Annotated in this window: 114 protein-coding genes and 15 pseudogenes (1 of these 129 running past the window's edge); 73 read left to right on the forward strand and 56 right to left on the reverse strand. The window is 68.4% G+C overall.

Features of this window, described 5'->3' with window-relative positions; genetic code table 11:
* Positions 1–284: 284 nt before the first annotated feature.
* A pseudogene (locus L1066_RS22685) lies at positions 285–1,612 on the reverse strand (DNA polymerase IV); the annotation flags it as partial.
* Between the two features lie 192 nt (positions 1,613–1,804).
* Here L1066_RS22685 and L1066_RS22690 point away from each other — a divergent pair.
* The 3 genes from L1066_RS22690 to L1066_RS22695 are packed head-to-tail and all read left to right on the forward strand — an operon-like array spanning position 1,805 to position 4,000.
* Entirely contained in the window at positions 1,805–2,524 is a 720-nt protein-coding gene (locus L1066_RS22690; RefSeq protein ID WP_312008594.1) for a DUF4192 family protein, read from the forward strand.
* Positions 2,476–2,673 (forward strand): DUF4192 family protein, encoded by a 198-nt coding sequence (locus L1066_RS27220; RefSeq protein WP_312008596.1) that lies wholly within the window; start codon positions 2,476–2,478, stop codon positions 2,671–2,673. The genes L1066_RS22690 and L1066_RS27220 overlap by 49 nt, the downstream gene beginning before the upstream one ends.
* 28 nt (positions 2,674–2,701) lie before the next feature.
* Positions 2,702–4,000: a glutamate-cysteine ligase family protein gene (locus L1066_RS22695; protein WP_235738650.1), complete on the forward strand. Its 1,299-nt coding sequence runs from the start codon at positions 2,702–2,704 to the stop codon at positions 3,998–4,000.
* A gap of 164 nt (positions 4,001–4,164) precedes the next feature.
* Here the strand turns inward: L1066_RS22695 and L1066_RS22700 are convergent, their stop codons facing one another.
* Positions 4,165–4,494: a hypothetical protein gene (locus L1066_RS22700; RefSeq protein WP_235738651.1), complete on the reverse strand. Its 330-nt coding sequence runs from the start codon at positions 4,492–4,494 to the stop codon at positions 4,165–4,167.
* Between the two features lie 225 nt (positions 4,495–4,719).
* Between L1066_RS22700 and L1066_RS22705 the strand changes: the two genes are divergently transcribed.
* The 3 genes and pseudogenes from L1066_RS22705 (at position 4,720) to L1066_RS22715 (ending at position 7,636) form a co-directional block, all read left to right on the forward strand.
* Entirely contained in the window at positions 4,720–5,289 is a 570-nt protein-coding gene (locus L1066_RS22705) for an HhH-GPD-type base excision DNA repair protein (RefSeq protein WP_249225232.1), read from the forward strand.
* A 334-nt stretch (positions 5,290–5,623) separates the two neighbouring features.
* Positions 5,624–6,939, forward strand: a pseudogene (locus tag L1066_RS22710) (RNA polymerase sigma factor).
* Positions 6,940–7,084: 145 nt separating this feature from the next.
* Positions 7,085–7,636 (forward strand): hypothetical protein, encoded by a 552-nt coding sequence (locus L1066_RS22715; RefSeq protein WP_235738652.1) that lies wholly within the window; start codon positions 7,085–7,087, stop codon positions 7,634–7,636.
* Between the two features lie 15 nt (positions 7,637–7,651).
* Here the strand turns inward: L1066_RS22715 and L1066_RS22720 are convergent, their stop codons facing one another.
* A complete protein-coding gene (locus L1066_RS22720) occupies positions 7,652–8,128 on the reverse strand; it encodes a DUF456 domain-containing protein (RefSeq protein WP_235738653.1) in 477 nt (158 codons plus the stop codon).
* A 79-nt stretch (positions 8,129–8,207) separates the two neighbouring features.
* Positions 8,208–8,441, reverse strand: coding sequence for a DUF7455 domain-containing protein (locus L1066_RS22725; protein WP_235738654.1), 234 nt, complete (start codon positions 8,439–8,441; stop codon positions 8,208–8,210).
* Positions 8,442–8,697: 256 nt separating this feature from the next.
* Between L1066_RS22725 and L1066_RS22730 the strand changes: the two genes are divergently transcribed.
* From L1066_RS22730 to L1066_RS22740, 3 genes are all read left to right on the forward strand, one after another.
* Positions 8,698–10,794 (forward strand): DNA gyrase/topoisomerase IV subunit B, encoded by a 2,097-nt coding sequence (locus L1066_RS22730; RefSeq protein ID WP_312008666.1) that lies wholly within the window; start codon positions 8,698–8,700, stop codon positions 10,792–10,794.
* Positions 10,794–11,000 (forward strand): hypothetical protein, encoded by a 207-nt coding sequence (locus L1066_RS22735; RefSeq protein WP_235738656.1) that lies wholly within the window; start codon positions 10,794–10,796, stop codon positions 10,998–11,000. Before L1066_RS22730 ends, L1066_RS22735 begins: the two co-directional genes overlap by 1 nt.
* 100 nt (positions 11,001–11,100) lie before the next feature.
* Complete coding sequence (locus L1066_RS22740) at positions 11,101–11,952, forward strand: SDR family oxidoreductase (protein WP_235738657.1); 852 nt, start codon at positions 11,101–11,103, stop codon at positions 11,950–11,952.
* 124 nt (positions 11,953–12,076) lie between these two features.
* On the opposite strand, the gene L1066_RS22745 is transcribed toward L1066_RS22740, so the two are convergent.
* Genes L1066_RS22745 through L1066_RS22760 form a run of 4 tightly spaced genes read right to left on the reverse strand, consistent with a single transcriptional unit; the run spans position 12,077 to position 15,583 of the window.
* Positions 12,077–13,147: an NAD(P)H-dependent flavin oxidoreductase gene (locus L1066_RS22745; RefSeq protein WP_235738658.1), complete on the reverse strand. Its 1,071-nt coding sequence runs from the start codon at positions 13,145–13,147 to the stop codon at positions 12,077–12,079.
* Complete coding sequence (locus L1066_RS22750; RefSeq protein ID WP_235738659.1) at positions 13,144–13,914, reverse strand: CoA-transferase subunit beta; 771 nt, start codon at positions 13,912–13,914, stop codon at positions 13,144–13,146. Before L1066_RS22750 ends, L1066_RS22745 begins: the two co-directional genes overlap by 4 nt.
* A gap of 14 nt (positions 13,915–13,928) precedes the next feature.
* Positions 13,929–14,816, reverse strand: a complete 888-nt coding sequence (locus L1066_RS22755) for a CoA transferase subunit A (RefSeq protein ID WP_235738660.1) — start codon at positions 14,814–14,816, stop codon at positions 13,929–13,931.
* Positions 14,813–15,583 (reverse strand): enoyl-CoA hydratase family protein, encoded by a 771-nt coding sequence (locus L1066_RS22760; protein ID WP_235738661.1) that lies wholly within the window; start codon positions 15,581–15,583, stop codon positions 14,813–14,815. The genes L1066_RS22755 and L1066_RS22760 overlap by 4 nt, the downstream gene beginning before the upstream one ends.
* A gap of 90 nt (positions 15,584–15,673) precedes the next feature.
* Here L1066_RS22760 and L1066_RS27225 point away from each other — a divergent pair, with 90 nt between their 5' ends.
* From L1066_RS27225 to L1066_RS22785, 6 genes are all read left to right on the forward strand, one after another.
* Positions 15,674–16,036 (forward strand): SDR family NAD(P)-dependent oxidoreductase, encoded by a 363-nt coding sequence (locus L1066_RS27225; protein WP_283095581.1) that lies wholly within the window; start codon positions 15,674–15,676, stop codon positions 16,034–16,036.
* The gene (locus tag L1066_RS27230; protein WP_283095582.1) at positions 15,982–16,440 is read left to right on the forward strand and encodes an SDR family oxidoreductase; all 459 of its coding nucleotides are present in this window, start codon (positions 15,982–15,984) and stop codon (positions 16,438–16,440) included. Before L1066_RS27225 ends, L1066_RS27230 begins: the two co-directional genes overlap by 55 nt.
* A gap of 26 nt (positions 16,441–16,466) precedes the next feature.
* Positions 16,467–17,345, forward strand: coding sequence for an SDR family oxidoreductase (locus L1066_RS22770; protein ID WP_235738662.1), 879 nt, complete (start codon positions 16,467–16,469; stop codon positions 17,343–17,345).
* A gap of 223 nt (positions 17,346–17,568) precedes the next feature.
* A complete protein-coding gene (locus L1066_RS22775; protein WP_235738663.1) occupies positions 17,569–17,916 on the forward strand; it encodes a YciI family protein in 348 nt (115 codons plus the stop codon).
* A gap of 11 nt (positions 17,917–17,927) precedes the next feature.
* A complete protein-coding gene (locus L1066_RS22780; RefSeq protein WP_235738664.1) occupies positions 17,928–19,178 on the forward strand; it encodes an RNA polymerase sigma factor in 1,251 nt (416 codons plus the stop codon).
* A 36-nt stretch (positions 19,179–19,214) separates the two neighbouring features.
* Positions 19,215–19,805: a class I SAM-dependent methyltransferase gene (locus tag L1066_RS22785; protein WP_235738665.1), complete on the forward strand. Its 591-nt coding sequence runs from the start codon at positions 19,215–19,217 to the stop codon at positions 19,803–19,805.
* A gap of 181 nt (positions 19,806–19,986) precedes the next feature.
* On the opposite strand, the gene L1066_RS28140 is transcribed toward L1066_RS22785, so the two are convergent.
* The 4 genes and pseudogenes from L1066_RS28140 to L1066_RS27235 form a co-directional block, all read right to left on the reverse strand.
* The gene (locus L1066_RS28140) at positions 19,987–20,394 is read right to left on the reverse strand and encodes an acyl-CoA dehydrogenase family protein (protein ID WP_235738781.1); all 408 of its coding nucleotides are present in this window, start codon (positions 20,392–20,394) and stop codon (positions 19,987–19,989) included.
* Positions 20,289–21,203, reverse strand: coding sequence for an acyl-CoA dehydrogenase family protein (locus tag L1066_RS22795; protein ID WP_235738666.1), 915 nt, complete (start codon positions 21,201–21,203; stop codon positions 20,289–20,291). The genes L1066_RS28140 and L1066_RS22795 overlap by 106 nt, the downstream gene beginning before the upstream one ends.
* A gap of 11 nt (positions 21,204–21,214) precedes the next feature.
* Complete coding sequence (locus L1066_RS22800; RefSeq protein ID WP_312008604.1) at positions 21,215–22,114, reverse strand: acetyl-CoA C-acyltransferase; 900 nt, start codon at positions 22,112–22,114, stop codon at positions 21,215–21,217.
* Positions 22,015–22,377 (reverse strand): annotated as a pseudogene (locus L1066_RS27235) (thiolase family protein); the annotation flags it as partial. The pseudogene L1066_RS27235 and the gene L1066_RS22800, both read right to left, overlap by 100 nt.
* A gap of 245 nt (positions 22,378–22,622) precedes the next feature.
* Here L1066_RS27235 and L1066_RS22810 point away from each other — a divergent pair.
* Positions 22,623–23,804 (forward strand): cytochrome P450, encoded by a 1,182-nt coding sequence (locus tag L1066_RS22810; protein ID WP_235738669.1) that lies wholly within the window; start codon positions 22,623–22,625, stop codon positions 23,802–23,804.
* A 171-nt stretch (positions 23,805–23,975) separates the two neighbouring features.
* On the opposite strand, the gene L1066_RS22815 is transcribed toward L1066_RS22810, so the two are convergent.
* From L1066_RS22815 to L1066_RS22840, 6 genes are all read right to left on the reverse strand, one after another.
* A complete protein-coding gene (locus tag L1066_RS22815) occupies positions 23,976–24,920 on the reverse strand; it encodes a hypothetical protein (protein ID WP_235738670.1) in 945 nt (314 codons plus the stop codon).
* 92 nt (positions 24,921–25,012) lie between these two features.
* Complete coding sequence (gene map, locus L1066_RS22820; RefSeq protein WP_235738671.1) at positions 25,013–25,780, reverse strand: type I methionyl aminopeptidase; 768 nt, start codon at positions 25,778–25,780, stop codon at positions 25,013–25,015.
* A gap of 103 nt (positions 25,781–25,883) precedes the next feature.
* Positions 25,884–26,744, reverse strand: coding sequence for a thiolase domain-containing protein (locus L1066_RS22825; RefSeq protein WP_235738672.1), 861 nt, complete (start codon positions 26,742–26,744; stop codon positions 25,884–25,886).
* Complete coding sequence (locus L1066_RS22830) at positions 26,714–27,043, reverse strand: thiolase family protein (protein WP_235738673.1); 330 nt, start codon at positions 27,041–27,043, stop codon at positions 26,714–26,716. Before L1066_RS22830 ends, L1066_RS22825 begins: the two co-directional genes overlap by 31 nt.
* Positions 27,044–27,256: 213 nt before the next feature.
* The gene (locus L1066_RS22835) at positions 27,257–28,093 is read right to left on the reverse strand and encodes a thiolase family protein (RefSeq protein WP_235738674.1); all 837 of its coding nucleotides are present in this window, start codon (positions 28,091–28,093) and stop codon (positions 27,257–27,259) included.
* Positions 28,094–28,108: 15 nt separating this feature from the next.
* Entirely contained in the window at positions 28,109–29,092 is a 984-nt protein-coding gene (locus L1066_RS22840) for a Zn-ribbon domain-containing OB-fold protein (protein WP_235738675.1), read from the reverse strand.
* 86 nt (positions 29,093–29,178) lie between these two features.
* On the opposite strand from L1066_RS22840, the gene L1066_RS22845 reads away from it, so the two are divergent.
* Together L1066_RS22845 and fadD8 are read left to right on the forward strand one after the other, a co-directional pair.
* A complete protein-coding gene (locus tag L1066_RS22845; protein ID WP_235738676.1) occupies positions 29,179–30,225 on the forward strand; it encodes an LLM class F420-dependent oxidoreductase in 1,047 nt (348 codons plus the stop codon).
* On the forward strand, positions 30,222–31,910 hold the full coding sequence (gene fadD8 / locus L1066_RS22850) for a fatty-acid--CoA ligase FadD8 (protein ID WP_235738677.1): 1,689 nt from the start codon (positions 30,222–30,224) through the stop codon (positions 31,908–31,910). Before L1066_RS22845 ends, fadD8 begins: the two co-directional genes overlap by 4 nt.
* Positions 31,911–32,000: 90 nt before the next feature.
* On the opposite strand, the pseudogene L1066_RS22860 reads toward fadD8, so the two are convergent.
* Positions 32,001–32,794, reverse strand: a pseudogene (locus L1066_RS22860) (crotonase/enoyl-CoA hydratase family protein).
* A 47-nt stretch (positions 32,795–32,841) separates the two neighbouring features.
* Between L1066_RS22860 and L1066_RS22865 the strand changes: the two are divergent.
* The 4 genes and pseudogenes from L1066_RS22865 to L1066_RS28985 all read left to right on the forward strand — a co-directional run.
* A complete protein-coding gene (locus L1066_RS22865) occupies positions 32,842–34,467 on the forward strand; it encodes an acyl-CoA synthetase (RefSeq protein ID WP_235738679.1) in 1,626 nt (541 codons plus the stop codon).
* A gap of 6 nt (positions 34,468–34,473) precedes the next feature.
* Positions 34,474–35,574: an NAD(P)H-dependent flavin oxidoreductase gene (locus tag L1066_RS22870; RefSeq protein WP_235738680.1), complete on the forward strand. Its 1,101-nt coding sequence runs from the start codon at positions 34,474–34,476 to the stop codon at positions 35,572–35,574.
* Positions 35,574–36,359 carry an enoyl-CoA hydratase/isomerase family protein gene (locus L1066_RS22875; protein ID WP_235738681.1) on the forward strand — a complete coding sequence of 262 codons (786 nt, stop codon included), beginning with the start codon at positions 35,574–35,576 and terminating at the stop codon, positions 36,357–36,359. The genes L1066_RS22870 and L1066_RS22875 overlap by 1 nt, the downstream gene beginning before the upstream one ends.
* Before the next feature lie 146 nt (positions 36,360–36,505).
* A pseudogene (locus L1066_RS28985) lies at positions 36,506–36,724 on the forward strand (VOC family protein); the annotation flags it as partial.
* 108 nt (positions 36,725–36,832) lie between these two features.
* Here L1066_RS28985 and L1066_RS27240 read toward each other — a convergent pair.
* Genes L1066_RS27240 through L1066_RS22895 form a run of 5 tightly spaced genes read right to left on the reverse strand, consistent with a single transcriptional unit; the run spans position 36,833 to position 40,310 of the window.
* On the reverse strand, positions 36,833–37,339 hold the full coding sequence (locus tag L1066_RS27240) for an AMP-binding enzyme (protein WP_283095583.1): 507 nt from the start codon (positions 37,337–37,339) through the stop codon (positions 36,833–36,835).
* On the reverse strand, positions 37,270–38,376 hold the full coding sequence (locus tag L1066_RS22885; RefSeq protein WP_312008612.1) for an AMP-binding protein: 1,107 nt from the start codon (positions 38,374–38,376) through the stop codon (positions 37,270–37,272). The genes L1066_RS27240 and L1066_RS22885 overlap by 70 nt, the downstream gene beginning before the upstream one ends.
* 9 nt (positions 38,377–38,385) lie before the next feature.
* On the reverse strand, positions 38,386–39,513 hold the full coding sequence (locus tag L1066_RS22890; RefSeq protein WP_235738682.1) for a DUF5938 domain-containing protein: 1,128 nt from the start codon (positions 39,511–39,513) through the stop codon (positions 38,386–38,388).
* Between the two features lie 9 nt (positions 39,514–39,522).
* Positions 39,523–39,657: an SDR family oxidoreductase gene (locus L1066_RS27245; RefSeq protein WP_312008614.1), complete on the reverse strand. Its 135-nt coding sequence runs from the start codon at positions 39,655–39,657 to the stop codon at positions 39,523–39,525.
* Positions 39,645–40,310 carry an SDR family NAD(P)-dependent oxidoreductase gene (locus tag L1066_RS22895; protein ID WP_283095584.1) on the reverse strand — a complete coding sequence of 222 codons (666 nt, stop codon included), beginning with the start codon at positions 40,308–40,310 and terminating at the stop codon, positions 39,645–39,647. Before L1066_RS22895 ends, L1066_RS27245 begins: the two co-directional genes overlap by 13 nt.
* 142 nt (positions 40,311–40,452) lie before the next feature.
* Between L1066_RS22895 and L1066_RS22900 the strand changes: the two genes are divergently transcribed.
* Positions 40,453–41,067, forward strand: a complete 615-nt coding sequence (locus tag L1066_RS22900; RefSeq protein ID WP_235738683.1) for a TetR/AcrR family transcriptional regulator — start codon at positions 40,453–40,455, stop codon at positions 41,065–41,067.
* Between the two features lie 11 nt (positions 41,068–41,078).
* Here L1066_RS22900 and L1066_RS22905 read toward each other — a convergent pair whose 3' ends face one another.
* Positions 41,079–41,612: a hypothetical protein gene (locus L1066_RS22905; protein WP_235738684.1), complete on the reverse strand. Its 534-nt coding sequence runs from the start codon at positions 41,610–41,612 to the stop codon at positions 41,079–41,081.
* A gap of 86 nt (positions 41,613–41,698) precedes the next feature.
* On the opposite strand from L1066_RS22905, the gene L1066_RS22910 reads away from it, so the two are divergent.
* The 4 genes from L1066_RS22910 (at position 41,699) to L1066_RS22920 (ending at position 46,372) form a co-directional block, all read left to right on the forward strand.
* Entirely contained in the window at positions 41,699–42,052 is a 354-nt protein-coding gene (locus L1066_RS22910; RefSeq protein ID WP_235738685.1) for a TraR/DksA family transcriptional regulator, read from the forward strand.
* A gap of 150 nt (positions 42,053–42,202) precedes the next feature.
* Entirely contained in the window at positions 42,203–43,204 is a 1,002-nt protein-coding gene (locus L1066_RS22915; RefSeq protein ID WP_235738784.1) for a tellurite resistance/C4-dicarboxylate transporter family protein, read from the forward strand.
* 1,224 nt (positions 43,205–44,428) lie between these two features.
* Entirely contained in the window at positions 44,429–44,707 is a 279-nt protein-coding gene (locus tag L1066_RS27250; RefSeq protein WP_283095585.1) for a hypothetical protein, read from the forward strand.
* A 1,086-nt stretch (positions 44,708–45,793) separates the two neighbouring features.
* Positions 45,794–46,372 (forward strand): NUDIX hydrolase, encoded by a 579-nt coding sequence (locus tag L1066_RS22920; protein ID WP_235738686.1) that lies wholly within the window; start codon positions 45,794–45,796, stop codon positions 46,370–46,372.
* 379 nt (positions 46,373–46,751) lie between these two features.
* Here the strand turns inward: L1066_RS22920 and L1066_RS22925 are convergent, their stop codons facing one another.
* Both L1066_RS22925 and L1066_RS22930 read right to left on the reverse strand, forming a co-directional pair.
* Positions 46,752–47,129 (reverse strand): YdeI/OmpD-associated family protein, encoded by a 378-nt coding sequence (locus L1066_RS22925; RefSeq protein ID WP_235738687.1) that lies wholly within the window; start codon positions 47,127–47,129, stop codon positions 46,752–46,754.
* A gap of 25 nt (positions 47,130–47,154) precedes the next feature.
* Positions 47,155–47,763, reverse strand: coding sequence for a TetR/AcrR family transcriptional regulator (locus L1066_RS22930; protein ID WP_235738688.1), 609 nt, complete (start codon positions 47,761–47,763; stop codon positions 47,155–47,157).
* 81 nt (positions 47,764–47,844) lie between these two features.
* On the opposite strand from L1066_RS22930, the gene L1066_RS22935 reads away from it, so the two are divergent.
* Positions 47,845–49,647, forward strand: coding sequence for an ABC transporter ATP-binding protein (locus L1066_RS22935; RefSeq protein ID WP_235738689.1), 1,803 nt, complete (start codon positions 47,845–47,847; stop codon positions 49,645–49,647).
* A 23-nt stretch (positions 49,648–49,670) separates the two neighbouring features.
* Here the strand turns inward: L1066_RS22935 and L1066_RS22940 are convergent, their stop codons facing one another.
* The 4 genes from L1066_RS22940 to L1066_RS22955 all read right to left on the reverse strand — a co-directional run bounded on the left by L1066_RS22940 (position 49,671) and on the right by L1066_RS22955 (position 51,974).
* Positions 49,671–50,777, reverse strand: coding sequence for an acyl-CoA dehydrogenase family protein (locus L1066_RS22940; RefSeq protein WP_235738690.1), 1,107 nt, complete (start codon positions 50,775–50,777; stop codon positions 49,671–49,673).
* Positions 50,778–50,796: 19 nt separating this feature from the next.
* Positions 50,797–50,880 (reverse strand): hypothetical protein, encoded by an 84-nt coding sequence (locus L1066_RS27255; protein WP_283095597.1) that lies wholly within the window; start codon positions 50,878–50,880, stop codon positions 50,797–50,799.
* 94 nt (positions 50,881–50,974) lie between these two features.
* Complete coding sequence (locus L1066_RS22950) at positions 50,975–51,538, reverse strand: acyl-CoA dehydrogenase family protein (protein ID WP_235738691.1); 564 nt, start codon at positions 51,536–51,538, stop codon at positions 50,975–50,977.
* Entirely contained in the window at positions 51,531–51,974 is a 444-nt protein-coding gene (locus L1066_RS22955; RefSeq protein ID WP_235738692.1) for an acyl-CoA dehydrogenase family protein, read from the reverse strand. Before L1066_RS22955 ends, L1066_RS22950 begins: the two co-directional genes overlap by 8 nt.
* Before the next feature lie 233 nt (positions 51,975–52,207).
* On the opposite strand from L1066_RS22955, the gene L1066_RS22960 reads away from it, so the two are divergent.
* The 5 genes from L1066_RS22960 to L1066_RS22980 all read left to right on the forward strand — a co-directional run bounded on the left by L1066_RS22960 (position 52,208) and on the right by L1066_RS22980 (position 55,616).
* Positions 52,208–53,251 carry a 3-ketosteroid-9-alpha-monooxygenase, oxygenase component gene (locus L1066_RS22960; protein WP_312008667.1) on the forward strand — a complete coding sequence of 348 codons (1,044 nt, stop codon included), beginning with the start codon at positions 52,208–52,210 and terminating at the stop codon, positions 53,249–53,251.
* The gene (locus L1066_RS22965) at positions 53,251–53,553 is read left to right on the forward strand and encodes a hypothetical protein (RefSeq protein ID WP_235738693.1); all 303 of its coding nucleotides are present in this window, start codon (positions 53,251–53,253) and stop codon (positions 53,551–53,553) included. Before L1066_RS22960 ends, L1066_RS22965 begins: the two co-directional genes overlap by 1 nt.
* Positions 53,543–54,172: an FAD-binding oxidoreductase gene (locus L1066_RS22970; RefSeq protein WP_235738694.1), complete on the forward strand. Its 630-nt coding sequence runs from the start codon at positions 53,543–53,545 to the stop codon at positions 54,170–54,172. The genes L1066_RS22965 and L1066_RS22970 overlap by 11 nt, the downstream gene beginning before the upstream one ends.
* Positions 54,173–54,365: 193 nt before the next feature.
* Entirely contained in the window at positions 54,366–54,635 is a 270-nt protein-coding gene (locus L1066_RS22975) for a 2Fe-2S iron-sulfur cluster-binding protein (protein ID WP_235738785.1), read from the forward strand.
* A 126-nt stretch (positions 54,636–54,761) separates the two neighbouring features.
* The gene (locus tag L1066_RS22980) at positions 54,762–55,616 is read left to right on the forward strand and encodes a 3-hydroxyacyl-CoA dehydrogenase (RefSeq protein ID WP_235738695.1); all 855 of its coding nucleotides are present in this window, start codon (positions 54,762–54,764) and stop codon (positions 55,614–55,616) included.
* A gap of 55 nt (positions 55,617–55,671) precedes the next feature.
* On the opposite strand, the gene L1066_RS22985 is transcribed toward L1066_RS22980, so the two are convergent.
* The gene (locus tag L1066_RS22985; RefSeq protein ID WP_235738696.1) at positions 55,672–56,340 is read right to left on the reverse strand and encodes an MBL fold metallo-hydrolase; all 669 of its coding nucleotides are present in this window, start codon (positions 56,338–56,340) and stop codon (positions 55,672–55,674) included.
* Positions 56,341–56,381: 41 nt separating this feature from the next.
* Positions 56,382–57,071, reverse strand: a complete 690-nt coding sequence (locus L1066_RS22990; protein WP_235738697.1) for a maleylpyruvate isomerase family mycothiol-dependent enzyme — start codon at positions 57,069–57,071, stop codon at positions 56,382–56,384.
* A 120-nt stretch (positions 57,072–57,191) separates the two neighbouring features.
* On the opposite strand from L1066_RS22990, the pseudogene uvrA reads away from it, so the two are divergent.
* A pseudogene (gene uvrA / locus L1066_RS22995) lies at positions 57,192–60,214 on the forward strand (excinuclease ABC subunit UvrA).
* 3 nt (positions 60,215–60,217) lie between these two features.
* Here uvrA and L1066_RS23000 read toward each other — a convergent pair.
* Positions 60,218–60,382 carry a hypothetical protein gene (locus L1066_RS23000; RefSeq protein ID WP_235738698.1) on the reverse strand — a complete coding sequence of 55 codons (165 nt, stop codon included), beginning with the start codon at positions 60,380–60,382 and terminating at the stop codon, positions 60,218–60,220.
* A gap of 321 nt (positions 60,383–60,703) precedes the next feature.
* Between L1066_RS23000 and L1066_RS28145 the strand changes: the two genes are divergently transcribed.
* From L1066_RS28145 to tpiA, 9 genes and pseudogenes are all read left to right on the forward strand, one after another.
* Complete coding sequence (locus L1066_RS28145; protein WP_235738699.1) at positions 60,704–60,970, forward strand: Rieske (2Fe-2S) protein; 267 nt, start codon at positions 60,704–60,706, stop codon at positions 60,968–60,970.
* 41 nt (positions 60,971–61,011) lie between these two features.
* Positions 61,012–61,428, forward strand: a complete 417-nt coding sequence (locus L1066_RS23010) for a Rieske (2Fe-2S) protein (RefSeq protein WP_235738700.1) — start codon at positions 61,012–61,014, stop codon at positions 61,426–61,428.
* 30 nt (positions 61,429–61,458) lie between these two features.
* Positions 61,459–63,423 carry an excinuclease ABC subunit UvrC gene (uvrC, locus tag L1066_RS23015; protein WP_235738701.1) on the forward strand — a complete coding sequence of 655 codons (1,965 nt, stop codon included), beginning with the start codon at positions 61,459–61,461 and terminating at the stop codon, positions 63,421–63,423.
* Positions 63,420–64,298: an RNase adapter RapZ gene (rapZ, locus tag L1066_RS23020; RefSeq protein WP_235738702.1), complete on the forward strand. Its 879-nt coding sequence runs from the start codon at positions 63,420–63,422 to the stop codon at positions 64,296–64,298. The genes uvrC and rapZ overlap by 4 nt, the downstream gene beginning before the upstream one ends.
* A complete protein-coding gene (locus L1066_RS23025) occupies positions 64,295–65,281 on the forward strand; it encodes a gluconeogenesis factor YvcK family protein (RefSeq protein WP_235738703.1) in 987 nt (328 codons plus the stop codon). The genes rapZ and L1066_RS23025 overlap by 4 nt, the downstream gene beginning before the upstream one ends.
* A gap of 11 nt (positions 65,282–65,292) precedes the next feature.
* Positions 65,293–66,277 (forward strand): annotated as a pseudogene (gene whiA, locus L1066_RS23030) (DNA-binding protein WhiA).
* A gap of 77 nt (positions 66,278–66,354) precedes the next feature.
* A pseudogene (gene gap, locus L1066_RS23035) lies at positions 66,355–67,364 on the forward strand (type I glyceraldehyde-3-phosphate dehydrogenase).
* A 26-nt stretch (positions 67,365–67,390) separates the two neighbouring features.
* On the forward strand, positions 67,391–68,605 hold the full coding sequence (locus L1066_RS23040; protein ID WP_235738704.1) for a phosphoglycerate kinase: 1,215 nt from the start codon (positions 67,391–67,393) through the stop codon (positions 68,603–68,605).
* Positions 68,605–69,409 (forward strand): annotated as a pseudogene (gene tpiA / locus L1066_RS23045) (triose-phosphate isomerase). Before L1066_RS23040 ends, tpiA begins: the two are co-directional and overlap by 1 nt.
* A gap of 17 nt (positions 69,410–69,426) precedes the next feature.
* On the opposite strand, the gene L1066_RS23050 reads toward tpiA, so the two are convergent.
* The gene (locus L1066_RS23050) at positions 69,427–70,035 is read right to left on the reverse strand and encodes a LysE/ArgO family amino acid transporter (protein WP_235738705.1); all 609 of its coding nucleotides are present in this window, start codon (positions 70,033–70,035) and stop codon (positions 69,427–69,429) included.
* 78 nt (positions 70,036–70,113) lie between these two features.
* Here L1066_RS23050 and L1066_RS23055 point away from each other — a divergent pair, with 78 nt between their 5' ends.
* Genes L1066_RS23055 through L1066_RS23065 form a run of 3 tightly spaced genes read left to right on the forward strand, consistent with a single transcriptional unit; the run spans position 70,114 to position 71,680 of the window.
* Complete coding sequence (locus tag L1066_RS23055; protein ID WP_235738706.1) at positions 70,114–70,983, forward strand: ArgP/LysG family DNA-binding transcriptional regulator; 870 nt, start codon at positions 70,114–70,116, stop codon at positions 70,981–70,983.
* Between the two features lie 56 nt (positions 70,984–71,039).
* The gene (secG, locus tag L1066_RS23060; RefSeq protein ID WP_235738707.1) at positions 71,040–71,279 is read left to right on the forward strand and encodes a preprotein translocase subunit SecG; all 240 of its coding nucleotides are present in this window, start codon (positions 71,040–71,042) and stop codon (positions 71,277–71,279) included.
* Between the two features lie 41 nt (positions 71,280–71,320).
* Positions 71,321–71,680 carry an RNA polymerase-binding protein RbpA gene (locus tag L1066_RS23065; RefSeq protein WP_235738708.1) on the forward strand — a complete coding sequence of 120 codons (360 nt, stop codon included), beginning with the start codon at positions 71,321–71,323 and terminating at the stop codon, positions 71,678–71,680.
* A gap of 115 nt (positions 71,681–71,795) precedes the next feature.
* Here the strand turns inward: L1066_RS23065 and pgl are convergent, their stop codons facing one another.
* From pgl to tkt, 4 genes and pseudogenes are all read right to left on the reverse strand, one after another.
* Positions 71,796–72,524, reverse strand: a complete 729-nt coding sequence (gene pgl, locus L1066_RS23070) for a 6-phosphogluconolactonase (protein WP_235738709.1) — start codon at positions 72,522–72,524, stop codon at positions 71,796–71,798.
* Between the two features lie 58 nt (positions 72,525–72,582).
* On the reverse strand, positions 72,583–73,794 hold the full coding sequence (locus tag L1066_RS23075) for a hypothetical protein (RefSeq protein ID WP_235738710.1): 1,212 nt from the start codon (positions 73,792–73,794) through the stop codon (positions 72,583–72,585).
* 321 nt (positions 73,795–74,115) lie between these two features.
* The gene (gene tal / locus L1066_RS23080; RefSeq protein ID WP_235738711.1) at positions 74,116–75,216 is read right to left on the reverse strand and encodes a transaldolase; all 1,101 of its coding nucleotides are present in this window, start codon (positions 75,214–75,216) and stop codon (positions 74,116–74,118) included.
* Between the two features lie 26 nt (positions 75,217–75,242).
* Positions 75,243–77,269 (reverse strand): annotated as a pseudogene (gene tkt / locus L1066_RS23085) (transketolase).
* A gap of 194 nt (positions 77,270–77,463) precedes the next feature.
* Between tkt and L1066_RS23090 the strand changes: the two are divergent.
* Positions 77,464–78,438, forward strand: coding sequence for a heme o synthase (locus L1066_RS23090; RefSeq protein WP_376707723.1), 975 nt, complete (start codon positions 77,464–77,466; stop codon positions 78,436–78,438).
* Positions 78,439–78,676: 238 nt separating this feature from the next.
* On the opposite strand, the gene L1066_RS23095 is transcribed toward L1066_RS23090, so the two are convergent.
* The 5 genes and pseudogenes from L1066_RS23095 to L1066_RS27265 all read right to left on the reverse strand — a co-directional run bounded on the left by L1066_RS23095 (position 78,677) and on the right by L1066_RS27265 (position 81,294).
* The gene (locus L1066_RS23095; RefSeq protein ID WP_235738712.1) at positions 78,677–79,582 is read right to left on the reverse strand and encodes a COX15/CtaA family protein; all 906 of its coding nucleotides are present in this window, start codon (positions 79,580–79,582) and stop codon (positions 78,677–78,679) included.
* A gap of 2 nt (positions 79,583–79,584) precedes the next feature.
* Entirely contained in the window at positions 79,585–79,731 is a 147-nt protein-coding gene (locus L1066_RS28150; RefSeq protein ID WP_312008673.1) for a hypothetical protein, read from the reverse strand.
* A gap of 77 nt (positions 79,732–79,808) precedes the next feature.
* Positions 79,809–80,360 (reverse strand): annotated as a pseudogene (locus L1066_RS23100) (ABC transporter permease); the annotation flags it as partial.
* Complete coding sequence (locus L1066_RS23105) at positions 80,357–81,043, reverse strand: ATP-binding cassette domain-containing protein (protein WP_283095587.1); 687 nt, start codon at positions 81,041–81,043, stop codon at positions 80,357–80,359. The pseudogene L1066_RS23100 and the gene L1066_RS23105, both read right to left, overlap by 4 nt.
* Positions 81,043–81,294 carry an ATP-binding cassette domain-containing protein gene (locus tag L1066_RS27265; protein WP_312008619.1) on the reverse strand — a complete coding sequence of 84 codons (252 nt, stop codon included), beginning with the start codon at positions 81,292–81,294 and terminating at the stop codon, positions 81,043–81,045. Before L1066_RS27265 ends, L1066_RS23105 begins: the two co-directional genes overlap by 1 nt.
* A 114-nt stretch (positions 81,295–81,408) precedes the next feature.
* Here L1066_RS27265 and L1066_RS23110 point away from each other — a divergent pair, with 114 nt between their 5' ends.
* The 11 genes from L1066_RS23110 to L1066_RS23160 all read left to right on the forward strand — a co-directional run bounded on the left by L1066_RS23110 (position 81,409) and on the right by L1066_RS23160 (position 89,978).
* Positions 81,409–82,383, forward strand: a complete 975-nt coding sequence (locus L1066_RS23110; RefSeq protein ID WP_235738713.1) for an ATP-binding cassette domain-containing protein — start codon at positions 81,409–81,411, stop codon at positions 82,381–82,383.
* Positions 82,380–82,871, forward strand: a complete 492-nt coding sequence (locus L1066_RS23115; protein ID WP_235738714.1) for an ABC transporter permease — start codon at positions 82,380–82,382, stop codon at positions 82,869–82,871. The genes L1066_RS23110 and L1066_RS23115 overlap by 4 nt, the downstream gene beginning before the upstream one ends.
* On the forward strand, positions 82,817–83,206 hold the full coding sequence (locus L1066_RS23120) for an ABC transporter permease (RefSeq protein ID WP_235738715.1): 390 nt from the start codon (positions 82,817–82,819) through the stop codon (positions 83,204–83,206). Before L1066_RS23115 ends, L1066_RS23120 begins: the two co-directional genes overlap by 55 nt.
* A 118-nt stretch (positions 83,207–83,324) precedes the next feature.
* Positions 83,325–84,020 carry a helix-turn-helix transcriptional regulator gene (locus tag L1066_RS23125; protein ID WP_312008668.1) on the forward strand — a complete coding sequence of 232 codons (696 nt, stop codon included), beginning with the start codon at positions 83,325–83,327 and terminating at the stop codon, positions 84,018–84,020.
* Complete coding sequence (gene sufB, locus L1066_RS23130; RefSeq protein ID WP_235738717.1) at positions 84,017–85,444, forward strand: Fe-S cluster assembly protein SufB; 1,428 nt, start codon at positions 84,017–84,019, stop codon at positions 85,442–85,444. Before L1066_RS23125 ends, sufB begins: the two co-directional genes overlap by 4 nt.
* 51 nt (positions 85,445–85,495) lie before the next feature.
* Positions 85,496–86,680, forward strand: coding sequence for a Fe-S cluster assembly protein SufD (sufD, locus tag L1066_RS23135; protein ID WP_235738718.1), 1,185 nt, complete (start codon positions 85,496–85,498; stop codon positions 86,678–86,680).
* Positions 86,680–87,015, forward strand: a complete 336-nt coding sequence (locus L1066_RS23140) for a non-heme iron oxygenase ferredoxin subunit (protein WP_235738719.1) — start codon at positions 86,680–86,682, stop codon at positions 87,013–87,015. Before sufD ends, L1066_RS23140 begins: the two co-directional genes overlap by 1 nt.
* A 32-nt stretch (positions 87,016–87,047) precedes the next feature.
* Entirely contained in the window at positions 87,048–87,806 is a 759-nt protein-coding gene (sufC, locus tag L1066_RS23145; protein ID WP_235738720.1) for a Fe-S cluster assembly ATPase SufC, read from the forward strand.
* Positions 87,807–87,849: 43 nt separating this feature from the next.
* Entirely contained in the window at positions 87,850–89,115 is a 1,266-nt protein-coding gene (locus L1066_RS23150) for a cysteine desulfurase (RefSeq protein WP_235738721.1), read from the forward strand.
* A gap of 3 nt (positions 89,116–89,118) precedes the next feature.
* Positions 89,119–89,571 (forward strand): Fe-S cluster assembly sulfur transfer protein SufU, encoded by a 453-nt coding sequence (gene sufU, locus L1066_RS23155; RefSeq protein WP_235738722.1) that lies wholly within the window; start codon positions 89,119–89,121, stop codon positions 89,569–89,571.
* Positions 89,568–89,978, forward strand: coding sequence for a metal-sulfur cluster assembly factor (locus tag L1066_RS23160; protein ID WP_283095588.1), 411 nt, complete (start codon positions 89,568–89,570; stop codon positions 89,976–89,978). The genes sufU and L1066_RS23160 overlap by 4 nt, the downstream gene beginning before the upstream one ends.
* A 104-nt stretch (positions 89,979–90,082) precedes the next feature.
* On the opposite strand, the gene L1066_RS23165 is transcribed toward L1066_RS23160, so the two are convergent.
* The 9 genes and pseudogenes from L1066_RS23165 to L1066_RS23205 all read right to left on the reverse strand — a co-directional run bounded on the left by L1066_RS23165 (position 90,083) and on the right by L1066_RS23205 (position 96,934).
* A complete protein-coding gene (locus L1066_RS23165) occupies positions 90,083–90,469 on the reverse strand; it encodes an acVLRF1 family peptidyl-tRNA hydrolase (protein ID WP_235738723.1) in 387 nt (128 codons plus the stop codon).
* A gap of 226 nt (positions 90,470–90,695) precedes the next feature.
* A complete protein-coding gene (locus L1066_RS23170; RefSeq protein ID WP_235738724.1) occupies positions 90,696–91,199 on the reverse strand; it encodes a DUF1648 domain-containing protein in 504 nt (167 codons plus the stop codon).
* Positions 91,196–91,750, reverse strand: coding sequence for a nucleoside/nucleotide kinase family protein (locus L1066_RS23175; protein WP_235738725.1), 555 nt, complete (start codon positions 91,748–91,750; stop codon positions 91,196–91,198). Before L1066_RS23175 ends, L1066_RS23170 begins: the two co-directional genes overlap by 4 nt.
* A gap of 163 nt (positions 91,751–91,913) precedes the next feature.
* On the reverse strand, positions 91,914–92,966 hold the full coding sequence (locus L1066_RS23180; protein ID WP_235738726.1) for an alanine racemase: 1,053 nt from the start codon (positions 92,964–92,966) through the stop codon (positions 91,914–91,916).
* Entirely contained in the window at positions 92,966–93,400 is a 435-nt protein-coding gene (locus L1066_RS23185; RefSeq protein ID WP_235738727.1) for a hypothetical protein, read from the reverse strand. The genes L1066_RS23180 and L1066_RS23185 overlap by 1 nt, the downstream gene beginning before the upstream one ends.
* A 72-nt stretch (positions 93,401–93,472) precedes the next feature.
* Positions 93,473–94,080: pseudogene (locus L1066_RS23190) on the reverse strand (response regulator transcription factor).
* A 363-nt stretch (positions 94,081–94,443) separates the two neighbouring features.
* Positions 94,444–95,205: pseudogene (locus tag L1066_RS28155) on the reverse strand (sensor histidine kinase); the annotation flags it as partial.
* A 42-nt stretch (positions 95,206–95,247) separates the two neighbouring features.
* Complete coding sequence (locus L1066_RS23200) at positions 95,248–95,721, reverse strand: hypothetical protein (protein ID WP_235738728.1); 474 nt, start codon at positions 95,719–95,721, stop codon at positions 95,248–95,250.
* A 292-nt stretch (positions 95,722–96,013) separates the two neighbouring features.
* A complete protein-coding gene (locus L1066_RS23205; protein WP_235738729.1) occupies positions 96,014–96,934 on the reverse strand; it encodes an ABC transporter ATP-binding protein in 921 nt (306 codons plus the stop codon).
* 139 nt (positions 96,935–97,073) lie between these two features.
* On the opposite strand from L1066_RS23205, the gene L1066_RS23210 reads away from it, so the two are divergent.
* The 9 genes and pseudogenes from L1066_RS23210 to L1066_RS28165 all read left to right on the forward strand — a co-directional run bounded on the left by L1066_RS23210 (position 97,074) and on the right by L1066_RS28165 (position 104,920).
* Positions 97,074–97,592, forward strand: coding sequence for an SseB family protein (locus L1066_RS23210; RefSeq protein WP_235738730.1), 519 nt, complete (start codon positions 97,074–97,076; stop codon positions 97,590–97,592).
* Positions 97,593–97,878: 286 nt separating this feature from the next.
* Positions 97,879–98,604, forward strand: a complete 726-nt coding sequence (gene infC / locus L1066_RS23215; protein ID WP_235738731.1) for a translation initiation factor IF-3 — start codon at positions 97,879–97,881, stop codon at positions 98,602–98,604.
* A gap of 47 nt (positions 98,605–98,651) precedes the next feature.
* Entirely contained in the window at positions 98,652–98,846 is a 195-nt protein-coding gene (rpmI, locus tag L1066_RS23220; protein WP_235738732.1) for a 50S ribosomal protein L35, read from the forward strand.
* A 55-nt stretch (positions 98,847–98,901) separates the two neighbouring features.
* Entirely contained in the window at positions 98,902–99,294 is a 393-nt protein-coding gene (rplT, locus tag L1066_RS23225; protein ID WP_235738733.1) for a 50S ribosomal protein L20, read from the forward strand.
* Positions 99,295–99,623: 329 nt separating this feature from the next.
* Positions 99,624–100,151, forward strand: coding sequence for a TrmH family RNA methyltransferase (locus L1066_RS23230; protein ID WP_312008627.1), 528 nt, complete (start codon positions 99,624–99,626; stop codon positions 100,149–100,151).
* A 9-nt stretch (positions 100,152–100,160) separates the two neighbouring features.
* Positions 100,161–101,213 (forward strand): sensor histidine kinase, encoded by a 1,053-nt coding sequence (locus L1066_RS23235; protein WP_235738734.1) that lies wholly within the window; start codon positions 100,161–100,163, stop codon positions 101,211–101,213.
* A 115-nt stretch (positions 101,214–101,328) separates the two neighbouring features.
* Positions 101,329–102,438, forward strand: a complete 1,110-nt coding sequence (gene pheS / locus L1066_RS23240) for a phenylalanine--tRNA ligase subunit alpha (RefSeq protein ID WP_235738788.1) — start codon at positions 101,329–101,331, stop codon at positions 102,436–102,438.
* Between the two features lie 87 nt (positions 102,439–102,525).
* Positions 102,526–103,817, forward strand: a pseudogene (locus tag L1066_RS28160) (phenylalanine--tRNA ligase subunit beta); the annotation flags it as partial.
* 146 nt (positions 103,818–103,963) lie between these two features.
* A complete protein-coding gene (locus L1066_RS28165) occupies positions 103,964–104,920 on the forward strand; it encodes a phenylalanine--tRNA ligase subunit beta-related protein (RefSeq protein WP_312008669.1) in 957 nt (318 codons plus the stop codon).
* Positions 104,921–105,057: 137 nt separating this feature from the next.
* On the opposite strand, the gene L1066_RS23250 is transcribed toward L1066_RS28165, so the two are convergent.
* The 3 genes and pseudogenes from L1066_RS23250 to L1066_RS23260 form a co-directional block, all read right to left on the reverse strand.
* Entirely contained in the window at positions 105,058–105,330 is a 273-nt protein-coding gene (locus L1066_RS23250; RefSeq protein WP_235738735.1) for a hypothetical protein, read from the reverse strand.
* A 185-nt stretch (positions 105,331–105,515) separates the two neighbouring features.
* Positions 105,516–105,602: pseudogene (locus L1066_RS28990) on the reverse strand (hypothetical protein); the annotation flags it as partial.
* Positions 105,603–105,604: 2 nt separating this feature from the next.
* Complete coding sequence (locus tag L1066_RS23260; protein ID WP_235738737.1) at positions 105,605–105,859, reverse strand: maleylpyruvate isomerase N-terminal domain-containing protein; 255 nt, start codon at positions 105,857–105,859, stop codon at positions 105,605–105,607.
* Between the two features lie 63 nt (positions 105,860–105,922).
* Between L1066_RS23260 and argC the strand changes: the two genes are divergently transcribed.
* The 6 genes from argC to argF form a co-directional block, all read left to right on the forward strand.
* Entirely contained in the window at positions 105,923–106,963 is a 1,041-nt protein-coding gene (gene argC, locus L1066_RS23265) for an N-acetyl-gamma-glutamyl-phosphate reductase (RefSeq protein ID WP_235738738.1), read from the forward strand.
* Positions 106,960–107,397, forward strand: a complete 438-nt coding sequence (locus L1066_RS23270) for an ACT domain-containing protein (protein WP_235738739.1) — start codon at positions 106,960–106,962, stop codon at positions 107,395–107,397. The genes argC and L1066_RS23270 overlap by 4 nt, the downstream gene beginning before the upstream one ends.
* Entirely contained in the window at positions 107,394–108,548 is a 1,155-nt protein-coding gene (gene argJ, locus L1066_RS23275) for a bifunctional glutamate N-acetyltransferase/amino-acid acetyltransferase ArgJ (protein WP_235738740.1), read from the forward strand. Before L1066_RS23270 ends, argJ begins: the two co-directional genes overlap by 4 nt.
* Positions 108,545–109,465, forward strand: coding sequence for an acetylglutamate kinase (gene argB / locus L1066_RS23280; protein WP_235738741.1), 921 nt, complete (start codon positions 108,545–108,547; stop codon positions 109,463–109,465). The genes argJ and argB overlap by 4 nt, the downstream gene beginning before the upstream one ends.
* Before the next feature lie 72 nt (positions 109,466–109,537).
* On the forward strand, positions 109,538–110,659 hold the full coding sequence (locus L1066_RS23285) for an acetylornithine transaminase (protein WP_312008631.1): 1,122 nt from the start codon (positions 109,538–109,540) through the stop codon (positions 110,657–110,659).
* Positions 110,656–111,389, forward strand: partial view of an ornithine carbamoyltransferase gene (gene argF / locus L1066_RS23290; RefSeq protein ID WP_235738742.1) — the 5' portion only. The gene runs 190 nt beyond the window's last position; 734 of the gene's 924 nt are visible here — the first part of the coding sequence; the start codon lies at positions 110,656–110,658; its stop codon lies beyond the right edge, outside the window. The genes L1066_RS23285 and argF overlap by 4 nt, the downstream gene beginning before the upstream one ends.

The raw sequence follows: 111,389 nt of genomic DNA on the forward strand, positions 1-111,389 counted from the left end.
CTGGAGTCGGGGCGTGGGCGCGGCTGTTGGACACGCCGTGGACGGTGTCACCGACTTCCAACCGGGTCGGGATGCGACTGCAGGGGCCGCGGCTCGGTCGGCGACAGGGGAGATCCCCGAGTGAGGGGCATGGTGCTCGGTGGAGTCCAGTTGCCCCCGGACGGTCGGCCGGTGGTCTTCCTCGCCGACCATCCGGTGACAGGCGAGCTACCCGATCGTCGCCGTGGTGGACGCCGCCGACATCGCAGGTCGCCGCGCAGGCGGCGCCGGGCACGCAGGTGCGCTTCAGTCGGCTCGCCGACCGGCTCTGGCCAGATGTGGGGTCGCAGGTCGGGGTCGTCGATCGGGAAGCTCCGCACCGGCCCGGGGCCGCTCTCCGCAGTCTCGAAGCGGACCGTCACCACGGTGCGTCCCGAGCCCCACACCCAGCCGCAGGCCGTGCTCCGGGTGCTCGACGTCCATGCCGGGCGCCCAGCCGCGTGGGAAGAACTGTGGGAGCTCCGGTTCGGGCTTCGGTTCCTCCTCTTCGTCCTGCTCGTCGGCGAAGGAGAAGAGGTCGTCCTGCACCCAGTCGGCAAGCCCGGAGACACCGACGCCGAGAAGACGTACGCCGCCGCGCGGCTCCAGTTCGGTGAGCAACGCCTTGGCGGTGCGGGCGATCGTGGTCGCCTCGTCGGTGGGGAGGCCAAGGTGGTGGACCGGCTCAACGTGGTGAAGTCGTGGAGACGCACCTTGAGCGTCACCGTGCGGCCCGAGATGCCCTGCTTGGCGAGACGGCGGGCGACGTCGCCCGCATGGCGCTGGACGAATGCCTCCATGAGGTGCCGGTCGGTGACGTCTTCGGGATAGGTGCCCTCGACGCTGACCGACTTCGCCTCGCGCTCGGGGTGGACCGAGCGGTGATCGATGGCACGGGCGAGCAGGAAGAGCGCGCTGCCGTGGGCCTGCCCGAGCAGACGGACGAGCTCGTCCTCGCTGCGCTCCTCGAGTTCGGCAACGGTGTGCACGCCGATGCGCCGCAGTCGTTCGGTGGTGGCAGGACCGACCCCTGGCAGCACCGTCACCTGCATCGGACGCAACATCGCCTGTTCGGTGCCTGGCGCCACCAGCACCAGTCCGTCGGGCTTCTCCAGGTCACTGGCCACCTTGGCAATGAACTTCGACGAGCCGATCCCGACGCTGGCAGTCAGGCCGCCGGTGGCCTCCTGGACGCGGGCACGCAGCTCCTCCCCGAACCTCCGGAGCCCGGCCAGGTCGGTCGTGTCGACGTCGCTCGACTCGAGGTCGACGAAGGCCTCGTCGATGGAGAGTGGCTCGACGAGGGTGAGATCGCACGGAGCAGGTCCATGACGACCCTGCTGGCCGCGCGATAGGCCGGGAAGCGGCCGCTCAGGAAGGCAGCGTGGGGACAGCGGGCCCGGGCCTCGCGGGTGCTCATCGCGGACCGTACGCCGGACTTGCGGGCCTCGTAGGACGCGGTGGACACCACGCCGCGCCCTCCGGTGCCGCCCACCACGACTGGTTTGCCTCGCAGCGACGGCTTGTCGCGCTGCTCGACCGACGCGAAGAAGGCATCGAGATCGATGTGGAGCACCGACGCCTGGGACCTCATGAGGGCACGTTAAGCCATGTCCCCGACACGACTGGGCCGGCCTGTGTCCACAGCCGTCGATGTGGCGGAAGTCGTCCACAGGCAACCGGGCGGTGTGGTTGCCGGTTCCCGGCGCGGGCAGCACCTCGCCATGAAGACCACATCGCCCTTTGTCGTGTCCACCACCGAGGACCTCCTCGCCGTCGCCCCTTCGTGATCGGATTCCAGCCTGAGGAGTCCGTCGTGATGCTGACGTGTGCCGGCCCCACCTCCGTTCATGCCCGGATCGACCTGCCGCGGAGCGACGACGACGTGATCGTCGCCGTCGACCAGCTGGTCGGTGCCGCGCTCGCCAACGACGTGGCGGCCGTGGCGCTCCTCGTCTACTCCGACGACGTCTTCAACGCGGCCAGGGTGAGTGAGCGCTTCCTGCTCACCAGTCTTGCCGAAGGTGTCGACGTGGTCGTGGCGATCCGGGTGCACGACAGCCTCTGGTTCACCCTGCCCGACTGCTTCATCGAGGGTGCCCGCCTCGAAGGCGTCCCGTTCGACATCAGCAACCATCCGCTCACGGTGCAGGGTGTGCTGACCGGGCGGATCACCCACCGGAGCCGCGACGACCTGGCAGCCACGCTCGATCCGGATCCGGAGGCGATCCCCCGGGTCGAAGCGGCGTTGCGCGAGTCCGCGCCACCGCGCGGCGGCGACGGGGCGCAGCGGCGGGTGCGCTCCGTCGTACGTCGCCACTCACGCTCCCGGGAGGCGCCCAGTGACGGCGTGGTCGCCGAGCTCCTGCTCTGCCTCGCCGATGAGTCGACCGCTGTCGAGGTGGGCCGGCGCATGCGCCACGAGGGGCTGTCGAGCGGCTCGAGTTCTGGGTCGACGTGCTCCGACGCGCGCCGGCCGAGCATGTCCCGCACGCGGCGGCCATGACCGCATTGGCGGCCTACCTGGCCGGCGACGGGGCGTTGGCGTGGTGCGCGATCGACAGGGTCAACGCCACTGGCCTGGGTCACCCGGTTGCGCGGGCCGTCGCCGACAACCTCGACAACGCAGTGGCGCCCACCGAATGGGGTGCCTGACCGCGGCGCACGCGACTACGCTGCCGGAATGGGTGAAGACATCGCGTCCCAGGAGTTCACACGTGCTGACCGCGTGCGCCACCGGGAGAAGGTGCGCCAGTGTCTCGACGTGTTCACCCGGATGCTCCGCGAGTCGGTGTTCGACACCGACGACCCGATGATCGGCCTGGAGATCGAGCTCAATCTCGTCGACGACGAAGCGATGCCGTCGATGAAGAGCGCCGAGGTGCTCGACGAGATCGCCGATCCCGACTTCCAGACGGAGCTCGGGCAGTTCAACGTCGAGATCAATGTGCCCCCGCGGCACCTCCACCAGGACGGGCTCGAGGCCTACGAGCTGGGTTTGCGCGACAGCCTCAACCATGCCGAGGAACGGGCTCGTGACGTTGGTGCGCACATGGTCATGATCGGGATCCTGCCGACGCTGGGCGAGGAGCACCTCACGGCAGATGCGCTCGCTCCGAACCCGCGCTACCGCCTGCTCAGCGACCAGATCCTCAACAGTCGCGGTGAAGACATCGTCATCGACATCGCCGGTGCCGAACGGTTGCGGACCACCGCCGACACCATCATTCCCGAGGCTGCCTGCACCAGCACCCAGCTGCACCTGCAGTGTTCGCCCGACGACTTCGCGGGCCACTGGAACGCCGCGCAGGCGATCGCCGGCATCCAGCTGGCGGTCGGTGCCAACTCGCCGATGCTCCTCGGCAAGGAGTTGTGGGCCGAGACGAGGATCCCACTCTTCGAGCAGGCCACCGACACCCGCAGCGAGGAGCTCAAGGCGCAGGGAGTGCGACCACGGGTGTGGTTCGGCGAGCGCTGGATCACCTCGGTCTTCGACCTCTTCGAGGAGAACGTCCGCTACTTCCCGGCCCTGCTGCCGGTCACCGAGGACGAGGACCCCGAACAGGTCCTGGCCGACGGGGAGTGCCGACACTGGCTGAGCTGCGGCTCCACAACGGCACCGTCTACCGTTGGAACCGGCCTGTCTACGACATCGCCGAGGGGGTGCCTCACCTGCGGGTGGAGAACCGGGTCCTGGCGGCCGGCCCGACCGTGGTCGACACCCTTGCCAACGCTGCCTTCTGGTTCGGTCTGGTGCGCCAGCTGTCCAACGCCGAGCGACCGTTGTGGTCGCAGATGTCCTTCAGCGCGGCCGAGGAGAACTTCCATCAGGCCGCCCGCCACGGCATCGACGCCGAGGTCTACTGGCCGGGCCTGGGCCAGGTGCGTGCCACCGAGCTCATCCTGCGCCGGTTGCTCCCGGTCGCGGCCGAAGGCCTCTCGGCCTGGGGCGTCAAGGCGGAGAACTCAGACAGGCTGCTGAGCATCATCGAGCAGCGCTGTGTCACCGGCGTCAACGGAGCTTCGTGGTTCGTGGGGCGGGTGCATGCGCGTGAAGCCGATCTGGGGCGGCGGGAGGCCGTTCGGCGCGCGTTGGTGGACTATCGCGAGCAGATGCATGACAACGCTCCGGTGCACACCTGGGGGTCATGACGTCCTGGCGCGCACCCACGTGAGGGTACGGCTGGCGCGGACGTCGGTCCCGCCCGACTTGGTGATCACCCACAGCCGCGGGATCGGCAGGTTCCTTGCCGTGGCGGCCCGCTCCACCTCGCGCAGCCAACGCCGGTCCTCGACATCGTCGCGCGGAGTTCCGGGACGCAGGATCCAGGCATCTCCAGCCGACTCCGTCGACAGCATCTCGGTCACCAGGGCCCGTTCGACGAGGGCATCGACCATGTCGGCGACCAGGGCGTCGTCGACGCGCCGCTCGGTCGGCGCCTCGACCTCGACGTGACTGCCGGCGAGCGTTCCCACCCGGAGCCGGGGTGGGAACGTCCACCCCGGTGCTCGCGGCGCAGGGCGGCCACGGCGCTGCGAAGTGCCCGGTCGGAGGGCGTGAGCCGGGAGCGACGGGGAGGGGCGGGTACGTCGGTCACCTCCCCACCTTGCCTGAAGCTGCCGACACCGGGCGGAGGTTCTCCACAAGGCCGGTGAGGGCGACGTACGCCCGATGTCCGGGTCGCTGGCAGAATCGAACCCATGGTGGACCTCCAGATCTGTCAGGACCCTGACGCCGACGCCGTTCTCTCGGCCAGCCCCTTCGCCCTTGTCGCCGGGATGCTGCTCGACCAGCAGTATCCGATGGAGCACGCCTTCCGCGGCCCCCACAAGGTGCAGCAACGGCTGGGCAGCTTCACCCCCGATGCCGTCGCGTCCGCCGATCCCGAGCAGTTCGCTGCCCTGTGTGCGGAGACGCCCGCGGTCCACCGGTTCCCGGGATCGATGGCCGCGCGGCTGCAGGACCTGGCTCGGTTGGTCAATGAGGAGTACGACGGCGAGGCCGAGCGGATCTGGACCGAGGCGAAGGATGCCAAGGACCTCGACAAGCGGATCCGGGCGCTGCCGGGCTTCGGTGCCCAGAAGGCGAAGATCTTCCAGGCACTGCTCGCCAAGCAGTTGGGCGTGCGTCTCGACGGCTGGGAGAAGGTCACCGGGGACTACTCGTTGGAGGGGCACCGGTCGGTGGCCGACGTCGTCGACGACGTCACGCTGCAGAAGGTGCGCGACCACAAGAAGCAGATGAAGGCCGCTGCGAAGGCGAAGGCCTGAGCCGGTCCGCCCCTGAATCACCTGGCATTCACGGCGGTGCCGACAGTCCCACCGACCGGGCTGGGGTGGGGCGATCAGGGAGTTCCTTGGGAGTCGTGTCAGAATGTGTCTGCGGCTCTTGACGACACCGGGACTTGCCGCGCCCCAAAGCATTATCCGAGAGGTGTTCGTGTCTTCGAACTCACGCACGTTGTTGCCGGCCGAGGTGCTGATGCACCCTTCGATCGTCGGACTGGTCGAGGAGGCCGCCCCGACCGGCACCACCTCGCCAGAGGCGGTGCGCCGTGCCAGCGAGCAGGCGGCGATCGAACCTCGGCACCTGCGGGCGCTCCTGGTGCACCTGGCTGAGAAGGGGATCACCGTCGCCCTCGACGCCGAGGACCAGAAGCGCGCCGTTGCGGCGACGTCGCCGCGCAAGGCGACCGCGAGCGCCACCGCGAAGAAGGCTGCGGCCAAGAAGGCTCCCGCCAAGAAGGCTGCGCCGACCGAGACCGCCGCGGTCAGGGCGGCTGCCGCCAAGACGGCTGCCGCAGCCAAGAGGGCTGCGAAGCAGGCCGCCGAGGCGCCCGCCGTGGTGATCGGACCCGACGGCAAGAAGGTCCTGCCCGACATCCCGGACGAGCAGTTCGAGAAGGACGTCGCGGCCGATCCCAGCATCAAGGAGGACGAGAAGGAAGCATCCTTCGTCGTCTCCGCCGCTGATGACACCGACGAGCCCGAGCAGCAGGTCATGGTGGCCGGTGCCACCGCGGACCCGGTCAAGGACTACCTGAAGCAGATCGGCAAGGTTCCGCTCCTCAACGCCGAGATGGAGGTGGAACTGGCGAAGCGCATCGAGGCCGGCCTCTTCTCCGACGAGAAGCTCGCCAAGGGCGGCAAGATCACGCCCAAGGTGCTCGAGGAGCTCGAGTGGATCGCCGCCGACGGTCGCCGTGCCAAGAACCACCTGCTCGAGGCCAACCTGCGACTCGTCGTCTCGCTGGCCAAGCGCTACACCGGTCGCGGCATGCTCTTCCTCGACCTGATCCAGGAAGGCAACCTCGGCCTGATCCGTGCCGTCGAGAAGTTCGACTACACCAAGGGCTACAAGTTCTCGACCTACGCCACCTGGTGGATCCGCCAAGCGATCACGCGCGCCATGGCTGACCAGGCCCGCACCATCCGGATCCCGGTGCACATGGTCGAGGTCATCAACAAGCTGGCTCGCGTCCAGCGCCAGATGCTCCAGGACCTGGGCCGCGAGCCCACCCCCGAGGAGCTCGCCAAGGAACTCGACATGACCCCGGAGAAGGTCGTCGAGGTCCAGAAGTACGGTCGCGAGCCGATCTCCCTGCACACCCCCTGGGCGAGGACGGCGACTCCGAGTTCGGCGACCTCATCGAGGACTCCGAGGCGATCGTGCCGGCGGACGCCGTGTCGTTCACCTTGCTGCAGGAGCAGCTGCACGCGGTGCTCGACACCCTCTCCGAGCGTGAGGCCGGTGTCGTCTCGATGCGCTTCGGGCTGACCGACGGTCAACCCAAGACCCTCGACGAGATCGGCAAGGTCTATGGCGTGACCCGCGAGCGGATCCGCCAGATCGAGTCCAAGACGATGTCGAAGCTGCGTCACCCCAGCCGCTCCCAGGTGCTGCGCGACTACCTCGACTGAGTTCGCTCCTTCACGTGTGGCGGTTGGCGCTGCGGGTACACGGAGGGGCACGGGTCCTTCGCGTGCAACCCTTTCCGGGTTGCACGCGTCTCCTGTGTGGAGAGGGTCAACTCGGTGACCCTCTGGGACACCTCGAGGAGACCGCATGTTGAAGAAGGGCATCACCGCAACCACCGCAGCGCTGGCCGTCCTGGCGCTGACCGCTCCGGCGGCGTACGCCGACAAGACCGTCATCGATGACGGAGCCGACGCGACGGCGTCGAACAACGACATTCTCACCGTGACGATCAAGCACCAGGCCAAGAAGTTGGTGGTGCGTAGCGACTACACCGATCTGCGCAAGGTCAGCGACGCCGGCTCGGCGAGCACCGCGATCTTCATCGACACCAAGAAGAACCGGAAGGGCCCGGAACTCGCGCTGGTCTCCGCTCTGGAGTCGGGCACCGACTACGCGCTGGTGAAGGTCAAGAACTGGAAGATCAGCGACAAGCGTGTCAACTGCAACCATTCGCTCAAGCTGAAGTGGAAGAAGGACTTCTCCAAGCTGACGATGGACCGTGCCTGCTTCGGGCAGAAGGCCAAGGTGCGAGTCAGCCAGAAGATGGTCGACCAGTACGACGCCTCGCACCCGGTCATCGACTGGGCACCCGGCAAGCGCTCCTTCAGCGGGTGGGTCAGGAGCAGCGCAGCCGGCTGATGCCGGGGCGCCCGTTCAGGTGAGCACCACGCCGACGGCCCACACTGCGGCTGCCGCAACGGCGGCGCAGAACTCGATGAGGATCGACAGCCCGGCGGCCTTCAGAGCCGCCCACGTGGTGCCCCTGGCAGCACCCACGCCCACGCGCCGTGCCTCGGTGAGATAGATCCCGAGCACGAAGCCCAACACGATGCCGATCACGGGCACCACGAAGAATCCGATGATGCCGAGCAGCGCCCCCACGAGCAGGGACTCGCTGGGGATTCCGCTGCGCTTGAGGCTTCGGCCGGGGACGGCGTACTTCACCACGCTGCCGAGCACGATGAGGGCCAGCGCGATGCCGGTCACGGTCCAAGCGGTGGAACCGCCCACCTGGAAGCCCCACGTGATCAGGGCGGCCGTGATCAGCAGCATGCCGGGCAGGACGGGCACCACGATGCCGGCAATGCCGACGGCGATGGCAAGGGCGACAGCGGCATCGAACAAGGTCACGGGGCCAGCCTGTCATTCAGGTCGGAGAATGCACGAAGCCCCGACACGTCGAGTGTCGGGGCTTCGTGGAAGTCGTCGATCAGTCCGCGGCAGGCGTGCTGGAACCGCCAAGCTTGTGGGTCTCATCCACGACCGTGGTGGCTACCTCGCGAAGCTTGTTTCCGTGTTCCCGGGCGTGGTGAGCGCAGAAGAGCAGGTCCAGGCCGGAAGCGAGCTCCACTCGGAGGTAGGCCTGAGCGCCGCACCGGTCACAGCGGTCTTCCGCCGTCAGGGAGGTGCTGGGGGCAACTGTAGTAGTCACAATCGGCCTCACTTTCTCGTGTGTTCGTCCGGTTCAACGAGGAACTCGTGGAAAAGATTCCCCACGTGGTGCTCATCTCACCCTTCGTTGGTCAACATCCAATCATGAAGTCCAAACGCGTGCGGGTAGCCACTCCACGGATTGGACCGTTCCCACACGGATGAGACGTCCCTCCTCACCCCTTGTGACGCGTTCGGCACCGACTTGGTTGCACCGATCCGAGGCGACGCGGGCGGGGCTCCACACGTTCCGACGTACGAGCGACTAGATTCGACTTTGCACAGGCGAGACGAAGGACTCCATCATCGACAACACGTACAACGCCGCGCACCTGCTTGTCCTCGAAGGACTCGAAGCGGTGCGCAAGCGGCCAGGTATGTACATCGGCTCCACGGACACCCGCGGGCTGATGCATTGCGTCTGGGAGATCATCGACAACGGCGTGGACGAGGCGCTTGCGGGCGCGGCGTCCGCCGTCGAGGTGACCTTGCACCCGGACGGCTCCGTCGAGGTCTATGACGACGGGCGAGGCATCCCCACCGACAAGGAGCCCCGCACCGGGCTGCCCGGGGTCGAGGTCGTGGCCACGAAGCTCCACGCGGGAGGCAAGTTCGGTGGTGGCTCGTACGTCGCCACGGGCGGTCTGCACGGCGTTGGCCTCTCGGTCGTCAACGCGCTCTCCAGTCGGATGGACATCGACGTCGATCGGTCGCCGACGACGCAGGGCCTGAGCTTCCGGCGCGGCGTACCCGGTGTCTTCGAAGGCGACGGCCCCGATGCGGAGTTCGAGGCCAAGTCGGGCCTCACCCGCAAGGGCAAGAGGGTCGCCAAGGGCAAGTCCGGGACCCGGATCCGTTTCTGGCCAGATCGTCAGATCTTCACGAAGGATGCGGGCTATGTCTGGGACGAGCTGTTGGGTCGCGCTCGTCAGACCTCGTTCATCGTGCCCGGGCTCGAGCTCGTCATCCGCGACCAGCGGGGACCGGAGTTCGTCGAGGAGAAGTTCCGCCACGACGGCGGCATCGCGGAGTTCGTAGAGTTCCTCGCCTCCGACGAGCCGGTCACCGAAGTGCTGCGGTTGCAGGGAGCCGGCAGCTTCACCGAGACGGTTCCGTTGCTGGACGACAAGGGGCACATGACGCCCCAGGAGATCGAGCGGGAGCTCGCGGTCGACGTCGCTGTCCGGTGGGGCCACGGCTACGACCACCACCTGAAGTCTTTCGTCAACGTGATCGCGACCCCGAAGGGCGGCACCCATGTCGCCGGCTTCGAGCAGGCCGCCACGAAGACCTTCAACGAGGTCATGCGACAGAGCAAGGCGTTGAAGGTCAATGACGCCGACGTGATCAAGGACGACGTGCTCGAGGGCATGACCGCTGTCGTGACCGTCCGTCTGGCCGAACCCCAGTTCGAGGGCCAGACCAAGGAGATCCTCGGCACCCCAGCCGCACGGAGCGTCGTACGCAAGGTGGTCGCCAAGGAGCTCAAGGACTTCCTGACCTCCTCCAAGCGCGCTGAGAAGGCGCAGGCCAAGCTCGTCATGGAGAAGGTGGCCGGGGCGGCCAAGACCCGCATCTCGGCCCGCCAGCTGAAGGAGACGCAGCGGCGGAAGAACGCGCTGGAGTCGTCGACGCTGCCAGCGAAGCTCGCCGATTGCCGCTCGGGTGACAACGAGCGCTCCGAACTCTTCATCGTCGAGGGTGATTCGGCGCTCGGCACCGCCAAGCTGGCGCGCAACTCGGAGTTCCAGGCGCTGCTGCCGATCCGCGGCAAGATCCTCAACGTACAGAAGGCGTCGGTGGGCGACATGCTCAAGAACGCCGAGTGTGCCTCGATCATCCAGGTCGTCGGCGCCGGGTCGGGGCGTACCTTCGACATCGATGCTCGTCGTTACGGACGGATCATCTTCATGGCCGACGCCGACTCCGACGGTGCTCACATCCGGTGTCTGTTGGCGACGCTCTTCTTCAAGTACATGCCCGACCTGATCCGCGAGGGCCGCGTCTACTCTGCGGTGCCGCCACTGCACCGCATCGAGCTCTCCAACCCCAAGAAGGGGATGGACAAGTACGTCTACACCTACTCCGACGGCGAGTTGCAGCGGAAGCTGGCCGAGCTGACCAAGAAGAACGTTCGTTGGAAGGACCCGGTGCAGCGCTACAAGGGTCTGGGTGAGATGGACGCCGACCAACTGGCCGAGACCACCATGGACCCGCGTCGTCGCACGCTGCGTCGGATCACCGCCGACGACGCCGACGCAGCTTCGAAGGTGTTCGAGTTGCTCATGGGGTCCGAGGTCGCGCCGCGCAAGGAGTTCATCATCCAGGGCGCCTACGAGGTCGATGCCGAGGCGCTCGACGCCTGATGGGTGTTGCTGAACTGCTCGGACGGGTCCGCCAGAAGGTGCAGCGTCCGGGCGGCCCGAAGAAGCCGGGGAGACTCGAGCGTAGGTCTGACAGGGCCTACGCGGAGTGCATCGACGAGGACGGCGACCTGCTCCGCTACCTCCGTCATCGACTGGCCGAGCGGCAGGAGGACTTCGCACCACGTGACTGGGACCCGTTCCGGTAGCGGAGGGAGCGACGCATCGTGGTGGTCATTGCCTGTCTTGGGAATGCGCGGACCCCTGGGGACGTTTAGATTTCAACAACTACGTCCTTGAGGAGTCTGCATGTCTGTCGTCGTCACCGGTGCCACGGGTCACCTGGGCAACCTGGTCGTCCGTTCCCTGATCGCACGCGGGACCGAGCCCGCTTCCATCGTCGCCACCGGCCGGTCTGCTGACCGGCTCACGGAACTCGCCGCCCTCGGGGTGCAGACTGCCGCGTTCGACTTCAATGCGCCGGCCGAGGGAGTCATCAAGCAGGGTGACACCGTCCTGCTCGTCTCCGGCAGCGAGGTCGGGCAGCGGGTCCCGCAACACACCAACGTGATCGAGGCCGCAACGAAGGCCGGTGCCGCGCGCGTCGTCTACACCAGCGCCCCGAAGGCCCACGACACCACGCTGGTGCTGGCTCCTGAGCACATCGCCACGGAGAGCGTCCTCCGCGAGAGTGGCCTTCCGTTCACGATCCTGCGGAACGGTTGGTACCACGAGAACTACCAGCAGAACTTCGAGCAGGCAGCGCAGACCGGTTCGCTGCTGTCCAGCGCCGGCGACGGCCGGGTGTCCAGCGCGAGTCGCGCAGATCTCGCTGACGCGGCCGCCGTCGTCCTCACCTCTGAGGGGCACGAGGGCGCGGTCTACGAACTGGGCGGCGACGAGGCGCTGAGCATGGCCGACCAAGCAGCAGTCTTCGCCGACGTCCTGGGCAAGCCGGTCGAGGTCAACAACGTCTCCACGGAAGAGCACGTGGCTGCGCTCGTCGGAGTCGGTCTCGATGAAGGCACCGCTGGGTTCGTCGCGGCGCTCGACAAGAACACCGCCGACGGGGAACTGGTCGTCGACTCCGGGGATCTCGCGCGGCTGATCGGCCGTCCGACCCAAACGTTCGCCGACGCCGTACGGTCCTGGGCCGTCTGATCAATCGGGCCAGGCGCAGCGCGCTCCGGACTGTGTCACCAAAACTGTTGCTTGGTGTGTGTGGCTACGGCCCACAGGCTGGCAATTCCCCGCCCGGGCGGGGAATTGCCAGATCCGGAGTGGTTCAAACCAGGTAGGAGTGCGCCCGGGCGAGCTCAGCGGCAGCCTGAGTGACGACCCGGTCGACGAGCTGTTCGCAGGTGGGCAGGTCGTCGAGGATGCCGACGACCTGGCCGGAGGCGAGTACGCCCGCGTTGGTGTCGCCCTCGACCAGACCGGCCTTGAGCATCATCGGCGTGTTGGCGGCCAGCGTCATCTGGGCGAGGGTACGGCCCTGGTTCTTCTTCATCTCGCGCCCGTCCTTGGCCAGTTGCATCCAGGACATGCCCGACATCTTCTTGAACTCCAGCGTCCGCTTGACCGTGGGGGCCAGGCGGCGGACCGCGCTGGTCTCCTCGATCTCCTCGACGAACGGGGTGCGCAGCATTCGGTGCGGCATCCCGTCGACCTTGGCGGTCACGACGGTGCCGTCGAGTCCGTAGCCGAGGTAGAGCTCCTTAACTGCCTGCGGCACCGCGCTGTCGGCGGTGAGCAGGAAGCGGGTGCCCATGCCGATGCCCGCGGCGCCGTAGGACAGCGCGGCGGCCAGGCCACGCCCGTCGAAGAAACCACCGGCGGCGATCACCGGGATGTCGACCGCGTCGAGCACCGACGGCAGAAGCAGGGTGGTGGGAGTGGCGCCGGTGTGGCCCCCGCCCTCGCCACCCTGGATCATCACGGCGTCCGCGCCCCACGAGGCGACCTTCTTGGCGTGCTTCGGCAGGCCGACGCTCGGGATCACGACGATGTCGTTCTCCTTGAGCTTGGCGATCAACTCCGGCTTCGGTGCCAGCGCGAACGAGGCCACCTTCACCCCGTGCTTGATCAGCAGTTCGCAGCGCGCCGGCGCGTCAGCGGCGTCGGCCCGCAGGTTGACCCCGAACGGCTGGTCGGTGCGGCTCTTGACCTCGACGATCGCCTTCTCGAGCTCCTCGTAGGTCATCGTCGCCGAAGCGAGGATGCCCAGACCACCGGCGTTCGCGGTGGCCGAGACGAGCCGCGGCCCCGCGACCCAGCCCATCCCGGTCTGCACGACCGGGTGGCGTACGCCGACCAAGTCGGTCAGCGGGGTGCGCAGCAGCTGCTCGGTGCTCACTTCGCGGCCTCGACGGGCGGGACCTCGCGGTCGCGGATGTTCTTCGGGTCGAGCACGTTGCGGATGATCATCAGCTCGGAGGCGTCGGGCACCCGCGTGGTCGGCACCTCGCCCTGGATCTTGAGGTCGAAGCCGGTGGCCTCGACGACCTCGTCAACCGTGACCCCGGGGTGCACCGAGAGCAGGCGCACGGTGTCGTCCGGGCCGTTCACGTCGAAGACGCCGAGGTTGGAGACGATCCGGTGGATGTCGTTGTGCTTCGACGCGCCCGGGCCGGACTCCTTGGCAGCCTTCGGGCCGACGCCGGAGACGATGTCGACCTTCTCCACGAAGACCCGAGGCGAGTGCTTCGGCACCCAGTAGGAGGTGCGGTTGTTCACGGTGTTGCCCGGGGCGCCACGCGAGCCGAGGAGCTGCCGCTTCGGCTGCAGGTGGGGTCCGATGGCGGAGATGTTCTGGTTGCCGTGCTTGTCGACCTGGGTGGCGCCCATCATCACGTGGCGACGGCCGTAGGCCACCACGTCGAAGACGCGGCGGAAGGGGATCCAGCCCTCGACCACGTCGCCCTTGGCGAACAGGGGCGGAACACCGGCGAGGAAGAGAGCCTCTCCGTCGGAGATCACCAGGTCGGGATTGGAGGTGAGCTTGGCCAGGCGAACACCCAGCATCGGCAGGGTGCCCATCGGGGAACCGAAGATCTCGCCGTCCTCGGCGAACGCATCGGCGATGGCGGCGGCGCAGACCTCTGCGCGAGTCACGTCAGTCATGTTCAGTCTCCTCTTCAGGCCTGCTCGGCGTGGAACGCCTTGACGGCGTCCTGGTAGGCGGCCTCGTCACCCGAGAGGAACCGCTCCTTGAACGCAGCCCACGTCTCGGGGTCCTTCACGGACGTGGCGTAGTGCTTCTGGAACTTCTCGTCGCGCTCGTAGTCGGGCACGCAGTTGGTGAAGTGAGCCCCGTTGGGGGTCTCCACGACGCCGGCCACCATCATCCGGTTGAGCAGCACCCGCTGGAACGGGGTGTCGGTGGTCAGACCGGCGGTGTCGATGATCTGCTCGCACGACACGAAGGTCTTCTCGGCGGCCATCGCGAACAAGTCGTCGAAGTAGGGGTCGGGGCCGAGGTAGCTGGCGTTGCCGTGCTCGTCGGCACGGTTCAGGTGCACGAGGGCGACATCGAGCTTGAGGGCCGGCACGGCCACGAACTCCTCGACGTCTCCGTTCTCGTCGGCGTACGGGCTGGCGACCAGCTTGAGCTCGGGGTTGTTGACCAGGACGTCGGAGCCCAGCCCGGCGCGCAGCGGCAGGAACGGAAGGTTCTCGGCGGCTGCCTTCAGGCCCGTGTAGAACATGCCCTCGTCCCACTCGCAGATCTCCGGGATCGTGCGGTTCTGGCGGGCGTTCTGGAAGTTGGGCTCCAGTGGCACGGTGTCCATCGTGACGAAGGCGTAGACCAGCTTCTTGATCTTGCCGGCCTCCGCGAGCAGGCCGACGTCAGCGCCGCCCCAGGAGACGATGGTGAGGTCCTTGAGGTCCGAGCGGAGGATGGCGCGGACCAGTGCCATCGGCTTGCGCCGGGGACCCCAGCCACCGATTCCGATGGTCATGCCGTCGGAGAGTTGGGCGACGACCTCGTCGATCGTCATCTGCTTGCTGCGCGGTTTTGTCACTTGGTGGCCTCCTTGGACCCGGACTTGTCGGTGCCCGCGAAATCATCGCGGAGTTCGTCGGACACACCCATGAGGTTGAGCTCGAAGGTGAAGCCCTGTTCGAAGCGGTAGCTCTTGTTGACGTCGATGGGGTCGATCCCGTTGATCGCCTCCTTGGCGGCACGGATGACCTTGTTGTTCTTGCTGGCGATCACGCGGGCCACCTCGAGGGCGGCCTCGAGGAGCTCCTCGCGAGGTACCACGCGGTGGACCGATCCGAACTGCACGAGGTCGGACGCGGCGATCTTGCCAGCGGTGAAGTAGAGGGTGCGCATCATGTGTTGCGGGACCAGGCGTGCCATGTGGGTGGCGGCGCCGAGCGCTCCCTGGTTCACCTCGGGCACGGAGAAGTAGGCGTCCTCGGAGGCGACCACGACGTCGGCGTTGCCGACCAGGCCGACGCCGCCGCCGATGCAGTGGCCGTTGACCGCGGCGATCACCGGAACCGGGCACTCGTAGACGGCCTTGAACGCCGCGTAGCAGCCGGAGTTGGCGCCGAGCAGCGCCTCGAACCCGGTGGTGTTCTGCATCTCCTTGATGTCCACGCCGGCGTTGAACCCGCGCCCCTCGGCTCGCAACACCACCACGTGGGTGTCGCGATCCTGGCCGGCCTCGTCGAGGGCCTTCGCCACGCCGTACCAGTCGGAGACGGGGAGTGCGTTGACCTTGCCGTGTTCCATCGTGATGACCCGGACGTGGTCCTCACGGAGCTCGGAGGTGATTGCCATCGCTTACGACCCTTTCGCAGTGACCGCCGCGTCCCCGGAAGGGGCGGGCCGGATCCACACAACCAAACGTTTGCTTGGTAGCCTAGCAGCATGTCCCTCTCCATTGACCTCACCGGCCGCGTCGCCCTCGTCACCGGCGGCACCAAGGGCATCGGCGCCGGAATCGCGGCCACGCTCGTCGAAGCGGGTGCCCACGTCGTGACCTGCGCCCGGTCCGAGGTGACCCCGGCTCCCGGTACGACCCACGTGGTCTGCGACGTCCGCGACGCCGATGCCGTCCACGCGATGATCGATGGCATCGTCGCTGAGCACGGGCGGCTCGACATCGCCGTCAACAACGCCGGGGAGCGCCGTACGCACTCCTCGCCGACGGATCGCCGCGTTTCCACGACAAGATCATGGGGCTCAACTTCACCTCCGTGCTGCTGGTTGCCCAGGCCGCCAACCGGGTGATGCAGGCGCAGGACCAGGGCGGCAGCATCGTCAACATCTCCTCGATCTCCGCGCTGCGGCCCTCGCCGGGCACGGCGGTGTACGGCGCCGCCAAGGCTGCCGTCGACCAGCTCACCGTGAGCGCGGGCATGGAATGGGCGCCCAAGGTGCGGGTCAACTCGATCAACGTGGGCCTGTGCCGCACCACGGACACCGCCGACCACTACGGCGGCGACGAGACGGTTGCCGCCATCGAGCAGACGATCCCGCTGGGCCGCATGGCCAAGCCGGAGGAGGTCGGCAACGTTGCCCTCTTCCTGGCCTCGGACCTCAGCTCCTATGTCACCGGTGCCTCGATCCAGTGCCACGGCGGTGGCGAGCCGCCCGTCTTCCAGCACGTCCTCGACAACCTCAACCAGGCCTGACCGGCCAAAACGAAGGAGCCCCTCCCATGAGTAAGATCCTGGATGGCCGCGTCGCCATCGTCACCGGAGCCGGCCGCGGCATCGGTCGGGCGCACGCCCTCGAGCTCGCCCGCCAGGGCGCCAAGGTGGTCGTCAACGACTTCGGCGTCTCCAACAACGGAGTGAAGGAGGACAGCCCGGCCCACCAGGTCGTCGCAGAGATCGAGGCCCTGGGCGGTGAGGCCGTGGTCAACGGCGCCGATGTCGCCGACTTCGAGCAGGCCGCAGCGCTGGTCCAGCAGGCGATCGACACCTTCGGTGGGCTCGACATCCTCGTCAACAACGCCGGCTTCGTGCGTGACCGCATGCTGGTCAACGCCACGGAGGACGAGTGGGATGCCGTCATCCGGGTGCACCTCAAGGGTCACTTCGCGACGCTACGGCACGCCGCGGCGTACTGGCGCGCCGAGTCCAAGGCCGACCGTCAGCGCGCCGGCCGCGTCATCAACACCACGTCCGGTGCTGGGCTCCAGGGCTCCATCGGCCAGGTTGCCTACTCCGCGGCCAAGGGCGGCATCGCGACGATGACCCTGGTGGCTGCCGCTGAGCTCGGTCGCGTGGGCGTCACCGTCAACGCGATTGCTCCGGTTGCCAAGACCCGCATGACCGAGGGTGCCTTCGACACCTCCGAGATGGCGCTGCCCGAGGACAACTCACCGGTCGTCGCCTGGCTCGCCTCCGAGGCCGCGGGTCACGTCACGGGTCGGGTCTTCGAGATCGACGGCGGCCTGCTCACCCTCGAGGACGGGTGGCGTCACGGCGCCGCCCGCGATGCGGGCCGGCGCTGGGAGGCCAGCGAGCTCGGTGACGTCGTCGACGCGCTCATCGCCGAGGGCGCCGTACCGGACAAGGTCTACGGTTCCTGATCTTCGCGTCGTGACCTCCTGCGCCCCGGTTGCTCCAGCAGCCGGGGCGCAGTGCCTTCCCTGGCGTGAACGCCAGTTGATGTGGGCGGGTCATGGAAATCTCGGGTCATGGAAACCTTGGGTGCAAGAATCTTCCGGATCGCTGTCGATCCTGGATGCTTCCGTCCGTCATCGTGGTGTCGGGCCGCCCGGTTCGACACCGACAAGTCACCCTGGAGACATCATGAAGTACGCACTGCTGCTGATGGGCCACCTCAACGATCCGGCCTGCGGTGAGGAGGGAGGGGCGAGCCCGGAGCAGTTCTTCGCCTTCGACCAGGAGATCACGGATGCGGGCGTCGTGGTCAGCTCGTTCGCGCTCGAGGATCCTGAGCACGGGGCGATCGTGCGCAGCGACGACAACGGTGAGCGCATCGTCTCCTCAGGGCCCTTCGCGGAGGTCCAGGAGTTCGTCGGCGGGGGCTACATCATCGACGTGCCTGACCTTGACGCCGCCGTGGACTGGGCACGCCGCAGCCCCGGGTCCGCGCCCGGCGGACACGTCGAGATCCGTCCACTCGCCCCGTACTGAGTCGGCAGCCCATGACCGCGCAGAACGAGGTGCGCCGGGTCGTGGCCGCGATCGACCAAGATGTCCGGGCCCGCGTCCTGGGCTCCCTGGCACGCCGCTTCGGCGACCTCGACCTGGCCGAGGACATGTTGCAGGAGGCGTTGGCCCAGGCCCTGCGAACCTGGCCCGAGCGTGGGGTCCCGGCCGTGCCCGAGGCTTGGCTGCACACCACCGCCAAGCGGAAGGCACTCGACGTCGTACGCCGCGAGGCCGTGCTCGCCCGCAAGCTCGCTGAGCTCCGGATCCAGGAGGAGAGGCACGAGACTGCCCCGGCCGGAGCAGTACCGGATGACCGGCTCGGGCTCTTCTTCGCCTGTTGCCATCCGGTGCTGGCTCCGGAGGACCGGGTTGCCCTCACCCTCCGCTTCCTGGCTGGTCTCAGTACTGCGGAAGTGGCGCACGCGCTCCTCGTCCCGGTGCCGACGATGCAACAGCGGATCGTGCGGGCCAAGAAGCGGATCCGCACTCTCGGGGTCACCTTCGAGAGTCCGCGGCCGGAGGAGCTGCCGGCGCGGTTGCGTGGCGTGCAGCGAGTCATCTACCTGCTCTACGCGGAGGGATTCGCCCGCTCCGCGGGGAGCGAGCACATTCGTGACGACCTGACGACGGAGGCGATCCGTCTGGCAAGAGTGCTTCGAGAGCTGATGCCGTCGACGACGGAGGTCATCGGCCTGCTCGCCCTCCTCGTCCTGACCGAGGCGCGGCGTCCGGCGCGGACCGGCCCAGACGGACAGCCAGTACCACTGTCGGATCAGCAACGGACCCTGTGGCGCGCCGACCTGGTGAGGGAAGGAGTCCAGTTGGCCGAGGTTGCGGCGGCCGGACCGGAACCGGGGGCCTACTCGATCCAGGCCGCGATCGCCGCCGTGCACGCCGAAGCCGCCAGTTTCGAGGAGACCGACTGGGCACAGATAGTGGTTCTCTACCGGCTCCTGTCCGCCCACGAGCCGAACCCGGTGGTTCAACTTGGAGCGGCAGTGGCGCTCGGGCGTGCACACGGTCCCGCCGTGGGCCTGGAGCGGCTCGACGAATTGGCGGTCGAGCCCACGCTGGATCGCTATCGACCCTTCCACGTCGCCCGTGCCACGACCCTGGCGGAGCTGGGTGAGGTGGAGCGCGCCTCGCGGGCCTATCAACGTGCCCTGGAACTGCCCGGCAACGATGCGGAGGACCGGTTCCTGTTGGCGGCGCTGGCGGGACTGGACGAGAGCATGGGCCCCTGAAGGCGGAGAGCGCCGGCGGCAGGCCATGATGAAGGCATGAGCACCAAGCCACGCTGGTTCACCGACACGAAGGACGGGCACTCCCAGTGGTACATCGAGCGCTTCCGCACGATGGCCGCCGAGGGCGTCGATCTCGACGGTGAGGCCCGCACGATCGACGCCATGCTGCCCCGCGGATCCCGAGTGCTCGACGGGGGATGTGGCCCGGGCCGCCTTGGTGGCGAGTTGCACCGGCGGGGTCACGTCGTCGTCGGCGTCGACGTGGACCCGGAGCTGATCGCGGCTGCCGAGGACGACCACCCGGGTCCGCGGTGGCTCGTCGGGGACCTGGCGGAGTTGGACCTCGCGGACGAGGAGCCCTTCGACCTGGCCGTCGTGGCCGGCAACGTGATGCTCTTCGTGGCGCCCGGGACCGAGCGTCGGGTCCTCGAGCGGTTGGCGGCCCATGTGCGTCCCGGTGGCCGCATCGTGATCGGCTTCCGACGTGCGGAGGAGTACTCCTACGGGCGGTTCGACGCCGACATCACCGCAGCGGGCCTGCGGCTCGAGCATCGTTTCTCGACGTGGGACCTAGAACCCTTCAGTCGGGAGTCCGACTTCGCAGTCAGCGTCCTGCGCACGCCCTGACGAACCTTCACTCAGAACGCGCGAACCTTCACTCGGAACGCGCGAACCTTCACTCAGAACGCGCGAACCTTCACTCAGAACGCGCGAACCTTCAATTCCGCGACAACGCGGCATCCAACTGAAGGTTCGCGGGCTCTCACTGAAGGTTCGCGCGCTCCAGGTGAAGGTTCGCGGGGCGGGGTCAGCGGCGGAGGAGGCCCTTCGCCACGTGGGTCACCTGCACCTCGTTGGAGCCGGCGTGGATCATCAACGACTTCGCGTCCCGGGCGAGCTGTTCGACCCGGTACTCGGCCATGTAGCCGTTGCCGCCGAAGAGTTGCACCGCCTCCATGGCCACCTCGGTGGCTGCGCGCGACGAATAGAGCTTCATCGCAGAAGCCTCGGCGATGTCCATGGCCCCCGTGCGTTGGGCGTGCAGTCCCTTGAAGACCATGTTCTGCACGTTGACGCGGGCGATCTCCATCTCGGCCAGCTTCAGCTGGATCAGCTGGAACTGGCTGATCGGCTGGCCCCACAGCTCGCGCTGCTTGGCATAGTCGATGGAGAGCCGTTGGCACTCCTCGATGATGCCGAGGGCGAGCGTGGCGATGCCGACGCGTTCGCCGATGAAGTTCTTCCGCGCCGACTCACGGCCGTCGGAGCCGGGCTTGCCGGCCAGCAGCCGGTCAGCGCCGACCTTGACGTGGTCGAAGAAGAGCTGCCCGGTGGGGAGGACGACATGCCCATCTTCTTGAAGGGCTTCGACCGAGTGAGTCCCTCCATGTCGGCGTCGAGAACGAAGATGAGCACCGGCTGCTTGCGGCGGTCGGGTTCGGAGCCGTCGTCGAGCTTGCAGTAGACGATGATCGTGTCGGCATACGGGCCGTTGGAGATGAAGGTCTTCTGGCCGTTGATCACCCAGCCGCCGTTGCCGTCGGGCTTGGCCGTCGTACGCATGCCGCCGAAGGCGTCCGAGCCGGCGTCCGGCTCGGTGATCGCCCACGCGCCGATCTTGGCCAGGGTCATCACGTCGCGGGCCCAACGCCTGCGCTGTTCGACGGTGCCGAGCGAGTTGATGGTCCCGCCGACCATGCCTGCAGAGATCCCGATCGCGGTCGGGATGCCGAGGCCGACCTTGGCGAGCTCGATGTTGGCGATCGGGCCACCGCCGACCCCACCCTCGGGCTGCGGCTCGTCGAACGCCTCGCCAGCGGCGGCGGCCTCGTCGCGGCGGATCTGCCACTCGAAGTACTCAGCTGCGGCCTCGTCGAGACCGAACGCCTTGTAGAACTTGCGGGAGATCTCGTACGGCGGCAGGCCCTCGTGCTCGAGGTCGTCCTGGAGCGGACGGATCTCCTTGTCGACGAAGCTGCGGACGGCGTCGCGGAACGCGAGCTCTTCCTCAGTCCACGCGTACACGGCGACTGACCTCAGATCCGCTCGATGATGGTGGCCGAGGCCTGGGCGCCGCCAGCGCACATCGACACCAGTGCGGTGCTCGCGTCGCGGCGCTCGAGCTCGTGCAGCGCGGTGGTGAGCAGGCGGGTCCCGGTGGAGCCGACCGGGTGGCCGATCGCGATCGCCCCGCCGTTGACGTTGTACTTGTCTGCCGGGACGTCGTGGACCTTGGCCCACGACATGACGACCGAGGCGAAGGCTTCGTTGACCTCGCAGAGGTCGATGTCGGCGATGCTCATGCCGGAGTCCTTGAGGGCCTTCTCGGTGGCCTGGACCGGACCGTCGAGGTGGTAGTAGGGGTCGGCGCCGACGAGGCAGGACGTGATGATCCGGGCGCGGGGCTTGAGGCCGAGGCTCAGGGCCAGCTCCTCGTCCATGAGGAGGATCGCCGACGTGCCGTCGGAGATCTGCGAGGAGGAGCCGGCGGTGTGGATGCCGCCTTCAAGCACGGGCTTCAGCTTGGCCAGACCCTCGAGGGTGGTCTCGCGGAGGCCCTGGTCCTGGGTGACGGTGCGCGTCTCGCCAGTGGGCTTGCCCTCGGCGTCGAGCACCGGGGCCTCGATGGCGAAGATCTCGCGGTCGAAGCGACCCTCGTCGACGGCGATGCGCGCCTTCTGCTGGGAGGCGAGTCCGAAGGCGTCCACCTCGGCGCGGTCGAAGCCACGGTTTGCGGCGATGCGGTCTGCAGCGGAGAACTGGTCCGGCAGGTCGATGTTCCAGGAGTCGGGGCGCGGGTCACCGAAGCCGGGGGCACGCTGCTGCCGAGCGGGATGCGGCTCATCGACTCGACGCCACACGCGACGCCGGCCTTGATGGCGCCGGCGGCGATCATCGAGTTGATGAGGTGGGTCGCCTGCTGGGCCGACGAGCACTGGGCATCGATCACGGTCGAGGCGGTGTGATTGGCCAGGCCGGCGTGCATCCAGGCGCGACGGACCATGTTGTTGGACTGTTCGCCTGCCTGGGTGACGCAGCCGCCGATGACCTGCTCGATGAGGTCGGAGTCGACGCCCGCGCGCTTGAGGACCTCGGTCTGAGCGGCACCGAGCAGCTCAGCCGGGTGGATGCCGGCGAGCCATCCGCCGCGCTTGCCCTGCGGGGAACGCACTGCTTCGACGATGACGGGGTTGCCCATGGATGCCTCACTCGCTCGGTGCTGGCGGCCCCATTCGCTGCGGGGCCCGGTCCAGCGAAAGTAGAACACGTTCCTCGCCGCGACAACTTTGGGTCCCGGTCAGGAAATTGGCTCGGCGTGGCCCTTCCAAACAAACCGTTGGTATGTAACCATCATCACTAGAACGTGTTGCAGAAACGTTGGAGGAAGCACCGTGACCATTTCCCCCGACCTATGACGGTCTGGACCTGACCGACCCCGCGCAGATGGAGCAGGCCGTCCCGCACGAGGTCTTCAAGCAACTGCGCCAGAACTCGCCCGTGGTGTGGGTGGAGCAGGAGCCCGAGGCGCGCGCCGGCTTCTTGGACACCGGCTACTGGGCGGTGACCAAGCATGCCGACATCGCGGCGATCTCGAAGAACAGCAAGGACTTCTCCACCGCCAAGAACGGCGTCATCGTGCGCTTCGCGCCCGACATGACCCGCGAGCAGGTGGAGCTCCAGGGCGCAATGCTCATCCACCACGACCCGCCGTCACACACGGCGATGCGCCAGGTCATCTCGCGCGGCTTCACGCCGCGTGCCATTGCGCGGATCGAGGACGCGCTCAAGGAGCGTGCCGAGAAGATCGTCGACGCGGCCCTGGCCAAGGGATCGGGCAACTTCGTCGAGGATCTCGCCTCCGAGCTCCCGCTGCAGGCGATCGCGGAGCTGCTCGGCGTGCCGCAGGAGGAGCGCGGCAAGCTCTTCGACTGGTCCAACCAGATGCTCGCCTACGACGACCCCGAGGTCGAGGGCGACGAGGCCATCGCCGCTGCCGAGATTCTCGGCTACGCGATGATGCTCGCCGACGACCGTCGCAAGAACCCGCAGGACGACATCGTCACCAAGCTGGTGACCGCTGACGTGGACGGCCATGCCCTGACCGACGACGAGTTCGGCTTCTTCGTGATCCTCCTCGCTGTGGCGGGCAACGAGACCACGCGCAACGCGATCACGCACGGCATGATGGCGTTCCTCGAGCACCCGGAGCAGTGGGAGCTCTACAAGGCGGAGCGACCCGCGACCATGGTCGACGAGGTCGTTCGCTGGGCCACTCCAGTGAGTGTCTTCCAGCGCACCGCGATCAACGACGTCACGGTCGGTGACCAGCTGGTCAAGGCCGGCGACCGCGTGCTCATGTTCTACACCAGCGGAAACTTCGACGAGGACGTCTTCGAGGACCCGTTCACCTTCGACATCACGCGGGAGAACAACCCGCAGCTCGGGTTCGGCGGTCACGGTGCGCACTACTGCATCGGCGCCAACCTGGCCCGCAAGGAGATCGACATCATGTTCAACACGATCGCCGACAAGATTCCCAACATCAGCGCTGTCGGCACCCCGCGCAGGCTGCGCAGTGGCTGGATCAACGGCATCAAGGACCTGAACGCCACCTACACGGGCTGACCCGGGCGGCAGGCTGAGGCCGGTACTTGGTTTCCCCAGGTACCGGCCTCCGTCGTTTCAGGGCCCGCCGACGAGGCACGGTCGGAGACAAGCGAGAACTGCCTCCGAAAGACACCGTCGAGATCGAGGGACCTCAGCATCACCAGATCGCCAAGCGGCGCCACCCGCGGGTCAGCGAAGCCGGATCTTCTTGGACGACTTCGCTCCCTGGGAGTTCACCACGATCTTGGCCGTGCCCTTGTGGCCCGGCGCGACGCGCATTCGCACCTTCACCTTGCGGCTCTTTCCGGGCTTGAGCTTGCCGATCTTGGCGACCTTCGACGTCACCTTCTTGCCCTTCACCTTGACCTTGACCTTCGGGGCCGTGACGCGCTGGTTCTTGTTGGTGACCTTGACCTTGATCTGCTGCCAGCGCTTGACCTTGGCCTTGACCTTGCCGGGTGCCTTGACCTTGAAGTTCGGCTTGTCGAGCACAGCAGTCAGACCATCGCTGGTGCGGCCGTCGAACTGGACGACGTAGGGGTCGGACCCTTCGGGCTCGATGCGCCAGGTCTGTGCGTAGGCACAGTCGAACATGTCCTGCTTCGCCAGGTCCTCTCGGAAGTGGATCAGCTCCATCGACGCCCCGTTGCGCTTGAGGCCGGGTGCGTGGGTGCCGTAGGCATACCAGTAGACGGTGGTCTCCCAGGGGGACTGGCACCAGGTGCCGTCGGGAGTCACCTTTCCCAGGGCAACGATCACCATCGAGTCGAGGGTCGGGGTCGGCTTGCCGCGGAGCTTCACCTTCGCGCTGATCGTGCCGCGCACCAGGTCCTGGGTGATGGTCGCAGCGGCCAGCCGCTGGGGCAGCGGGGTGCTCGGGGTCGATGGCGTGCCGACGGGCAGGGTCACGCCCACCCGCTGCTTGACGGGCCACTTGCCCTTGCGTTCTGCCGTGGTTCGCAGGCGAGCTGCCTGTGACATGGGGGCGGCGTGGGCATGTGCGCTCGCGGCTGGTGCATCGGCGCCGGGTGGCGGAGCACTGTCAGCGGCGACCGATGCGGCCGGGGTCAGCGCGACGAGCGAGACGGCCAGGGCGATGACGAGGCCGAGAGCGGTGGGTTGACGAGGTGGCATGTGCACGGGATCCTCCGAAAGTCCGAGTTGGGGAGATCATGTCCACCTTCGGACGGAATATTCCTCGTCTCGGTTCCCGGCATCCGCGACGATCAGGTGCGCTCGGTGAGGATGATGGGCTCGTCCTCGGTGATGGCGATGGTGTGCTCCATGTGGGCACCACGGGAGCCGTCGGCGGAGCGCAGCGTCCAGCCGTCCTTGTCGGTGTAGATCTCGTCGGTCGTGTGCAGGAACCACGGCTCGATCGCGATCACGAGACCCGGCTTCAGCGGATAGCCGCGGCCGGGGCGGCCGTCGTTGGCCACGTGCGGGTCACCGTGCATGGTGCGGCCGACGCCGTGGCCGCCGAACTGGAGGTTGACCTTCAGCCCGGCCTCGCGCGCGACCGAACCGATCGCTGCGGAGATGTCCCCCATCTTGTTGCCCGCGCGGGCCGCGGCGATGCCGGCGTCCAGCGCGCGTGTGGTGGTGTCGATCAGCGCGACGTCCTCCGGCCGGGGTGTGCCCACGACCACGGAGAGCGCGGAGTCCGAGACCCAGCCGTCGACCGCGCAGGCGAAGTCGAGACTCACCAGATCGCCGTCGGCGAGCACGTAGTCATGGGGGAGCCCGTGCAGCACCGCGTCGTTGACCGACGTGCACAGCACCTTGCCGAAGGGAGAGGCGCCGAAGGAAGGGTGGTAGTCGATGTAGCACGACTCCGCGCCGCGATCGCGGATCATCTGGTGGGCCAGCTCGTCGAGCTCCAGCAGGTTGACGCCGACATCTGCCTTCGCAGCGAGCGCGGTGAGGACCTCACCGACGAAGCGCCCGGCAGGACGCATCTCGTCGATCTGTGCTGGAGTGCGGAGCTCGATCATGCGGTCGAGCCTAAGCCCGTCGAGACACGCCCGCCGAAATGGGGCGGACGCCCCGTGACCACGGCGTGAGGGCGTCGTGGCCACGAGGCGTCCAGAGGAGTGCTCAGGCAGGCTTGTCCTTGCCCAGCACCCACATCGCGAAGAACTGCGATCCGCCGCCGTAGGCGTGACCCAAGGAGCGACGTACGCCGTCGATCTGGTGCTCACCGGCAGCGCCGCGCACCTGCAGCGCGGCTTCGGCGAAGCGGAGCATGCCCGAGGCGCCGATCGGGTTGGAGGAGAGTACGCCGCCACTGGAGTTCACCGGCAGCTTGCCCGTCATCGCCGTTGCACCGGACTCGGTCAGCTTCCAGCCCTCGCCCTCGGCCGCGAAGCCGAGGTTCTCCATCCACATCGGCTCGAACCACGCGAACGGCACGTAGATCTCCGCCGCGTCGATCTCCTCGAGGGGATGGGTGATGCCGGCCTGCTTCCACAGCGCGGCAGCAGCTTCGCGGCCGGCACGCGGGTTCACCTGGTCGCGCTCGGAGGCGGTGGTCGGCTCCGAGCGCATGACGGTGCCGTGGATCCACGCCGGGTTCGCGATCGACGACGCGGTGTCGGCGTCGGCGATGACCATGGCGCAGGCGCCGTCGGAGGAGGGGCAGGTCTCGTCGTAGTGGATCGGGTCCCACAGCATCGTGGAGGCCAGGACCGACTCGACCGTGGTGCCTTCGTTGTGCAGGTGCGCGTAGGGGTTCTTGAGCGCGTTGGTGCGGTCCTTGGCGGCCACGATGGCACCGATGTGACTCGGTGCGCCGGAGCGGCGGATGTAGGAGCGCACGTGCGGTGCGAAGTAGCCGCCAGCACCGGCATGGACCGGCATGATGAACGGCACCGGCACCGAGAGCGCCCACATCGCGTTGGACTCCGACTGCTTCTCGAAGGAGACCGTCAGCACCCGCTTGTGCACCCCGGCCTGCACCAGGGAGGCCGCGACGATCGCCGTCGAGCCCCCACCGAACCTGCGGTGTGCACCCGGATGAGCGGCTTCCCGGCAGCCCCCAGGGCCTCGGCGAGATAGAGCTCGGGCATCATGACGCCCTCGAACAGGTCCGGGGCCTTGCCGACGACGATCGCGTCGATGTCGTCGAAGCCCACACCAGCATCGGCGAGGGCCCGGTCGATCGCCTCTCGGCACAGTCCCGCGATGGAGACGTCGTCGCGCTTGGCCCGGTGGTGGGTCTGTCCCACACCGATCACGGCGGCCGGCTGCTTGGCCATCAGTTGCTCCCATCCAAGACGCAGAGAAGGTTCTGTTGCAGGGCCGGGCCCGAGGTGGCGTGCGCGAGCGCCTTGTCGACGCCGCCGTCCCAGATCTGCCGCGCGGCCTCGCCGATCCGGTTGAGGCCACCGGTGAACAGCGGGTTCGAGACGAGTGCGCCCCCGAGGGGTTGATGCGTACGTCGGCACCCAGGCCGAGCTCCCGGCGCAGGATCAGCTCCTGGTGGGAGAAGGGCGCGTGCAGTTCTGCGACCTGCACCCCTCGAGGTCGAGGTCGGCCGCAGCGCGTCGTACCGAGGGGGCCTCGGTGAGGTTGCGGGCACCGAGGTGGAGCGGGTCGATGCGGTGGGCCAGTCCCGTGATCCACGCCGGACGCTCGTGCACACGGCGGGCCACGTCGCCGGCTGCCAGCACGATCGCCGCCGCTCCGTCGGTCACGGGGGCGATGTCGTGCTTGCGCAACGGGTCGGCGTACAACGGGCGGTCGAGGAGCTCCTCGACGGACGATCCGCCCTTGCGGACCGCGTGCTCGTTGCCTTCGGCGTCGGTCAGCGAACGCTGGGCCACCTCGGCCATGTCCTGCTCCGACCACAGGCCCGCGTCGATGCCCTGCCGTGCCTGGAGGCCGGCGAGGGAGACGGTGTCGGGCCACAGCGGGGTCATCGTGTAGGGGTCGAGCTGGAGGGTCATGGTCCGGCGCAGGGTGCCGGCGGAGGCCTTGCCGAAGCCGTAGACCAGGGCGGTGTCGACCTCGCCGGTCTGGATCTTCAACCATGCCTCGTAGAGGGCCCAAGCGGCGTCCATCTCGACGTGCGACTCGTTCACCGGTGGCAGTGCGCCGATCGCGTCGACGGACTGGACGAACGAGAACGAACGACCGGCCAGGTAGTCCGAGGAGCCGGAGCACCAGAAACCGATGTCGCCCTTGGCGAGTCCGGTCTTCTCGTAGAGCTCCTGGAAGATCGGGACGAGCACCTCCACCATGGTGGGGGAGCCGTCGAACTCTGCTGTCTGTCGTTGGGCGTACCCGACAACTGCGACGTCACGCATGTGCAGGCTCCTTTCTCAGAGGTGGTGCTTGTAGGTGTCGTAGTCGGCGTCGGGTTCGTCCGTCGGCCGGAAGTGGCTGATGTTCTCGATCGTGGTGCCCCACTCGTCGCGTGGCTTCCACACGGCCTCGACCCGCATGCCCATGCGGATCTCGTCAGCGGGGATGTCGAGGATCAGGTGCTGCAGGGCGATGTCTGCGCCGTCGAGCAGGATGTAGGCAGACACGTACGGCGGCTTGATCTGCTGCCCCAGGAACGGCACGTTGACCACGCAGAAGGTGGTGACGGTGCCGCGCTGGGAGAGCTCCACCTCTTCGGCGGTGGGTACGCCGTCTGTCGGGCAGGCGCCGCGGGGCGGCACGTAGACCTTGTCGCAGGCCGGGCACCGCTGCCCGAGGATGCGACCTTCGGCGAGACCCCGGAAGAACGCGCTCTCCTCCGGGCTGGCGGCATAGACGTAGTCGAGTGCGACCGGAGTGATGACGGTCGGGGTGGACTCGCCGGGGCCGGAAGCGGTGACGGCGTCTCGCGCCGTGAGCGTCTCGAACGGTTGGGGCATGCCCGGAGCCGGGGGCGTGTCGCTGGGCTCGAAGCAGGCAATGTCGGTGATGACACCGGTGCGCTCCTCCGCCCAGCGGATCCGCACCCGCTGGCCGGTGTGCACGTCGGCGGGAGAGCTGACGTCGAGGGCGTGCAGCATCGGCTCGGTCGCGCCGTCGAGCGTCACGAGGGCCCAGGCGAAGGGCCGGTCGAGGGGCTGGCCCTCGACGGGCTCGGGACACCAGGTCCAGGAGCTGACGGTGCCGGTGTCGGCCACCCGGACCAGTTCGGTCGTGGCGCCATGGCTGATCGGGTCGTACTCCAGCGGGGGAGTGATCACACGGCCGTCCGAGGTACGGCCCGCGACCACGGTACGGTCGCGGAGCCCCTCGAGGAACCGACCGAGCACCGGGCCCGTCGATCGTGTGTAGTCGAAGCTCACCCGGACCGGAGCACTCAAGGTTCTGCTTTGAGAGGAGGTCATGGCTCCGAAGTGAAACATGTTCTAGTGTTGGTGACAAGCATCTCACCGCCAGGAGGAACCAGATGAAGCTCGGCCTGCAACTCGGCTACTGGGGCGCCCAGCCCCCGACCGGCGTGGGTGAACTCGTTGCCGCCGCCGAAACGTCCGGTTTCGATGCCATCTTTGCAGCTGAGGCATGGGGCTCCGACGCGTTCACCCCGTTGGCGTGGTGGGGCAGCGACACCGAGAGGGTGCGACTCGGCACTTCGATCGTGCAGATGTCGGGGCGGACGCCGACCTCGATCGCCATGCACGCCCTCACTCTCGACCACCTGACCGGTGGCCGGGTGATCCTGGGCATGGGGGTGAGCGGTCCGCAGGTCGTGGAGGGTTGGTACGGCCAGCCCTACGCGAAGCCGTTGGCACGCACCCGCGAGGTCGTCGACATCATCCGCCAGGTCCTGGCTCGTCAGGCCCCGGTGACCTCTGGCAGTGACGTCTATCAGCTTCCCTACGCCGGACCCGGATCGACAGGCCTGGGCAAGCCCCTGAAGTCGATCGTGCACCCGCTGCGTGCGGATCTGCCGATCTGGCTCGGTGCGGAGGGGCCGAAGAACGTCGCCCAGACCGCCGAGATCGCCGACGGGTGGATCCCGATCTTCTACACCCCGAAGTCGGCCGCGATGTATCAGCCGTGGCTCGACGAGGGCTTCGCGCGACCGGGGGCTCGGCGTACCCGCGCCGACTTCGAGATCGCCGCCACCTGCCATCTGGCCATCACCCCCGACAACGGCGCGAGCAAGCAGGCGGTCATTGACGCGTTGAAACCCTCGATCTCGCTCTACATGGGCGGGATGGGGGCCAAGGAGGCGAACTTCCACAAGAACGTCTTCGAGCGGATGGGGTACGGCGAGCTCGCCGACGAGGTGCAGGAGCTCTACCTGACCGGCCAGAAGGACAAGGCCACCACGCTGATCCCCGACGAGCTGGTGGACGACATGCACATCATCGGCGACGCCGGCTTCGTGAGGGAGCGGGTCGCACAATGGGAGGAGACCGGAGTGACGACGTTGTTGCTGAGCCTGCGATCGGCAGACGAGGTGCGCCAGGTTGCGGAGGTGGTCGCGTGAGCGAGGATCGGGAGGCGCCGAGGCACCCCAAGGAGGTCGGCTCGCTCGCGGTCGAGCTCCCCGGCAACGAGACCCTGCGCTGGCCCACGCACAACGGGCACCTGATGGTCGACGCCCTGCGGCGCCACCGTGACCGCCCGATCATCGAGCTGGGCGACGTGGCCCTCGCCGGTGGCGACGTGTCGTCGCGGATCAGCCAGTACATCCAGGCCTTCGAGGATCTCGATGCCGGTTCCAGTGTGTCCGGTGCACTCCTGGCGCTCAACCGTCCGGAGGTGCTCTTCATCCTCGGCGCCGGTCAGACCCAGGGCTTTCGACGGGTCTCGCTGCATCCACTCGGCTCAGCGGCTGACCACGCCTACGTCATCAACGACGCAGAGATCACCGTCCTGGTGGTCGACCCCTACTTCGCGGCGCGGGCGATCGAGCTCCTTGAGCTGTGCCCGCAACTCACCCAGGTGCTCACCATCGGCCCGGTGCCCGAGGAACTGGCCGCCGCCGCCGAGGCAACCGGACGCACCACTGCTGACATCGTGGCAACGGCCGCCGGGCGACAGCCCGGTGAACTTCAGGCCAAGCTGTTGCCGCCCGACCACATCGTCTCGTTGGCCTACACCGGCGGCACGACGGGCCGGCCGAAGGGCGTGATCGGCCTCGCCCAGGCGATGAACACGATGACGTCGATCCAGCTGAGCGAGTGGGAGTGGCCGCAGGAGCCGCGCTTCTTGATGTGTACGCCGCTCTCCCACGCGGGCGCCGCCTTCTTCGTGCCGGTGGTGATCAAGGGCGGCACCTTGTTCGTGACCTCCCGCTTCGATCCCGCCGAGGTGCTGGCCACCATCGAGGAGAAGCGGATCAACTCGATCATGCTGGTGCCGACGATGCTCTACGCGCTGCTCGACCACCCTGACAGCCGCACCCGCGATCTCTCGTCTCTGGAGACGGTCTACTACGGCGCCTCCGCGATCAACCCAGTGCGGCTGAAGGAGGCGATCGAGCGTCTCGGTCCGATCTTCGCGCAGTACTACGGGCAGTCCGAGGCGCCGATGGCCATCACCTACTTCGCCAAGGGCGATCACGTGGACGCCTCCGGCAAGCCGGTGCTCGACCGCCTCACCTCCTGCGGCCGCCCGGCCGCGCTGGCGCGCGCCGAACTGCTCGACGAGCAGGGCAACCGAGTGCCGGTCGGTGAACCGGGGGAGATCTGCGTCGCGGGGCCGCTGGTCTCCGGGGGCTACTGGGGTCTCCCGGAACAGACGGCCGAAACCTGGCGCGACGGCTGGATGCGCACCGGTGACATCGCCCGTGAGGACGATGACGGCTTCTGGTACATCGTCGACCGCACCAAGGACATGATCGTCAGCGGCGGCTTCAACGTCTTCCCTCGTGAGGTCGAGGACGTCGTTGCCGAGCACCCGGCGATCGCCCAGGTCAGCGTCATCGGGACTCCGCACGAGAAGTTCGGCGAAGCGGTGACTGCCGTGGTCGTCGTACGCGAGGGTCACGAGCTCACGGACGAGGTGGTGACCCAGATCCAGGAGATGGTGAAGGAGCGCAAGGGGTCCGTCCAGGCGCCCAAGCAGGTGATCGGCGTCGACGCGCTGCCCCTGACCGGCTTGGGCAAGCCCGACAAGAAGGCGCTCCGCGCCCGGTTCTGGGAAGGGCACGACCGCACCGTCGGCTGACCGCGAACCTTCACTCAGATCAGTCGAACCTTCAGTTGGGGTGACCCAACTGAAGGTTCGACGCTTCCAACTGAAGGTTCGCGGGGTGGGTCAGCGGCCCTGGAAGTTCGGCTTGCGCTTCTCCGCGAAGGCGCGGGGCCCCTCCTTGGCGTCGTCGCTGGAGAAGACCTTCGCGCCGACGAGGGCGTCGTCCTTCCAGCAGTCGTCCTCGTGGCGCCCCTCGGAGTCGCGGACGGTCTTGAGGATGGCCTGCACCGACAACGGGCCATTGGCGCAGATCAGGTCGGCGATCTCGTGTGCCTTGGCCAGCGCCTCGCCGTCGGGAACGACGTGACCGATGAGACCGATCTCCTTCGCCTCGTGCGCCTTGATGTGGCGTCCGGTGAGCAGCAGGTCCATGGCGACGGTGTAGGGCACCTGGCGGGGAGTCGGACGACGGAGCCGCCGAGCGGATAGAGGCTCCACTTCGCCTCGGAGACGCCGAAGCGCGCGGACTCGCCGGCGATACGGATGTCGGTGGCGGTGAGGATCTCGGTCCCGCCGGCGATGGCAGCACCCTCGACCGCCGCGATGAGCGGCTTGTTGAGTCGGTAGCCCTTGAGGAGGGCCTTGATGATGCTCGGGTCAAAGGTGCCGGACTCGAACTTGTCACCCGGTGAATCCTTCGACATCGCCTTGAGGTCCGCACCTGCGCAGAAGGCGCCGCCAGCGCCGGTGAGGATGACGACCCGGACCTCCGGATCGGTGTTGGCGCGTTCCCACGCCTGCTCCATGAGTTGCAGCATCTCGCCGGAGAGCGCGTTGCGCGCCTCGGGGCGATTCAGCGTGACAACCAGCTTGTGATCGACCAGTTCCACCAGTGCGTGCGGGGCTTCGTTTGACATGCGGGAAACGCTAGCCCAAAACGAGAACGTGTTCTAGTCTGTGATGCATGGCACTCAACATTGCTGATCTCTTCGAACACGCCGTCGACGCCGTTCCCGACCGCCTCGCGGTGCAGGTGGGTGAAGACACGATCACCTTTGCCGAGCTGGAGCGCCAGGCCAACCAGCTCGCCCACTACTTCGCCTCCCAGGGGATCGGGGCCGGTGACCACGTCGGGCTCTACTCCAAGAACAGCATCGAGCACGTGATCGCGCTCATCGCGATCCTCAAGGTGCGAGCTGTCTCGATCAACGTCAACTACCGCTACGTCGCGGGCGAGCTCGACTACCTCTTCGACAACGCTGATCTCGTCGGTCTGGTCCACGATCGCGTGTACGCCGACCTGGTGGGCCAGGTCGCGCCGAAGTTCGAGAAGCTCAAGACGATCGTCGCCGTACCGAACTCGCTGGAGCCGGACGACGCCAGCGATGTCAGTGCGTACGGCGGGGTGCTGCTCGAGGACGCCATGGCCGGGCAGAGCGACGTCCGCGACTTCGGCGAGCGGAGCGCTGATGACATCCACATCATCTACACCGGGGGCACCACCGGCTTCCCGAAGGGCGTCATGTGGCGTCACGAGGACTTCTGGCGGGTTCTCGGCGGCGGCGTCGACTTCATGACCGGCGAGCTCAAGGGCGAGTTCGACCAGTCCAAGGCCGCGGCCGAGGGCGCCAGCCTGATCACTCTGCCGCTCAGTCCGCTGATGCATGGTGGCGCGCAGGCCAGCCTGCTCATGCACCTCTTCGCCGGCCAGCTCACCATCATGGAGCCGAAGTTCGACCCGGTCCGCACCTGGGAGCTCATCGACGAGCACAAGGTGCAGATGATCTTCATGACCGGCGACGCCATGGCCCGTCCCCTGATCGAGGCCTACGAGGAGGGCGGCTTCGACGGCCAGAGCCTCTTCGCCATCGCCAGCAGCGCCGCGATCTTCTCCAAGGCGGTCAAGGAACGCTGGATGGCGAAGTTCCCCAACGCGGTCTTCACCGACTCGGTCGGCTCGTCGGAGACCGGCTTCCAGGGCACCGGTCTCCAGGACGCCAGTGCGCTGTCCACCGACGGCCCCGTCGTCACGATCGGCCACGGCTCGGTGGTGATCGACGATGACGACAACATCCTCGACCCGGCCACCGACGTCGGCAAGACGGGTCGCACCGCGCGGGCGGGCCACGTCCCGGTCGGCTACTACAAGGACCCGGTGAAGTCGGCGAAGACCTTCATCGAGATCGACGGCGTCCGTTACTCGATTCCCGGTGACTACGCCCGGATCGAGGAGGGCAACCGACTCACCCTGCTCGGGCGCGGCTCCAACTGCGTCAACACCGGCGGCGAGAAGGTCTATCCCGAGGAGGTCGAGATGGCCGTCAAGGGGCACGCCGCCGTGTACGACGTGCTCGTGGTCGGTCTGCCCGACGAGAAGTACGGCCAGAGTGTCCACGCGGTGGTCGAGCTCCGTGACGATGCGAGCCTCGAACTCGACGAACTGCGTGACTACCTGCGCGCGCACCTGTCGGGCTACAAGCTGCCGCGGGGGCTGACGATCGTCCCCCAGATCCCGCGCAACGCCACCGGCAAGGCGCAGTACCCCCAGGCCAAGGAGTTCGCTCTGGCCGACCGCGACGGCAAGGAGTGACCTGACATGCGTAGTCCCATCTGTGAGATGTTCGGCATCGAGTACCCGATCTTCGCCTTCACTCCCTCGGAGAAGGTCGCTGCGGCCGTCTCCAGGGCCGGGGGTCTCGGGGTGCTCGGCGCGGTCCGGTTCAACGACTCCGATGAGCTGGACAAGACCCTCGACTGGCTCGACGACAACACCGACGGCAAGCCCTACGGCGTCGACGTGGTCATGCCCATGAAGATCCCCACCGAGGGCAAGGCCGTCGACCTCAAGGAGATGATCCCGGCGGAGCATCTCTCCTTCGTGGAGCGGACGCTGCAACAACTCGGCGTACCGCCGCTGCCCGAAGGTGAGGGGCGCGAGGGCGTGCTGGGTTGGTTGCACTCCGTGGCCCGCTCGCACGTCGACGTCGCGCTCGCGCACCGACCGGTGCTGATCGCCAACGCGTTGGGTTCGCCGCCGGTGGACGTCATCGAGCAGGCACACGCTGCGGGAGTGAAGGTGGCGGCGCTGGCCGGCGCCGCCAAGCACGCGCTCTCGCACGTCAGGAACGGCGTCGACATCATCGTCGCCCAGGGATACGAGGCGGGCGGTCACACCGGCGAGATCGCCGGTATGGTGCTCACGCCCGAGATCGTCGACGCGGTCGGCCCCGACGTGCCGGTGCTCGCTGCGGGAGGCATCGGATCGGGTCGCCAGGTGGCGGCCGCAATGGCCCTCGGCGCCCAAGGGGCGTGGACCGGCTCGCTCTGGCTGACGGTGGAGGAGTACGACCTCTCCGCAGGCGCCGGCATCCGTGACGCCCTGCTCCAGGCCGGCTCCGGCGACACGGTCCGCACCCGCGTCTACACCGGCAAGCCTGCGCGGCTGCTCAAGACGAAGTGGACCGAGGCCTGGGAGACCGAGGAGGCTCCCGAGCCGTTGCCGATGCCGCTGCAGAACCTGCTCGTGGCCGACGCGCACAACCGGATGAACTCCGGCGACAACCCCGACACCATCTCGATGCCGGCCGGCCAGATCGTCGGCCGCACCAATGAGGTTCGCCCGGTCGCCGACGTCATGGCCGACCTCATCCGTGAATACGAAGAGACGGTCGACCGCCTGACCAAGTTGGGCCGTTGATGGTCCTCGCCATCGAGGACGCCCAGCGGGTCCGGACGATCACGCTCAACCGTCCGGACGCGCTGAACGCGTTCAACGAAGAGCTGTACGACGCCACTGCGGAGGCGCTGCTGGCTGCGGCCGCCGACGACTCCGTCGCCGTCGTACTCCTGACCGGAGCCGGCCGGGCCTTCAGTGCCGGCACGGACCTGGTGGAGATGCACGCCCGGGCCACCGATCCAGCGTTCGTGCCGGGCAAGCACGGTTTCACCGGGTTCCTGGACGCCCTCGTCGACTTCCCGAAGCCACTCGTGGTGGCGGTCAACGGGCTCGGCCTGGGCATCGGTACGACGATCCTCGGGTTCGCCGACCTGGCCTTCGTGTCCACCCGGGCGAAGTTCAAGTGCCCGTTCACGAGCCTCGGGGTGGCACCCGAGGCCGCCTCGAGCCTGTTGTTCCCGCAGCTGATCGGTCGGCAGAATGCCGCGTGGGTGCTGCTGTCGGCCGAGTGGATCTCACCGGAGGAGGCCCTGGACATGGGTTTGGTCTGGAAGGTCTGTGAACCAGACGCGTTGCTGGCCACCGCACGTCAGCACGCAGAGGTGCTGGCCGCACGCCCGATCTCCAGCCTGCTCGCGGTCAAGCGCACCATGACCGAGCCGCACCGGCAGGCCATCCGGGAGGCACGTGACCGTGAGAACGGGTGCTTCGCGGAGCTGATGGGCGGCCCTGCCAACATCGAGGCGCTGACCGCCTTCGCCGAGGGGCGGGAGCCGGACTTCACGGGGTTGCCTGCGGGGTGGTGACGCCGTCCGGGCACGGGGCCGTGTGGCCGCTCCGTGGAGGAGTGACGCCTGCCTCCAAGCGTTAGCCTGAGGGCATGGCTTGGGTGCATGCGTTTGTCGACGTCCCTGCCGACCAGCACATGGCGGTCGGCGGGTTCTGGGCGTAAGTGCTGGGCTGGCCGGTCGGTGCTCCTTGGCCCGGGCATCCGGAGCTGCAGAGCTTCGAGCCGCCGCAGGGTGCGCCCTATGTCCAGCTCCAACGCATCGATGGGCCGCCGCGGGTTCACCTGGATCTTGAGGCGGGTTCCCCGGGGGCGATGGCGGCCGGGGCCTTGGACCTGGGAGCCGAGATCGTCGCTGGCCATGACCGTTGGGCTACGTTGCGCTCGCCCGGGGGCTTCCGTTCTGCGTCACGCGGAACTCGCCTCTGCGGACCGTTCGCCGGGACCTGGCACTGTGAGGTACTGCCGGCCCGAGCTCGGCGGCCCTCCTGGTCAGCGTGCCTGCTCGGACAACTTCGCCTTGATGTCGGTCTTCAACACCTTGCCGACCTTGGACCGCGGGAGGTCCTCCCAGACCTCGATCTGCTTGGGCGTCTTGACGCTGCCGATGCGCTCCTTCACGAAGGCCCGGACCTCCTCGGGACTCACGGCCCGACCGGGCCGGAGCTGGAGGACGGCGGTGAGCCGCTCGCCCCACTTGTCGTCCGGCAGGCCGATGACGGCGCAGTCCGCGACGGCCGGGTGCGACATCAGGGCCTGCTCGACCTCGGTGGAGTAGACGTTGAAGCCACCGGTGATCACCATGTCCTTCGCGCGGTCGACGACGTGGAGGAAACCCTCTTCGTCGACGTACCCGATGTCGCCTGTGTGGTGCCAGCCGTACGCCGATGCCTCGGCCGTGGCCTCGGGGTTCTTGAAGTAGCCCCGCATCACCAGGGAGCTCCGAACCACGATCTCGCCCCGCCCACCCGGCGGCAGCTGGCTGCCGTCGTCGGCCATGATGGCGAGGGTGACGAGTGGGGCCGGTCGGCCCGCCGACGACAGTCGCTCGGTGGCGATGGAGCCGTCGGGGTGGAAGTGGTCACGGGGGCCATCGTCGAGATCATCATCGGTGCCTCGGTCTGGCCGAAGAGCTGCGCCATCACGGGGCCGATCCGGGTGAGCGCCTCCTCGAGCCGGCGCGCGGACATCGGTGCCGCGCCGTACCAGAAACACTGAAGGCTCGAGAGGTCCGCGGCCTTCAGCGAAGGGTGGTCCAGCACCATGTAGATCAACGTGGGTGGCAAGAAGGTGTGGCTCACCCGATGGTCGCCGATTTCCTGGAGGAATTCTCCGACTTCAGGTTTGCGCATCACGACCACCGAGCCTCCCGAGGCGAGCACGGGGAAGCACAGCACCCCGGCTGCGTGGGTCAGCGGCGCGAGGGCCAGGTAGACGGGTCGCTCGGGCGGATCCGGCCACGGATAGCCCATCAGGGTGATCGCGGTCATCGTCTCCAGGTTGGCGCCGGTGAGCATCACGCCCTTGGGGCGTCCGGTGGTGCCACCGGTGCCGACGATCATGGCCAGGTCGTCATCAGCAGGACGGTCGACCTCCTCGGTCCCGGCCGCAAGGAAGTCGTCCCAGCCGAGGGCCCACTCCGGCGCCTCGTCGAGGCACACCAGGGTCGTGAGTCCCGGCAGGTCACCGCGGATCTGGTCGACCAGGTCGATGAATGCAGCCTGGAAGATGAGGGCAGTGCATTCGAAGAGCTCGAGCAGGTCCCGGTTCTCGCTGGCTTCGTTGCGCGGGTTGATGGGGCACCACACGGCGCCGGCGCGGCTGATCCCGAAGACGCTGGTGAAGGCGATCGGGTCGTTGGCGGAGAGGATTGCCACCTTCTGGCCCGCCGCGACGCCCCGTGCCGCGAGGGCGGAGGCGATCTGCCCGGCGAGTGCCTGCGTGTCGCCGTAGGTCCACGTCTGCCCGTCGCAGACCAGACAGGGTGCGTCGATCCCCAACGACGCGCCCTTGTCGAGGTAGTCGATCAGCCGCACCGTCCCTCCTCAGCCGTCGATGGTCAGGACGGGTTCGGCGACGAGGCCGAACGCGCGCAGTTGACCGAGCAGCTCCCGGTGGCCGAAGGCCTTGCAGCCGGAGGCGAAACCGGTGCGGAGAGGCGGTTGCTGGAGCAACGAGTACGCCGCGTACGCCTGCAGGAGGCCGGTCTGCTTGTAGTTCTGGTTGCCGTGGATCACGCAGTGCGCACGACCGAGTGGGCCGGAGGCATGCACGGAGTCGAGTGACTTGTTGAGCCGCGGGTTCTCCCGAGGGGGCATCTGGTTCATGACCTGGGCCGCGGTCTCGGTCAGTGCTGCGTCACGCTCGGCCTCGGACATGTCCTTGGTTGCTTCGAGTGCTCCAGCGACGATCTGCGGGACTCCGTGCATCAGCGCGGCGTTGAACACTCCGCCTTGGGCCTTGCAGTTGGCGACGCGCGGGTCCTTGCGATACCAGACCGGGTGCGACGTGCCGCCCCACGGCAGTGACTGAGCGAGTTCGTGCTGACCGGGTACGACGAGGGGCACCAGACCCTGCGCGGGGTCGAACTCGACGTACTCGTTCTGCTGGAGGTAGTGGGCGCGCGAGGTGGCGGCGTTGACGAGGATGGTCTGGGTCGAGGCGATGGTCGGCGAACCGCCCCAGAACACGGCGATGTCGAGGGTGTCGAGGCCGGGGCGCTCCAAGCACAACTCGGCGGCGATCTCGCCGGTGGTGTACATCTGCGCCAGGCCAGGGGAGAGCAGCAGCCCGGCGGCGGCGAAGTCCGCGCCGTACTTCTCCTCGCAGGTGATCAGCCAGTCCTGTTCACCCGTGGTGTCGAGGTAGTGCGTCCCAGCGGCGAGGCAGGCCTCGACGACGACAGGGCCGTGCTTGCTGAACGGTCCGACGGTGTTGCAGACGACGGAGGCGTCACGGAAGAGCTCAGTGAGGGCGGCGACGTCGTGATCCACCTGGACGACCTCGTAGTCGGCGGTCTCGATGCCGGCGACGCTCGACTCCATCGAGGCGGTCAGCTTGTCGGCGCTGCGTCCGGCGGCGACGAAGGGGACGCCGAACTCGCGCAGGTATTCACAGACCAGCCGACCGGTGTAGCCGGAGGCGCCGTAGACGATGACGGGTTTGCTGCTCATGTTGTCTCCTCACATTCCCATTCCGCCGTCGACCGCGAGGCCGGCGCCGTTGATGAACTTGGCGTTGTCCGAGGCCAGGAAGACGACCGCGTCCGCGATCTCCTCCTCAGTGGCCAGCCGGCCCGACGGTGTCAGCTCGACCACGCCGCCGACGGCCTCCTCGGGGAGGGAAACAGCCCGAGCGTCGTCATCTCATTGGCGAGACCGGCGCCCATCTCGTTGGGCACCAGGCCGGGATAGATGCAGTTGACGCGTACGCCGAGGCCCAACTTGCCGCTCTCCATGGCGGCCACCCGGGTGAGGCGGTCGACTGCGGACTTGGACGCAGAGTAGGCGGAGAGGGCGGGAAAGGCGATGGTGGCGGCGACGGAGGAGATGTTGATGACGACGCCGCCGTGGCCGGCCGCGCCGCCGGGGCCCATGGCGCGGAAGGCGTGCTTGATGCCGAGGGACGTGCCGACCACGTTGACGTCGAAGATCCGCCTCAGCACCTCGGGGTCCAGGTCGAGGAACAGGCCTGCGATCTCGATGCCGGCATTGTTGACGAGGATGTCGAGGCCGCCGAGTTGCTCGACTGCCGCGGTGACGGCCGAGTCCCACGAGGCATCGTCGGTCACGTCGAGGTGGACGAACGGACCACCGATCGACGAGGCGACCTCCTGGCCCTTCTCGTCCTGCACGTCGGCGATGGCGACGGTGGCACCGGCGGCGGTGAGGAACTCCGCGAACTTCTTGCCCAGGCCTTGGGCGCCGCCCGTCACCAACGCCTTTCGGCCGGACAGTTGGGGTTCGGTCATGGGAGCGATCTCCTTCGACTCAGGGGTGATGTGCGCCACACAACTCTGTTTACTTGACGACTGTCAAGACTTTCCTTGACATTTGACCGGAAAATGCCGGACAACTGTCAAGGGCATGAAGTGCCGGGTAGTGTCGGCTCCCATGACGACCACCACTGCTCGTCGTACGCCTGCGGACAAGCACGACGAACGACGACGCGCCCTCGCTGAGTCGGCCCTGCGCACGCTGGGCGATCTGGGCTACGCCCGGGCGAGTCTGCGGGAGATCGCCAACAACTCGGAGTTCTCCCACGGTGTCGTCCACTACTACTTCGAGGACAAGCTCGATCTGATCGTCTACTGCGTGCGGCACTACAAGGCCACGTGCGTGCATCGCTACGACGACGTGGTGGCGGAGGCGACGACCGCAGACGGACTCGCGGCGGCGTTCGCCGCGAAGTTGGTCCAGACGATCGTCGACGAGGCGCCGATGCACCGGCTCTGGTACGACCTCCGGGCACAGAGCATGTTCGAAGCGACCCTGCGCGAAGCCGTCCTGCAGATCGACCAGACGCTCGAGGAGATGGTCTGGCGGGTTGTCAGCACCTACGCGGATCTGGCCGGCCGCGAGCCGGCGCTCACGCCTCGGGTGACCTACGGAATGCTCGACGGGCTCTTCCAGCAGGCCCTGTTGGGACATGTCTGTGATCGGGCGGGAGCGCTCGACGAACTGAGGCGTGAAGTGCACACCCTCATGCCGATGTTGCTCTCGCGCTGAGCCAGCGGTGGTCAGCCAGCGAGCGCGGCAGCGACTGCCGGACGTACGCCGGGCGGCACGTTGGATCGGGGCCGGAACCTGGACAGGGGTAGGTAGCCGTGCTCCTGCACCACGTGGGAGATGTTGGAGAGCATCGATTCCAGCTGGTCGCCGCTGCGGCCGGTCTTGTCGGTGATGTCGGCGAGCACCCGATCCCGGTTGAGCGCCTCTCCGTTGTGCTCGGCTTGCAGCATCGCGAGATAGCCCGCAACGGCGACCGTGATCTCGTCCTCGCGCCCGGTGCGTCGCGCCGGCGCGGGCAAGGGCGTGTCGTCGGACAGACTCCAGTCGCCGTTCTTCTCGATGGAGAGTGCGCCGTCGTCAGCGAGAGCGACCGCGGCCGTGTGCAGGTCGAGTTGCCACGTGTAGAAGAGATCGCCGCGTGAACGCAGTTCGGGTTCGTGGTGCGTCCAGACGTGCTTGGCCACCTGCAGTGGCGAGGCGATCCGGCCGGTTGCGGCCAGGGCCTCGATGATCCATGAGCCGATGAGGGAGTTGCGTGTCACGTGGCCAGCCTGCCAGCAGTGAAGCAACGCCAGGTGGAGGGCCTACGGTCTCGTCCGGATCATGGCCCGGGAGCACAATGAGGGCCATGGATGTCGACGCCGCACGTGCACGACTGGAGATGAAGCGCGACGAGACCTGTCAGCGGCGAGCCAGCCTGACGCATGAATTCGATGCAGTGGTTGCCGCTTCGGTGGATGACAACGCAGACGATGAGCATGACCCCGAAGGCGCGACCATTGCCTTCGAGCGCTCCCGGATCGGGGCGCTCGTCCGCCAGGCGGACGAGCAGTTGGGAGAGATCGAGGCGGCTGAACGACGAGTCGACGACGGCACCTACGGAATCTGCGAGACGTGCGGCCAGCCCATCGACGAAGGACGCCTTGAGGCCCGGCCAGTTGCGCGTACCTGCATCAACTGCGCCGCGAAGCCGCAGCGCTGAGGAGCGATGAACGGGGCACGTCAGCCGCGGTGCGCCGTACCTTCGGCGGCGGCGCGCGTGAGGCGGCACAATCGGAGTGTGGCCGACACCTTCCAGCACAGATTCATGCAGGCGCTGAGGGGACTGACACCTGGCTACTTCGCCTTGGTGATGGCCACCGGGATCATCTCGGTGGGGTTGGACCTGATGGGACACCCCACGCTGTCTCGGACGCTGCTGGCGGTGGCGGGCGTCGCCTACGTCGCTCTGGTCGTGCTGTTCGTCTGGCGAGTTGTCGCCTTTCGCGCCGAGGTTGTCGATGACTTCCTCGACCCGCGCCGCGCCTTCGGTTTCTTCACTTTCGTCGCCGCGACCAACGTGGTGGGCGTCCGCCTCGGCCTTGAGGGTGAGTACGTCGCGACTGCCGTCCTGCTCGGCGTGGCGGGTCTGGCGTGGATGGTGCTCGGTTATGTGGTGCCGTGGACAGCGGTGTTGGGGCGGCGCGACCGTCCTGTCGTCGCCACGGCCAACGGAACGTGGTTCATCTGGGTGGTCGCCAGTCAGTCAGTGGCTGTGTCGGCGGCAACGATCGAACCGGTGTATGACGACGCTCGTCGCGAGCTCGCGGTGCTCGCGGTCGTCTGTTGGTCTGTAGGGGTCTTCCTCTATGCAGCGGCTGGGATCATGGTTGCGCTCCGGTTGATGCTCTATGCCTTTGGGCCGGAGGAGCTCACGCCTCCCTATTGGGTCGCCATGGGCGCGCTGTCGATCACCGTGCTCGCAGGTGCTCGCATCGTGGAAATGGCGGACGCCCCCATGGTGGCAGTGACGAGGGATCTCATCGCGGGTCTGGCGGTGATGTTCTGGGCGTTCGCGACTTGGCTCATCCCGGTGTTGGTGGCGGCCGGTTGGTGGCGGCACGTCCGTCATCGGATCCCGCTCAGCTACGACGCGACCTTGTGGAGCATGGTCTTCCCGGTCGGCATGTATGGCGTGGCGGGGATCTATCTCGGCCAAGCCGACCATTTGCCGGTGGTGGAGCACCTCGGCCACGCAGGCATGTGGTGCGCCTTCGTCATCTGGCTGGTGGTGATGGTGGCGATGCTGACACATCTCGCGAACACGGTCTTCACCTCGCGCTCGCTGCCGCGGGTCCCCGACCCGGCATCCTGAGACCACCCTCGGTGGTCGAGCTTGTCGAGACCATCCGTCAGCGGCCCTGTCGAGACCAGCCTTGTCAGGCGGCGTGGTTGAAGGGGTTGAGGGGTCGGGTGGTGCGTTGTCGGGTGGCGGTGCGTGGGCTGGCGGTCGGGGTGTCTGCTCGTGCCATCGGGGTCGGTTGATGAGTGCTTCGGCGACCTGGGGGTCGATCTGCTGGCTGCCGGTGTGGTTGACGAGGAATGCCTGGTGGTGGGGTGTGGTCCATACGTATTCGCCGGGTCCGGTTTGTGTGGCCCGGTAGCCGGCGTGGGTTTTGTAGCGGTGGTGGCGCCTGCCGAGGGGGCCGGCGTTGTCGGTCCCTGTCTGCCCGTCGGTGCGGCCTGGACCGGCTGGCTGGTCGGGCTGGTCGGGTTGGTAGGGGTGGACGTGGTCGTAGTCGAGTCGTCTGTTGGTGGAGTTGGCCCAGGGCCAGTAGTCGCCGCCGATGGTGAGGTGCACCCGCTCCTTCAACGACTCGGGGTGTTCGTAGGCGGTGGCACGGATCTTGTCGTGGAGGTCGACCACCGGCTTCACCGTGACCGTCGCGCCGGCGAGGAGGCCGTGCAGTTGGGCCAGGGTCATCGCGCCCAGCCCTTCGACCCTCGCGACACCGACGGTGCCGTGCAGGGCTGTTTCGTGGAGGTGGACGTAGAGGCTGTGCTTGGGCCGCAGGATGCTCCAGTCGACCTCGCTCAGGCGGTCGAGGAGGTCGGCGGGGAACGCGATCGCCTTGTTCAACGGCCGGTCGTGGCCAGGCAAGTCGTTCACCGCACCCATCACCGCGCCCATCACCGCGTCCGTGGCTGCTCCTGTTTGTGCGGCTGCGGGGGTGTTGTTGTCCTCGTCCTCGCGCGAACTGTTGCCGGGGCCGCACGGCTCGTCCTCGGTGGGCTCGGCTTCACAGTCGTTGCCGCGTCCGGTGGGTTCGGTTCCGGTGGGTTCGGGTCCGGTGGGTGGGGTGGGGTTCCAGGGGTCGTGGGGGAGGTGGGGGTCGAGGTTGCCGTGGGGGTCGGTGTTCGCGGTCAGTAGTGCGAGGAGTTCGGCGGGGCGGGCGAGGTAGCCGAGTGCTTTGGCTCGTAGTTCGTCGGGGGTGTGGTTGTCGTGGCGGGTTTTGAGGATGTCGGCGACTCGGGTGACGGTGGCTTCGACGTAGGTGGCGTCCCCGGCCTCGAGTCGGGCGATGAGGGTGCGTAGGCCGTGTTCGTCGGTTTGGCCGAGGTTGACGTAGCGGCGCTTCTTCTCGGTTTCGACGCGGGTGTTGTGGAGGTCGGGGTCGGCTTCGATGATCTTGGCGGCGGTGATGTCGAGGATCCGTCCGGTGCCTTCGCGGTCCAGGATGGGGGCGATGGCGGTGTCGACCAGACCGACTGCTGTGTGGGGGAGGTGGCGGGTGAGGCGGGCGATCTTGCGGACCACCCACACGTCCACGACGGCGTGTTGGGTTTTGGCCCAGATCGACGGGAGTCGGTGGCGTAGGTCCAACACGTCGGCGGTGGCGTTGATGGTGGCCATCACGCCGGTGTGGCGGGCCAGGGCGATCTCGCCCATGGCGTGGTCTTGCACCCCGGGTGTTCCTTCGCCGCCGGGGTGGATCAACGGACCGGACCCAGGTCCGTCGCCGGAGTGGACATCAGCCCACGCGGCGAGCACCTCGAGTTCGGCGACTTCTTCGAGCCGGCGTCGGTGCAGTGTCTCGGCGGCAGCCTGCAGCAGGTCGACTGCTGCGGTGTCTGCTGAGATGCCGGTCATCTTCGCTGCTCCTCACCTGTTCCGACGGGGGTGGTTGATGTGGTGTGGTCAGTGTTTCAGGAGGCTCCGACACCGTGATCTTGTCGAACCCCCGGGCCGCTGACTGGGCTGGTGAAGTCAGGTTGGCAAGGACCCCCGACACCACGCCCCGGCCGGGGACGACAACCCGTACCCGCGCACCGGACCCCAGCCCCCGAACAGCACCGACAACGCCACCTTGACATCAGGCCCCGGCAACACGGCGACGGCAGCACGGCGACGGCTTGAGAGGCCCTCCACCCGCCGCGGGCTCGTGGGAAGCGGAACGACAGAAGAGCCGTCCGGCCCGCTGCCACCACCGCCGTCGCCGGAGGAGTCGTCCCGCCGCCGGTCGGAAGCGTTGCCCAGCGTCCGGACGAGGACAATCCACAACCGGCCGCGCACCACCTCGCCTACGGTCGACGACAGGCCCACCGTCGGGGCCTGGATGGGACCCGGCCACGATCGGAGCGCTCTCGGCCATGATCGGGGCGCTCTCGGCCACGATCGGAGCGCTCTCGGCCACGATCGGGGCGCTCTCGGCCACGACCATCCTGCGGGCCTGCAGAACCGGCGGATCTTCGTCCGGGCCACAATGGCCGGCATGCTCCCCGACGTGCCCGCGCCCCTGCCCTACGACGACGTCTTGCGCGAGCGGGTGCAGGCCAACCTGGCCGGTCACCTCCGCAGGACCGCGGCGACCGACGGCAGGCGCCATGCAGCGGTCGCCATCGTCCTCGTCGACTCGGAGGTGGGGAGGACCGTGTCGATCCGGCTCCGTGGGACATCCGGGACATGGACCAGATCCCCGGCGGCTCCCAGGGCTTGGACGGGCGGATGGAGAACGTGTCGGGCGGAGCTGCCTTCCTGCTCTGCCGCCGTTCGTCACGACTGCGAAGCCATCCGGCCCAGTGGGCGCTGCCCGGCGGGCGCATCGACGAGGGAGAGGATCCGATCGCTGCGGCCATCCGCGAGACCGACGAGGAACTCGGCGTACGGCTGGGGCCCGACGACGTGTTGGGACTCATGGACGACTACCCGACGCGCTCCGGCTACGTGATCACCCCGGTCGTGCTCTGGGGTGGCGGTCGACTCGACCTGCGGCCGTCGCCGGACGAGGTGCTGGCTGCCTACCGGATCGGCCTGCACAACCTGCTGCGAGCCGACTCCCCACGTTTCATCGACATCCCCGAGAGCGACCGCCCCGTCGTGCAGATCCCCTTGGGCAACGACCTCATCCACGCGCCGACTGGCGCCGTGGTCCTCCAACTTCGGCGCCTCGGCCTCGAGGGGATCCGACGCGGGTGGACGACCTCGAGCAGCCGACCTTCGCCTGGCGCTGACCAGACCGCCCCGACCCAAGGAGAGCCATGACAGAGCTTGCGCCAGCAGATCGCCGGTCGTTGGCTGCTGCCTTCGGGGTGGTCGGAGCGGTCGGAGCCGGCGCGGGCACTTCTGGTGAGCCGGGCTCCCCGCTCACCTTCGTCCTCCTGGCGTACGTCGCCGCGGTCGTTCTCGTGCTGGCCATCCGGGGCCGCCGGGTGCTGCACGCAGTCGCATGGATCTGGGGGAGTGCCGTGCTGCTGCTCGCCGCTCTCGTGCTCCCCATCGACGGATTCTCTGTCCCGGGGCTCGCGGTCGCACTGCTCTACGGCACTCCGCTCTGGGCGCTGTGGACCGGGCTGGCGTTCAGTCTCTGGCACCTCCGGCGGGAAGCTTCTTCCAACCTCAGCTGCCGCAGGACTGACCCGTCTCAGGTCCAGGGGTTGTCCCACCGGCCGTCGGCCTTCGCTGCCTCGACCTCGGCGATGCCATCGGGACGCATCCGACCTTCAGCGGTGAGCCGTTCGACCTTCGCGATGTTGATGCGTGACCACTTGCTGCGTGGTCGCCGACGCGTGTAACGCTGGACGTAGCTGTCGTCGTCCCAACGGCGGCGTACGGCGGAAACCCACCCGTGGCAGAGGCCGACGTCGACCATCTCGTCCTCAGTGACCGAGGTCAACGGCGACGACTTCTTGGCGGTCCGCACCCACACGGCACGTGAATCGGCTGGCTGGAGCTCGAGCCAGGCGTCGAACTCCTCCCAGGAGGGCAGGTCCAGGACAGGCTCACCGTCGATGGCTTCCATGTGTCGACACTAGGACAGATCTCGATCAGCCAGTGATGCCTCCCCGGAGCGCGCGCACGGCGAACCTCGTGGCTTCGGCGACGGAGACGCCACGGTTGATCGTGATCTCGGCAGCGCAGTAGATGACGGAGTAGTAGAGGTCGAGGAGCCACTCCGGTGGGACGTCGGCCGACAGGCTTCCGTCGGCCTGCCCGCGCCGCACCAGGTCGAGGGTCTCGTCGGTCGCGGGACCGTAGAAGATCTCCGCCTTCGGATTGCCCTCGAAACGGTGGGGGTCGGTCCAGAGGAACATGACCCAGTGACCCAGGCTCACCACGTGCTCGAGACCGTGCAGCAGCTCATCGAGGCCGGAGCCGGTGGGGTCGGCCTCGCCGCGATCGGATTCGACCATGTCGAAGGCGCGCGTGCCCGCCTCCAAGCAGGCGTCGACGACCTCGGCGCGGTCGGCGAAGTACCGGTGCAGGGTGCTTCGGCTGACGCCGGCTCGTTCGGCCACCGTGGCAAGCGGCGCGGTCCAGTCCTCGGCCCACACCCGCACGGCCGCATCGATGATCGCTCGCCGGGTGCGCCGACGTACGGCGGTCTCGCCGGCCGGAGCTGCTGAGACGGTGGACACGTGGGACTCCGGGCTCATGGCCCGAGGGTAACCGAATGCGACACGACTGTCTGATTGTGAGACTTGGCAGACCCATAATGAGACAGTAGTGTCCTATTCATGAACGCAGATCTGGAGGGCAGTGCCCCGGCTGCTGACGTCCCGAGTCCTCAGCAGCCGCGTTGGCGCCTCCTGGCCCGCTACGTCCGCCCCCACCGCACGACGTTCGTCGTCGCGCTGGTGCTCGGCCTGGGTGGGACGGCCGCCGAACTCGTGAGCCCGTTGGTCACCCGCGAGGTTCTCGACGGCCTGGAGACCGAGGCATCGCTGCTCGGTCCGGTCCTGTTGCTCATGGCCGTCCTGATCGTCGGCAATGCGATCGGCTACGTCCAGACCGTCATGCTCGGGACGATGGCCGAGCGGATCATCCGTGGTGCCCGCCGCACCATGCTCGGTCGGCTCCTCGGGGCGCGCACCGAGTACCTCGCAGGGCGTACGGGCGGCGAGATGGTCTCGCGCGTCACCTCCGACACCACGCTGATCCGCGAGGCGTCGACCTCGAGCCTCGTCTACCTCGTCAACGGTGCGATCTCCCTCCTCGGATCGCTCGCGCTCATGGCCTACCTCGACGTACCGCTCCTGCTCGTGACCCTCGCCGTCGTCGTGGTCGGCATCGGCCTCGCCTCGGCGCTCATGCCGCGCATGGCCAGACTGCAGCAGCAGGTCCAGGCCGAGCTCGGCGATCTCGGCGGCAGGCTGGACGGGGTCAGCCGGGCGCTGCGCACCGTCAAGGCGAGTCGTGCCGAGGAGCGGGAGCTGCAACGACTCGGCCACCATGTCGACGAGGCGGGTCGGCTCGGCGTGAAGGTCGTGAAGCTGGAGGCGGCAGCGTGGACCCTGACCGGCGTCGCGATCAACCTGGTCGTGCTGGTCGTGCTGGGCTTCGGTGCCTACCGGGTCTCGACCGGTGCGCTCGACGTCCCGACGCTCGTCGCGTTCCTCCTCTATGTCTTCGGCCTGATGTGGCCGGTCATGATGATCACGATGGGACTGACCTCCCTGCAGTCCGGCCTCGCTGCCGCGGCCCGCATCGAAGAAGTGGTGACCCTGCCCCAGGAGGAGGACCGGGCCGGCTCCTCGTCGGCGCCGGCCGGTGTCGACGCCGCCGCTGCGGTGCTGGGCCTCGAGTCGGTCTCGGTCCGATACCGACCGGACGGGCCGCTCGCGCTCGACGACGTCTCGCTGGAGATCCCCAGACGAGGCCACACCGCGCTCGTCGGTCCCTCGGGCGCCGGCAAGACGACGGTGCTGTCGCTGCTGCTGAAGTTCCTGCATCCCGTCGCCGGCCGGGTCACGCTCGACGGGGTGCCGTACGACGCATGGACGGCCGATGCCGTGCGCTCGCGCATCGGATACGTCGAGCAGGACACCCCGCTCGTGCCCGGAACGGTGCGCGACAACGTCGTCCACGCGGTGCCGGACGCTGACGAGGCCGCGGTCTGGGCGGCGCTGGAGGCAGTCCACCTGGGCGACACGGTCCGGGCGCTTCCCGACGGGATCGACACCGAACTCAGCGCGACGAGGCTGTCCGGTGGCGAACGTCAGCGGATCGCCGTCGCCCGGGCCCTGGTGCAACAGCCTGAGATCGTCCTGCTCGACGAGGCGACTGCCCAACTCGACGCGCTCACCGAGGCTGCCGTGGCGGCCGGGGTCCGCGAGCTCGCGCGCGGTGGTGCCGTGGTGTCGATCGCGCACCGCCTGTCGACGGTGATGGACGCCGACCGGATCGTGCTGCTCGAAGCTGGTCGCGTGCGTGCCATCGGAACGCACTCGGAACTGCTCGACGACGAGCTCTATGCGGACCTGATCGCCGCACTGCGCATCGGTCCGGCGCCGAGCGTGGCAGTCGCGCCCGTGGCCTGACGCACAGAGCTCGCCGGAGGGTTTCAGGCCCGGGCGAGCGCCCTCCCGATCGCCAGTGCCTGCTCCGTGGCGCCGCCGAACGAGAACTCGAAACGCTTCGCCGCCGTGAAGTAGCGGTGCGCCTCGCCGTCGAGGTCGATGCCGACACCGCCGTGCACGTGCACGGTCGTGTGGGCGATCTTGTGGCCGGCATCGGCGGCCCACAGCTTTGCCACGGCGACCTCGGTCGCCGCGGGCAGCCCCTCCTGGAGGCGCCAGACGGCCTGCCACAGGCAGAGCTCCTCGAACAAGGCATCGATGTAGCCGTCGGCAAGTCGCTGCGACACTGCCTGGAACGTGCCGATCGGACGACCGAACTGCTCGCGAGTCTTCGCATACTCGGCGGTCAGCCTCACCGCGCCGCGCACCACGCCCAGCTGCTCGGCCGTCGCACACACCGTCAGCAGTTGGCCGAGGCGCTCGGCCGCGACACCGTCGGCAGCACCGAGCAGCCGCTCCGCACCGAGTCGTACGTCGTCCAACTGCAGCAGCGTCGTCACGTCGCCGTCGCTGGTGTGCTGCTCCTCGAGCGTCACACCGTCGTCGCCGGGGGTGACCATCAGCACGGCCGAGCCGGTCGGGGTGGAGGCCGTGACCAGGAAGAGGTCCGCACGGTGACCGGCGCGCACCAGCGTCTTGGCGCCGGTCACCAGGTGTCCGCCTTCGTGAGGAGCCGCGGTCGTGGTCGGATGGCCGGGCAGGAAGTCGAGCGCCTCGGAGACGGCGGCCGTGAGCACTCGGGAACCGTCGGCAGCGCCGGCGAGCCACTCCTGCTTCTGCTTGTCGTTGCCGAACTCGGCGACGGCGACCGCGGCAGGCACGTGTACGGCGGCCGGCACCGGCGCCACGCCTCGGCCGATCTCGATGAGCACCCGGGCCGCCTCGACGAGACCGAGTCCGGCGCCGCCGTACTCCTCGGGCACGGTGAGGGAGAGGAGGCCGGCGTCGGCCAGTGCCTTCCAGAGCTCGGGGTCGAAACGATCTCCGGCCCGCTCGACGGTACGCATCCGCTCCGGAGTGGCGAGGTCGCCGACGATCCGGGCAGCGAGCTCGGCTGCTTCGTCCTGTTCGGGGGTGAAGGTGAAGTCCATCGTTGATCCTTCGTTCGGTTCAGCGCTTGGCAGCCGGCAGGCCGAGGCCCACGTAGCCGATGATGTCTCGTTGGATCTCGTTGGTGCCGCCGCCGAAGGTCATCACGAGTGAGCTGCGGAAGTAGCGCTCCAGGCGGCCGAGCAGGACGGATCCGGGGAGTCCGCGGTGATACCGGCGTGGGGGCCGACGATCTCCATCAGCGCCCGGTAGACCTCGGTGGCCAGCTCGGAGCCGTAGACCTTCGTGGCGGACGCATCCGCGGGGAGAGGTTGTCGACACTGGACGCGAGCTTCCAGTTGACCAGCGTCAACGCCTCGGTGCGGGCATGGGCGCGGCCCAGCAGGATCTGCACCCATTCGGAGTCGATCACGCGACTGCCGTCGGCGCGCTTGGTCTCCTGGGCCCACCGACGTACCTGGTCGATCGACTCGACCAGCGCCGCCGACGACGTGAGCGCGACCCGCTCGTGGTTGAGCTGGTTGGTCATCAATGCCCAGCCACCGTTGAGCTCGCCCACGAGATTGCCGACCGGCACCCGTACGTCTTCGTAGTAGGTCGCCGAGGTGTGGACGCCGGCGACCGTGTGCACCGGCGTGTAGGAGAAGCCGGGGGCGTCGGCAGGCACCAGGATCATCGACAGTCCCTTGTGGCGTGGGAGGTCGGGATCGGTGCGGCACGCCATCCAGATCCAGTCGGCGTACTGGATCAATGACGTCCACATCTTCTGACCGTTGATCACCCACTCGTCGCCCTCACGCACCGCGCGGGGTGCGCAGTGAGGCGAGGTCGGTGCCCGACCCCGGTTCGGAGTAGCCGATGGAGAAGTGCAGGTCGCCCGCCAGGATCCGCGGCAGGAAGTACTCCTTCTGCTCGTCCGATCCGTAGCGCATGATCGTCGGCCCGACCGTGTTCAACGTGAGGTAGGGGATCGGTACGCCGGCCACTGCGGCCACGTCGGTGAAGATCAACTGCTCGATCATCGAGCGGTTCTGGCCGCCGTACTCCTCTGGCCATCCGATGCCGAGCCAGCCGTCGGTGCCGAGTTGGCGGATGACCTCCTTGTAGACCTTCGCGTCGCCGAACTCCCCGGTCGCCGCAGCCAGGGCTGCGCGACGCTCCGGGGTGACCAGTTCTGCGAAGTAGCCTTGCAGGTGTGCGCGTAGCGCTTCCTGCTCGGGAGAGAGGGCGATGTGCATGGGCTGTGCTCCTGACGCCGCTGATGTGTGACGAAAAACTTGAGGTGCGGTTGGAAACGCTGCCGAGAAAACTATAACCTGTTCTTGTTTTGGTCCAGAGGTTACGAGTAGACCGAGGAGTCGACCATGAGTAACGCCCGACTGTTGGACGCCGGCACCCTCCCGAGCGCTTCGCTCGCGGATGGCACTGCCTCGGCCTGGCGCGTGACTTCAACGACGGCAAGCCGCACAAGATCGACGCCTTCGGCGAGAAGCTCGTGGTGTGGAGTGACACGAAGGGAAACATCAACGTCCTCGACGCCTACTGCCGTCACATGGGCGGGGACCTGTCGCAGGGCACGGTCAAGGGCGACGAGATCGCGTGTCCGTTCCACGACTGGCGCTGGGGCGGCGATGGCCGCTGCAAGTCGATTCCCTACGCTCGCCGCGTCCCGTTGCGCGCCCGCACCCAGCAGTACCCGGCCGTGGTGCACAACGGCATGCTGATGATCTGGCACGACGTCGAGGGCAGCGCCCCCGACATGGAGGTCCTCCCGCCCGAGCTGCCCGGCGTCGGCACCGACGAATACACCGACTGGACCTGGGAGGTCCTCGACGTCCCGACGGCGCACTGCCGCGAGATCGTCGACAACGTCGTCGACATGGCGCACTTCTTCTACATCCACCTCGCGTTCCCGACGAATTTCCGCAACGTCTTCGAGGGTCATGTCGCCACGCAGTTCATGGAGTCCGTCGGACGTCCCGACGTGGCCGGTGGCTACGGCGACGAAGACATGATGCTGAAGTCCGAGGCGTCGTACTTCGGGCCCTCGTTCATGGTCAACTGGCTCGAGGTCGACTACAAGGGCTTCGTCACCGAGGTCATCCTCATCAACTGCCACGTCCCGACCTCGCAGAACTCCTTCAAGCTCATGTACGGCGTCTGCGTGAAGAAGCCCGAGGGCCTCGACGACGCGACGGCCGAGTTCATCGGCAAGAAGTACTCCGAGATGTTCAAGGGCGGCTTCGAGCAGGACGTCCACATCTGGCTCAACAAGGCGCCGGTGCAGAACCCGCTCCTGTGCGAGGAGGACGGGCCGGTCTACCAGCTGCGTCGTTGGTACGAGCAGTTCTACGTCGACAAGGCCGACGTCGCCACCGACATGACCGACCGCTTCGAGTTCGAGGTCGACGTCACGAAGGCCAACGAGTACTGGCGTGAAGAGGTGGCGGCCAACCTCGCCAAGAAGGCGGCCGAGGACGAGGCGTTGGCAGCGGCCGGCGCCGAGCAGGCCTGATGCCCTCCTTCGTCCCCACCAGCCCGGAGACCGTCGAGGACCAGCAGCTGTACACCAGGGCACGACTTGTCGAGGTCGCGTGCCAGGACTGCCTCGCCGTCGTGGGTGTGAAGAAGAACTCAGAACATCACACCTCCATCCAGTGGTCGGAAACTGCTCTGAAAGCATGCGCGGAATTCGCCAGAATGGACCATGAACCAAGTGGTCGTGCTGTGCACACCCCCTGCAAGCGCCTGATCGCGAGCATCGACAAGGCTGCCCGCGAAGGCCAGATCCCCATCGGAGCAGAAGATGGATACTGAGTCCTACGTCCTTCCCGTACGTGAGGTGATCCGAGAAACCGCCGACGCCGTGTCGGTCGTCTTCGACCTCACTGAAGAGGCGCAGGGCCACTTCGACTACACCCCGGGGCAGTTCCTCACGCTCGCCGTGCCCAGCGACCAGACCGGGCTCGTGGCCCGGTGCTACTCGCTGAGCAGCTCGCCGGTGCTCGACCAGCCGCTCACGGTGACCATCAAGCGGACCGTGGACGGCTACGCCTCCAACTGGATCTGCGACAACCTGCAGGCCGGCGACACCCTGCGGGTGTTGCCGCCCAGCGGCATCTTCACCCCAGCCGATCTCGATGCCGACCTCCTGCTCTTCGCAGGCGGCTCGGGGGTCACCCCGGTGATCTCGATCGCACGGACCGCGCTCGCCAAGGGCACCGGCAAGATCGTGGTGTTCTATGCCAACCGCGACCAGGACTCGGTGATCTTCGCGGAGGAGTGGAGCCGGCTCTCCGCAGAGAACCCCGACCGCCTGATCGTCGTGCACTGGCTGGAGTCGGTGCAGGGACTCCCCAGCCAGGCGCAGCTGCAGGCCTTCGCGTCGGAGTTCTCCACCTACACCTCCTTCTGCTGCGGGCCCGCCCCTTCATGAAGGCGGTCTCGCTCGCCCTGCGTGAGCTCGACTTCCCGCGGGAGCGTCGTCACCAGGAGAAATTCGTCTCCTTGGGGGCAACCCGTTCGGCGACGTCGACGAACTCCGGCAGGCCGAGGCGGAGATCGCCGAGGCCGACGACCACGAGGACGGCGACGACGCAGCGGCTCCGCTCCTGGCCGGCCCGATCACCATCGAGGCCGAGCTCGACGGTGAGAACTTCACCTTCGACGACTACTCCGGCAAGGAGACCGTCCTCGAGTTCCTCGAGAGCAAGGGCGTCCCGGCACCGTTCTCGTGTCGTGAGGGCAACTGCTCCGCCTGCGCGTGCGTGGTCCTCGAGGGCGACGTCAAGATGGCTCACAACGAAGTGCTCGACGACCTCGACCTGGCCGACGGCATCCGCCTCACGTGCCAGGCCACTCCGATCACGGAGAAGCTGAGGATCTCCTTCAACGGCTGAGCCGATTCCCCAATCTCCTCCAACGCCCGGGCGGTCGGCTGCCCGGGCGTTGCCCTTCCCTGGGGGTGGGTGCGCGGCCTAGCGTGGTGGACGACCGCTCCCGCCCGGCCCCAAGGAGTTCGTGAGATGAGCAGCATCGACAACGTCGTCGTCCTCGGCATGGGGGTCCTCGGCTCCCAGATCGCCTTCCAGAGTGCCTACTTCGGCAAGGAGGTGACCGCCTACGACATCTCCGACGAGGCCGTCGCCGCCGGCCGGGAGAGGTTCGCGACCCTCGCCACGCGCTACGCGCAGGACTTGACCGACGGTGAGGAGAAGGCGGGTGGGGTGCCGGACCTGATCCGCACCACCTCCGACCTGGCAGAGGCGGTGCGGGGCGCCGACCTGGTGATCGAAGCCGTTCCGGAGGCGCTGGAGATCAAGCAGGCCACCTATCGCAAGCTTGCCGAGGTGGCCGACGCCGGTACCGTCTTCGCCACCAACTCCTCGACCCTGCTGCCGTCGGACATCTCGCCCTCCACCGGTCGTCCCGAGCGGTTCCTGGCGCTCCACTTCGCCAACGAGATCTGGCTGCACAACACTGCCGAGGTGATGCCCGGCCCCGGGACCGACGCTTCGGTGGTCGAGGAAGTCACCGCGTTCGCCGAGGAGATCGGGATGGTGCCGATCGTCCTCAGGCGGGAGAAGAGCGGCTACGTGCTCAACTCCCTGCTGGTGCCGCTCCTCGATGCCGCCGCCGAGCTCTGGGTCGGCGACTACGCGGACATCGAGACGGTCGACAAGACCTGGCGCCTGGGTACCGGAGCGCCTGCAGGACCGTTCCAGATCTACGACGTGGTGGGCCTGACGACCGCCTACAACATCGCCTCGGCCAACCCGGACCCGGGACACCAGGCATTCGCGGCTCGTCTCAAGGCTGAGTACATCGACCAGGGCAAGCTCGGTGTCGCCACGGGCGAGGGGTTCTACAAGTACGGGTGACTGGGACTCCTTCGCGTCCAGGGGCCCCATCAAGCCGAGAGTGGCCGGCCGGCTGCTACCAGCCGCGTGCGCGCCACTCCGCCACGTGGGGCCGCTCGTTGGCGAGCTGCCCGTCCTTGCCGTGGCCCGGGTAGAACCAGGTCTGGTCGGGGAGGGTTCCGAAGAACTTCGTCTCCACCTCGTCGATGAGCGTCCGGAAGGCCTCGTCGTCGCCGAAGGTCGCGCCCACGCCGCCCGGGAAGAGGGTGTCGCCGGTCCACAGGTGGGGGTGGCCTTCGGGGTCCTCGTGCACCAGGGCGACCGAGCCCGGGGTGTGTCCGGCGATCGCGATGACCTTCAGCGCCACGTCGCCGACGGTGACGGTGTCGCCGTGCTCGAGGCGCGCGTCCACCTGGACCCCGGTCTGCTCGGTGATGGCGTCCGCGTCCGGAGTGCCGGCGTACACGGGGGCGCCGGTCGCGGCGACGACGTCGGCCAGCGCTCGGTGGTGGTCCCAGTGCTGGTGGGTGGTCACGATCGCGTCCAACCTGCCTCCGCACAGCTCGAGCAACGCAGGCGCGTCGTCAGCCGCGTCCACCAGCAACTGTGCACCGGTCTGCTTGCAGGTGAGCAGGTAGCAGTTGTTGGCCATCTTCTCGTCCACGGCGAGCTTGCGGATGGTCAGTTGCGACAACTCGCGCACGTCGGCGGAGCCGCCGGGGGTCACGTCACCGGTGTAGGTCATGTCGCCCACTCTAGTGACGCCTGAGCAGTGGTGGGAGACGGTCAGAACGCGGGTGCTCCCGGGAGCTCTCCTCCAGCGGCGCCCAGGCCTTCGCCGGAGCCGCGACCAGTCAGCCACCACGCCAGGTCGGAGACGGATCCGGAGATGGTCAGGTCGGCGTCCGCGACGTCCCCCCACTGTGCGCCCGTGTCGGTCGCGGCGAACGCCCACGAGTCATGGCGCGGTGCGCGCTGGTTGACGACCGACGTGGCGAACTCGGTCGGCCAGTCCCGGTGCGTCACGCCGGCCACGCCCAGGTCGGTGAGGTGGATCCAGACCTCCGACAACCGCTTGGGGAGGGCGTCGGTCGCCGGAAAGGTCATGCCACCACCTCCGGGGAGCCGGTGCACGATCGCGACCCCGTGCCTGTCGTCGAGCTGGGCGAAGAGGCCGGGCAGCTCTGCCGCGACTGCGCGACTGCGTTGCACCAACTCCCTGCCTGGCGCCGAGCTGAGCGCCGCGATGTCGTGGTCGCGGGCCTCGTTGCTGTCATACATCGAAGCCGGATCCCCACCGAGCACTTGGGTCAGCACCCGCCGGAACGCCTCCCCATTGAGCGCGACGTGCGCCACGACGTGGGCGCGTGTCCACCCGGGCAGCGACGAGGGTGCCCGCAGCTCCTCCTCGGTGAGGGTGGAGACGACGGCGAACCAGCGGTCGTCGGCAGCCGAGAGGGCGGTGAGTGAGGTCATGTCGCCGATTCAATCGCACTTGGATGCACATGAGATCGTGGGGATCGTGCGTGGCGCCTTGCGTCGAGCGGCCGCGTGACGAACACTTGTTCGAAATCAGCGCTCCGATCCGGAAGACACATGGCCGACCAAATCATCATTCGCGGTGCCCGTGAGCACAACCTGAAGGACGTCTCGCTCGACCTTCCTCGTGACGCCCTCATCGTCTTCACGGGACTCTCCGGCTCGGGCAAGTCGAGCCTGGCCTTCGACACCATCTTCGCCGAGGGGCAACGACGCTACGTCGAGTCGCTCTCGGCCTACGCCCGCCAGTTCCTCGGGCAGATGGACAAGCCCGACGTGGACTTCATCGAGGGCCTGTCGCCCGCGGTCAGCATCGACCAGAAGTCGACCTCGAAGAACCCCCGCTCGACGGTCGGCACCATCACCGAGGTCTATGACTACCTCCGGCTGCTCTATGCCCGTGCCGGTCGCCCGCACTGCCCGGTGTGCGGCGCCCCGATCGAGAAGCAGACACCGCAGCAGATCGTCGACCGGCTGCTCACCCTCGAGGAGGGCATCCGCTTCCAGGTGCTGGCGCCGGTCATCCGCGGCCGCAAGGGGGAGTACGTCGAACTCTTCCGTTCGCTGCAGAGCCAAGGGTTCTCGCGGGTCAGGGTGGACGGGGAGACCAAGACGCTCGATGCCGTCATCGCGGGTCCGGTGATGAACAAGCAGCAGAAGCACACGATCGAGGTCGTGATCGACCGCCTCGCTGCCAAGCAGTCCGCCAAGCGGCGGCTCACCGACTCGATCGAGACCGCGCTCAACCTGGCCGGCGGACTGGTGGTCATCGATTTCGTCGATCGTGCGGAGAACGCGGACGACCGGGAGATGCGGTTCTCCGAGAAGATGTCGTGCCCCAACGAGCACCTGCTCGACACCGACGAGCTCGAGCCGCGCTCCTTCTCCTTCAACTCACCCTTCGGCGCCTGCCCCGACTGCACCGGTCTGGGCACCCGGATGGAGGTCGACCCCGAGCTCGTGATCGCCGATCCCGGCGCCACCTTGGGCGAGGGCGCGATCCAGCCCTGGAACCACGCGCACATCGCCGACTACTTCCTGCGGCTGCTCGCCTCCCTGGGCGACGAGATCGGCTTCGACCTCAACACGCCGTGGGAACGGCTGACCCCCAAGGTTCAGAAGATCATCCTCGACGGGCACTCCACCAAGGTGCACGTGCGCACGAAGAACCGCTACGGCCGCGAGCGTGCCTACTACGCGGCCTACGAGGGGGTCCGGCCCTACATCGAGCGTCGTCACCGTGAGGCGGAGAGCGACACCTCCCGGGACCGTTTCGAGGGCTACATGCGCGAGGTGCCCTGCCCCTCCTGTCGCGGCAGCCGTCTCAAGCCGGTCTCCGTGTCGGTGACCCTGGGTGCCAAGGAGCAGGGCGGACTCAACATCGCCGAGCTCTGCGCCCTGCCGATCAACGAGACCGCCGAGGTGCTGCGCAGCCTCGAACTCTCCGAGCGGGAGCGCCAGATCGGTGCCCGGGTGCTCAAGGAGATCCTCGAGCGTCTCGAGTTCCTCCTCGACGTCGGCCTCGACTACCTGTCACTCGACCGGCCGTCCGGCTCCCTGTCCGGCGGCGAGGCGCAGCGGATCCGGCTGGCCACGCAGATCGGCGCCGGCCTGGTCGGTGTCCTCTACGTGCTCGACGAGCCCTCGATCGGTCTCCACCAGCGTGACAACCAGCGGCTCATCGAGACCCTCGTACGCCTCAAGGACCTGGGCAACACCCTCATCGTCGTCGAGCACGACGAAGACACGATCCGCACGGCTGACTGGGTCGTCGACATCGGCCCGGGTGCGGGCGAGCACGGCGGCCAGGTCGTGATGTCCGGCACGGTCGACGACCTGCTCAACCACCCCGACTCACCTACCGGCAACTACCTCTCGGGCCGCAAGCAGATCGCGGTTCCGGAAGTACGTCGCCCGCTGACGAAGGGTCGTCAGCTCACGGTCCACGGGGCCAAGGAGAACAACCTCAAGGACGTCACCGTCGACTTCCCGCTGGGTGTCTTCACTGCCGTCACTGGGGTCTCCGGCTCGGGCAAGTCCACGCTGGTCAACGACATCCTCTACACGTCGCTGGCCAAGGAACTGCACAACGCCCGCACCGTGGCCGGCCGGCACCGCAAGATCACCGGCGTCGACCTCGTCGACAAGGTCATCCACGTCGACCAGTCGCCGATCGGGCGCACTCCGCGGAGCAACCCGGCGACCTACACCGGGGTCTTCGACCACGTGCGCAAGCTGTTCGCCACGACTCCGGAGGCGAAGGTGCGTGGCTACCTGCAGGGCCGCTTCTCCTTCAACGTCAAGGGTGGTCGTTGCGAGGCCTGCTCCGGCGACGGCACGATCAAGATCGAGATGAACTTCCTGCCCGACGTCTACGTGCCGTGCGAGGTCTGTCACGGCGCCCGCTACAACCGCGAGACGCTCGAAGTGCACTACAAGGGCAAGAACATTGCCGAGGTGCTCGACATGCCGATCGAGGAGGCTGCCGACTTCTTCGCCGCCGTTCCGCCGATCGCTCGACACATGAAGACGCTCTGCGAGGTCGGCCTGGGCTATGTGCGGCTCGGTCAACCGGCGACCACCCTCTCCGGGGGTGAAGCGCAGCGGGTGAAGCTCGCCAGCGAGCTGCAGAAGCGGTCCACCGGCCGCACCGTCTACGTGCTCGACGAGCCGACCACGGGTCTCCACTTCGAAGACATCCAGAAGCTGTTGCACGTGCTCAACGGCCTCGTCGACAAGGGCAACACCGTCTTGGTGATCGAGCACAACCTCGACGTCATCAAGACCGCGGACTGGCTGATCGACATGGGGCCGGAGGGGGCAACCGCGGTGGCACTGTGGTCGCCACTGGCACGCCGGAGGACGTCGCGGCCTGCCAGGAGAGCTACACCGGTCGTTTCCTCTCCCCACTGGTCGGGGTGACCCCGCGTCCGTTGGCCGCTCCTAGGGAGGAACCGGCACCCGTCACGAAGGCGGCGGCGAAGAAGGCTGCAGCGAAGCGGCCCGCAGCCAAGAAGGCAGCAGCCAAGAAGCCCGCGGCCAAGAAGCCCGCGACGAAGCGAGCTGCCGCCAGCAAGTGAGGGTCAAGCGTGTCGGCCGGGCAGGTGCCAGTGGTGCTTGCGCCGTTTGGGCTCGTCATAGCTGTGAGCAGCCAGCCAGAGCCCGGACACCATCAACGTGGTGAAGAGCGCGATCCCCACGACGAACCCGGTGAAGGCCCACTGGACGTCGACCAGGAGTGCATGCATCTCTCCCACCTCCTTCCTCTCCCACCATGCGCCTCAGTCGCTCAGGGGACAAGGGGAAGCTTGACCGTCTACCCTTTTTCCATGAGCCCACATGTGGGGAGTCGACGCGCGATGCGACGTACGGTCCTCGCCGCAGGAGGCGGCGCAGCATCGATGGCGGTGCTTGCGGCCTGTGGTGACGGTGAAGGTACCGAGAGCGCTCCGTCGTCTCCCGGCACGTCTGCGGACTCGCCCTCGCCACGAGGCGCCACGACCGGGAATGAGCCAACAGAGCCCTCCGCTTCAACAGAGCCTTCCGCTCCCGCGGAGACCCTGGTCGAGGTGGCGGACGTCCCCGTGGGCGGCGGGGTGGTGCTGCCTGACGTGGGCCTCGTCATCACGCAGGCGACGGCGGGTGAGCTCCGTGGTTTCACCTCGGTCTGCACCCACAGGGGTTGCACGATCAGCGGCGTGAGCACGACCATCGACTGCTCGTGCCACGGTTCGAAGTTCGCACTCACCGACGGTTCCGTGGTGTCTGGGCCGGCGACGAGCCCGCTGGCCGCAGCGCCGGTGGAGGTCGTCGGCACCGCCGTGACGCGCGGCTGACCCTCGTTCCGGCTTGGGACCGGCCCCCTAGAATCTGCTGCATGACCGACTCACGGCCCCTGATCTCCCGGCGCACCACGTTCAAGGGAATGGGGGCCCTCGGAGCCGCTCTCGTCCTCGCGGCGTGCAGCGGCGGTGACGACGCCCCGTCCGCGCCGGAGGCGGAGTCGGGTGACGTGCTGGCCTCCACGTCGGAGGTGCCGGTCGGAGGCGGTGTCATCCTGGCGGACCGGGGCATCGTGATCACCCAGCCCACCGAGGGCGAGTTCGCGGCGTTCTCGGCCGTCTGCACCCATCAGCGCGCCACGCTGAGCGACGTCGACGCCGACGGCATCCACTGCCCGCGACACGGATCGGTGTTCGACGCGACGGACGGATCCGTCGTCAACGGCCCGGCCTCGTCTGGGCTGCCGGAGGTGGCCATCACGGTCGAGGACGGCAACATCCTCGCCGCATGAGTTGTCGGGCCGTCCTCGTAGGCTTGCCCCGTGGCTGATCCCTCGACCTATCGTCCCCGCCCGGGGAGCATCCCCGCACAACCCGGTGTCTACCGGTTCCGGGACTCGCACGGCCGGGTGATCTACGTGGGCAAGGCAAAGAGCCTTCGTCCGCGGTTGTCGTCCTACTTCCAGGATCTCGCCAACCTGCACCAGCGCACCCGCACGATGGTCACCACCGCGGCCAGCGTGGAGTGGACCGTCGTGGCCACCGAGGTCGAGGCGCTGCAGCTCGAGTACTCCTGGATCAAGGAGTACGACCCGCGCTTCAACGTGAAGTACCGCGACGACAAGTCCTACCCCTGGCTGGCGGTCACCGTCGGTGAGGAGTTCCCGCGGGTCATGGTCGGCCGGGGCGCGAAGAAGAAGGGCACCCGCTACTTCGGCCCCTACGGTCACGCGTGGGCGATCAGGGAGACCGTCGACCTGCTGCTGCGGGTCTTCCCGATGCGCTCGTGCTCCGCGGGCGTGTTCAAGCGTTCGGCCCAGATCGGGCGTCCCTGCCTGCTCGGCTACATCGACAAGTGCTCGGCGCCGTGCGTCGGTTCCGTCACCGCCGACGAGCACCGCCAGATCGTCGACGACTTCTGCGACTTCATGGGCGGTAGGACCGCTGCCTTCACCAAGCGCATCGAGCGCGAGATGTATGCCGCCTCCCAGGCCATGGACTACGAGAAGGCGGCCCGGCTCCGAGACGACCTCGCCGCCCTCGACAAGGCACTGGAGAAGCAGGCGGTGGTCTTCGGAGACGGCACCGATGCCGACGTGATCGCGCTGGCCGAGGACCCCCTCGAGGTGGCAGTGCAGATCTTCTACGTCCGCGGCGGACGGATCCGCGGTCAGCGGGGCTGGGTCGCGGATCGGGTCGAGGAGGGCGACACCAGTTCGCTCGTGGAGCACTTCCTGCTGCAGCTGTACGGCGGCGAGGCGGCGGAGGCGATCCCTCGCGAGATCCTCGTGCCGGCGCTGCCGTCCGATCTCGACACGATGGAGGCGCTGCTCACCGAGCTCAAGGGCAGCAGGGTGCAGATCCGGGTGCCTCAGCGTGGTGACAAGAAGACGCTCCAGGAGACCGTCGCTCGCAACGCACTCCAGGCCCTCGGCCTCCACAAGACGAAGCGAGCGAGCGACCTCACCACGCGCAACCGCGCGCTGGAGGAGATCCAGGAGGCCCTCGAGCTCGACGAGGTGCCACTGCGCATCGAGTGCTACGACGTCTCCAACCTCCAGGGCACGGAAGTCGTCGCCAGCATGGTCGTCTTCGAGGACGGCCTCGCTCGAAAGGGTGAGTACCGGCGCTTCGTCATCAAGTCGGTCGACGGCCAGAACGACGTCGCCTCGATGCACGAGGTGATCACACGGCGCTTCAGGCGCCTCCTCGACGAGCGAGGCGAGACGGTCGACAGTGGCGAGGGTCCGATGCTGGTCGACCCCGAGACCGGACGCGCGAAGAAGTTCGCCTACACCCCCGGCCTGGTGGTGGTCGACGGCGGCCCGCCCCAGGTGGCCGCCGCCACCGCGGCCCTCGCCGAGCTCGGCATCAACGACATCGCCGTCTGCGGTCTGGCCAAGCGACTCGAAGAGGTCTGGCTGCCCGGGGAGGAGGACCCCGTCATCCTGCCGCGCACCAGCGAGGGCCTCTATCTGTTGCAACGCATCCGCGACGAGGCCCACCGCTTCGCCATCAACCACCACCGCTCGCGCAGGTCCAAGACGATGGTCGAGTCGCTGCTCGACGACGTACTGGGCCTGGGGGAGGTGCGCCGCAAGACCTTGCTCAAGCACTTCGGCTCGCTCAGGAAGCTGCGAGCTGCCTCCGCGGAGGAGTTGGCGACCGTGCCGGGCATCGGCCCGTCCACCGCGGCCGCCATCAAGACCGCGGTGTCGCAACAGGGGAGCGGATCACCGAGACTGTCCGTCAACACAGCCACTGGTGAGATCGAGGAGTCGACATGAGCAGCGAGGAGACGTCGCCGTCGGGTGAGCTCGTCGTGGTGACCGGCATGACCGGTGCCGGGCGGAGCACGGCGGCGAAGGAGCTGGAGGATCTCGGCTACTTCGTGGTCGACAACCTGCCGCCGTCCCTGCTGCCCGACGTGGTCCGACTGGTCGACAGGGACCGAGGCCCTGGCCAGCCGATCGCGGTGGTGGTCGACGTACGCTCCGGGTCCTTCTTCGAGGAGTTGCGTGCCAACCTCGCCCACAAGCTGACCGGCCGTCAGTCCACCCTCGTCTTCCTCGAGGCCGACGACAGCACGTTGGTGCGCCGTCAGGACGCCGCTCGTCGCCCGCACCCGCTCCAGGGCGACGGCCGCCTCCTCGACGGTCTGCAGGCCGAACGTGAGGTGTTGCGCCGGCTCCGGGGCCAGGCCGACATCATCATCGACACGAGCAACCTCAACGTGCACCAGCTCACCGCTCGCATGTCGGAGCGGTTCGGCACCCCGCAGCGGCTCTCGCTCAAGGTGACGGTGGTGAGCTTCGGCTTCAAGTACGGCATCCCGGTCGACTCCGACTTCATGGCCGACATGCGTTTCCTCCCCAACCCCTACTGGGTGCCCGAGCTGCGGGACTTCACCGGACGTGACGCGGCTGTGGCCGACTACGTGGTGCAGCTGCCTGATGCCCAGGCCTTCCTCGACGCCTACGTGCCGGTGTTGCAGACCATCTCCGCGGGTTACCTGCGAGAAGGCAAGCGCTATCTCACGGTTGCCATCGGCTGCACCGGCGGCAAGCACCGCAGTGTTGCGATGACGGAGACGCTCTCCGACCGGTTGCGGGGTCTCGGATACGACGTGATCACCACGCACCGTGACCTGGGCCGCGAATGAGTGGCACGGTCCCTGCCACTCCCGTACGTCGATCCGGTCGCGTCGTCGCCCTGGGCGGCGGCCACGGCCTCCACGTGACCCTGTCGGCGCTGCGCCGCGTCGTCGACGACTTGACCGGCGTCGTCACGGTGGCTGACAACGGAGGTTCGTCGGGGCGCCTGCGCGACGAGTTTGGCATCCTGCCCCCGGGCGACCTGAGGATGGCCCTGGCCGCCCTCTGCAGCGACGACGACTGGGGTCAGACCTGGGCGAAGGTGCTGCAGCACCGGTTCAGCAGCGACGGTGAACTCGGTGGCCACGCGGTCGGCAACATCCTCATCACGGCCCTGTGGGAGCTGTTGGGCGAGAACGTGCTCGGCCTGGAGTGGGTTGCCCGCCTGCTGGCGGCCGAGGGCCGGGTCCTGCCGATGTCGGACGTCCCGCTCGACATCGAGGCCGACGTGCGTGGCCTCGACCCCGACGACCCCGACGGGGTCTCGCTGGTGCGTGGGCAGGCAGACGTAGCTGTCACTCCCGGCACCATCCAGGCGATCCGGCTCGTGCCGGAGCACATGCCTGCCAACCCGGAGGCGGTCAAGGCCGTCACCGAGGCCGAGTGGGTCTTCCTCGGGCCGGGCAGCTGGTACACCTCCGTGCTGCCGCACCTGATGCTCGACGGCCTGCGGGAGGCGATCGTCGGCACCCAGGGGCGGATTGTCGTCGTCCTCAATCTCCCGGGCTCGGAGGGCGAGACGTCGGGCTACTCGTCCATCGATCTCCTGGCGGTCCTGTTCGACCGGGCGCCGGACCTGCGCATCCACACCGTGCTCGCCGACCGGGAGAGTGTCGAGCACGGTCAGGTCGGTGCCGACCTGCTGGCCGCGGTCGTGGCGAGTGCGGGCAGCGAACTGGTCCTGGAGGAGCTCTGCATGGACGACGGCTCGCCGCGCCATGACCCGATCAAGCTGGCCGCCGCCTGTGCGCGGATCATCGAGCGTGTGTAAGGATCGACGCCATGGCAATGACGGCACAGGTGAAGTCGGAGCTTGCGAGCACCCAGACCACGAAGACGTGCTGCCGCAAGGCTGAGGTCTCGACGACGCTGCGTTTTGCCGGTGGCCTGCACATCGTCAGCGGCCGCATCGTGGTCGAGGCGGAGCTCGACACCGGAGCCGCTGCGCGCCGGTTGCGCACCGACATCGCCGAGGTCTTCGGTCATCCCGCGGAGGTCGCCGTCGTGCAGGGGCCGGCCTCAAGCGCGGCAATCGTTATGTGCTGCGTGTCGTCCGTGACGGCGAGTCGCTCGCCCGTCAGACGGGTCTGCTCGACCAGCGCGGGCGCCCGGTCCGGGGCCTGCCTCCCCAGGTCGTCTCCGGCGCAGCCTGCGACGCGGTGGCTGCCTGGCGCGGTGCCTTCCTTGCCCACGGCTCGCTCACCGAACCGGGCCGGTCCTCCTCGCTCGAGGTGACCTGCCCCGGTCCCGAGGCCGCGCTTGCGCTCGTCGGCGTCGCGCGCCGCCTCAACATCCAGGCCAAGGCGCGCGAGGTGCGGGGAGTCGACCGGGTGGTCATCCGCGACGGTGACGCCATCGGTGCACTGCTCACCCGCCTCGGTGCCCACGAGGCGCTGATGGCCTGGGAGGAGCGTCGGATGCGCCGCGAGGTGCGTGCGACGGCCAATCGCCTCGCCAACTTCGACGACGCCAACCTCCGCCGTTCCGCTCGTGCCGCCGTGGCTGCGGGTGCTCGCGTGGAACGCGCCCTGGAGATCCTTGGCGAGGGCACCCCGATCATCTGCGACTTGCCGGTCACCTGCGGCTGCAGCACAAGCAGGCCTCCCTCGAGGAGCTCGGCCAGCTGCACGACCCGGTGCTCACCAAGGACGCCATCGCCGGACGCATCCGTCGGCTCTTGGCCATGGCTGACAAGCGGGCCGAGGAGCTCGGCATCCCTGACACCGAGGCGTCGTTGACGCCGGAGATGCTCGCCGACGCCGAGTAGCGCGCATCGCCGGTCGCTTTGGGTCGCATGGCCTAGCCTCGGGAGTAGTCCCTGGTCTCCAGCGAGAGGTGGCACCGATGACCGTGCGCGTCGGAATCAACGGCTTCGGTCGGATCGGCCGGAACTTCTACCGGGCAGTGCTGGCCTCCGACGCAGACCTCGAGGTGGTGGCGGTCAACGACCTGGGTGACCTGCCCACCTTGGCCCACTTGCTGAAGTACGACACGACCCTGGGTGTCCTGGACGCCGACGTGCACGCCGAGGACCACCGCATCGTCGTGGGGACGACGAGCTTCGTCGCCCACGAGGAGCGGGACCCGGGCCGGATCCCTTGGCACGAGTCGGGCGTCGACGTCGTCGTCGAGTCCACCGGACACTTCACCGAGGCAGCTGCTGCTCGCGCCCACGTGACCTCCGGCGGGGCCCACAAGGTGATCATCTCGGCGCCGGCGAAGGGGAGGACATCACGGTGGTGATGGGGGTCAACCACCGGGACTACGACCCGTCGTCGCACACGGTGATCTCCAACGCCTCCTGCACCACCAACTGCCTCGGCCCGCTGGCCAAGGTCCTCCACGACGGGCTGGGCATCGAGCGTGGCCTGCTGACGACCGTGCACGCCTACACGGCCGACCAGAACCTCCAGGACAACGTGCACCGCGACCTGCGCCGAGCACGCGCTGCCGCGGTCAACGTCGTCCCCACCTCCACCGGCGCTGCCAAGGCCATCGGACTGGTCATCCCGGAGCTGGACGGACGCCTCGACGGCTATGCCTTGCGAGTGCCGGTGCCAACCGGGTCGGTGAGCGACCTCACCGTCACCGTCAGTCGTGAGACCAGCGCGGCAGAGGTCAACCAGCTCTTCGCAGCTGCCGCTGCCGAGGGCGACCTCGCCGCCTACCTGACGTACTCCGACGCCCCGATCGTCTCGTCGGATATCGTCACTCATCCGTCGTCGTGCATCTTCGACGCACCGTTGACCAAGGTGATCGGAAACCAGGTCAAGGTCGTCGGGTGGTACGACAACGAATGGGGCTACTCCAACCGGCTGGTCGACCTGATCGAACTCGTCGGGGCCTCGCTCTGATCCGCACACCTGAACCAGAGGAACACATGCCCGGCATCGATTCGTTGACCGCTGCGCTCGGGGGCTCCCTGAGCGGCAAGCGGATCCTCGTCCGCTCCGACCTCAACGTGCCGCTCGACGGCACCACGATCACCGACGACGGACGGATCCGGGCCAGTGCGCCCACGATCGCGGCACTGGCTGACGCGGGCGCGCGCGTCGTGGTCGTCGCCCACCTCGGACGGCCGAAGGGAGCCCCGGACGCGGCGTACTCCCTGGCTCCGGTGGCCGAGCGACTCGGCGAGGTGCTCGGCCGGCCCGTGGCCTTCGCCACCGACACCGTGGGCGATGCTGCCAGCGAGACCGTCAGCGGCCTGGCGGACGGAGATATTGCGCTCCTCGAGAACGTGCGCTTCAACGCCGGAGAGACCAGCAAGGACGACGCCGAGCGCGGCGCCTTCGCCGACCAGCTGGCAGCGCTCGCTGACGGTTTCGTCAGCGACGGCTTCGGGGTGGTGCACCGCAAGCAGGCCTCCGTGTACGACGTCGCCGCGCGGCTCCCGCACGCCATGGGCAACCTGGTCGGCACCGAGATCGACGTGCTCCGTCGTCTGACGGACTCGCCCGAGCGCCCCTATGCCGTCGTGCTGGGCGGCTCCAAGGTCTCCGACAAGCTCGGGGTGATCGACAACCTGCTCGGCAAGGCCGACCACCTCCTGATCGGCGGCGGCATGGTCTTCACGTTCCTCGCAGCCCAGGGGCTCGAGGTGGGCAAGAGCCTCCTCGAGGCCGACCAGCTGGACACCTGTCGTGACTACTTGGCGCGGGCGGAGAAGCTCGGTGTCACGATCATGCTGCCGACCGACATCGTGGTCGACAGCGCCTTCCCGTCGGGCGACCGTGCGCCGGAGCCGTCCGTCGTCGCGGCCGACGCCATCCCTGCAGACAGTCTCGGTCTCGACATCGGTCCCGACTCCGCTGCCGCCTTCGCCGCAGCGCTTGGCAAGGCTCGCACCGTCTTCTGGAACGGCCCCATGGGGGTCTTCGAGGTCGACGCCTTCGCCGGTGGCACCCGCGCGGTGGCCCAGGCGCTCACCGAGGTCGACGGGCTGTCCGTGGTCGGTGGCGGTGACTCCGCCGCCGCTGTGCGCCGCCTCGGCTTCACTGACGACGCGTTCGGGCACATCTCGACCGGGGGCGGAGCCAGCCTCGAATACCTCGAGGGCAAGGAACTGCCCGGCATCTCGATCCTGGAGGACTGATGGTCTCGACGAAGAAGCCCGGGCGTGTCCCGCTGATGGCGGGCAACTGGAAGATGCACAAGAACCACCAGGAGGCCGTGGTCTTCGTCCAGAAGCTTGCCTGGAGCCTTTCGGACAAGAAGCACGACCACCAGCGGACCGAGGTGGTGGTGCTGCCACCCTTCACCGACATCCGGTCGGTCCAGACCCTCGTCGACGGCGACCGCCTGAAGATCCGTTACGGCGCCCAGGACGTCTCCGCCCACGACGCGGGCGCCCACACGGGTGAGGTCTCCGCTTCAATGCTCGCCAAACTCGGCTGCAGCTATGCGGTCGTCGGGCACTCCGAGCGCCGTCAGGACCACGGGGAGGTCGACTCGCTGGTCAACACCAAGGCCCGCAAGGCCATCGAGGCCGGCATCGTGCCGATCGTGTGCGTCGGTGAGGGCCTCGAGGTCCGCAAGGCGGGCGAACACGTCGAGCACACGCTTGCGCAGGTCGACGGCTCCCTGGCCGGCCTCACTGCCGAGCAGGTTGCCGGGCTCGTGATCGCCTATGAGCCGGTGTGGGCGATCGGCACGGGCGAGGTTGCCACCCCCGCTGACGCCCAGGAGGTCTGTGCCGCGATCCGCGCACGGATCGCCGAGGTGCACGGCGACGAGGTGGGCTCCGCCGTACGCGTCCTCTACGGGGGTCGGTCAAGCCGGCCAACATCGGCGCGATCATGCAGCAGCCCGACGTCGACGGTGCCCTGGTCGGGGAGCGAGCCTCGACGTCGACGAGTTCGGCGGCATCTGCCGCTACCAGGACATGCCGGTGCTCTGAGCAGACTGCCGAGCAGTTCAACCGCGGGCGAGCATCGCGGCGACGAAGAGCATCGTCGCCGCGATCGCCATCTCCAACATCTGCCACGCACGCGGACTTCGCAGCAGGGGTGCCAGCAGCCGGGCGCCGAACCCGAGCGAGGCGAACCACCAGACGCTCGCCGTCGCCGCTCCCGCGCCGAACCACCAGCGTGCCTCGATGCTGCCCTGGGCGGCGGCGAGGGAACCGATGAGCAGCACGGTGTCGAGGTAGACGTGCGGGTTGAGCCAGGTGAGCGCCATCGCCCGGCCGACGGCCGTACGACGTCGCTCGGCGCCGACGGCTGCACCGACCCCCAGGGACTCGGGGTGGCGGGCCCGCCGCAACGACGCAGCGGCGTACCAGAGCAGGAAGGCGACGCCGAGCCAGCGGACGACCTCGACCAACCAGCCGGCGCGGTCGACGAGGACGCCGATCCCCGCCACCCCGGCCAGGATCAGCACCAGGTCGGAGACTGCGCACACCAGTACGACCGGCCCCACGTGCGAGCGAAGGAGACCTTGTCGGAGGACGTAGGCGTTCTGCGCTCCGATGGCGATGATGAGGCTGAGGCCGGTGAGGAGGCCGGCCGACGCGGTGGGGAGCACCGCTCCAAACTAGGCAGCCACGCAGATGCAGTCCAGTGAATGTTTGTTGCGTCAGTGAAGTAGTGCTTCACTGAGGGCATGCGGTTCGACCCTGCTCAGCTGGAGACCCTCGTCACGATCGCAGAACAGGGCACCTTCGAGGGTGCCGCCCGCACGCTGCAGCTGACTCCGAGCGCTGTCAGTCAGCGGGTCCGTGCCCTCGAGCGGGCAGCCGGCACCGTCCTGCTGCAGCGGACCACGCCGGTGGGGGTGACCAGGGCCGGCGAGCCGCTGTTGAAGTTGGGCAGGCAGCTTCGCCTGCTCGCCGCGGAGGCGTCGGTCGAGCTCGACGGACGGGGCGTGGTCGATCTCCCGGTCGCGGTCAACGCCGATTCGTTGGCGACCTGGTTCCGGCCGGTGCTGGCGGCAGTGGCCGCTCGGCCGGGACTGACCCTGCGCCTGTACGTGGAGGACCAGGCACACTCGCAGGCCCTGCTCCGCCGTGGAGACGTGGTCGCTGCGATCACCGACGATCCCGAACCGGTGCAGGGATGCGTCGTGACGCGGTTGGGGGAGCAGCGCTACTCGCCAGTGGCGACGCCCGACCTGGTGGCGCGGCACCGCCGTGGCACCGGGATGGACTGGGAAGCGCTGCCGATGGTGGTGTTCAACGAGGTGGACCGGCTCCAGGACAGGGTGCTCGAGCAACGGGGGACGGCCCGTCCTCCGGTGGTCCACCGCGTCCCCACGTCGGCCGACTTCCTGGCGGCGGTCGAAGCCGGCCTGGGGTGGGGAATGCTGCCCGAGGGGCAGCTCGAAGCATCGCTGCGGTCGGGCCGGGTGGAACTGCTGCCGGGAGCCGAGTCGCTGACGGTGACGCTGCACTGGCAGCGGTGGCGCTTGTCGAGTGATGCTCTCGACGAGCTCAGTGCCGACGTACGCCGGGCGGCCACGCGACTGCACCGGTGATGCGACATGGCATCCGGGTGCGGTGGCTCACGTAGCCGTCGGATAGGCTCTGCCTCGTGGAAACGCTCTTCACCATCATCCTCGTGATCACCAGCCTCGCGCTGATCATGCTCGTCCTCCTGCACAAGGGACGCGGCGGTGGTCTCTCCGACATGTTCGGCGGCGGTGTCTCCAGCGGGCTGGGCGGTTCCTCGGTGGCCGAGCGCAACCTCGACCGGCTCACGGTCGGCATGGGCCTCATCTGGGCGGCGTGCATCATCGCCCTGACGGTGCTCGTGGCCTTCGGCGGAGTCTGACCCCTAGCCTTTCCCAGAAGAGTGCTCTGAGAGGAACACCAGTGGCCGGTGCAGGTAGCGCGATCCGAGGCACGCGGATCGGATCAGGTCCCGTGGGCGAGGCCGAGCGCGGTGAAGCCGCGCCCAGGCAGCAGGTCATCTACTTCTGTGCCCATGACCATCGGTCGGCGATCACCTTCGCCGTCGAGGCGAAGGTGCCCGAGACCTGGGACTGCCCGCGCTGCGGACTCCCGGCGAGTCTCGACGCCGAGAACCCGCCGCCGGCCCCGAAGAACGAGCCCTACAAGACCCACCTGGCCTACGTGAAGGAGCGGCGCTCCGACGAGGAGGCCGAGGACATCCTCGCCGAGGCCCTGCAGTTGCTGCGTTCGCGCCGCAAGGCCGGCGACATCATCTTCTGACGCACCGGTCACTTGCGTCACAAGATTCCCCGCCCGGGCGGGGAATTGCCCGCTTGGCGGTTGTAGCAACAGCCACCAAGCATGCAATTGCCACGCCAAGTCCCGGCTGATGGGTTCAGAGGGCCGCTGCAGCGTCCCGGTCGAGCCACCACACGGTGCCGAGTCGTCCGCGTACGCCGCGGGCCGGGATCGCCTCCACTGGCCCCGGCAGGTGGGCTGCACGGACGGCGTCCGCCTTGCCGGTGCCGCTGGCCACGAGCCACAGTTCGCGGGTGCGCCGCAGGGCCTCGAAGGTCAGTGAGATGCGCTCAGGCGGTGGCTTGGGGGAGTCGGTGACGGCGACGGTGATCTGTTCCTCGACGGTCAGGGCCCGGTGTCCCGGGAACAGCGAGGCCACGTGCCCATCGGGACCGATGCCCAGCATGACCACCTCGAACTCGCCGCCACCGTGCTGGCGCAACTCGTCGGCGTACTGCTGCGAGGCCAACCCGAGGCTGAGCCCATCGGCGGCAGGCATGGGGTGCACTCGGGCAGGGTCGGCTCCCAACGCGGCCAGCAAGGGCAGTACGTCGCGTGCGTTGCGGTCGGGTGAGTCGGCCGCAACGAAGCGTTCGTCTCCCCACCAGAAGTCGACCAGACCCCAGTCGACGCCGGAGCCGGGTCCGATGTCGGCGAGCGCGCGGTGGATCGACGCGGCGATGGTGCCGCCGGTGAGGGCGACGGCCGGCACCCGACCGGCAACCTGGGCCTCACCCAGCCGGACGACCAGGGCCTGGGCCACCGCACCCGCGAGCGCCTCGGCGGTGGGCAGGACCGTGCGGGTCACAGAAGGCTGCGCACCCACTGTGCCAATCCTTCGGGCGAGGTCACGTGGAAGCGGAGCACTGGCCGGCCCCGTTGGCTCAGGACCCGGGCGTCGCCCACCGCCTGCGAGGCCTGGAACTCACCGAATGTGAACTCGCGACCGGGCACCTCCAGGTCCTGCTGGGGGTCACAGGTGAGTTGGAGGAAGACTCCGGTCTGCGGGCCCCCTTGTGGTACTGGCCGGTCGAGTGCAGGAAGCGTGGCGCCCATCCGAAGGTGACCGGGCGCGCGGTCAGGGTGGCGAGGCTCTCGCGGAGCCCGGCCACCGGCGCGTCGCGCTGGTCGTCGAGGTAGGCATGGATGCCGAGGTAGCCGCGGGCCGGGTCGATCCGGTCGAGCAGTGCCCGCAGCGCGCCCCGGGCGTCGGAGGTTCCCGCCGGCAGCCACGGTCCCGCGAAGACCTGGACCGGACCGTCGGTGAATGCTGGGGCGGCGTCCTCGATGTCGCCGGAGAGCATCTCACGGGCAGCAGCCTTGGCGCTCTCGACATCCGGCTGGTCGAAGGGGTTGATCCCCAGCAGGTGGCTGGCGACCGCGGTCGCGCCCTCCCAGACGAGGAACTGGGCGCCCAGCGGAGCCCGGAGATGGGCATCGAAGCCCGAGGCCGGACGAACCCGGTCGAACACCGGGGTCGCGCCCCAACTGCACAGCAGGCTGTCGGGGGTGCTGGGATCGAAGTTGGGAGCGCGGGTGGACGGCACGCTGATCGGGAGGACGCCGGTGCCCTGCTTGCCGGTCGATTCCGCCACCAACTGCTCGATCCAGGCACCGAGTCCGGCACGCTCGGCATCACTGTCGGCCAGCACGGCCTTGTCGACACCGTGTTGGACGCCGAGTGCCAGCAGAGCGCCGAGGCGCAGGATCGGGTTGTCGACGTCATCGGTGGCAGTGGCCGGCGCGACCTGCGCCGCGTCGTCCAACAAGCGGGCGATGTCGGCGCCGGCAATGCCCGAGGGCACGAGCCCGAAGGCGCTCAGGGCGGAGTAGCGCCCGCCGACCGTCGGGTCCGCATGGAAGACCCGGTAGCCCGAGGCGGACGCCTGCTCGTCGAGCGGTGATCCCGGGTCGGTAACGACGACGATACGGCGGGTCGGGTCGATGCCTGCGCCGCGGAAGGCAGCCTCGAAGGCCCGTCGCTGGCTGTCGGTCTCGACCGTGCCGCCGGACTTGCTGCTGACCACCACGACCGTGCGCTCGAGGTCGCCGGCGAGCCCTCGGCGTACGACGTCGGGCGAGGAGGAGTCGAGCATCTCCAGGGGGCGTTTGCCTCGGTGCAGATCACCTCCGGAGCCAACGACGAACCGCCCATGCCACACAGCACGACGCGGGTGATGCCGTCGGCCGCGAGGGTGTCGCGCAGCGCCTCGATCTCGGGCACGAGGGGAGGGAACGTTCGTGCAGATCGGTCCAGCCCAGGCGTTGTGCGGCTTCCTCCTCCGCGGCCGGACCCCACAAGGTGGCGTCGTGCGCAGCAATCCGCGAGGCGACGCGGTCGGTCACGAGCCGGCGTACCGTCGCCTGGAGATCGACCTCAGCGGGATGCTCGACCAACAGATCCCAGCCGCTGCCCGTCACGCGCCGACCACCGCCATCTGCTCGGTGACGGTGGCAACGAGCTCGTCCCACGAGACGACGAACTTCTCCACCCCCTCGCGCTCCAGGAGTGCCAGCACCTCGTCGAAGTCGATGCCGACCTCGGCCAGGGACGCCAGCACCTGTGCGGCTTCGTCAGCTCGGCCCGTGACCGTGTCGCCGGTGACCTTGCCATGGTCGGCGAAGGCCTCCATGGTCTTCTCCGGCATCGTGTTGACACAGCCGGCGACGACCAGGTCGCTGACGTAGAGGGTGTCGGGATAGGCGGGGTCCTTGACACCGGTCGACGCCCACAGCGGCCGCTGCACGTTGGCATTGGCGAGTGCGGAGAACCGCTCGGACGCGAAGACCTCGCGATGCGCCGCGTGGGCGATGCGCGCGTTGGCGAGAGCGGCCTTGCCCCGCAGCGCTGCCGCCGCTTCGGTACCGATCGCGTCGAGACGCTTGTCGACCTCCGCGTCGACCCTGGAGACGAAGAAGGAGGCCACCGAGTGGATGCCCGACAGGTCGATACCCTTCGCGGCGGCCTGCTCGAGACCATTCAGATAGGCGTCCATGACCGCGCGGTAGCGCTCGAGGCTGAAGATCAGGGTCACGTTGACGCTGATGCCCTCGGCGATGGCCGCGGTGATCGCAGTCAGCCCCGGCACCGTCGCTGGGATCTTGACCATCAGGTTGGGCCGGTCGATCGCCGTCCACAGCTCCTTCGCCTGCACGGCGGTGCCTTCGGCATCCATCGCGAGACCGGGCTCCACCTCGATGGAGACCCGCCCGTCCTGGGGAGCACCGGCGTGGACCTTGGCCAGCACGTCGCAGGCAGTGCGGACATCGGCGGTCGTGAGCTCGTGGATCACCTTGTCGACGCCGGCACCGGCCGCGACGAGGTCACGCATCTGGTCGGTGTAGCGCTCGCCGTCGGCCAGCGCGGAGGCGAAGATCGTCGGGTTCGTGGTGACGCCGACGACGGAGCGCTCGCGGACGAGTTCGGCGAGATTGCCCGTCTCCAGCCGCTCGCGGGAGAGGTCGTCGAGCCAGACGGAGACGCCGGCCTCCGAGAGTTTCTGCAGCCGGTCATTCATGTGGTTCTCCGGGGTTCTCTGGGGGTTCAGTGGGCTGCTGCGCTGATGCTCTCGCGGGCCGCGCCTGCGACCGCGTCGGCAGTGACGCCGTACTCGTTCAGAATGCGCTGGTAGTCGGCCGAGGCGCCGTACTGCTCGATGGAGACGATGCGACCGGCGTCGCCGACGATCTCGCGCCAGCCGAGGCCGATGCCTGCCTCCACCGAGACGCGCGCCCGCACCGACGGCGGAAGGACGGAGTCGCGGTAGTCCTGAGGCTGGGAGTCGAACCACTCGCGGCACGGCATCGACACGACGCGTGCGGAGACACCGTCGGCGGCCAGCTGTTCCCGGGCGGCGACGGCCAACTGCACCTCGGAGCCGGTGGCGACCAGGATCACGTCGGGAGTGCCCTCGCTGTCGAGGAGCACGTAGGCCCCCTGGCCACGCCGTCGGTGGTGGCGAAGCCGTCGGTGCCGCGCGGGAAGGTGGGCACGTTCTGGCGGCTCAGGCAGAGGCCGACGGGACGGTCGGTCTGCTGGATCACCGCGTGCCAGGCTGCGGTGGTCTCGTTGGCGTCGGCAGGTCGGACGACGTCGAGACCGGGAATGGCCCGCAGTGCTGCGATGTGCTCGATCGGCTGGTGGGTCGGACCGTCCTCGCCGAGACCGACGGAGTCGTGTGTCCACACGAAGATGCTCGGGATCTGCATCAGCGCCGCGAGGCGGACCGACGGACGCATGTAGTCGGCGAACTGGAGGAAGGTGCCGCCGAAGACGCGGGTCAGGCCGCCGAGGGTGATGCCGTTGATGATCGCGCCCATGGCGTGCTCACGGATGCCGAAGTGGAGCACCCGGCCGAGCTGCGGGTCGGTCGTCCACTGCTCGGTGGTGTGCTCGGCGGGCCCGAACGACGGGACACCGGAGATGGTGGTGTTGTTGGAGCCGGCGAGGTCGGCCGACCCACCCCAGAGCTCGGGCAGGTGCGGGGCGAGGGCGTTGATCGCCTTGCCGGACGCGGAGCGTGTGGCAACGCCCTTGGTGTCGGCGGGGTACGTCGGCAGGTCGGCGTCCCAGCCCTCGGGGAGCTCGCGAGCGCGCAGACGCTTGAGGAGGGCGGCGCTGTCGGGGTTGGCGTCGGCCCAAGCCCGGTAGACCTTGTCCCACTCGGCACCGGCGGTGGCACCGCGTTCGATGGCCTTGCGCGTGTGGGCGAGCACCTCGTCGCTGACCTCGAAGGTCTGCTCGGGATCGAACCCCAGGATCGCCTTGGTGGCAGCGACCTCGGCGTCGCCGAGCGCGGAGCCGTGGGACGCCTCGGTGTTCTGGGCGTTGGGGGCCGGCCAGGCGATGATGGTGTTGAGCACGATCATCGAGGGCCGTTCGGTGACGGTGCGGGCGGTCTCGATGGCGTCGTACAGGGCCTGCACGTCCTCGACGTACTTGCTGCCGCCGTTGGTCCAGTCGACGTGCTGCACGTGCCAGCCGTAGGCCTCGTAGCGCTTGGCGACGTCTTCGGTGAAGGCGATGTCGGTGTCGCCCTCGATGGAGATCTTGTTGTCGTCCCAGATGACGGTGAGGTTGCCCAGCTGCTGGTGACCGGCGATGGCGGACGCCTCGGCGGAGACACCCTCCTGCAGGTCACCGTCGGAGGCGATGACGTAGACGTGGCGGTCGAAGGGGGACTCACCGGCCGGTGTCTCGGGGTCGAGCATGCCGCGCTCGCGGCGTGCAGCCATGGCCATGCCCACCGCGTTGGAGATGCCCTGCCCCAGGGGGCCCGTCGTGGTCTCGACGCCCGCGGTGTGGCCGAACTCGGGGTGCCCAGGAGTCTTGGAGCCCCAGGTGCGGAAGGACTTGAGGTCGTCGAGCTCGAGGCCGAAACCGGCCAGGTAGAGCTGGATGTAGTGCGTGAGGCTGCTGTGACCGCACGAGAGCACGAAGCGGTCGCGGCCCACCCACTGCGGGTCGGCCGGGTCGTGCCGCATGACCTTCTGGAAGAGGAGGTAGGCCGCAGGCGCCAGGCTCATGGCGGTGCCCGGGTGGCCGTTGCCGACCTTCTGCACCGCGTCCATGGCCAACACCCGCACCGTGTCGACCGCCCGCCGGTCGAGTTCGGTCCACTCAAGGCGGGGGATTCGGTGCTCAAAGGAGGGTCCTCTCGAATGCAGTGTCGTGGGCTGATTCAGAGCCTACTCAAGGGGAGCGATAGACTCACCTCCGGCTCGTCCTGAGCCAAGGCCCCACCGCTCAGCATCCCGAGGTTCATGTGACTCACGTCGGCCAGTCGGCTGAAGGCGCCCAGCAGACCGGTTCTTCCGGTGGTGCGCCCGGAGCAGGCGACCCGGAACGGGTGGGCTGGAAGGACATCGTCGGTGCTTACGTCGGGTTGACGAAGCCCCGCGTCCTGGAGCTGCTGCTCCTGACCACCGTCCCGGTGATGTTCTACGCGGAGAAGGGTATTCCCGACCTGCGTCTGGTGATCGCGACCGTGATCGGCGGTGCGTTCTCCGCCGGCTCCGCATCGACCTACAACTGCGTCTACGACCGCGACATCGACGAGCAGATGCGTCGTACCCGACGCCGTGCCCTGCCCCGCCATGTGGTCTCGGCACGCTCGGCACTCATCTTCGCCACGATCCTCGCGATCCTCTCGACGGTGATCCTGTGGGTGGAGGTCAACCCGCTCTCGGCGATGCTCTCGCTCGGTGCCAACGCGTTCTACGTCTTCGGCTACACGATGCTGCTCAAGCGGCGCACCACGCAGAACATCGTGTGGGGTGGCATTGCCGGGTGTTTCCCGGCAATGATCGGTTGGACCGCCGTCACGGGTGAGTTGGCGTGGACGCCGTTCATCCTCTTCCTGGTGGTCTTCTTCTGGACCCCGCCGCACACCTGGGCGCTGGCGCTGCGCTACCGCGAGGACTACCGCAACGTCGACGTGCCGATGCTGCCCGTCGTGCGGTCCGCCGCCGAGGTGGGCAAGCAGATCGTGCTCTACACGTGGGTCATGGTGGCCACCTCGATGCTCTTGTGGCCCGTCGCGGACACCGGCTGGTTCTACCCGGTCGTCGCCGCGGTGCTCGGCATCGTCTTCCTGGTCGAGGCCCACCGGATGTGGGGCCGCGCCAAGGGCAGTGAAGACCTCGCCGTCATCCGTCCGATGCGCCTGTTCCACCACTCCAACCTCTACCTGAGCCTCCTCTTCGTCGCTGTCGCGATCGATCCGCTGCTCAAGTTCTGATCTGCCCCAGTCCTGGGATTTCCCGCCCGGGCGGGGAAATGGTGGCTTGGTGTGCGTGGCTACGGCCCACAGGAGTGCAATTCGGGCACACAGTGGGTGAATCAGCTCGGAGTCTCAGCCGTCACACTGGGTGACGAAAACCTGCGCTTGGTGTGTGTGGATACGCGTGCGAAGCGCCCATTTCCCCGCCCGGGCGGGGAATCTTGAGGCCCCTGGGGCGGGTGGTCACCGCCGCCGGTCAGCGGCCGGCGGCGAAGGCGTAGAGGCGACCGGTGTGATCGGCCTCGGAGGTGTGCGGACGCACGGCGAAGACCACGCGGGCGAGGCCGGCGGTGAGGAGGCCGGCGCCGAGCATGTGGAGGGCGACGAGGAGCACCGGGAGGTCGAGCAGGTACTGCGTCCAGCCGATGGCTCCTTGGAGCAACTCGATGCCCAGCAGTGCACTGGTGCACACGGTGAGCCAGCGGTCGCCGGCCCGCACGGCCAGCACCAGCAGCACGACGGTCAGCGCGACCAGCAGGTAGACCGCGACGGCATGCAACTGCGAGACCACGGCTGGGTCGAGACCGTTGCGCTTGGCATCGATGTCTCCGGCGTGCGGCCCCGAGCCGGTGACGACCGTGCCGAGGTAGAGCACCACCCAGCCGACGGCGAAGAGGGCGTCAGCGGTGAGCCGGGTCCGTGGCGGCGATGCCTCGCGGGTGGGGCTGCGCAGGTGGTCGAGCAATGCCGCGCAGAACACGATGATCACCATGGATGACAAGAAGTGCAGTGACACGACCCACGGGTTGAGGTCGGTGAGCACCGTGATCCCGCCGATGACCGCCTGCAGCGGGATGTAGAGGCCGATCAGGAACGAGAGCCTGGCCGCCTTGCGGTCACGGCTCCACAGCGCCGACAGGAAGCACAGGATCGCAATCGCCGCGAGCACGAAGGTCAGGAGCCGGTTGCCGAACTCGATCAGTCCGTTGATGCCGAGTTCGCCGTGGGCGGTGTACGACTCCTCGGTGCACCGGGGCCACGTGGGACACCCGAGACCGGAGCCGGTCAGCCGCACGGCCGCGCCGGTGACGACGATGCCGATGTTGGCGATGATGTTGGCGACTGCCAGCGGCCACAGCCAGCTGGCCACGCGGGTGCGCATGCTCACTCCCACTTGAAGAGACGACTGGCCAAGGTGGCGCCGAGCGCTGCCCACACCAGCAGGACGAGGAAGGCGGGACCGTCGGCCCGGCCGTCCCAGAAGGCAGCTCGCATCGCATCGCCCAGGGCTGCGGACGGGAGCAACTGCATCGCGCCCTCCGCGGCGCCGTACGTGTCACGGGGAGCACGATCCCGCCGCCCATCATCAGCAGCAGGAAGATCAGGTTGGACGCCGCCAGGGTGGCCTCCGCACGCAGTGCACCGGCCAGGGCCAAGCCCAGTCCGGCGAAGGCGCACGTGCCCAGCAGCGCCGCCCCGACGGCGAGGAGGACGCCGATCACGCCGCCTTCGGGGTCCCATCCCAGGGCGAAGGCGGCGACTGCGATCACGACCGCCTGGAAGACCTGCACGAACAGCAGGGCGATGATCTTGCCGAGCAGCAGTCCGATCCGCGGCAGCGGGGAGGCGCCCAGCCTCTTGAGCAGCCCGTAACGCCGCTCGAAGCCGGTGGCGATCGCCAACGACGTGAACGAGGTGGCCATGACCGCCAGGGCCAGGACGCCGGGTGCGAGCACGTCGATCGGCCGATGGTCGAGATCGAAGTCGACCCGGCGTGCGGCGAGCGTGCCGCCCACCAGCACCAGGATGGGGATCACCACGGCCAACAGCAGCTGCTCACCGTTGCGGAGGATCAGCTTGGTCTCCATCAGTGCCTGTGCTCGTACCTGCCGGTGCAGGGGAGCGGCCCCGGGTGCCGGGGTGAAGGTGCCGCCGGTCATGAGTTCAGTCCTCGTCCGGTGAGTTGCAAGAAGACGTCCTCCAGGGTGTTCTGCCCCAAGGTCAGCGACTCCGGCAGGACGTCGTGCTCCTCGCACCACTTCGAGACCTTGGCCAGCGTGCTGGCGTCGGCGGAGCCGGTGATCACCAGGCTCTGCTCGTTGAGCGGGCGGACCTGCGTGCCAGCACCCAGGGTGCGCTGCAGCGAGCCGGGCGCCTCGGGCGGGAACGGGTCGGTGACGACCAGCCGAATGGTGGCGGCGCCCTGGCTCCGGGTGAGCTCGAAGGGAGATCCCGTGGCGATCAGCTTGCCGTGGTCGATCACGTGCACGAGATCGGCCAACCGCTCGGCCTCGTCCATGTAGTGGGTGGTGAGCACGATCGTCACGCCGTCGCCGCGCATCTCCTCCAGCAGCTCCCACGTCGTACGACGCACCGCAGGATCCATGCCCGCAGTCGGCTCGTCGACGAAGCACAGCTCGGGGCGACCCACGACGGCCATCGCCAGCCCCAGCCGCTGTTGCTGGCCCCCGGAGAGGCGGCGATAGGGAGTGCGGCCGCACTCATGGAGGCCCAGTCGCTCGACCAGGGGCTCGATCGGCAGGGGATTCGCGTGCAGCGAAGCGATGTGGCGCAGCATCTCGACCGCCCGGACCCCGGACCAGGCGCCACCGGCCTGCAGCATCACCCCGATCCGGGGAGCAGCTCCTGCCGCTGGCGGTGCGGGTCCAGGCCCAGCACCCGGACCGTGCCCGACTGCGCCTTGCGGAAGCCTTCGCAGGTCTCGAGCGTCGTGGTCTTGCCGGCGCCGTTGGGGCCGAGCACGGCGGTGATGGTGCCGGTGGGGACCACGAGCGAGAGGTCGTCGACTGCCGTCCTGCCGGCATACCGCATCGTCAGGCCGTCGACGAGCACAGCGGGTTCGGACGAGGGCACCGGAGCAGTCTAGGGGTGGCGACCCGTGCTCGACCGGGCAGGTCCGACCCCTCCGGAACATCGGCTGCGCAATTGCGTGGCGCCGATGACCCGACTGCTCCTAGTCTCGTCACCATGACCGACAAGCCCGCCATCGAGGCAGTCCATCTGGTCAAGCGTTTCGGCGAGCAGATCGCAGTCAACGACGTCAGCTTCGAGGTCCCCCAGGGCACCGTGCTGGGGCTGCTCGGCCCCAACGGCGCCGGCAAGACCACGACGGTGCGGATGATGACCACGCTGACCAAGCCCACCTCCGGCACCGCGCGCGTGGCCGGCCACGACGTCGTCACCGACCCGTCCGGGGTACGCCGGAGCATGGGCCTCACCGGCCAGGCCGCCACCGTCGACGAGCTGTTGACCGGGCGCGAGAACCTCCGTCTCATCGGCGCGCTCTACGGGCTGTCGAGGCGCTACATGACCGGTGCCACTGAGGACCTCCTGGAGCGCTTCTCGCTGGCGGAGGCAGGTGACAAGGTGGTCAAGGAGTACTCGGGCGGCATGCGTCGGCGCCTTGACCTGGCCGTCAGCCTCGTGGCAACGCCGCCGGTGCTCTTCCTCGACGAGCCCACCACCGGCCTCGACCCACGCAGTCGCGTGGAGCTGTGGGACGTGCTCAGGGAGCTGGTCGACGGCGGTACGACGTTGCTCCTGACCACGCAGTACCTCGAGGAGGCCGACCAACTGGCCGATCGGATCGTCGTGATCGACCAAGGCAGCGTGATCGCCGAGGGCACGCCACTGCAGCTGAAGGACTCCTCTGGCGCTGCCGCGGTCGTGGTGACCGTCTCGGAGGCCGCCGATCTCGCCAGGGCCGAGCAGATCATCCGATCGGTCGTCGACGACGTGCACGTGGACGAAGGAGCGCGGCAGCTGACCGCACCCGCCGACGGTTTGCGCGACATGACGCGCATCGCGGTGGCATTCGAGGACACCGGCATCGAGCTTGACGACCTGGGGCTCAAACGCCCCACCCTCGATGACGTCTTCCTCCGGCTCACCGGTCACCGGGCCGAGGAACCCACCGAAGAGCCCGAGGAGGTGCTCTCGTGACCGCCCCGCTCGCTCGTCCCGAGATCCGCGACACCGGACTGCTGCGCCAATCGCTCGCGATCGTGCGCCGCAACCTCATCCACATCAAGCGGATGCCCGAGATGCTCATGGACGTCACCATCCAGCCGGTGATGTTCGTGCTGCTCTTCGCCTACGTCTTCGGTGGCTCCATCGCCGCCAACGCGCCGGCCGGCTACCGGGAGTGGCTGCTCCCGGGGATCATGGGGCAGACGATCGCCTTTGCCTCGTTCATCGTGGCCGTCGGCCTCACCGCCGACATCGACAAGGGGATCATCGACCGGATGCGGTCCCTGCCGATCCACCCCGCGGCAGTGCTCGTGGGCCGCAGCCTCTCCAGCCTGCTGCACTCGATGATCGGCGTGGTGGTGATGTCGCTCACCGGCCTCATCGTCGGTTGGCGGATCCGGGGAGCGTGCTCGACGCGTTGCTCGCCTACGGGCTCATCCTCCTGTGGGGATTCGCGATGATCTGGGTGGGCATCCTGGTCGGCTCCACGCTCCGCTCGGTCGAGGCGGTCAATGGCGTCATGTTCACCACGATGTTCCCCATCACGTTCCTGGCCAACACCTTCGCTCCGCCGGAGGGGATGCCGAGCTGGCTGCGCACCATCGCGGAGTGGAATCCGATCTCCTCGCTTGTCCAAGCCGTCCGGGAGCTGTGGGGCAACACCCCGCCGGCCCCGCCGGACGCCGCCTGGCCGTTGCAGCATCCGGTGCTCATGACGGTGGTGTGGACGCTGGGGATCACGGCCGTGATCGCGCCGCTCGCACTACGAAGCTTCCAGCGACGTACCAGCGACTGAGAGCCGCGCCCGCCGCGCGATGGTGAGGTGTGTCACAGGGTACGGCGGCGTCGGTGTCCACGTTAGGCTCCCCTTGCTTGAAGCGGCTCCTCCATTAACGTCACACTGGTGTTGTGCAATTCGAGCGAGTGGTCTCCGGCGCCCCCGAGGGGACGCTCCGACGCGCGCTCGCGTGGTCCGCTCCATCCTCGAGAACGGACCCTCGACCGCGGCGGCCCTCGCCGAGCGGTTGGAACTCACGGCCGCTGCCGTACGTCGCCACCTCGACCTGTTGCTCGAGGAGGGCATCGTCGAATCGCGTGAGGAGCGGGTCTACGGATCCCGCCGCCGCGGTCGCCCGGCCCGGGTCTTCTGCCTGACCGACACGGGCCGAGACGGACTCGACCACCAGTACGACGCGCTGGCCGTCGACGCGCTCCGCTTCCTGTCCGAGACCGGTGGTGAGGAGGCGGTCACTGCCTTCGCCCGACGTCGGATGGAGAGCCTTGAGGGTGAGTTCGACGAGCTGGCCGCAGCGCGGCCCGAGTTGTCACCGGCACAGGTGCTGGCCGAGGTGCTGAGCCAACGTGGCTTCGCTGCTGCGGTCCGGCAGCTGCCGATGGCCGAGCAGCTGTGCCAGCAGCACTGCCCGGTTGCGCACGTGGCGGCGGAGTTCCCGCAGCTGTGCGAGGCCGAGACCGAGGTGATCGGTCAGATCCTTGGGCGCCACGTCCAACGGCTGGCCACGATCGCCCACGGCGACGGTGTGTGCACCACCAGCATCCCCAAACTGCAAGAGCCCATCCACGAGCAGAACAGAGAGTCGCATTCATGACTGCCAACCCGAGCATCGAAGAGCTCAACCCGGAGCTGAAGGGCATCGGCCGCTACGAATTCGGCTGGTCTGACAGTGACGACGCCGGCGCCACCGCTCGGCGAGGTCTCAACGACGACGTCGTACGCGACATCTCGTCGAAGAAGAGCGAGCCGCAGTGGATGCTCGACCTGCGCCTCAAGGGTCTGAAGCTCTTCGACCGCAAGCCGATGCCCCACTGGGGCGCCGAGCTCAACGGCATCGACTTCGACAACATCAAGTACTTCGTCCGCTCCAGCGAGAAGCAGGCGCAGTCGTGGGAAGACCTGCCCGAGGACATCAAGAACACCTACGACCGGCTCGGCATCCCCGAGGCGGAGAAGCAGCGCCTCGTCGCCGGCGTCGCCGCGCAGTACGAGTCCGAGGTCGTCTACCACTCGATCCGTGAAGACCTCGAGGAGCAGGGTGTCCTCTTCCTCGACACCGACACCGCGCTCAAGGAGCACCCGGAGATCTTCCAGGAGTACTTCGGCACGGTGATCCCGGTGGGCGACAACAAGTTCGCCGCACTCAACACCGCCGTGTGGTCGGGCGGCTCCTTCGTCTACGTGCCGAAGGGCGTTCACGTCGAGATCCCGCTGCAGGCCTACTTCCGGATCAACACCGAGAACATGGGGCAGTTCGAGCGCACCCTCATCATCGCCGACGAGGACTCCTACGTGCACTACGTCGAGGGCTGCACCGCCCCGATCTACTCCTCCGACTCGTTGCACTCGGCCGTCGTCGAGATCATCGTGAAGAAGGGCGCCCGTGTCCGCTACACGACCATCCAGAACTGGTCCAACAACGTCTACAACCTGGTGACCAAGCGTGCGGTCTGCGAAGCCGGCGCCACCATGGAGTGGGTCGACGGCAACATCGGTTCCAAGGTCACCATGAAGTACCCGGCCGTCTACCTGATGGGCGAGCACGCGAAGGGCGAGACCCTCTCCATCGCGTTCGCCGGCGAGGGCCAGCACCAGGATGCCGGCGCCAAGATGGTGCACGCTGCGCCCAACACCTCCAGCTCGATCCTGAGCAAGTCGGTGGCGCGCGGTGGTGGTCGTACCTCCTACCGCGGTCTCATCCAGGTCAACGAGGGTGCTCACGGTTCCAAGTCCAACGTGCTGTGTGACGCGTTGCTGGTCGACCAGATCAGCCGCTCCGACACGTACCCCTACGTCGACATCCGTGAGGACGACGTCTCCATGGGCCACGAGGCGAGTGTCTCGAAGGTCTCCGACGACCAGCTCTTCTACCTCATGTCGCGCGGCATGGCGGAGGACGAGGCGATGGCCATGATCGTGCGTGGTTTCGTCGAGCCGATCGCCAAGGAGCTCCCGATGGAGTACGCCCTCGAGCTCAACCGCCTGATCGAGCTGCAGATGGAGGGCGCGGTCGGCTGACCGACGCACCCCATCCAGCCCCTGCACCAGCACTACGAGAGAGCATCTACGTTGACTGTCACTGACACGAGCCGCGACTCGGTCGCTTCGGCCCTCGAGGCCGACCGGGTGGAGAGCCACCTCAACCCGCCGGCGTCCTACGACCTGGCCGACCACCCCGTGCCGACCGGGCGCGAGGAGGTCTGGCGCTTCACCCCGATCAAGCGCCTGCGCGGCCTCCTCGACGGGGCCGCGGCCGAGGGCGACCTGGGCTTGGAGACGACCCTTCCCGAAGGCGTCACCTGGACCACCATCACGGCGGACGAGGCGGTCGAGCTCGGCGAGCTCGCCCCCAACGAGCGTCCGGCTGCCCTCGCGGCGGCGCTGACCTCCGAGGCGAAGCTCCTCGACGTGCCCGCCGAGGCCCAGATCGATGAGCCCGTCATCATCCGCCTCACCGGCAACTCGGTGGACGACCTGGTCTGGGGGCGCACCCTGTTCCGGGTCGGTGCCCACGCCAAGGTCACCATCGTGCTGGTGCACACCGGTTCCACGCGCTACTCCGCGATCCAGAGCTTCCTGGTCGGCGACGGCGCGCACGTCAACGTGCTCACCCTGCAGGACTGGGCCGACGACGCCGTGCACCTGGGCCGCGACTCCATCCGCGTCGGCCGTGACGCACGGGTCAAGCACACCGCCATCTCCTTCGGCGGCGACCTCGTGCGCCTCCACGCCAACGTGGAGTACGCCGGACCCGGCGGCGAGGCCGAGCTGCTCGGCCTCTACTTCGCCGACGAGGGCCAGCACCTGGAGCACCGCCTCTTCGCCGACCACAACGCTCCCAAGACCAAGAGCAACGTGACCTACAAGGGTGCGCTGCAGGGCAAGGACGCCCACACGGTCTGGGTCGGCAACGTGCTCATCCGCAAGGTTGCCGAGGGCATCGAGACCTACGAGGAGAACCGCAACCTCATCCTCACCGACGGCACCATCTGCGACTCGGTCCCCAACCTGGAGATCGAGACCGGCGAGATCGCCGGGGCGGGACACGCCTCCGCGACGGCCCGCTTCGACGATGAGCAGTTGTTCTACCTGCGCTCGCGCGGCATCTCCGAGAAGGAGGCGCAGCGACTGGTCGTGCACGGCTTCTTCAACGACCTCATCCGCAGGGTGGGCGTGCCGTCGATCGAGGAGCAGCTCCTCGCGACCGTCGAGGCCGAACTCGCCAAGAACGTGCTGGCCGAGGTCGACGCCTGATGGCACTGGTCCGCGCCTGCGCCGTTGCCGACGTCCCCGCCGATGAGGCGCTGGGCGTGACGGTCGACGGCATGGACGTGGCCGTCGCGCGCGACGGGGACGAGTTCTTCGCGTTGCGTGACGAGTGCTCCCACGCCGCCGTACCCCTCTCCGAGGGTGAGGTGGCCAACCGCACGGTGGAGTGCTGGCTGCACGGGTCGACGTTCGACCTGGCCTCCGGCAAGCCCACCTGCCTGCCCGCCACCGAGCCGGTGGCGACCTTCCCGGTGGAGGTTCGCGGCGACGAGGTGTTCGTCGACGTGAGCACCACCCTCAATGGCGTCAGCGCCTCCTGAACATCGAATTATCTGAGAGAGAGACAACCGACATGGCAACCCTGGAGATCAAGGACCTGCACGTCTCCGTGGAGACCGAAGACGGCCCCAAGGAGATCCTCAAGGGCGTGACGCTGACCCTCAAGGACGGCGAGACGCACGCGATCATGGGCCCCAACGGCTCCGGCAAGTCGACCCTGGCCTACTCCATCGCCGGGCACCCGCGCTACGAGATCACCGCGGGCACGGTCACGCTCGACGGCGAGGACGTGCTCGAGATGACCGTCGACGAGCGCGCCCGCGCCGGCCTGTTCCTGGCGATGCAGTACCCGGTCGAGGTGCCTGGTGTCTCGGTCGCGAACTTCCTGCGCACCGCCAAGACCGCCATCGACGGCGAGGCGCCCAAGCTGCGCACCTGGGTCAAGGACGTCAACGCTGCCATGGAGCAGATGGACCTCGACGCCACCTTCTCGCAGCGCTCGGTCAACGAGGGCTTCTCCGGTGGTGAGAAGAAGCGCCACGAGATGGCCCAGCTCGACCTGCTCGACCCCAAGGTCGCCGTGCTCGACGAGACCGACTCCGGACTCGACATCGACGCGCTCAAGGTCGTCTCCGACGGCGTCAACCGGTTCCGGGCCCGCGAGGCCAAGTCGGTGCTGCTGATCACCCACTACACCCGCATCCTTCGCTACATCCAGCCCGACCAGGTGCACGTGTTCGTCAACGGCCGCGTCGCCGAGTCCGGTGGGCCGGAGCTCGCAGAGGAGTTGGAAGCGAACGGCTACGAGAGGTTCCTGGCCGCTTCGGTCTGAGCCCACGCCAACCGACCGCTCACCACCAGCACGAAGGAACCACATGGACGGCTTGCTTCCCGAGTTGGAGGTCATCCGCGCGGACTTCCCGATCCTCGAGCGCACGCTCGCGGGCGGGCTCCCGCTGGTCTACCTCGACAGCGCCAACACCTCGCAGAAGCCGCAGGTGGTGATCGACACGATGGTCGACCACCTGGAGCACCACAACGCCAACATCGCTCGAGCCATGCATCAGCTCGGTGCCGAGTCGACCGAGGCGTTCGAGGTCGCGCGCGACAAGGTCGCGGCCTTCATCGGTGCTCCGGAGCGCGACGAGGTCATCTTCACCAAGAACGCCTCGGAGGCGCTCAACCTGGTGGCCAACACGCTGGCGTGGCCCGGTGTCCACCAGCTCGGTCCCGGTGACGAGATCGTCATCACCGAGATGGAACACCACTCCAACATCGTGCCGTGGCAGCTGCTTGCCGAGCGCACCGGCGCGACGTTGCGATGGTTCGGGATCGCCGACGACGGACGTCTCGACCTGTCCGACATCGACGAGCTCATCAACGAGCGCACCAAGGTCGTCGCGTTCACCTGGGTGTCCAACATGTTGGGCACGATCAACCCGGTCGCCGAGGTCACCTGCAAGGCCCACGCCGTCGGAGCCCTGGTCGTCGTCGACGGCTCCCAGGCCGCCCCGCAGCTGCCGATCGACCTGGCGTCGATGCCGACTGAGGAGCGCCCCGACCTGCTGGCCTTCACCGGCCACAAGGTCGTTGGTCCCACCGGCATCGGAGTGCTCTGGGGAGCCCGCGCGGTGCTCGAGGCACTGCCGCCCTTCCTGGGCGGTGGCGAGATGATCGCGACGGTCCGCATGGACAAGTCGACCTACGCCGGCATCCCGCACAAGTTCGAGGCAGGCACCCCGCCGATCATCGAGGCCATCGGTCTCGGTGCGGCGGTGGAGTACCTCGGCCACGTCGGGCTCGACGCTATCCACGCCCATGAGCAGGCCATCACCGGTTATGCGCTGGAGGGGCTGGCGACGGTTCCCGGACTGACCGTGCTGGGACCTCTCGACGCGGCCTCCCGTGGCGGCGCGATCTCGTTCGAGCTCGAGGGGGTCCACCCCCACGACATCGCACAGGTTCTCGACAGCAGAGGGGTCGCCGTACGTGCCGGTCACCACTGTGCGAAGCCGGCGCACGCGCGCTTCGGGGTGCAGTCCTCGACGCGCATGTCGTCGTACCTCTACACGACGCCCGCGGAGATCGACGCTCTCGTGGAGGCGTTGGAATACACCCGCCACTACTTCAAGTTGGGGTGAGTGATGACCACTCAAGACCTGGATGCTCTCTATCAGGAGATCATCCTCGACCACTACAAGCACCCGCACAACAAGGGTTTGCGTGACGACTTCGGAGCCGAGGTCCACCACGTCAACCCCACCTGCGGCGACGAGATCACCCTCCGGGTCCATCTCGACGGTGACGTGGTCAAGGACGTTTCCTACGACTCACTCGGCTGCTCCATCTCGCAGGCGTCGGCCTCCGTGCTGACCGACCTGGTGATCGGCCGGACCGTCACCGACGCCATGGCGATCCATCAGGAGTTCCAGACCCTCATGCAGGGTCGGGGCAAGGTGGAGCCCGACGAGGAGGTGCTGGAGGACGGCATCGCCTTCGCGGGTGTGGCCAAGTTCCCGGCCCGGGTCAAGTGCGCGCTACTGTCATGGATGGCCTGGAAGGACGCAACCGCCCAGGCCCTGGAGGAGGACCGATGACCGACACTTCAACGAGCCAGGCTGACGCCGCATCGAGCTCAGCAGACCGCCACGGTGACCTGCCGGAGGTTCCCGAGGCCACCGGCGTGACCTCGTCGGCGACGACCCCCGAAGACGTCAACGAGGCGATGAAGGACGTCGTCGACCCCGAGCTCGGCATCAACGTGGTCGACCTGGGCCTCGTCTACGGGGTCCACGTCGACGAGCACTCCAATGTGGTGCTCGACATGACCCTCACGTCTGCTGCCTGCCCGCTGACCGACGTGATCCAGGACCAGACCGAGACCGCTCTCGAGGGTCTGGCCAACGACGTCGTCATCAACTGGGTCTGGATGCCGCCGTGGGGTCCCGACAAGATCACCGACGACGGGCGTGAGCAGCTGCGCGCGCTCGGCTTCAACGTCTGACGCGAACCTTCACTCAGGCTCCGCGAACCTTCACTTGGATTCATCGAACCCGCAATTGCTGTGACGCAACTGCGGGTTCGATGCTTCTGAGTGAAGGTTCGCGGTCAGGCGTTGTGTACGGCGATGCGTAGGGCGCCCGCGTCGGTGACGGCCTGCTCCAGCACCGAGCGGCGCGGATCGGGCACCGGCAGCCACGGGGCCACCACCGCCTTCGCGAGCGTGCGCAGCGGCGGGCTGGCGAGCACCTCGTCGACAGCCGTGTGGTCGCCACCGGTCACCAGCAGCGGGCAGGCCGGCGAGAGGAGCAGACGCGCTGCGTGCTCGGCCGCGGCGGCGTAGGCCACCTTCGCCTGGTTGTCGCGGCGGCGGGCGAAGCGCTGCTGGCTCTGGCCGCCGGCCTTGGTACGCCCCTGGACATGCCGCTGCCCGGTCTTGCTGGCGTGCACGACATCGCCGTGGAGTCGGGCGATCGCGAATCCGCCCTTGCGCACCAGCAGCACCCCCAGTCGCTGGGGGGTTCGACGCTGGTGAGGAACTCTTCCGGGTCGGCATCACCGGCGTACACCCGGTCCCACGGCAGGCGTACGTCGGCCCGCGAGCCGTCGACAGCCCTCGCCACGAGCGCGCCCGAGTCGACCTCCAACGACGTCTCCCCGTGCCGCGCGGCGAAGTTGTCGATCCAGCGGATCAGTCGGGCTGGCGGCAACCTGATCTCGGTCATTCCTGCTCCGGGCGGTAGCGCCAGCCGTACATCCACACCACGACGCCGACGGTGAGGAGCAGGTAGCCGATCAGACCACCCCAGAAGAGCCAGCCCAGCTCTGGGTCGGAGGTCTGGGCCGCCCGGGCGGTGTCGACCGTCGTGAGGGAGATCAGCAGGATCGTCGCTCCACCCAGGAAGCTCGTGTCATTGGCGATCCGGCGGCGGAGCGTGGCCTCGCGCTCGGGAGTCTCGGTCCACCACTCCTTGTGCGGAGCGTTGATCATCGACGCGTTCATCCGAGGGATCCACAACGAGATCAGCACGAAGAGCAGCAGCAGGCCGGCGCCGATGAGCCCGAACGTCCACAGGGCCTCGGCGCGGCTGCTCCAGTCGTCAGCCTTGCCGGAACCACCGAAGTGGGTCGGCACCCGGTCGGGCAGGCCGGGCGCGACCATGGCGAGCACGACGGCGTGCACCACGCCCGTGGCCAGCAGGAACAGGGTCCCGGGATTCCTCAACGTCTCTCCTCGTTGTCGATCACGACGTCGACCTCAGCGGCGACGGCATCGTGGGCGAACAGCGCGTCCTCCTGCGCGGCCCAGACGTCCCAGTGCGGGATGAAGGTGTCGCCGTCGCGGGCCAGAGCCCGCTCGCGTCGAGCGTCGGTGCTCGCCTCCACCCAGGCGGTCGTGGTCGCGAATCGCCGGAACATGGCCGTGCACGCGCCGACGCCTTCGACGACCAGCGTCGGGGTCGGGGACACCAGCGTCCGGGCACCGAGCTGGTCCGCGTGCCAGTCCCATTGGCGGTAGCTCCCGGGTTCTCCGCGGTGCAACGGCTCCAGCACCTCGCGGCGTACGACGTCGAGCCCCGCGGCGAGTCCGTGCCAGCCGCGGTAGGCGAGGTCCAGGTGCAGGACCGGCGCCGACAACCGCGTGGCGACGTCGAGCGCCAACGCGGTCTTGCCGGCACCGGAGCGACCGTCGATGCACAGCAGGCGCGTCGAGCCGAGCCGGGGAGGCCCGGCAAGCACCCGGGCAGCAAGGTCTCCGGCGATCGTGTCGGGCACGTTCAGTTGGCCAACCCGTGGCCGCGGTAGGTGCGGACCTCGTCGACGAACTCGCTGCCGCTGAGCAGGTGCGCGGTGTTGGTGTGCTCGAAGAGCTCTCCCGACTTGGCGTGCCGGAACCAGACCAGGTCACCGATGCCCAGCAGGGAGGCGGGGGAGCCGGTCAGGGAGTCTGCACCTCGCCCACGCCTTCGGTGCCGGTGGGGCTCAGACCCGGTGGCAGCCAGGGCGTCGGCAGCCGGTCCTTGCCTGCTGCCCCCGAGGCCACGAAACCGCCGCCGGCCACCGTGACCACGTCGGGCGTGGGCTTGCGGAGCACCGGGACCGCGAAGTAGGCGGCCGGGCGTGGGGTGAACGAGCGGTAGTGGTCGAAGAGGGTGGGCACGAGCAGCCCGGAGCCGGCAGCCACCTCGGTGACGACCGGATCCGCGGCGGAGGTCTCGATCGATCCCGAGCCGCCGGCGTTCCAGAACTCCAGCTCCACGAACCGAGCGAGCGCTTCGGCGACGGCTTGGCGGCGTTCGGCCAGCTGACCGACGGAGGCTGCCTTGAGCCGGCGCACCACGAGTGACTTGGCCCGCTGGCCGGGTACGTCGTCCTGGAGTCCGGCAACCTGACCCTCGTAGGTCATCACGCCCACGAGGGTGAAGCCGTCACGGTCCACCACCGCGCGTGCCAGTGCGGTCACGGCGTCGGTGCCGAGCAACGGGGAGCGCTTCGGGCCCACGTGCTGGCCGCGCAGGTGCAGGCCCGCGTCGACGTCGATGGCGACGCGGATCGGCACGGCCTTGGAGGAGCGCAGTGAGTCGACGATGTCCAAGTGCTCCGTGGAGTCGACCATCAGGGTGATCGCGGCGGCCGCGGAGGGCGAGGAGACCAGTTCGGCCAAGGACACCGTGTCGACGGTGGGGTAGCCCATCACCAGATCGGTGAGTCCTCGTTCGCGATGCAGCCAGAGAGCTTCCCGCAATGCGTAGGTCAGCACTCCCGTGAACCCTGCGCGAGCCAGCGCCCGATCAAGCAACGCCGGCACCCGCAGTGACTTCGAGGCGACGCGGATCGGCGTACCGCCGGCACGTCGGACCAGGTCGTCGGCATTGCGGTCGAAGGCGTCGAGATCGACCACCATCGCAGGAGTCGGCAACGGGGTGGCACGGGTGGCGACGGCCTCGTTGAGGCGCGCGTGCACCCGGTTTGCCTCGATGAGGTCGTTCATCACTCGATGCCGCGCTTCTTCAGCAGCGCCTCGATGTCGGCCATGTCGGGATCGACCGGCGCAGCCGACCTGGCGGGCTTGCCCGGACGTACCTGCTTCGGCGCCTGCTCACCCGGGGAACCGGGCTCGACCACACGCTTTCCGTCGCCGACCTTGGTGGAGATGCCGAAGAGCAGCACCGCGAGTCCGGCGATGCCGACGCCGATCCAGGTGCTGAGTGAGAAGACGAAGCCCGTTGCCCAGTCGGTGACCGACATCGCGACCTCGCCGAGCAGTTCCAAGGTGCCGGTCAGGTAGGCGGCCGGAACCAGGAACGTCAGTGCCGTCAGCTTCAGCCCGGTGCTGGCGCCCCGGTTGCGGAACGCCCACCAGCTGCCGCCAGCACCCACGACGGTGAGAGCGACGGCCAGAGCAAACCACGCTTCGTCGTTCATGCCCCCAGCGTTTCACATCGGTCACAACACAGGAACCGGTGTGGGGCTGCCGCCACCGGAAACAGCCTCCGCTCAGATCCATCCCATGCGTCGGGCCACGGCGCAGGCGTCGTGGCGGTTCGCCGCTGCGAGCTTGGTCGTCGCCTGTGAGAGGTAGTTGCGGACGGTGCCGGGGAGAGCGAGGCCCGAACGGCGATCTCCTCGATGGGGGCGCCGTCGGCGGCCAACTCGAGGACGTCGGCCTCACGTGGGGTCAGTGGGCTGTCGCCGGCAGCCATCGCCTCCGCGGCGAGCTCGGGATCGACGTACCGGCCGCCTGCGTGCACGGTGCGTACGACCTGGGCGAGTGTTGCCGCAGAGGTGGTCTTGGGGAGGAAGCCGCGTACGCCGTCGGCGAGCGCCCGCTTGAGGTGCCCGGGTCGACCGTGACTGGTGACGATCACTGCTGCACAGGAATGGCCGCGCTCGCTCAACCTACGGGCGACGGTGATGCCGTCGGGCCCGGGCATCTGCAGGTCGAGCACGGCGACGTCGACCGGGAACCGGTCGGCCATGGCGAGTGCCTCGTCACCGGAGGCTGCCTCCGCGACCACCGTGAGATCGTCCTCGAGGTCGAGCATCTGGGCCAGTGCGGTGCGGATCAGGTGTTCGTCGTCGGCGAGCAGGATCCTGATGGTCATGGAGCCTCCGCAGGGTCGGTGAGGGTCAGGTGGGCGACCAGGTGGAAGCGATCTGAGGTCGCGTGTGCCTCGAGGTCGCCGCCGAGTGGCGCGAGGCGCTCGCGCAGGCCCGTGATGCCGGCGCCCTCGACGACGGGCGCGCCGTCGACACCGTCGTTGGTCACGTCGAGGGTGGATGCCGCCCATCGGATGCACACGTAGGACGCTCGCGAGTGTCGGAGCACATTGGTGACCGCCTCCCTGATCACCCAGGCGGCAGCTTCGTGCAGCGCGAGGGGAGTCCCTCGACCTCCACCTCGGCGCGGATCCCGGCCGACGCCAGGAGGAGCGGGCCCCTTCGAGCTCTTGCGTGAGGTCGGTCGTGCGATAACCGCGGGCGAGCTCGCGGGCCTCGCGCAGGGCGGTGTGAGCTGTGGACCGCACCTCGAGCATCTGCTCCGGGGCACGTTGGTCACCGCGTGCCGCCAAGGTGGCGGCGAGCTCCGCCTGCACCGCGATGGTCGAGAGGCGGCGCCCCAGCACGTCGTGGACGTCTCGGGAGAAGCGGAGCCGCTCCTCGGCGACGGCGAGTGCCGCCTGGGCCGTGCGCGCCTGGTCGAGCTCGATGACCACCGCCAGGAGCCAGAGGGAGACCCGCACGGTGAAGACCAGGAAGAGCGCGATCAGCAAGGAGGCGGGTGCGAACCACGGATTGCCGGCCGCCGCGGCCGGGAGCGCGGTGAGCGCAAGGAGCAGGGCTGTCACCGCGCGGCGGTCCCGCAAACCGCCGAGCGCCAGCGAGGAACTGGCGAAGACCACCATCACGGCGGTTCCCCGCACCTCGTTGTCCTGGGGCAGGCCGAGGGCCAGCACCAGGACCACCAGGGCGAGGAACGGAGCGATGCTGCGCCAGGGCAAGGGGCCCGCTGCCGGGTGGAGCGCCATCACGTCCCGGATCACGCGGGACGCCGCCGCGGCGAGCAGCAGTGAAGCGACCGTGACGAGGGTGAACCACGGTTGGTGCTCACCAGCCGCCGAGGCGGAGCGGAGGAGGATGTAGCCGACGAAGCCCCACAGCAGCAGGTGGAGCGACTGGCGGGTGTAGAGGTCGACCCGCTCCACCTGGGAACCGCCCCGCCAGCCCATGTCCACCACCCTAGTTGAGTCGTTCCGAGGGATGCCGACTGCTCACGCGCGGGGCTCCCACTGCATCGAGCGGACGGCCAGCCACACGGCGAGCACGATCCACGCCACGAGCACCGCGACCGGCTGGGCCGCGGCCGCCCAGGTGTCGGCGAAGTCGAGGGTCCGCTCCGTGCCGGGCTCGCCGAATCCGAACCAGCTGGTGCGCACCAGGTCGGTGAGCGCCGCCCCGGGCGTCAGGTCGACCCAGTCACGCACGGACTCCGGGAAGGCGACACTCATCTGCCCCACCACGGCGAGCAGCACCACCGGCATGCTGGTCAGTTGCGCGGCCTCGGCATTGCGGGTCCACGCGGCGGTCCAGAAGGAGAAGGTGGCGAAGAGGGCGCCGACGAGCAGCACCGTGGCGGCATAGACCACGGGGTTGAGAGGAGCCCGGTGCCCGGTCGCCAGCGCGATCGGCACGGCCAGGGCGGCGACCACCACGAGGATCGCGAAACCGGGCAGCGCGAGCGCCACCAGGAGCTCCCGTCACGGGCCTCGCCGGAGCGCAACCGCTTCAGCACGAGTTCGTCGCGACGGGAGACGAACTGTGCCAACACGTTGTAGAAGACGGGGAAGAGTGCAGCAAAGGTGAGGGTGGTGGTGATCGCCGCGGCGCCAACCCCGCCGTCGTCCCCGACGAGCAGCAGGAGGAGCGGTGCCAGGGGGAGGACGACGGCGTACACGAGGGCCAGCCGATTGCGCATGAGCAGGACGGTGTTCCAGCGCGTGAGGGTACGCACACGGCCGGGATCGAGGGTCAGGTCCATCACCGGTCTCCTTCGGTGGACGGCTCGGAGCTTGCGATGTCGAGGAAGACGGATTCCAAGGTGGCGGTGCGTGCCTGCAGACCTTCGAGCGTGTGCCCGGCTCGGTCGGCCCAGACCAGGAGGTCGGTGAGGGTGCGCTGCAGGTCGGCGGTGCGCAGGACGGTCGTCCCCCGGTCATGGGTGACCTCGACCGCCAGGTCGGGAAGCTGGGGCAGGGAGAGGAACTGGATCGTGGCGGGGTGGCCCTCGGCGATCTCGTGCGGGCTGCCGGAACGCACGATGCGTCCGGCATGCATGATCTCCAACCGGTCCGCCAGTGCTTCCGCTTCCTCCAGGTAGTGGGTGGTGACCAGCACGGTGGTGCCGGTGTCGCGCAGCCCGCGCACCAGCTCCCACACGTCGCGGCGACTCTCGGGGTCGAGGCCGGTCGTCGGCTCGTCCAGGAACAGCACCTCGGGGTGGGCGAGGAGCGTGCAGGCGAGATCGAGGCGGCGGCGTTCGCCGCCGGAGAGCACCCGCACCCGAGTGGCGGCCCGACCGGTGAGGCGCAGCAGCTCCAGCAGCTCGTCGACCGGCCGGGCCCGGCTCACCAGGCCGCTCCACATGCGCAGCGTCTCGCGGACGCTCAGGTCGCCGGAGAAGCCGCTGGCCTGCAGGAGCACGCCGGTCCGTCGACGCACCTCGTCGCGGTCACGCCACGGGTCCAGTCCGAGCACCCGCACCGAACCACTGGCGGCGGGCGCGAGGCCCTCGATGACCTCCAGGGTGGAGGTCTTGCCGGCCCCGTTCGTGCCCAGCAGTGCGGTGACGCTGCCGGCAGCGACCCGCAGGTCGACACCGCGGACCGCCTCGAAGGTCGCGTCGCCGCTGCCGTAGGTACGGCGCAACTCGCTCACGTGGATCGCAGATTCCTCGGCCATGTCCCCAGCCTCCCGGAGACCCGGTGGACGCGGCAGTCCCCGTGCTCATCGATTGGCCATGACATCTGTCATGTGGGCGGGTCGACCGGGGCCGGCGACTCTCGTGGTGGTCGGGCACTCATCTAGGCTGAGACGCATCATGGTGAACCCCGACCGATTCGCAGGCGCGCAGCTCCAGGCGAGCGCGTTCCCCGACGACGACGGCTCCCAGGACCCCGAGCTGGTCGCTGCGCTGGAGGCCTGGCGGGCAGACCGCAGCCGCAGTGCCGACGTACTCCGGGCGCTGGCCTCCTCGCGACTCCTCGTGCCGGTCGTGGCCCTCCTCGGTGAGGTTGAGTACGACGAGCGGGGGCTGGCCCACGACAAGTCGAGCGACATGGCTGCCGTCCTGATGCAGGGCCGGGACGGTCGGATGGCCCTGCTGGCCTTCACCGGCACCGCCCAGCTCGACGCGTGGAACCCCCAGGCCCGCCCCGTCGCCGTGCCGGCCGCGGTCGCAGCCCAGTCGGCGATCCAGGACGAGGCGGCCGCCCTGGTGATCGACGTGGCCGGGCCCACCACCTTCGTGGTGGGGGCCGACGACCTGGTCGGACTCGCTGCCGGGTGGGAGCTGGTGGAGGTCGACGGCCAGTCCGGTTGGCTCAAGCCCGCGGAGTGATCGCGGAATACCCACGGCGTCGCGCGGGTTGAGAAGGGTGTCGCGGTCGATTGGCATCAGCGGACACCCTTGGGTTAACCTGTGTCTCGACCGATCGGCCTCGATGTGCACCCGCACACCGGAGCCGGTCTGACAAGCGGAGGCTCTGCCGAGATCGAGGGCAGACTTCCCACCCGCATCGGCCAGGAGGTCGTCGGGTCCGGTCACGTGACTGAGCAGAGTCCATGCGTGGGCCCCATTCAGATCGCGCGTGAGATGCTGATGTGTCTCGGAGACTGGCTTCCGCTTGTGGCGGAAGCCTTTTTCAATTTGTACGTCTTCAGGAGGACACATCAGCACTGAGCTGCGCATCAACGACCGGATCCGGGTTCCCGAGGTCCGCCTCGTTGGACCCAATGGCGAGACGGTCGGCATCGTTCCCACGAACGACGCGCTGCGCCTGGCCCAGGAGGCTGACCTCGACCTCGTCGAGATCGCTCCCCAGGGCAAGCCGCCCGTCTGCAAGCTCATGGACTACGGGAAGTTCAAGTACGAGAACGCCCAGAAGGCCCGTGAAGCCCGTCGAAACCAGACGAACGTGATCATCAAGGAGATGAAGCTTCGTCCGAAGATCGACGCCCACGACTACGAGACCAAGAAGGGCCACGTCGTCCGCTTCCTCAAGGCCGGGGACAAGGTCAAGATCACGATCATGTTCCGTGGTCGTGAGCAGCACCGCCCCGAGCTGGGGTTCCGGCTGCTGCAGCGTCTGGCTGCCGACGTGGAGGAGCTGGGCTTCATCGAGTCCTCCCCGAAGCAGGACGGCCGCAACATGATCATGGTGCTCGGCCCGCACAAGAAGAAGGCTGACGCCAAGGCCGAGGTCAAGGCTGCCAAGGACGCCGCAGCTGCGGACCTTGCTGCCGACAGGGCCGACGAGGTCGCGGAGCGCAAGGCTGCGCAGACCGGCCCGGTGGCCCAGAAGAAGGAGCGGCGTCGTTCGGAGAACCTCGACGCTGACATCGACGTCTGATCCACCCAACAGACTCGCACAAAACGCAAGTAGAGAGCAGCAAATCCATGCCGAAGAACAAGACGCACTCCGGTGCCAAGAAGCGCTTCCGGGTGACCGGCTCGGGCAAGATCCTGCGCGAGAAGGCGGGCAAGCGCCACAACCTCGAGAAGAAGGCATCCAAGGTCACGCGCCGGATGTCCGGCACCACCGAGGTCTCCAAGGCCGACGTCCCCACCGCGAAGAAGTTGCTGGGTCTCTGAGCCTGACCGGCCGACCCATCACCACCCGAGTTTTTGAGCATCAAGGAGTAAAGAAGTGGCACGCGTCAAGCGGGCGGTAAACGCCCATAAGAAGCGCCGGACAACCCTCGAGCGCGCGAGCGGCTACCGCGGCCAGCGGTCGCGTCTCTACCGCAAGGCCAAGGAACAGGTCACTCACTCGCTGGTCTACAGCTACCGTGACCGCAAGGCCAAGAAGGGCGAGTTCCGCAAGCTGTGGATCCAGCGCATCAACGCTGCTGCCCGCGCCAACGGCATGACCTACAACCGCTTCATCCAGGGCCTCAAGGCCGCTGAGGTCGAGGTTGACCGCAAGATCCTGGCCGACCTGGCCGTCAACGACGCCCCGGCGTTCGCTGCGCTGGTCGAGGTGGCCAAGGCTGCTCTCCCCGAGGACGTCAACGCTCCTCGCGAGGACGCCAACGCCTGATCCGCTCCGGCTTCGCGCCGAGCGACGGTCTGCACCGACGTGGCGAGCTTCCAGTCCGACCCCGCACCGCTCTCGATGGGCAACGCGCGGGTCAAGGACGCCCGGAAGCTCGCCCGTCGTGCATTTCGGGACCGCAGCGGCCACTTCCTGGCCGACGGACCCAAGGCCGTCGAGGGGCGCTGGCCCGCCCCGACTGCGTCGTCGAGGTCTTCGCCACCTCGGCTGCGGCCGTCGACTTCCCCGAGCTGCACGAGGCAGCCGGTGGCTCGTGGCGCGTCGTCGATGAGCGTGCCCTTGCCTCGCTGAGCGACTCCACCACTCCTGCCGGCGTGGTGGCCGTGTGCCGCCACCTCGACGTACCCCTCGCGGACCAGCTCATGACCCCGCCGACGCTCCTGACCGTGTGCGCCGACGTACGAGACCCCGGCAACGCCGGCACCGTCATCCGCACCAGTGATGCAGCGGGCGCCGACGGCGTGGTGCTCGCCGGCAACTCCGTCGACGCTCACCACCCGCGCACGGTGCGGGCCAGCGTGGGCAGCATCTTCCACCTCCCCGTGTCCAAGGAGCCCGACCCTGCGGAGGCCGTACGCCGCATCCGTGCCGCTGGTCTGGTCGTGCTGGCCGCTGACGGCACAGGGGAGCAGGATCTCTTCGAGGCCGAGGAACAGGGCTTGCTCGACGGCCCCACCGCCTGGCTGTTCGGCAACGAGGCCTGGGGACTCCCCGACGAGGTGGCCGCGCTCGCCGACCACCGGGTGCGGATCCCCATCCACGGCCGGGCCGAGAGCCTCAACCTGGCCACGGCCGCTGCGCTCTGCCTCTATGCGAGCGCGCGGGCGCAGCGCCGGGCGTAGATTGCCGCCGTGGGCGAGTTCTATCTGGACCTGGTGGCCGACGGCGCCGTGATCTCCGACGGTGAGGGCCGCGTCGTTGCGATGAACGGCGCCGGGCGACGGATGCTCGCTCTTCCGTTCGACCTCGACGTCACGGGTCGCCCGCTGGACGAGGTCTTGATGCTGACCGACCATGACGGCCGCACCTGGGTCGAGGTCAACGAGCCCTACCGCGGACTCGGCACGCGGACCGGGGTGCCCGAGCAGGTGTGGGTGCTGCCGGACGGCTCCGAGGCGCTGGTCGTGGCCCGCATCCACCGTCCCGCGGTCGACCAGCCGATCGACCGGGTCGCGGTGTCGCTGCGCAGCGGCCGCGGTCGCGAGCGCCTCGACCGGGAGCGGTCCGACCTGGTGGCCACGGTCGCCCACGAGCTCCGCTCCCCGCTGACCGGGGTCAAGGGCTTCGTGCAAGCGATGCTCAACCGGTGGGACAAGCTCAGCGACGACCAGAAGAAGCTGATGCTGACGACGGTCAACTCCGATTCCGACCGGCTGAGTGCGTTGATCACGGAGCTGCTCGACGTGGCCCGTCTCGACACGGGGCGGCTCTCGCTCTATCCGCGTCCCGTCGACCTGCATGCGCTCGTGCAGCGGGTGGTCGCCTCCGTGGGCGCCGGCACCAACCGCGAGCTCGTGGTCGTGGTCACCGACGAGCTGCCGGAGGTGGTGGTCGACCCGGACAAGACGATCCAGGTCTTCACCAACCTCGTCGAGAACGCGGTCCGTCACGGAGAGGGCACCGTGCGGATCACGCTGTCGCCGATGGCGGGCAACGCGCCGTTCCCGGGCATCCGGGTGCATGTGGACGACCAGGGTGAAGGCATCGCCCCCGAGGTGCGCCGCCGCATCTTCACCAAGTTCTGGAAGCACGGCGTCCGTGGCGGGTCCGGATTGGGCCTGTACCTGGTCAACGGACTGGTGCGAGCCAACGGCGGCCTGGTGACCGTCACCGACGCCCCCGGAGGCGGGGCCCGCATCACGATCGAGCTGCCCAGCGAACCGGCATCGGCAGACCTCGGTTGAGCCGCGGCACGGTCCCGGGGGTAACCCATTGGCAGTCGCCCCCGCCGGGTTCCTAGACTTGACCGGTCGGCGCCGTACGGACGTCGATCCCCACTCTCGATCCGTGAAGGCAGACATGTCGGGACCCAACTCCGATTACGACCCCGTCGAGGTCACGCCGCTGCGTGCCGACGAGGTCGAAGCCATGCGCGACGCCGCGCTCGACGCCATCGCCGGTGCCCAGGACCTGGCCGCCCTCAAGCAGGTGCGACTCGAGCACGCCGGCGACCGCTCTCCGCTGGCCCTGGCCAACCGCGAGATCGGCGCGTTGCCCCCGCAGGCACGCAAGGAGGCCGGAGCCCGGGTGGGCAAGGCCAGGGGTGAGGTCAACAAGGCGCTCGGTCAGCGCACCGCGGTGCTCGAGGCCGAGCACGCCGAGCGAATCCTCGTGGAGGAGACGGTCGACGTCACGCTGCCCACCGATCGTGTGATCGCCGGTGCCCGGCACCCGATCACGACGATGTCGGAGCGGATCGCCGACGTCTTCGTCTCCATGGGCTGGGAGATCGCCGAGGGCCCGCAGGTGGAGGCCGAGTGGCTCAACTTCGACGCGCTCAACCTGGGGCCCGACCACCCTGCTCGCACCATGCAGGACACCTTCTGGCTGGAGCCGGCCGAGGCCGCCCTGGTGCTGCGCACCCACACGTCGCCGGTGCAGGCCCGCACCATGCTCACCCGGAAGCCGCCGATCTACATCGCGTGCCCGGGCCGGGTCTACCGGACCGACGAGATCGACGCGACGCACTCGCCGGTCTTCCACCAGGTCGAGGGCCTCGTGATCGACGAGGGCATCACCATGGCCCACCTCAAGGGCTCGCTCGACCACTTCGCCACGTCGATGTTCGGTGACGGCATCACCACTCGCTTCCGCCCGTCGTACTTCCCCTTCACCGAGCCCTCGGCAGAGGTCGACCTCGTCTGCTTCGTGTGTCGCGGTGCTGCCGTCAACGAGGAGGGCGACACCTGTCGCACCTGCCGTGGCGAGGGCTGGATCGAGTGGGGCGGCTGCGGTGTCGTGAACCCACGGGTCCTGGTCGCGTGCGGTGTCGATCCCGACACCTACACCGGCTTCGCGTTCGGCATGGGCATCGACCGCACGCTCATGTTCCGCCACAACGTCGAGGACCTGCGCGACGTGTTCGAGGGTGATGTCCGCTTCACCCAGCCCTTCGGAATGGAGATCTGATCAGTGAAGGCGCCGCTTTCCTGGATTCGTGAGCTCGTCACGCTGCCCGACACCGTCGGCATCGAGGAGCTCGCCGACCGGTTGACCATGCTCGGGCTGAAGTTGGAGGCGATCCACAACCCTGCCGATGCCATCACCGGACCGCTCGTCGTCGGCCGTGTGCTCACCATCGAGAAGGAGCCGCAGAAGAACGGCAAGGTCATCAACTGGTGCACCGTCGACGTGGGTGATGCCAACGGCACCGGCGAGCCCCAGGGCATCATCTGCGGCGCCCACAACTTCGTCGACGGTGACCTCGTCGTCGTGATCCTGCCCGGCGGCGTGCTGCCCGGGAACCTCCAGATCTCCGCCCGCAAGACCTACGGCCACGTCTCGGCCGGCATGATCTGCTCCGAGAGCGAGCTCGGTCTGGGGGAGGGCCACGACGGCATCATCGTGCTCCCTGCGGGCAGCGGCGAACCCGGCGCCTCGGCCTTCGACGTGCTCGGCATGGACGACCCGGTCATCGAGTTCGAGATCAACCCGGACCGGGCCTACGCGCTGTCACTGCGCGGCATCGCCCGCGAAGTCGCCGTCGGCTTCGGCCTCGACTTCGTCGACCCGGCTGCTCGCGACCTGCCTGCCGTCGACGGGAACGGCCCGTCGATCCTGGTCGAGGACGAGGCCGGCTGCCCGGTCTTCGCGGCGCGCAGCGTGTCCGGCTTCGACCCCACCGCACCGACACCGGAGTGGATGGCCCACCGGCTCGCCCAGGCCGGTATGCGCCCGATCTCCTTGGCCGTCGACGTCACCAACTACGTGATGCTCGAGCTCGGTCAGCCGATCCACGGCTACGACGCCGACAAGGTCGCAGGCGCGCTGCGGGTGCGTCGAGCGACGGCGGGGAGAAGCTCACCACGCTCGACAACACGGTACGGGTGCTCCACCCCGAAGACCTCGTCATCGTCGACGACTCCGGTCCGATCGGTCTGGCAGGCGTGATGGGCGGTGCCACGACGGAGATGTCGGAGGACACCACGCGGGTGCTCATCGAGGCAGCCCATTGGGAGCCGACCTCGATGTTCCGCACCGGGCGCCGCCACAAGCTCACGTCGGAAGCGGGCAAGCGCAACGAACGCGGGGTCGATCCGACCCTGCCGCTGGTGGCCGCAGAGCGGGTCGCCGAGCTCCTCGTCGAGCACGGCGGCGGCACCGTGGACCCCGGCGTCACGCTGGTCGGCACACCGGCCGCGCCGCCCACCATCACGATCGATGCCGACCTCCCCGCCCGGATCACCGGCATGGAGATCGCTGCCGCCACCACGGTCGCCAACCTCGAGCTCGTCGGCTGCACCGTGGCCACCGAGGGAGGCCACGTGTCCGCCACCGTGCCGACCTGGCGTCCGGACCTCACTGACCCGTTCGACCTGGTCGAGGAGGTCGCTCGAATCGTCGGCTACGACAAGGTGCCGTCCGTGCTTCCCCGGCACCGTCTGGTCGCGGCCTCACCGCGCTGCAGAAGTTCCGTCGTCGAGTCGGTCAGGCGCTGGCCGGTGCCGGCTACACCGAGGCCATCGGCTATCCCTTCGTGGGCGATGCCGACTGGGACCGCCTCGGTTTGCCGAGTGACGACGTACGCCGCCGAGCGTTGCGGATCGAGAACCCGCTCAACGCGGAGGAGCCGCAACTCGCCACCACGCTGCTTCCGGGCCTGCTCGAGGCGCTGAGCCGCAACGTGGGCAGGGGCAACGGCGACGCTGCCCTCTTCGAGACCGGCCTGGTCTTCCTGCCCACGGGCAACGAGAAGGCACCGATCCTCGGGGTCGACCGTCGTCCGACGGCGGACGAATGGGCCGCCATCGAGAAGGCCGTCCCGCACCAGCCACAGCACCTCGGCGTCGTCCTCACCGGGCAGCGGGAACGCTCCGGCTGGTGGGGTGAGGGGCGCGCCGCGTCGTGGGCAGACGCCATCGAGGCCGTACGCCGGGTGGCCGCGGTCCTCGGGGTCGAGGTCACCACCCGCCAGGCCGCGGTCGCTCCGTGGCACCCGGGCCGCTGCGCCGAGATCCTGATCGGCGAGCAGGTCGTCGGGCACGCCGGTGAACTGCACCCCAAGGTGTGCGAGGCCTACGGCCTGCCGCCCCGGGCGGCAGCCGCGGAGGTCGATCTCGACCTGCTCTTCGAGCACGCCACGTCACCGCAGGGTCAACACTTCTCCTCCTACCCGGTCGCCAAGGAAGACGTGGCGCTCGTCGTCGACGCCGGTGTCCCTGCCGCCGAGGTCGAGGCCGCACTGCGGGACGGGGCAGGACCGCTGCTCGAATCGATCCGCCTCTTCGACGTGTTCACCGGTGAGCAGGTCGGCGAGGGTCGGAAGTCACTCGCGTTCGCGCTGCGCTTCCGGGCCGGGGACCGGACCCTCAAGGAGGGTGAGTCGGGTGCTGCCCGTGATGCCGCGGTCGCCCTGGCGGCCCAGCGCACCGGTGCTGTCCAGCGTTCCTGAGCGAGGTTGCTGGAAGGGATCTCGACAGGCTCGATCACCGGGTGGGGCTCGATCACCGGGTGGGGATCTCGACAGGCTCGATCAGCGGGGCCGGCTCGATCAGCGGGTGGGGCTCGATCAGCGGGGCCGGCTCGGGTCTAGTCGATCGGCTGGTCGAGGATGCGGCGGAGGACCTGCTGCACCGCGTCGTCCCCCGCCCACTCGAGGCGACTGTCGTCGCGCCGGTGCCAGAGCCAGGCGTCGAGGTCGCCAGCGTCACCTTCCAACACCAGTGCGGGTTCGACACCGGGGTCGTCGACCACCCGGAGATCCGGCTCGTCGAAGGACTCGCCGGTGTCGGGGTCGGTCCCGGTGAAGCGGCCCAGCCGCACCCACACCTGGGTGTCGGTGTCGCGCACGTGCACGCACACGTGCGCATCCCCGGGGTGAACGTGCCCCACTCGGCGTCACCGCCGAACATCACGTCGAGCGTCTCGTGGACCCCGTCGGTGGCGAGCAGCGGATCCAGCCGGGTCACCTGCCCGCTGATGAGCTCGGCATCGAGCCGGTGGATGAGTGCCTCGTGCGCCTGGCGGCGCACCGTGAACCCCACGGTCTTCTCGCTGCTCCACGACCAAGCGGCCTCCCGAGGGTCGGCGGCGACCAAGGCGTTCTGGAGAGCTGCGGTGCACTCGTCATAGATCGCTAGCTTCTCCGTCCAGACCTCCGAGCGCGGCGGATCGCCCCAGCCGACCTCCGGGTCGGGGAGTCCGGTCGGTGGTTGATCGTGCGTGCCCAGAAGTACTGCACCTCGGTGAGGTGGCGGAGGAGGTCGGCGGCGTTCCACTCGGGGCAACTCGGCACCCGCGCCTCGGGATCGGCATCGGTGAGCACCGCACGGAAGCGGGCCGACTCGTGGAAGAGGTGGTCGAGGTAGCGTGCTGTCTCGAGACGGGTCATGGCGTCGACACTACGCACCGTGCCGCCGCGTTGATGCGAGTTCATGCATAACTATGTATAGTCATGCATATGACTCAGACGTTCTCGGTCGCCGTCGCCGGCGCGAGCGGCTATGCCGGAGGTGAGGTCCTGCGGTTGCTGCTCAACCACCCGCAGGTCACCATCGGCGCGCTCACCGGCGGTTCCAACGCAGGTACCTCGTTGGGAGTCCTGCAACCCCACCTCGTGCCGCTGGCCGACCGGGTGCTGGAGCAGACCGACGCAGCGACCTTGGCCGGCCACGACGTGGTCTTCCTCGGCCTCCCGCACGGGCAGTCCGCCGAGATCGCCCGGCAGTTGGGGGACGACACCGTCGTCATCGACTGCGGCGCCGACTTCCGGCTCACCGACAGCGCTGTCTGGGAGAAGTTCTACGGGAGTCCCCATGCCGGCTCCTGGCCCTACGGGCTCCCTGAGCTTCCCGGCCAGCGGGCCGAGCTCACCGGCGCCACCCGGATCGCGGTCCCGGGGTGCTATCCGACGATCAGCACCCTGACGGCCGCCCCCGCGGTGATCGCCGGTCTCGTCGAGCCCGACGTCGTCGTGGTCGCAGCCTCGGGCACCAGCGGTGCTGGGAAGTCCGCCAAGACCAACCTGCTCGGCAGCGAAGTGATGGGAAACGCCAGCGCCTACGGTGTGGGCGGCGTCCACCGCCACACCCCGGAGATCGTGCAGAACCTGACCAAGGTCGGCGCCACGGCGCCGAAGGTCAGCTTCACCCCGCTCCTGGTGCCGATGCCCCGGGGCATCCTGGCCACTGTCTCGGCCCCGCTCACGAACCCGATCTCCGCGGCCGAGGCGCGCGACGTCTATGTGCGGGCGTACGCCGACGAACCCTTCGTGCACGTCCTCCCCGAGGGCATCTGGCCGCAGACGAAGTCGGTGACCGGATCCAACGCCGTCCACCTGCAGGTCGCGGTCGACGAAGCGGCTGGTCGACTCGTCGCGGTCGGAGCGGTCGACAACCTCGCGAAGGGCACCGGGGGTGCCGCCGTCCAGTGCATGAACCTCGCCCTCGGTCTCGACGAGACCACCGGCCTCACCACGATCGGACTGGCACCATGAGCGCAGCAGCTGAGCAGATCTGGACCCTGGAGCAGTTTCCCGAGCAACTGGCCGTGGTCTCGCTCGGCCCCGGCGCCGAGGTTCCTGCGTGGGCTGAGTCATCGAGCATCTTCTCGGTCACCGCGACGGCGCACGGCACCACCGTCGTCTGCGCGGGGCGCAACGTGCCCAACAAGGCAGTCAGCCACAAGCCGCTGACCGGCTTCGCCATCAAGGGCCGGGTCGACCTCAACCTGACTGGTGTCCTCGTCGGGCTGTTGACCCCGTTGGCCGAGGCCGAGATCCCGGTCTTCACGGTGGCCACCTACGACACCGACTGGATCCTGGTGCCCAAGGAGCGGGCGGAAGCAGCGGCGGAGGAGTGGCGACGACGAGGGCACACCGTTGCCCCCGCCGTCCCCGTCAAGCCCAACCGAAAGCGTCCGAACAAATGAGCGTCACACATCCCGCCGGTTTCAAGGCCGCCGGTGTCCCTGCCGGCCTGAAGAGCACCGGCGCCAAGGATCTCGCCCTCGTCGTCAACGAAGGCCCCAGGTTCGACTCCGCCTCCGTCTTCACCGCCAACCGGTGCAAGGCCAATCCCGTCCTGTGGAGCGAGCAGGTCGTCAAGGACGGCATCGTCCGCGCGGTCGTGCTCAACTCCGGAGGCGCCAACTGCTACACCGGGCCGGACGGCTTCCAGACCACCCACGCCGTCGCCGAGAAGGTCGCCGACAACCTCGGCATCGGCGCCGGCGACGTGGTGGTGTGCTCCACCGGCCTCATCGGCCTGGTCAACCCGCGCCAGAACCTGCTCGACGGCGTCGACTCGGCTGCCGGCGTACTCTCCGCCGATGGGGGTGCCGCAGCCGCCGAGGCGATCATGACCACCGACAGCGTGAGCAAGCAGTTCGTCGCTGAGTCGCCGGCCGGCTGGTCGATCGGTGGCATGGCCAAGGGCGCCGGCATGCTCGCGCCCCAGCTCGCCACGATGCTGGTGGTGATCACCACGGACGCCGCACTGCCGGCCGAGCAGCTCGACGGTGCCCTGCGGGCAGCCACCCGGGTGAGCTTCGACCGACTCGACTCCGACGGATGCATGTCCACCAACGACACCGTCACCCTGATGGCCAGTGGCGCGTCCGGGGTCACCCCTGACCTCGCCGAGTTCACGGCAGCGCTGACGGGGGTCTGCACCGACCTGGCCATGCAGCTCCTTGCCGACGCCGAGGGTGCCGACCACGAGATCGCCATCAGCGTGCGCAATGCGGCCTCCGAAGACGAGGCCGTCGAGGTCGGTCGCAGCGTCGCACGGAGCAACCTCTTCAAGGCTGCGATCTTCGGCAAGGACCCGAACTGGGGGCGGGTGCTGGCCAGCATCGGCACCACGCAGGCCGCGTTCGACCCGGCCGACCTCGACGTCGCCATGAACGACGTCTGGGTGTGCCGCAACTCGACGCCAGCCGAAGACCCGACCCTGGTGAGCCTCGAGGAGCGCTCGGTGACCGTCACGATCGATCTCAAGGCCGGCGATGCCGCCGCCACGGTCTGGACCAACGACCTCACGCACGCCTACGTCCACGAGAACAGCGCCTATTCATCATGAACGCACCCATTGCCCCCGACCCGGCCAAGGCCGCAGTCCTCGCCGAGGCGCTGCCCTGGCTGATGAAGTACCACGGCAAGACGATCGTGGTGAAGTACGGCGGCAACGCCATGACCGACGACTCCCTCAAGCAGGCCTTCGCCGAAGACATCGCCTTCCTGCGCTATGCGGGTTTCAAGCCCGTCGTCGTGCACGGCGGCGGCCCGCAGATCTCCAAGATGCTCGACAAGCTCGGCATCGAGTCGGAGTTCCGCGGCGGTCTGCGGGTCACCACGCCGGAGGCGATGGACGTCGTGCGCATGGTTCTCGTCGGGCAGGTGCAGCGTGAGCTGGTCGGCCTGATCAACCAGCACGGCCACATCGCCGTCGGTCTCTCCGGGGAGGATGCCGGACTCTTCACGGCCGAGCCCGCCAACACCGTCGTCGACGGTGAGGAGGTCGACCTCGGCCTCGTCGGCGAGGTCGCCAAGGTGCGTCCCGAGGCCGTTCTCGATCTGGTCGAGGCCGGGCGGATCCCGGTGATCTCGAGCGTCGCTCCCGACGTCGACGGCGTCGTGCACAACGTCAACGCCGACACCGCAGCTGCGGCACTGGCGGTGGCGCTGGGCGCCGAGAAGCTGCTCGTTCTCACCGACGTGGAAGGTCTCTACCGCGACTACGGCAATTCCGACGACCTCATCCAGGAGATCAGCCCCGAGGCACTCGCCGAGATCATGCCGTCGCTGGCCTCCGGCATGGTGCCCAAGATGGGTGCCTGCCTGAAGGCCGTCACCGGCGGCGTGCCCCGGGCGACCGTCGTCGACGGGCGCCAGGCCCACGCCGTGCTCCTCGAGATCTTCACCGCCGAAGGCGTCGGCACCCAGGTGCTCCCGGGCGTCACCACCAAGCTGCGCAAGGCCGCCGGGAAGGAAGCCTGACATGACCACCCAGAGTGAACTCACCACGCGCTACGGCGCTTCGGTGATGAACACCTTCGGCCCCCGAAGCTGGTGCTGGCCAAGGGCGAAGGCGCCTACGTGTGGGACGCCGACGGCAAGCGCTACCTCGACCTGCTCGGCGGCATCGCGGTCAACGTGCTCGGGCACGCCCACCCCGCGCTGGTCGAGGCCGTGACCGCGCAGCTCACCACGTTGGGGCACATCTCCAACTTCTTCACCTCGGCGCCGCAGGTCGAGCTGGCCGAGCGGCTCGTCGCGCTGACGGGCCACGACGGCAGGGTGTTCCTCTCCAACTCGGGCACCGAGGCCAACGAGGCGGCGCTGAAGATCACCCGGCGGACCGGTCGCACCCACCTGGTCGCGACCGAGGGGGCCTTCCACGGCCGGACCATGGGGGCTCTCGCGCTCACCGCCAAGGCGGCCTACCGGGAACCCTTCGAGCCGCTGCCGGGTGAGGTGACCTTCGTGCCGTACGACGATGCCGAGGCGCTCGCCGCGGCCGTCACCGATCGCACGGCTGCGGTGGTCATCGAGCCGATGCAGGGTGAGGCTGGGGTCAATGTCCCGTCCGGCGATTACCTTGCAGCGGCCCGTCGGATCACGACCGAGCACGGTGCCCTGCTGTGGCTCGACGAGATCCAGACCGGCATCGGCCGGGCCGGCCGGTGGTTCGCCCATCAGCACCCGACGCTGGCTCCGGAGGGCGTTGTCCCGGACCTGATCACGCTGGCCAAGGGGCTGGGCGGTGGTGTGCCGATCGGTGCCACCCTCGCGCTCGGCGCCGCGGCAACCCTGCTGGAGCCGGGCAACCACGGCACCACCTTCGGCGGCAATCCGATGGCCTCCGCGGCCGGGCTCGCCGTGCTCGAAACGATCGAGAAGGAGGGCCTGCTCGCGCGCGCCGAGGAGGCCGGGGACCGGTTGCGTGCCGGCCTTGCCAAGGATGCTCGGGTGACCGAGACCCGTGGCCTCGGGCTGCTCATCGGTCTCGACCTCTCGGCCGAGAGGTCTGCCGAGGTCGCTTCCGCGGCTCTGGAGGCCGGCTACATCGTCAACAATCCGACCCCCTCCAGGATCCGGTTGGCACCACCGCTGGTGCTCACGGACGCGCAGATCGACCAGTTCGTGGCCGACTGGCCGGCCATCCTCGACGCAGCCGGGGTGGAGGCGTGATGCGGCACCTGCTGCGTGACGACGACCTGACGCCCCAGGAGCAGGCCGAGGTGCTCGACCTGGCAGCGGCCGTCAAGGCGGCTCCGTTCTCGCTGCGTCCCTTGGAGGGGCCGCAGAGCGTCGCGATGATCTTCGACAAGCCGACCCTGCGCACCCAGACGTCGTTCGCTGCCGGCATCGCCGAACTCGGCGGTCACGCGATGCTGGTCGACGGGACCCTGGCCGGCATCGGGCTGCGCGAGTCGATCGAGGACGTTGCACGGGTGCTCGGTGGCCAGGCACGGCAGGTCGTGTGGCGTACCGCGGGCCAGGAGCGCATCGAGGTGATGGCGGAGTATGCCGGGGTTCCGGTCATCAACGCGCTCACCGACGAGTTCCACCCGTGCCAGCTGCTGGCCGACCTCCTGACGGTCCGCGAGCGCTTCGGGCGCACCGCGGGCCTGACTGCCGCCTTCCTCGGTGACGGCGCCTGCAACATGGGCAACTCCTGGCTGCTCGCCGGGGCGACTGCCGGGGTGCACGTGCGGATCAGCTCTCCCGACGGCTACCAGCCGGAGCAGCAGTACGTCGACCGCGCCGCCGACATCGCAGCGTCCACCGGCGGCTCGGCACGCGTCGTCGTCGACCCCCGGGAAGCGGTGGCCGGCGCCGACATCGTGATCACCGACACCTGGGTCTCGATGGGCAAGGAGGCCGAGGCTGCCGGCCGGCTGGCCGACCTGGCGCGGTA

It is taken from the genome of Nocardioides alcanivorans (genome assembly GCF_021555175.1).
GTDB lineage: Bacteria > Actinomycetota > Actinomycetes > Propionibacteriales > Nocardioidaceae > Nocardioides > Nocardioides alcanivorans.

What these genes read in the sequence shown, in the direction of transcription:
- L1066_RS22695 (WP_235738650.1), top strand. Translation starts at nt 2,702, where the DNA reads ATGGGTGAAGACATCGCGTCCCAGGAGTTCACACGTGCTGACCGCGTG.
- L1066_RS22705 (WP_249225232.1), top strand. Translation starts at nt 4,720, where the DNA reads ATGGTGGACCTCCAGATCTGTCAGGACCCTGACGCCGACGCCGTTCTC.
- L1066_RS22715 (WP_235738652.1), top strand. Translation starts at nt 7,085, where the DNA reads ATGTTGAAGAAGGGCATCACCGCAACCACCGCAGCGCTGGCCGTCCTG.
- L1066_RS22735 (WP_235738656.1), top strand. Translation starts at nt 10,794, where the DNA reads ATGGGTGTTGCTGAACTGCTCGGACGGGTCCGCCAGAAGGTGCAGCGT.
- L1066_RS22740 (WP_235738657.1), top strand. Translation starts at nt 11,101, where the DNA reads ATGTCTGTCGTCGTCACCGGTGCCACGGGTCACCTGGGCAACCTGGTC.
- L1066_RS22750 (WP_235738659.1), bottom strand. Translation starts at nt 13,914, where the DNA reads ATGACTGACGTGACTCGCGCAGAGGTCTGCGCCGCCGCCATCGCCGAT.
- L1066_RS22760 (WP_235738661.1), bottom strand. Translation starts at nt 15,583, where the DNA reads ATGGCAATCACCTCCGAGCTCCGTGAGGACCACGTCCGGGTCATCACG.
- L1066_RS27225 (WP_283095581.1), top strand. Translation starts at nt 15,674, where the DNA reads ATGTCCCTCTCCATTGACCTCACCGGCCGCGTCGCCCTCGTCACCGGC.
- L1066_RS27230 (WP_283095582.1), top strand. Translation starts at nt 15,982, where the DNA reads ATGGGGCTCAACTTCACCTCCGTGCTGCTGGTTGCCCAGGCCGCCAAC.
- L1066_RS22770 (WP_235738662.1), top strand. Translation starts at nt 16,467, where the DNA reads ATGAGTAAGATCCTGGATGGCCGCGTCGCCATCGTCACCGGAGCCGGC.
- L1066_RS22775 (WP_235738663.1), top strand. Translation starts at nt 17,569, where the DNA reads ATGAAGTACGCACTGCTGCTGATGGGCCACCTCAACGATCCGGCCTGC.
- L1066_RS22780 (WP_235738664.1), top strand. Translation starts at nt 17,928, where the DNA reads ATGACCGCGCAGAACGAGGTGCGCCGGGTCGTGGCCGCGATCGACCAA.
- L1066_RS22785 (WP_235738665.1), top strand. Translation starts at nt 19,215, where the DNA reads ATGAGCACCAAGCCACGCTGGTTCACCGACACGAAGGACGGGCACTCC.
- L1066_RS22810 (WP_235738669.1), top strand. Translation starts at nt 22,623, where the DNA reads ATGGAGCAGGCCGTCCCGCACGAGGTCTTCAAGCAACTGCGCCAGAAC.
- L1066_RS22815 (WP_235738670.1), bottom strand. Translation starts at nt 24,920, where the DNA reads ATGCCACCTCGTCAACCCACCGCTCTCGGCCTCGTCATCGCCCTGGCC.
- map (WP_235738671.1), bottom strand. Translation starts at nt 25,780, where the DNA reads ATGATCGAGCTCCGCACTCCAGCACAGATCGACGAGATGCGTCCTGCC.
- L1066_RS22830 (WP_235738673.1), bottom strand. Translation starts at nt 27,043, where the DNA reads ATGGCCAAGCAGCCGGCCGCCGTGATCGGTGTGGGACAGACCCACCAC.
- L1066_RS22835 (WP_235738674.1), bottom strand. Translation starts at nt 28,093, where the DNA reads ATGCGTGACGTCGCAGTTGTCGGGTACGCCCAACGACAGACAGCAGAG.
- L1066_RS22845 (WP_235738676.1), top strand. Translation starts at nt 29,179, where the DNA reads ATGAAGCTCGGCCTGCAACTCGGCTACTGGGGCGCCCAGCCCCCGACC.
- L1066_RS22865 (WP_235738679.1), top strand. Translation starts at nt 32,842, where the DNA reads ATGGCACTCAACATTGCTGATCTCTTCGAACACGCCGTCGACGCCGTT.
- L1066_RS22870 (WP_235738680.1), top strand. Translation starts at nt 34,474, where the DNA reads ATGCGTAGTCCCATCTGTGAGATGTTCGGCATCGAGTACCCGATCTTC.
- L1066_RS22875 (WP_235738681.1), top strand. Translation starts at nt 35,574, where the DNA reads ATGGTCCTCGCCATCGAGGACGCCCAGCGGGTCCGGACGATCACGCTC.
- L1066_RS27240 (WP_283095583.1), bottom strand. Translation starts at nt 37,339, where the DNA reads ATGGCCGACGACGGCAGCCAGCTGCCGCCGGGTGGGCGGGGCGAGATC.
- L1066_RS22890 (WP_235738682.1), bottom strand. Translation starts at nt 39,513, where the DNA reads ATGAGCAGCAAACCCGTCATCGTCTACGGCGCCTCCGGCTACACCGGT.
- L1066_RS22895 (WP_283095584.1), bottom strand. Translation starts at nt 40,310, where the DNA reads ATGACCGAACCCCAACTGTCCGGCCGAAAGGCGTTGGTGACGGGCGGC.
- L1066_RS22900 (WP_235738683.1), top strand. Translation starts at nt 40,453, where the DNA reads ATGACGACCACCACTGCTCGTCGTACGCCTGCGGACAAGCACGACGAA.
- L1066_RS22910 (WP_235738685.1), top strand. Translation starts at nt 41,699, where the DNA reads ATGGATGTCGACGCCGCACGTGCACGACTGGAGATGAAGCGCGACGAG.
- L1066_RS22915 (WP_235738784.1), top strand. Translation starts at nt 42,203, where the DNA reads ATGGCCACCGGGATCATCTCGGTGGGGTTGGACCTGATGGGACACCCC.
- L1066_RS22920 (WP_235738686.1), top strand. Translation starts at nt 45,794, where the DNA reads ATGGACCAGATCCCCGGCGGCTCCCAGGGCTTGGACGGGCGGATGGAG.
- L1066_RS22925 (WP_235738687.1), bottom strand. Translation starts at nt 47,129, where the DNA reads ATGGAAGCCATCGACGGTGAGCCTGTCCTGGACCTGCCCTCCTGGGAG.
- L1066_RS22930 (WP_235738688.1), bottom strand. Translation starts at nt 47,763, where the DNA reads ATGAGCCCGGAGTCCCACGTGTCCACCGTCTCAGCAGCTCCGGCCGGC.
- L1066_RS22935 (WP_235738689.1), top strand. Translation starts at nt 47,845, where the DNA reads ATGAACGCAGATCTGGAGGGCAGTGCCCCGGCTGCTGACGTCCCGAGT.
- L1066_RS22940 (WP_235738690.1), bottom strand. Translation starts at nt 50,777, where the DNA reads ATGGACTTCACCTTCACCCCCGAACAGGACGAAGCAGCCGAGCTCGCT.
- L1066_RS27255 (WP_283095597.1), bottom strand. Translation starts at nt 50,880, where the DNA reads ATGACCTTCGGCGGCGGCACCAACGAGATCCAACGAGACATCATCGGC.
- L1066_RS22955 (WP_235738692.1), bottom strand. Translation starts at nt 51,974, where the DNA reads ATGCACATCGCCCTCTCTCCCGAGCAGGAAGCGCTACGCGCACACCTG.
- L1066_RS22965 (WP_235738693.1), top strand. Translation starts at nt 53,251, where the DNA reads ATGCCCTCCTTCGTCCCCACCAGCCCGGAGACCGTCGAGGACCAGCAG.
- L1066_RS22970 (WP_235738694.1), top strand. Translation starts at nt 53,543, where the DNA reads ATGGATACTGAGTCCTACGTCCTTCCCGTACGTGAGGTGATCCGAGAA.
- L1066_RS22980 (WP_235738695.1), top strand. Translation starts at nt 54,762, where the DNA reads ATGAGCAGCATCGACAACGTCGTCGTCCTCGGCATGGGGGTCCTCGGC.
- L1066_RS22985 (WP_235738696.1), bottom strand. Translation starts at nt 56,340, where the DNA reads ATGACCTACACCGGTGACGTGACCCCCGGCGGCTCCGCCGACGTGCGC.
- L1066_RS22990 (WP_235738697.1), bottom strand. Translation starts at nt 57,071, where the DNA reads ATGACCTCACTCACCGCCCTCTCGGCTGCCGACGACCGCTGGTTCGCC.
- L1066_RS23000 (WP_235738698.1), bottom strand. Translation starts at nt 60,382, where the DNA reads ATGCATGCACTCCTGGTCGACGTCCAGTGGGCCTTCACCGGGTTCGTC.
- L1066_RS23010 (WP_235738700.1), top strand. Translation starts at nt 61,012, where the DNA reads ATGACCGACTCACGGCCCCTGATCTCCCGGCGCACCACGTTCAAGGGA.
- rapZ (WP_235738702.1), top strand. Translation starts at nt 63,420, where the DNA reads ATGAGCAGCGAGGAGACGTCGCCGTCGGGTGAGCTCGTCGTGGTGACC.
- L1066_RS23025 (WP_235738703.1), top strand. Translation starts at nt 64,295, where the DNA reads ATGAGTGGCACGGTCCCTGCCACTCCCGTACGTCGATCCGGTCGCGTC.
- L1066_RS23040 (WP_235738704.1), top strand. Translation starts at nt 67,391, where the DNA reads ATGCCCGGCATCGATTCGTTGACCGCTGCGCTCGGGGGCTCCCTGAGC.
- L1066_RS23055 (WP_235738706.1), top strand. Translation starts at nt 70,114, where the DNA reads ATGCGGTTCGACCCTGCTCAGCTGGAGACCCTCGTCACGATCGCAGAA.
- L1066_RS23075 (WP_235738710.1), bottom strand. Translation starts at nt 73,794, where the DNA reads ATGCTCGACTCCTCCTCGCCCGACGTCGTACGCCGAGGGCTCGCCGGC.
- tal (WP_235738711.1), bottom strand. Translation starts at nt 75,216, where the DNA reads ATGAATGACCGGCTGCAGAAACTCTCGGAGGCCGGCGTCTCCGTCTGG.
- L1066_RS23095 (WP_235738712.1), bottom strand. Translation starts at nt 79,582, where the DNA reads ATGCGCACCCGCGTGGCCAGCTGGCTGTGGCCGCTGGCAGTCGCCAAC.
- L1066_RS28150 (WP_312008673.1), bottom strand. Translation starts at nt 79,731, where the DNA reads ATGCAGTTGCTCCCGTCCGCAGCCCTGGGCGATGCGATGCGAGCTGCC.
- L1066_RS23105 (WP_283095587.1), bottom strand. Translation starts at nt 81,043, where the DNA reads ATGCTGCAGGCCGGTGGCGCCTGGTCCGGGGTCCGGGCGGTCGAGATG.
- L1066_RS23110 (WP_235738713.1), top strand. Translation starts at nt 81,409, where the DNA reads ATGACCGACAAGCCCGCCATCGAGGCAGTCCATCTGGTCAAGCGTTTC.
- sufB (WP_235738717.1), top strand. Translation starts at nt 84,017, where the DNA reads ATGACTGCCAACCCGAGCATCGAAGAGCTCAACCCGGAGCTGAAGGGC.
- L1066_RS23140 (WP_235738719.1), top strand. Translation starts at nt 86,680, where the DNA reads ATGGCACTGGTCCGCGCCTGCGCCGTTGCCGACGTCCCCGCCGATGAG.
- sufC (WP_235738720.1), top strand. Translation starts at nt 87,048, where the DNA reads ATGGCAACCCTGGAGATCAAGGACCTGCACGTCTCCGTGGAGACCGAA.
- L1066_RS23150 (WP_235738721.1), top strand. Translation starts at nt 87,850, where the DNA reads ATGGACGGCTTGCTTCCCGAGTTGGAGGTCATCCGCGCGGACTTCCCG.
- sufU (WP_235738722.1), top strand. Translation starts at nt 89,119, where the DNA reads ATGACCACTCAAGACCTGGATGCTCTCTATCAGGAGATCATCCTCGAC.
- L1066_RS23160 (WP_283095588.1), top strand. Translation starts at nt 89,568, where the DNA reads ATGACCGACACTTCAACGAGCCAGGCTGACGCCGCATCGAGCTCAGCA.
- L1066_RS23180 (WP_235738726.1), bottom strand. Translation starts at nt 92,966, where the DNA reads ATGAACGACCTCATCGAGGCAAACCGGGTGCACGCGCGCCTCAACGAG.
- L1066_RS23185 (WP_235738727.1), bottom strand. Translation starts at nt 93,400, where the DNA reads ATGAACGACGAAGCGTGGTTTGCTCTGGCCGTCGCTCTCACCGTCGTG.
- L1066_RS23205 (WP_235738729.1), bottom strand. Translation starts at nt 96,934, where the DNA reads ATGGCCGAGGAATCTGCGATCCACGTGAGCGAGTTGCGCCGTACCTAC.
- L1066_RS23210 (WP_235738730.1), top strand. Translation starts at nt 97,074, where the DNA reads ATGGTGAACCCCGACCGATTCGCAGGCGCGCAGCTCCAGGCGAGCGCG.
- rpmI (WP_235738732.1), top strand. Translation starts at nt 98,652, where the DNA reads ATGCCGAAGAACAAGACGCACTCCGGTGCCAAGAAGCGCTTCCGGGTG.
- pheS (WP_235738788.1), top strand. Translation starts at nt 101,329, where the DNA reads ATGTCGGGACCCAACTCCGATTACGACCCCGTCGAGGTCACGCCGCTG.
- L1066_RS23260 (WP_235738737.1), bottom strand. Translation starts at nt 105,859, where the DNA reads ATGACCCGTCTCGAGACAGCACGCTACCTCGACCACCTCTTCCACGAG.
- argC (WP_235738738.1), top strand. Translation starts at nt 105,923, where the DNA reads ATGCATATGACTCAGACGTTCTCGGTCGCCGTCGCCGGCGCGAGCGGC.
- L1066_RS23270 (WP_235738739.1), top strand. Translation starts at nt 106,960, where the DNA reads ATGAGCGCAGCAGCTGAGCAGATCTGGACCCTGGAGCAGTTTCCCGAG.
- argJ (WP_235738740.1), top strand. Translation starts at nt 107,394, where the DNA reads ATGAGCGTCACACATCCCGCCGGTTTCAAGGCCGCCGGTGTCCCTGCC.
- argB (WP_235738741.1), top strand. Translation starts at nt 108,545, where the DNA reads ATGAACGCACCCATTGCCCCCGACCCGGCCAAGGCCGCAGTCCTCGCC.